This is a genomic window from Natronorubrum halalkaliphilum (assembly GCF_009834785.1).
GTDB lineage: Archaea > Halobacteriota > Halobacteria > Halobacteriales > Natrialbaceae > Natronorubrum > Natronorubrum halalkaliphilum.
In genome coordinates, this window is sequence record NZ_WUYX01000071.1 from 56123 (window position 1) to 168875 (window position 112753).

Below are 112753 nucleotides of genomic sequence, written 5' to 3' on the forward strand. Positions count from 1 at the left end.
CGCGGAGGACTTCTACCTCGCGAGCCGAACGCTCGGAACGATCGTCCTACTCTTTACGACCTTCGCAACCTTGCTGTCGGCGTTTACGTTCTTCGCCGGCCCGAACATCGCCTACGCGCAGGGCCCCGAGTGGGTGCTCGTCATGGGGCTGATGGACGGGATCATCTTCGCCGTCCTCTGGTACGTCATCGGCTATAAGCAGTGGCTGCTCGGGCGACAGTACGACTACGTCACGCTCGGCGAGATGCTCGGCGACCGGTTCGCTTCGAGACGCCTTCGCGGACTCGTCGCCGGCGTCAGTCTGCTCTGGCTCTTTCCGTACGTGATGCTCCAACAGGTCGGAGCCGGGACCGCGCTACAGGCGCTCACCGAAGGCGCCGTACCCTACGCCGTCGGTGCCGGACTGATCACCGCGTTCATGATCCTCTACGTCGTCGTCGCGGGAATGCGCGGGATCGCCTGGACCGACACCCTGCAGGGCGCGTTCATGCTCGTCACCACCTGGATCGCGCTCGTTTGGGTACTCGTCGCCGTGGGCGGCCCCGGTAGTGCAACGTCGGCGCTCGCCTCGAGCGAGGAGACCGCTCACTTCCTCTCGCTGGGCAGCGATTACTACACGGCCCAGTGGATGCTCTCGACCGCGATCACGATCGGCTTCGGCGTCGCGATGTTCCCGCAGGTGAACCAGCGCTTTTTCGCCGCCGGATCGAAGACGGTGCTCAAGCGTTCGTTCGCGCTGTGGCCGATCCTCTGCGTACTGTTGTTCGTCCCGTCGTTCATGCTCGGGGCGTGGGCCCGCGGGCTCGACGTGGCGATTCCGGAGGGCGATAACGTCCTCCCCGCGGTGCTCGCCGAGTACACGCCCGTCTGGTTCGCCGCGCTCGTCATCGCCGGCGCGATGGCCGCGATGATGTCCTCTTCGGACTCGATGCTGCTCTCGGGGTCGTCGTACTTCACTCGAGACCTCTACCGGCCGTTCGTCGAGCAATCGATCTCGGAGCGGCGTGAAGACCTGCTGGCCCGCGTCGGCGTCGTGCTCTTCGCGACGGCGTCGTTCGGCGCGAGTCTTGTCAACCCGGCGACGCTGTTCGAACTCGGCGACGCGGCGTTCAGCGGCTTCGCCCAACTCGCGTTGCCCGTGATCGTCGCGCTGTACTGGCGGCGGACGACTCGAGCGGGTATCACGGCCGGCATCCTCGTCAGTCAGGCGTTCTACCTCTCGAGTCTCTTCCTCGCGACCGTTCCGAGTTCCTACGCGGGCTGGACGGCCGGTCTCGTCGGGATGGGCCTCGGCCTCGTCGTCACCGTCGCCGTTTCGTTGGTGACGACGCCGGCGGCCGACGAACGGCGAGCGATCTATTTCGACGGGTTGGGCGCGGACTGACCGTCGGCAGTCCATCCCGTCCGTGCTCGGTCACGAGCGCCTTGCCAGTGGCACCGGGACTTAGTAGCTCCCCGGCGTGGCCCCGCACATGGAACTTGACCTCGACGGTAACAGCGCACTGGTAACGGCCTCCTCGAGCGGTCTCGGTTTCGCGAGCGCGCAGGCGCTCGCCGAGGAGGGGGCGAACGTGATGCTCTGTGGACGCGACGAGGAGCGACTCGAAGAGGCTCGCGCTGAAATCGCGGAGACGGCGACAGGGGACGTCCGAGCTACGCCGACCGACGTCACGGACCCCGACGAGGTTTCCCGCCTCGTCAGCGAGACGGTCGACGCCTTCGGCGGCCTCGATCACCTCGTCACCTCCGCCGGCGGGCCGCCGAGTACGACGTTCCTCGAGACGGACGAACAGGACTGGTACCAGGCCTACGACCTGCTGGTGATGAGCGTCGTCTGGACCGTCGAGGAAGCGCACGAGCACCTGATCGAATCCGAGTACGGCACGATCACCTGCATTACGTCCCGGACGGTCCGGGAGGTCGCGGACGGCCTGTTGCTCTCGAACGCCGTGCGTCGGGGCGTGATCGGACTCGTGAAGACGATTTCGCGGGAGTTCGCACCCGAAGTCCGCGCGAACGCGGTGCTGCCGGGAACGATCGAAACGCCTCGCATCGAGGAACTGATCGAGGCCAACATCGAGCGCGGCGTCTACGAGGACTACGAGGAGGGGCTGGCGGAACTCGCCGACGAAATCCCGATGGACCGAATCGGCGAGCCCCGCGAGTTGGGAGCTATCGTGGCGGTGCTTTCGAGTCCGCGCTCGAGTTTCGTCAACGGCGTCGAACTGCCGATCGACGGCGGGCTGTTACGGAGTTAGACGGAACTGCGAGCGAGCGCGAGCCGGTTTCACACGAGCCGAAACAGGCCCGCGAGGCCGACGAGCAACAGCAACGCGGGCACCACTCTGAGCGCCACGTTGCGCGACGGGAGCAGTCGCGCCTTGTTCGACCAGTTGACGACCGAACTCGCGATCTGGACGGGTCCGAGGAGGTCACGTCGCCCTAACGGCTCGGCGGTCGCCACGATCCCCTCGGCCCAGTCGAAAAACGGCCGTAGATCCGGATGGTCGCGACTCTCTCGAGTCATCTCGAGGCCCAGTTCGACGTTGTACTCGAAGGCGACCTGCGTGATGTTCGCGGAGCCGACGATACACCGCGGGTTCGGGCCGTCGCGAATGTAGAGCTTCGCGTGGAGGCCGCGGGGCCGTTTGTACAATCGCACCTGCTCGCGGTCGTCGAGCGCCCAGAGGTCGCGGGCGATGCGGGCCGAAAACTGGTCGGAGGCGGGGCCGACCACCGAGATCAGCACGTTGTCCCGGGAGCGCTCGAGAAACGAGACGATATCGTCACGGATCGCCAGATACCCCTGGTAGGTGAAATAGCCGCTGACGAGATATATCGTCCCGTCACCGGCGAACAGATCGGCCAGCGCGTCCTGAACTCGGCGGTCAGCGTCGTTCGTTCCCAATAGCCCGACCGCCGGATCGACCTCGAATTCGGGTATCGGCGACGTGTTCATCGCTGTAGCGTTTCCCACCGGTCGTTATGAATTTCGTGTGTTGGGTCTCGAGCGAGAACGCGGAGCGGTCAGTCGTCCGTCTCGAGGACGATCGGCCGGTGATCGGACAGCTGGACGTTCAGGACATCGCATCGGTCGACGTCGACGCTCGGCGAGCAACAGAACAGGTCGAGACTGCGCGAGGAGACGAACAGATCGTCGAACGGCCGCGCCGGAACGGTCTCGCCGGGGACCCGCGTCTCGAGCCCGGCACGGTCGGTGAAGGCACCCAGCTCGTCGGCCCCGTCGAAGGTGTTGAAGTCTCCGGTCACGATCACGTCCCGCCCCTCGGCTCGCTCGGTCACCAGCTCGGCGAGCTGACGGAGCTGCCGCCGCCTGCTCCGACCGCCCAACGAAAGGTGGACGACGAACAGGACCGTCTCGGGGGCAAGCGACACCTCGAGCACCAGTCGTTTTCGGCCGGCCGACAGGTAGTGGGTGGTCGTCCGGCGATCCGACCGCGAGAGCACGGCGTTTCCGAGGTAGCCGAAGAACGGCAGCGATCCGACGATTCCGCCGTCCCCGTACTTGTTGGCGACGTTGCCCCTGTAGGACAGCCCTCGTTCGGCGAGGGTATCGACGAGTGTTCGAAACTGCCCGTCGGTGACCGTCCGGTGAGATCCGCGGTCGACCTCGAGGAGCGAAACGACATCGGGGCGCTCGCGCTCGATCACCGAGACGAGTTGGTCGAGTTTTTGCCGTTCCACGTCGGTGTCGCCGAGCAGCGAGCCGATCGGTGGCGGGACGTAGCCCCAGCAGACGTTCTGATAGCCGAGCAGATAGCCCGCGTTACAGGAGAGGATTTTCATGGCACGTGGAGCGTCGAGCCTCGCGTCGAACGTCTCGAGGACTCGTTCGGTCGTATTCGGTGAGTGTCGGATATAACTATTACTCTGCCGGGGGTGGGGGAGCCGTCGACAGTCGAGTACGTCCCGACTTCGGGTGGCAGATCCGCTCACTCATTTTTCACGAAGCGCCTCGAGCGTCTCGAACGCGGCCGTCCGCAGCTGATCGCCGAGGGCTTCCCGCCGTTCCGGGCCCGCGTTTTCCTGCAGGAACAGCGACTCGAGAAACGCGACCAGATTGACGGCGCGGTACGCGAGGCGTCGGCGCTCGAGGTCCTCGGGAAGGGGCCGAACGGATTCGTAGCCCGTCCGAAACGCGCGAGCGGCGGCCTCGGAGACGTCGTCGCACGCCTCGAAGTACGGCATCACCGTTCGCCAGTAGTCGTACTCGGCCGGTGCGACGAACGCGTGTTCGAAGTCGATCGCCGCGGTAACTTGACCATCGACGTGGACGAGATGATCGGGGTGGATATCCCCGTGACAGAGTACGGGCTCGCCAGCGCCATCGAAAGCGTTCGGGTTATTTTTCAGAAACCGATCGACGGCGTCCACGACGGCACCGTAGCCGAGCGGAGCCAGAAACGCACGGTGGAACGCGAGGCGTTCCCGCGCGGCATCGATCCAGTCGTCGTGCGCCTCGAGTTCGAGACCCGAGGGACCGTCTCGAGGCCGACCGAAGCCGTCGAACTCCCCGGTCGTGTCGGCGTGGAGCGTACCGAGCCAGCGGCCCGCGGCGCGAGCCCATGTCGGTTCGACCGTCGCCGTTGACCGGTCGATATCGTCGTCCCACGTCGTGAGGTAGTGATCGGTACCGATAGCGAGTACGTCCGGAACCGGCGCCGACGCGTTCGACGAGACGTAGTCGTGGACGCGCCCTTCGTCGGCCGCGTGCCCTCGCGGATGATCGTCGATTTTGAGAACCGATCGTCTGCCGTCGAGTCGAACTTCGTACACCCGGTAGGGCGGAACGTCGTGGAGTTCGCGGACGACCGTGCCGTCATCAGCGTACTGTGCAAGCGTCGTTTCGATCTTCGATTTCATCGGTGGAAGCCGCTGACGGGCGGTGGCCGACCGGGCCAGCACGGCGCTGCCGCTCCGGTCAGAACGGAGTCGGAAGAGACGTTCTCGAGAGCGGAACGTAACGATACCGATTTCGGATTGCGTCGAGGGCCCGGCACCGAACCGTAATCCTCTCCTCCCCTGTTCTCGTGGCAGGGGTTGTGTACCGTCCGGCACAGCTCGCTGGCTATTTCGCGCTGGTGCTTACGGCCGGCGCGTTGCTCGTAAACTCGGCGACCGCCCCGGTTTCCCTCTCGACCGGAACGGTCGGCGTCCAGATCGGACTCGTCCTCACCGCCGCCGTCGCCGGCGTTGTCGAGCACCGACGCGAATTGAGTCAGTTTGAGACCCCCGGGTTCGACCGCTCGGACGGGATCGACGCGCTCGCAGTCGTTGCCGGGGCCGTCGTCACCTACGCGCTGAGCGTCTCTGCCGGGCTCGGGCCGGTTCTGGCCTCCGCGCTCGTCGGACTGCTCGTCGGGCTCACGATCCCCGAAGTCGGTGCGCCGGCCTACTGCGGCTCCTTCGTCGGCATGGCCTCTCCGGCGGTGTTCGCATCGCTCGAGTTCGTCGCGCTCGCAGGAGTCGTCGCCGGCCTCGGCTTCGTGGCGTCGACGGAGTCGTTCGGCGGCGTCGGCGGAAAGCTGGGAACGCTCGCGCTGTTCGGCTGTGTCACGACGGCCGCGATTGTGGGCCTCGACTACACCAGCGCCGGGCCCCCGCAGTGGGAGCTCGTCTCCACCATCGTCCCGGTGGCGGTCCTCGGGGCCGTCGCGACGGTCGTCCTGAGCGTTCGACTCGAGTTGGGTGCGGTCATCGGCTCCGGAGTCGTCGGCGTCGCGGCCGGCGTCGCGTTCCCGCTGGCCGCGCCGGAACTGGGGACGACGCTGGCCGCCGCGGCCTTCTGTGCCTCCTTCGTCGGGATGTCAAGCGTGGAACGGCTGGGCGGCATCGCCCACATCGCGCTCGTCGGCGGGCTGTCGGGGTTCGTCTTTCTCGCGGTGACGCCCGCGTTCGACGGTGCCGGCGGCAAACTCGGGACCGTCGCCTTCGTCTCCTGCATCGGTCTCATCGGCGCGCTGGAACTCCGCGAGTTCGCGGTCGAACGGATGCAATGAGTTCGGCGAGTTCGACGAATTTGGCGAGTTCGGCGAGTTCGTGGCCCGTAATTCGAGAACAGATCAGCCACCGACCGCCGACTGCCGCCTACCACCCCTAGTCCGCCGAAATCTCGCAGCTTCCTTCGTACGACACGTCGTCGACCGACTCGATCTCGGGCTCGTCGCCACAGACCGGACAGGCCGGATTCGACAGGACATCGACCGTCTCGAAGCTCATGTCCATCGCGTCGTACATCAGGAGCCGGCCCTCCAGGGACTCGCCCTTGCCGAGAACGTACTTGACGACCTCGGTGGCCTGAATGCAGCCGACGGTGCCGGGGAGGACGCCGAGGACGCCGGTGGTCGCACAGTCGGGAACGGTACCGGGCTCGGGTGCCTCGGGAAAGATACAGCGGTAACACGGCGGCGAGTCCGCAGATCCGTCGGATTCCCCGCCGCGTTCGTTCGTGAACGTTGTCACCTGCCCTTCGAAGCGGTAGATCGCGCCGTGAGAGAGCGGCGTTCCGGTGAGCACGCAGTGATCGTTCAGCAGGTATCGCGTGGCGAAGTTGTCGCTGGCGTCGAGGACGACGTCGTACTCAGCGACCAGGTCCGCGACGTTGTCGGCGTCGATCCGGATCTCGTGGGCGTCGACGTCGATATCCGGGTTGAGCGCCGCGACGTAGTCGGCCGCGCTCTCGACCTTGGGGCGGCCCACGTCGTCGTCGCCGTGGACGATCTGTCGCTGCAGGTTCGACCGTTCGACGACGTCGTCGTCGACGATCCCCAGCCGCCCGACTCCGGCCGCCGCGAGGTACTGGATTGCCGGCGATCCCAGCCCGCCCGCACCGACGACCAGCACCGACGCCTCGAGCAGGCGTTGCTGGCCTTCGGGGCCGATTTCGTCCATGATCACGTGTCTCGAGTAGCGATCGAGTTGGGTCGCATCGAGGCGCAGGTCGCTCATAGCCGGTACTTGGTGTGAGAGCGAGAAAAATCCGCGGGTCGGTTCGGGGTTGGTAGAAGGGGTGACAACGGATCGAGCGACCGCATTCGATAGCCGCCACAATCCGACAACTGGTCGAGGCAGGTCTGTGGGTGAACCAGACGATTTAATAGTATGGTGCGCATTGGCATACCTATGGCAACCTCACCCAATGATGCCGGTGACGATGTCGTCGACCAATTCCTCTCGGATCGCGGCCACACGGTAGAACGAGTGGGGTGGGAGCAAGAGTATAACAAGAAACAGTGTCCCGACTGTGGCGGCCTCCACGATACGGCCGCGAGCTCCTGTACCGTCTGCGGGTGGGAACCGACCCCGTAACGCCGTCAGCAATCGCCGGTCCATTTTTCGGACGATAGCGTCTCAGCAGTCAGAACCCGCCGTCTGTGCTGTCGACACGACGCTGTTCAGTCGCGACGACCGCTATTTTCCCCACTGTCATGCGACACAATTATAATGTATTGTTCACGTAGGTGTTTTACGAACAACAATGCCGGAATGCCAGAACTGCGGTGCGTTCGTGACGGATGCGTACGCTCGCGTGTTTACCCCGCGTGGCGTCGACGATCCGCGGGTCTGTCCCGACTGTCAGGACAAGATTCGAGACGGTGCTGACATCCGAACCGCACGCTCCCCGCGAAACCCCTGACGGCGTCGCCGACCCGCCGCCGTCGGGCGGGTTCAAACTGGCAGACGGGTTTCTATCGACGGAAACCCACGTGACTTATGGGTATTGCGCTCTTGAACAGCTACAATGGCTACCACGGAGACGAAGGTGACCCGGTTGTTCGGTGGTCCGGGCAGCGGGAAGACGACTGCCCTGCTCGACCACGTCGAAGAAATTCTCGAGGAAGACGGCGTTACATTCCGGGATATCCTTGTCGTCTCGTACACACGAGCGGCTGCACAGGAGGTTCGCGAACGACTGGCCGAACGGCTCGACGAGAGCCCACGTGCACTGCAGGGCAACGTCTGTACGATGCACGCGAAAGCCTACGAACTTCTGGATCTCTCTCGAAGCGACGTAATCGGCGAATCCGACAAGGAGGAGTTTTGCGAAGATTTCGGCATCGAGTACGAAGACGAATACAGCGGTGCCGGCCGCCGGACCGCCCGATCGACGACGATCGGCAACAAGATCATCGCGACGAGTCAGTGGCTCCAGCGGACCAGCCGCGAGGTTTCGGACTGGTACGACGTGCCGTTCCAGTGGGACGAAGAGGAGGTCCGTCTGCCACCCGAAATCGACCCCAACGCACAGGAAGGGAACAAATACACGCCGACCTGGCCCTCCGACGACGATCGGATCGACGTCCCCGAAGCGATCCGTGCCTGGCGCAACTACAAGGGCGAGGAAGGCAAGATCGGGTTCGCGGACATGTTAGAGCGCGTGAAACAGCGCTCGCTGCTGCCGAGCGTCGATTATCTGGTGATCGACGAGTTTCAGGACATCACCACCCTTCAGTACGACGTCTACGAGGAGTGGAAACCCCACATGAAACAGGTCCTGATCGCCGGCGACGACGACCAGGTCGTCTACTCCTGGCAAGGTGCTGACCCCGCACTCCTGCTCGACGAAGAAGTCGACGAGGACATTATTCTGCCGAACTCCTACCGACTGCCGTCGAACGTCCTCAACGCCGTCAACAAGGAGATTCGTCACATCGAGACGCGCCAGGACAAGGACCTCAAACCGCGCAAGGAGGGCGGTGCCGTCGAGGCTCGAGCGAACGCGTCCATGCTCGACGTCGTCCGAAACGTCCGCCGAACGCTCATCGAGAGCGACGGCACCGTCATGGTGTTGTTCCGAGCGCGGTATCAGATGTTCCAGTTCATCGACGAGTTCATCACCGAGGGCATTCCGTTCACGTCGCTGACCGACCAGCGGATGTGGACCGATCGACTCACCCAGTACGTCCGTGCCGTCGAGGCGATCGACGAGGGCGAGGACGTGACCGGCCTGCAAGCCCGGCGACTCGCCGATATGCTCCAGGAGTCGGCGTTCGGCACCAACGAGCGCGACGAACTGTTCGACGAGATCGACGAGCGCCAGGAGGAAGCTGGCATCGAGGACTTGGAGGACCTCATGATCCCGTCCGAAGTCGTCCAGGACCACGCGCCGTTCATGCCCGGTCCCGCGTCGGCGGGCGACATGGTCCGGAAAGTGACCAACTTCCAGAAGAAGAGCGTGCGGTCGTACTTCGCGATCGGCGAGTACCTCGAGATGGAGACCGACCGCGTCCGGGTCGGCACCATCCACTCCGCGAAGGGCCGCGAGGCCGACCACGTCATCGTCGGCACCGACCTCACCGAGAAGGTCGTCGAGCAGATGGTCGCGACCGTCGACGACCCCACGGACATCCCCGACTGCGAGGAGTTCACCAAGAGCTCCTCGCCCGTGCCCGTCCTGACCGACAACGAACGCCGCGTCTTCTACGTCGGCATGTCTCGGGCCCGCGAACGGTTGGTTCTGCTCGAGAACCTCGTCGACGGCGCGCCGACGCTCCCCATCGACGTCTTGCTCAACAACGAGCTTACCGACGCGAGCATGGAGGAACTGATCGAGGAGGCCCAGCAGCCACAGGACGCTGCCGACGGCGAAGAGGTCGAAGCCGAAGCGCCGTGACCGGTGGCGATCCGACGGGCGGTGGCGGGGCTGATAGGGGTAGCGACGGTGGCGCCGATATCGATACCGACGACAGTGTCAGATCACACCTCAGGTCCACCATCAGCGAGGCGCTCGAGGCCCGCGACGCGGTGGCGTTCGTCCACGCCGGATCCGAAGCCGATCCCGCAATCCGGTACTGTTGGTCCCGACGGGGCGCCGTCGCAATCGCGTTCGACGGTCAGGAGTGGCTCATCGATGCGGCTGCGAACGCATCGACCCACCCCGCAGAACGGCTCGCATCCCGATTGGCCGAACGTGTTGAATCGACGCTGGTACTGACGCCGGCACGGATTCCCCACGACGCCGCACTGTATCTCGAGACCGCCGGCTTCGAACTCGCCTCGACGGACGTCATCGACGCCGCTCGAGCGACGAAAACGGCGACCGAATGCGAGCGAATCGCGGCCGTACAGGCCGCCGCCAGCGCCGGGATCCGCAGCGGGGCGTCGCTGCTCGCCGATGCGGTCGGCGACGACGGCCGACTCGTGGCCGACGGGCGGCCGGTGACTCCCGAGCGCCTTCGCACGGCGATCGACGAGGCCATCGTTTCAGCGGGTGCGTTTCCCGCGGGCAACACCGTCGTCAACCCCGATCCCGGACATACGCCATCGAGTCGCGATGCTGGCGACGACACTGGCACTGAGATCGGTAAGGAAAACGAGAGCGAGCGCGAGAACGAAAACGAAAACGAAACCCGGACCGGGACCGGAACCGGAACCGAACCTACCGACCACAACGACAGCGCGCTTCGACCCGGCGAGCCGATCGTTCTCGAGGCGACACCCCGCGGCCCGGACGGCTACTATGGCAGCCTCGTTCGGACGCTCGTCGTCGACGGCGACGGCGGCCGGGAGCGTCGGGCCCACGTCGGCGTCACGCAGTCGTTCCAGTCCGCACGGGCGATGCTGACGGCGGATACGGAGTCCGTCACGAGGGTCGAAGCCGATCTCGAGGCCGAGGTCCGCGCCTTCGGATTCGGGGAGGGCGAGGACGTCCGGACGCGAGTCGCCGGCGTCGGTCTCGAACCCCGCGAACGGCCGCTCGAGGGCGGCGACCAAATCGAACCCGGAAGCGTCGTTCGGCTCGAGTCCGCGGTCCACGTCGCCGACGGGCAGTGGCTCCGGATCGCGGATCTCCTCGTCAAAGGCGAGACGGGGGAGCGACCCGAGCTATTCGAGGGGCCGTCGCGCTCGCTCGAGCCGACGGCGTTGCTCGAGGACTGATACGGTTTACTGTAGTCAATGACCGCCGATCACCAGAACGGGGTCGGCGATCGACGGTAACTAGTTACAGCAATCCGTATGAAAAACCGAGCTGTTACAGACTGTATCAGCTACCCTCGCCGGTTTCGTTCGCAGTCTGCTCTTCCTCGTCGTCTCGATCCGAACCGGTCATCCGACCGGAGAGACTGACGATCGCATCGATTAGGACTTCGCCGAGTTTGAGGATTCCGAGGAGGGAGTCGGCCATGGTGATCTCTCCTTGCTCGTTCGTACACTCGAAGGAACATAACTCTCAGCCGCTGGGTCGCGACGAACGACGCACTACGAACGATCGTCATCGCGAGACACGTCTACCACGTCGCGGCTCTCGTCCGGTTCGGTATCCGAATCGCTCGTGACCGCGCCCACGACGCGTTTGGCGGCGAGTCCCGGAACATCCGTCGGCGTCGTCACCCGTCGCTGGACGACGACGAGCAACACCGCAAGGACGAGCAGGATGCCGCCGGCCATGGTCTGACCGCGAACCAGTAACAACTCGAGTCCGGCGAGCGCGGCGGGCAGCGCGAGCACGAGGACCCCCGCGAGTTTGATCGTATCGATGATACCGGCCATTGCACGCTGGTAACGCGGGTGTCGTCAAAAGGACGGCGACTGTGTTCGCCGACCGCCGTTCGAGCACCATCGCAGAACTGGAACGCATGACAGGTTCAGAACACCTTTATCCGTCGGCTGGCACGTCCGAGTATGTTCACGGGAATCGTCGAGGAAACCGGCGAGATCGTCGCTCGAGAGCGAACCGAGGACGGTCTTCGTCTCCGTATCGGTGCCGATGAGGTCGCGACGGGGCTCGAACACGGCCAAAGCATCAGCGTCAGCGGCGTCTGTCTCACGGTCGAACGCTTCGAAGACGGGGCGTGGTTCGAGGTCTTCCTCGCGACCGAGACGGTCGAACGGACCTATCTGGGCACCCTCGCCGAGGGCAATGCGGTCAATTTAGAGCGCGCGATGCCGGCCGACGGTCGGTTCGACGGGCACGTCGTCCAGGGTCACGTCGACGCGGTCGCGACGGTTTCGGCTATCGAATCGGTCGAAGAGGATTGGTTCTTCGAGTTCGAACTTCCCGAGGGTTACGAGCGGTACGTCGTCGAGAAGGGGTCGATCACGCTCGACGGGATCAGTCTGACTGTCGCCGACCTCGACGAGGAACCCGGGCGGGTAACCGTCGCGATCATCCCGACCACCTACGATCTCACGACCCTCGCGGAAAAGGAGCCCGGCGACCCGGTCCACCTCGAGGTCGACGTTCTCGCGAAGTACGTCGAACGACTGCTCGAGGCCCGCTTCGAGTAGCGAGGGGGTCGCTTCGCTTCTCGATTCCGCGACTACCGGCCGCAGTCGGGCGGAACACCGTCTACTGGACCGTCCGAACGCTCTACTTCGTTCGATCGCTCGCGTCCAGTCGCCGCCGACACGCCTCGAGCAACTCGACCTGGCGCTCGAGCAGCGCCGCGGCCTGTTCGCTTCCTCGTTCGGTCTGCCGGTCGAGTTGGTCCTGAATCGCCTGAATCTGCTCGAGATGGTCCGCGACCTGTTCGGAGAGTTCGTCGTTCGCCTCGCGGACGTGTACCGCCTCGAGTTCGGCGACCGCTTCGTCCATCGACTGTGGCTGCTCGCCTGACTTATCGGCGTCCGTACCCAGCAACGAAGCGACGGCGTCGAAGTAGCTCCGGGTAACGGCCTGGCTCGCCTCGAGACCCTGGCGCTGGGCGACCAGCGGCGCTTCGACTGCCCCCCGCGCGGCGCGCTGTTGGACGGCCAGTCCCCGTTTGATCAGTTGCTGTCCGTTCGTCATCGCGTCCTGCTGTGCGGCGAGCATGGCCGCGAGCGACGATGGTGAGCGACGGGGCTGCTGACTGGCGGCGTCGCTCTCGGATTCGGCGGTCGACGATCGGGTCGGCGGGGCGTCGTCCGGAGTCGCTGTCTCTCGCTCCGTCGCCGCGGCCCCTTCCGAAATCAGTTCACGAGCAGCCGCGTCGGGATCCGACTCCGTTTCGGCATCGGCATCAGTATCGCCGTCGATATCGGTGCCTGTGTCAGCGTCCATCCCCCGACCCGCAATCGCGTCGGGATCGACCGCAGGGTCCGAGCGCTCATCGGGGTCCGCCGCCGCTTCGATATCGACGCCGGGATCGATTTCGTCAGAGACGTCCTGAGCGTCCGTCGCCGCTGCCTCGGTGTCGGCGGAATCCGGATCCAGTTCGGTCTCCGGACGGCTGTCCGTCGGAGACGGCGAGCGCCCCTCCACATCGGGGTCGAGTTCCGTCTCCGGTCGCGGATCCGCCTTCGATTCCGAGCGAGCATCCGCTTCGGTCGCCGATTCGATATCGACGCCGGTGTCCAGTTCGTCCGTCAGATCCATCTCGTCGGTCCCGCTCGGTCCGTCGCCAGTCTCGAGATCACCGGTGTCCTTGGATTCCGCGGCCGACTCGAGATCGACGCCGGTGTCTAGCTCGTCGGCGACGTTATCCTCCACCTCGTGTTGCCCGTCGATGCTGCCCAGTTCGTCGGACTCGGTGTCGTCTGCGGCCGATTCGATATCGACACCGGAGGTCACGTCGGCGGACAGGTCCGATCGGTCGGTCGCCGATTGGTCGCTACCGTCGGGACCGTCGTCACTCGGTTCGATCCCCCCGCTCTTCTCCGTCGGGTCGGTACCACGGGCCGTTTCGCCGCCCCGTACTTCCGTTTCGGCCGCCTCGTTCATCGGGTTGGACGGCACGTCCGTTTCGGTTTCGTCGGGCACAGCAGTTTCGTCCTGGAGTTCGACGTCACCCGTCTCTCTGGCCCGTTCTTGCTCTCCAGTCACCTCCTGAAACTCGCTCTCGCCTCCCTCGTCGCCCGCGTCCTGCCCGCCGGCCGCACCCATCGCTTCGGTTTCGCGTCGCTCCTCGAATCGGTCCATCATCGCATCGTCCGTCTCAGGATCATCGGTTTCATCGTCCGGTTCGGATCGGGTAATCGCGTCGTCCGGCTCCGAATCGGAGATCACATCCGTCTTCGCTCGTGTCTCGGACGCGTCCGGTTCGTCCGCCCGCTCGGCTGCGTTCCCGGTCGCCGGCCCGCCCATTTCGTCGGCGCTGTTCCGGTCCGGTATCTCGCTCGAGTCCTCGACGAATCCGGTTCCGGGGTCCCGTTCCGCGGCGTTATCGGGCTCGAGTTCCGCCCCTGTTTCCGTTTCCGTTTCCATTCCCGTTCCGGTTTCGGAAACGGACCGAGCCGGTTCAGCGGACTCCGCTCCGTCGTCCACGGTCGACTCCGTCGACTCGAGCGCGTCGACGGACTCCGCCTCGAGTCGGATCGACTCGCTCGAAATCTCGTCGACGCCGTCTTCGTGAATCTCGACCGTATCCTCGGTGCCGCGCCAGCCGAGAGTGGCCTTGATGGAGTCCATGACGCCCGAACGCGGCTCGACGCGGGCGGTGTCGCCTTCGATGGTCGTGACGGTTCCGATCACCTCGCCGTTGGCGTTCTCGACGGTTTTGTCGATGTCGTCGTCGGTAAACGTCCCACTCATGGCTCAGGACTGCGCTGCCCGACGTGAGTCTGTGTTGCCTGCACCAGCCAGTACGTCCGTCGTCCGTTCCCGTTGTATCCGGAACCGAAACTCGGTCGCCGTGAGAACCCGCGATCGCGCGTTAGCCTCACCGCTGGGGCGGTTCGAACTCGGTTCGCTCCGGGTGAGGCGGGGTCCCGGTGTCGTCTCTGACTTCGCGGTAGGTGCGACGGTAGCGGGCGATCTTCCGATAGAGGTAGTAGCCGACGGCGAGGTCGAAGACGATTACGTAGCCCACGAACGCCAACCCGAAGCTAACGGGGTAGGTGGTGGCGACGAAGTCGGGGATGATCCCGACGGTCACGTTGTACGTTCCGTGAACGAATGCGGCGATGAGCAGCCCCTTCACGACGATCGGACCGGCCTGTTCGGGGTTGAACTTGGCGAGACCGAGGTAGTAGCCTGCGATCGCGGAGAAGATGACGTGGCCGGGGCCGACAAGCGCCCGGACGGTCGCGATGCCGGTCGCGGCGGTGAACAGGCCGGTCTCTGCCGTTGCAACCGTGCCGGAGATGTAGATCGCGTTCTCGATCGCGGCGAATCCCAGGCCGGCGACCGCGCCGTAGACCGTCCCGTCGATGACCGCATCGAATGTATCGCTCCGATACGCGAAGACGCGGACCGCGAGCAGTTTGACCCCTTCCTCGACGGGGCCGACGATCAGATAGAAAAAGAGGACCGTTCCGACGACGGGAATCGCCTGCAGGATCGGGCCGAACGCCGAATTCACGACGGCGGCGAACGTTGCGAACAGTACGGCCAGAACGAACGTGACGACCAGAAGCCCGAGCGGTTCGCTGGTCGTGATATCCGTGTACCAGATAAACGCCGCCAGCAACCCCGCGGGGACGACCGAAAGCGCGAAGAAGGCCGCAAGGAGCGGTTCGTCGATGACGAGCACCGCAGGCTGAACCAGCAGCGTGAGCGTGATCACGAACGCGACGGCGAGAACGATCGCTCGCAACCCGTAACTGATGCCGTTGTAAATCGAGTACGCGAGCAGATCGACCGCGGATCGAGGTTCCCACGTCGAAACGTCATAGAGGTCCCGCGACTCCTCGTCTGCCCGTTCGACCGAGTCGTTTCTTCGCTGCATGGCCGTCGCTACACCGTCCCTTCCGGTAAGCGTTCGGCGACGTTCTCTCCTAGTATGATATTGACTGTCAAGATCTGTATAAGGATTGTACTTATGCGTGTTCACGGGCGATGACCGACAATCATGTACAGCAGCAGTCGCGGGATCCTCTACACGGCACCACCGAAAGCGGACGAAGCCGACGAGAATCGGGGCGAAGACGCCGCTACCGAAACCGTCGCCACGGAAGACGCGATCGTGGAAACAGACGACGCAACCGTGACAGCCGGCTCCGAGGCCACAACACGTCTCGCCGCCGACGACTAACCTCATACGGTTTACTGTAGTCAATGACCGCCGATCACCGACCCCGTCCCTGGTGATCGGCGGTACATAGTTACAGCAATCCGTATCAGACGCGAAGCGACCTCGGTTCGACGCGGTGTCCGCGAGGACGATTGCGAGCACGTCGGCGTCGCCGCCAGCGCCGACTCGGAATCCACAAAGGCCCCCCCATCCAACCGGCGGGTATGCACTTCGTCCAGCGAACCCAGCAGGCGCTTCGGGACGTCGGCCTCGAGACCGACGATCTCCGGGGCGCCTCGGCGACCGCCGCCGAAACCAACGGGGCGACACTCGAGGAATTGTTCGCGACCAACGACCGCGTGCGGTTCGCGCCCGAACGCAGGATTCTGCAGTGATTCGGATGAATCAGCGTGTCAATCGTGCCGTAACGGCCGTTCACAGTAGTCCGGAGGGGACACGATGACGACGGCTCGAGTCCGCGGCATCTACACCACGGCGATCACGCAACTCCTCGCCGCGAACGGGCTCGAGGTCGTTCAGGCCTCCGACCCCATTCGGGATCGCTTCGACGAGCGGACGTTCGCCACGGCACCGGCGGACGTGACGATCGAGACGACGCGGGACAGGCAGGGCGTCGAACTCTCGGGGGCCCCCGAGGCAGTCGAAACGGTTGCCGACGAACTCGCGACCCTCGCGATCGATGCCTTCCGCTGGGAATCCGACGTTCCGCGCGGTGCGGTCTTCGACGCCGAGGTACTCGAGGCCGGCGGCGGGGGCGGCGCGACCGTCGATCTCGGCGACGGCCACCGCGGTTATCTCCACTACGACGACGTCGACGGCTACGTCGACGAGGGCAACCGCTACCGCGTGCAGGTCACCGAACCGGTGCCGCCGTGGACCGACGACGACCCGCGCGTCGCACCGACGCTCGAGGTTCAGGGCGGGCTCTGTACCCTCTCACGGGATCGAACCGGCGTCTCAGCGGCACTCCGGAGCGAGAAGGCCGACGAGCTCGTCGGCATGACCGACCTATTGTCGGTCGACGTTCCCGAAGACTGGGGCGTCCGCTGGCAGCACGCGGCCGCCGACGCCGACCTCGAGGCGATGGGGACGGCTCTCGAGGACGCGGCGGATCGAGCGCTGACGCTCGAGGACGCGCTCGCGGATGCGCCCGACGAACCCGAAGCGCCGGCCCGGCTCGCCGTACCACGGGCGACGACGTGGTCCTGGTTCGGCCGCGAGACCCGGTTCGCGCTGGACGAGGTGCGCCGCAAGGTCGAGACGACGATGGCGGGCCACCACCGAACCAAGGCCGCCGATCGGGCCGCCAGCGCGGCCGTCGACTTCGCGGAAGCCGTCTGCGAGTCGCCCGGTAGCGACGACGGATCCGACGGCGACGGCTTCCCCTTCGCCGCCGTTAGCCGACAGTTCGGCCCGACCGCCGGCGACCGGATCGAGATCGGCCACGGAAAACCCGACGGGCGGCTGATCACGCTGGGTCGCGGCGAGGTGACCAGTTGGAACGGCGACGGAAAAGTCACGCTCGAGCGCTCGATGCGCGGCGGCGGCAGCTACGACGCGCTCGGCGTGTCCAAGGAATCGGGCGACGTCGCCGTCACGAAGTTCCGCGAGGGGCGCTGGTGGTATCCGACGACGTACAAAGACGAGCGCGGAACCGCGAAGGGGACCTACGTCAACGTCTGTACGCCCGTCGAACTGTTCCCTGACGCGGCGCGGTACGTCGACCTCTACGTCGACGTGATCCGCACACCCGACGGCGCGGTCGAAATCGTCGACGCAGACGAACTCGAGGCCGCGGTCGACGACGGTCGCGTCTCCGAGGAGTTGGCCGAGAAAGCGATGACCGTCGCGGAGGCCGTCGAGCGGGCGCTGTCGAAGTAGGTCGGCCGCGAGGCCCGGTTCCGTCTCAAATCCGTTACAGTCGGTTGTGATTTCGGCCACCGTCTCGGTTCCGGCTCCGGCTTCGGTTCCGATTCCGGTTCCGGCTCCGGCTTCGGTTCCGGCAACCGGCGTTTTATCGGTATCACAGCCCAACCACTGCTGAATGGTACCCGACGTATCCGACTCACGGCCTCACTCGAGTCTCGACATCCACGACGTTGCAGACGTCACTCACGCCGGCGGCATGCGGGCTACTCGCGCGTTCCCCACGGGAACGCACGCACACTTCGACCCGTTCGTGCTCTTCGAGCGGTTCCACGTCGCGGCCGACCAGGGGTTCCCGTCTCACGCACACGCCGGCTTCGAGATTCTCACTTACATGCTCGAAGGCGGCATGGCCCACGACGACTCGCTCGGTCACGACGTGACGACTCGAGCGGGCGAGGCGATGCGAATCACGGCCGGCGATGGAATCCGCCACTCGGAGTTTCCCGCCGATGGCCCCTGTAGCGGCCTCCAGTTGTGGGTCAACCTCCCGCGGGATCGCAAGGGGATCGAGCCGTCGTACGCCGACGCCTCGAGCGACGAGTTGCCGACCGAAACGGGAGACGGAGTCTCGATCACGACCGTCGTCGGCGAGGGGGCGCCGCTCGACCTCGAGACGCCGATGCAGTATCGGGACGTGACGCTTTCGGCCGGCGCATCGTGGACCTGGAACCGGCCGGAGGACTGGGTCGGGTTCTGTTACGTCGTCTCGGGATCGGGGACCGTCGACGGAACGGCGCTCGAGGTCGGACAGTTCTGTACGGTCGATGCAGACGGAGCGTCCGTCACGCTATCGACGGAGGACCGCTGCCGCGTCGTCGTCGTTGATGGCGTTCCACACGACGAGGCGATTCATCAGCGCGGGCCGATCGTCGCGTAATCGCGAACAGACAGACCCTGCAACCGAAAACTCAGTCCGAAAGCGCTGCGACGTCCCCTGCAGGAGTAGTATTCGGCAGCAGATGGACGTAATCGTCGAGATCAAGTGCAAAGTCCTGTGCGGTCGCCGGTTCGACCCAGTGAAGGTCGAATTCCGCGCCGTGTTCGTCTCCGCCGTCGGTCACAGTGTGCGTCCACCGATCGCGGGGTTCGTGGACCGTCGCGTGGAAGAAGTGTCGGACGTACCGTTTCGGCGGTGACTCGCGACGCGTCCAGACGTCGGTCGTCAGACGGGTCGTCGAACTCAGCGATCCGAGTCCGGTCTCTTCGATGACTTCCCTGAACAGTGCTTCTCGCGGCGATTCGCCGGTCTCGAGCGTTCCCTTCGGAATCTGCAGTTCGTCGTGTCCCGGGCCGTCGAAAACCAATAGCTCGCCCGTCTGGCGCGTGATGTACGCACACGCCTTCTGGACGTACGTTACGTTTTCCATGGTGCAACTACGCACACTGTTCTTACATAAAAACGTACCTCCCCAGGATGTTAAAAGAGACTAAGGGGCTTGTACGGCCGTCCTTTCGCTTTCCGAACGCAGAGACGGGTTAATGGGAGGAAACAACCGGTTCGGCGTCCCTAACGAGTTTCTCGCCGGCCAGATGCGTAGACAGCGTCGCGAGTGCCACGGTCAGGCCGCTGTTCTGGAGACCGACTTCGAACGCACAGGCACGGGCGCGGTCTTCGGTCATCCCCGTCGCCCTCCCGACACCGTAGCTGGCACCTACTCCGAGGCCGTTTTGCAAGACGACGGTGAGGAAGACCAGCGCGCTCGCGGTCAGGATCTCCTCGACGTTGATCCCGACGACGGCCGCGACGATGGGGTGATCGTGATCGTGCTGATTGCGGGGGAAATCGACAGTCCCGCCGCCACCACCGCCGGGGCGTATTCGTCGAGTACGTATCGGAGGAACAGGCCGGCGACGACGGCGATCAGTCCGACGCCGATCTCCCACGGTAATCCGAGCGTAACGGCGAGCACGTAGGCGAACGTGGTCGCACCAGTGTAACGTGACCGTTCAGTTGGCAGTTACCATCATCCGACAACCACAGTTGCGCCTCATACTGTCTGTTCTCGGGCGTTTTCGATGGGGGCACAGGACGGCTTGCGGTCCCACCGGTACATCGGTACAGCAAACCGTATCGGTGAATGGGATAGAAGAATCTACGGGTTTGGGTCCGGAGAATACGGCTTCCCGGTCCGGAAGGATCCATTACGCTTCGGACAGTTCGGCGGCGAAATCGACTCCGGCGACCGGGCCTCCACAGACGGGACACCCGTTCGTAAGCGTTGCCTCGCGCATGGGGTCGGTAACGGTGAACGATCGGCGACAGTCGGGGCAGGTGAACTCGTAGGTTTTCATGATTGGTGGGACGTCGGCTCCATCTAGAACAACGCTGTTAGCGGGCATAGCAGTACAACCCAGATATAGAGGGTCGCCTCGAGAACGGTGTGACCGGCGGTACCAACGGATTCCGCTTCGACTCCACGGCGATGGTCTCGAGTCAAAACTCCACGGTAATCGTCTCGAGTCAAAAAAACGTGTGTGCGCGTGTGACTGCTCAGACAGCTGACCCGGAGTCAGCGGTTTTCGTCCGAGTAGCTGCTATCGGTGCTCGAGTCAGCGGATCGGGACGTTTAGTTGGACGATTTTTCTTTGTCGTCGTCACCGTCGTCTTCTTCCTTCGCCTCCTTCTTCCGCTGCTCTTTCTTGTCTAGGTCATCGTCTTCGTCCGGATCGTCGGGGTCGTCTGGGTCGTCGGGGTCGTCCGGATCGTCGGGGTCGTCGGGGTCGTCGGGGTCGTCTGGGTCGTCGGGGTCGTCCGGATCGTCGGGGTCGTCGGGGTCGTCAGGGTCGTCCGGATCGTCGGGGTCGTCGGGGTCGTCAGGATCACCGTTCACTTCGCCGCAGAACCGGATATTGGAGATACCGGCCTGTTGGTCGCCTTCTCCGGCGGCCAGATCGGTCTCGATAGTATCTCCGGAATCCGGGTCCGAATAGTCTTCACAATCGCTTCCACCGTAGACACGGATATGGGCAACGGTGCAATCCTCATCGTTCACCTCCCAGTTGAATGAAAAGGCGTCACAGTCGTCACCCTCCCCATCGGATTCGGTTACAGTTACGGTAATACACAGTCGCCTTCCACCTGCTCGACTGAACAGCCGTCGAACTCGTGTACCGCAATCAACTCGCCCTCGTCCGGACACTCATACTGGCCCGGTGGAACGCAGTCTCCGAACTCGTTGCCGTCATCTTGTACGCTGCTCAGACAGCCGCTTAGTCCTACGACTGCTACGCCGCTGGCAGCCAGCAACCGCCGTCTGTTGGTTGACTTCACCATACGTGAGCGACCGTCTCGAAGACTATTGTTATCAACATCCTGAATATAATAACTATGCTATATTCTCTCCCCATTTAACGCTATAAGAATTTTCTTAGTGGCGATTATTATTAGATGTCTTCGGTAGAAATATGATGAGCGTGTAGCTCGATACGATGCGCTTATCGGCAACTAAGAGCGCTTACAGGAGTTACAAATCACAGCCAAAGTACGAGATGGTTGTGAGTTTGGCCAATAGACCACCCACTGCTAAGGAAATTCTAAATGTGATTACCTAACCTCATGTTAGAGATAGTGTGAAATATTTGAGTCCACCGGAGACTCGTTCGGACGCTCGTTCAGTCGACGATGAGCGTCTCGAAACCGTTCGCTTCGCCGGCCTCGCTGTCGACCGCGGAACGCGGGACGTCCATTCCGTCGTCTCGAGCGACCGATCCCGGCTGCCCGCTCGAGTCCTTCCGGACGTGGTAGAGCGAGTCGAACGACTCATTATCGGCCGTTGACAAGGGGTGGTATGACCGACGAGCGGTCCCGCTACTCCGAGCGCGTCTCGCAAGTGCTCGTCTTCGCCCTCGTGTTGGGGCTAGCCATCGGCGGGATCGCACTCTTCGTCGTAGGGCAGTCCACGTCCGCCATCCCGCTCGCGGCGATTCCAGATCGCGTCACCCCCGGGCTGATCGTCGCCGGAACGCTCCTTTTTATCGGTGCCATCGCGCTTCCTGCACTCATGCTCTCCGGGTGGCAGTCCGCACAGGAGGACGCGACTCGAGACCGCCGTCAGTAGCCGCCGATTCCGGTGCTCGAAACACGAGGACGCGCTTGGCGGATCGGTCGACATCGCCTCGCCCCACGTCGCTTCGACTGACCGATTGCGGACGTCGATACGCTCGAGCGGGTCGAACAGTCGTTCGTTGGTCTCGAGTGATCGCGGCCAGATGTGGCCGTCCGCGGGCGCATAGACGCGCTCACAGCAGACGAGGAGCCCGCCCGGCGGAGAACGCGCCGTCGGGGAGCGGCAGGGATTCGGCGCGGCCGTGGATGCATTCGATCGAGACGTTTCCGTTTGCGCTTGCGCTTGTGTTCGTGTCCGTGTTCAGGTTCACGTCCGCGTTCCCGTTTCCGTTCCCGTCCCGGTTCCCGCTCGCAGCCGAATCCGCGCCCGCATACTGATACGGATTGCTGTAACTATGTACCGCCGTTAACCGACCCCGCCCCTGGTGATCGGCGGTCATTGACTACAGTAAACCGTATGAGGCCGCGTTTGAGTAGCCCCAGTAAGCTCACCATCGAACGATGACCCCGGTCTACGTCCGTTACTGGTCCCCGTCTTCGTCTTCGTCTTCGTCGCCTTCCGACGCGTCGTCCTCGGTTTCGGTGCTATCCGCGTCCTCTCCCGGTTCGACTTTCATGTCCGAGGCGTCCTCCTCGGGCGTTTCCTCGGGTTCGATCCCATCGGTCTGGGACGGCTGGGCCTGTTCGGGATCCGGACCGGTCGCCTCCGCAACCTCCTCAGCCATGGCCGTATCGGAAACGTCGACCTCGACTTCGTCATCGTCGTCGGCCTCCCGGCGTGGATCCTTGTCCTCTCCCACCTGTGCCGGCTTCGTTCGCGGCTCCGATTGCTCCGGGTTCTCGGTGAACTCGACGCGTGATCCCGTCTCTCCTTCCTCTCCGAGCTGGGCCGACTCGCTGACATCGCCGCTGGCGTCGATCTGTGATTCGTGGCCAGCATCCTCTCGATTGGCCGCCGCGTGGGCCTGATCAGAGCTGTCCTTGCCGTCGGTCCCGCCCTCGATTCCACCCGTATCGGGCCCGAACGTCTCTGGTTCGCTCGAGCGCCGCTTCCGAAGACCGTAGCTGAGCAGGGCAGCGGCGGCGGCTCCCTTCGGCAGGGCTCGAAGTTGTCCGTTTCCGAGCGATCGGAGAGCCGACAGGAGCAAGAGGCCACCCCCAGCAAACGGTAACAGCTCGCGTATGTTCCGATCGGTAGCAACCGCCTGTGCCATCTCCATTGGGCTCTCTGCCTCGAGTTCGTCGATGCGTTCGATCGTTTCCGTCGAGACGTCCGGCGTCAGGTCGTGATCGTGTTCCTCAGACATTGGATACTCCTCCGCGCACGCTGCGCTCACGGTGACTACAGGTCCCGCACGGTTGAAGCTTGGACCGGCAACTGAATACCCGGATACCCGACGGCGTGGTCGGCCCGGACAACTACCACTCGAAACGATCCGGATTCCGCGCTGCGAGCGCGGTTCGGACGGCGGCGACGTTCTCGGGAACGTCATGAATTCGGACGATATCGGCACCGCGGTCGGCCGCGATCGCACTCGCCGCGACGGTCGCCTCGAGCCGGTCGCCGGCGTCGCGGCCGACGTGGTCGAACATCGATTTGTGGGAGTGGCCGAACAGGACTGGACAGCCGAGCGCGTGGAACTCGTCGATACGGCCGAGGATTTCGAAGCTCTCGCGGGCAGACTTCCCGAAGCCGATTCCGGGATCGACGACGATCCGGTCACGGTCGACGCCGGCCTTTTCGGCGAGCAGGATGCGTTCGGAGAGCTGGTCGATCACGTCCTCCACGACATCGTCGTACTCGATCTCGCGGTCCGGGACGACGGGCGTGTCGATGCTGTGCATCACGACGAGGCCCGCGTCGTACTCGGCGACGACGAAGCGCATTTCGGGATCCTCGAGTCCCGAGACGTCGTTGATGATGTCGGCACCGGCTTCCAGGGCGGCCTCGGCGACGGCAGCTTTGCGGGTGTCGATCGAGACGTGGACGTCCGAATCGAGATCGGTGATTCGTTCGACGACGGGGACGACGCGGTCGACCTCCTCGTCGATCGGGACGGGGTCGGCACCGGGCCGGGTCGACTCGCCGCCGATGTCGATCACGTCGACGCCGGCCTCGGTCATCGCCTCCGCCTGGTCGACGGCGTCCTCGAGGGCGTCGTACTCGCCGCCGTCGTGGAAGCTGTCGGGCGTAACGTTCAGGATGCCCATGACGGCGGTGTGATCGTGCCACGGGTACTGCACGGTCGCGTCTTCGTTCGACTCGGTGGTAGCCGGGTCGGTCGAATCGACCGAATCGTCAGAACGGCCAGACCCAGTCGACTCCCTCCCGTCGAGCTCGAGCGTCTCGCGAAGCTCTCGAGCGATATCGGAGCGTCCGTCCGACCGAGAGCGAGATTCCGGTCCAGACGAGGATTCCGAGTCGAAACCGGACTCGAGCGTCTCGACGAGACGCTCGAACTGGGCGACGGTGCCCATCAGAACGGCCTCGACCGCCTCGTCGTCCCGCTGCGAGCCCGAGAGCGCACACTCGCCGCCGAGACGCAGCAGTTCCTGTTTGACGGTGGTCGCCTGACCGTACTCGAGACTCGTCTTGACCACGCGGTGGACGGCGTCCCCCTGCAGTCGGCGGACGCCAGGCTCGGGGACGTCCGCTCCCGAAAGCGCCTCGCGTGCGTCCTCGAGGTTTCGAATCCGCTTCGGAACGCCGGCGCTGGTCCACCGCGAGCGGGCCTCGGCGACGGCGAACAGCGAGCCGGTGACGAGCACGCAATCGCCGTCGTCGGCGTCTCCGAGCGCGCTCGAGAGTGCGTCCTGGACGGTCGCGTTCGTGCGAACGTCTTCGACGCCGGCGTCCGCGAAGACCTCGGCCAGAACGTCGCGGCTCTCGGCGCGGTCGAGCGTCGGCTCCGTCGTGATCACCGAGTCGGGCGTCGGCAGCGTCGCGGCCATCTCGCGGTGGTCCTTGTCGTGCATCGCCCCGAAAACGAGCGTTAGTCGGTCGTAATCGTACGTCGAGAGCGTTTCCGCGAGTTGCTCGCAGGCACCGGGGTTATGCGCGCCGTCAACGATCACCAGCGGGTCGGTGTCGAGCACCTCGAACCGGCCCGGCCAGTGGGCGTTTCGCAGCCCGCGCGCCAGATCGGCGTCCGAGACGTCGGTCACCTGCCGGGCCAACGTGGCGGCGATCCCCGCGTTCTCGGCCTGGTGGGTTCCCAGAAGCGGAATCCGGGTCTCGAGGTGCCGGTCGTCGTGGTCGATACACACGGCGGCTTCGGTGTGGTTCGCTCGGCCGCCGTACGCGACCGTAACGTCGGAGTCGGCACCGTCGCTGCCGACCGTAATCACGTCGCCTGCAACGTCGCGGATCGCCTCGAGCGCGTCGCCGGAGACGCCGGTCACCAGCGGCGCGTCGGCAGGTGCGACGTGGGCCTTGTCGCGGGCGATCTCCGCTTCCGTCTCGCCGAGAATGCCGGTGTGCTCTAAGGTGACGCTCGTGACCGCGCTCGCGATCGGATCGACGACGCTCGTGGCGTCGTACTTGCCGCCGATACCGACCTCGAGGATAGCGACGTCGACGTCCTCGCGGCCGAAGTGCCAGATCGCCATTCCGGTCATCGTCTCGAAGAACGTGGGCGATTCGCCGTCGGCGCCGCGGGCCGTCAGATAGTCGCGGGCGGCCTCGACGTAGTCACAGACCGCCGACCGAGAAATCTTGCGCCCGTCGACCTGGATCCGCTCGCGGAGGTCCTCGAGATGTGGCGAGGTGTAGAGGCCGACCGAGAGCCCGGCTTCCCGGAGGCTTCGTTCGACCATCCGCGCCGTGCTTCCCTTCCCGTTGGAGCCGGCGATCTGGACGAACGCCACCCCGTCGTGGGGGGTCTCGAGATGGGCGAGCAGCCGCGCTGTCGATTCCGTCCCCGGTTTCGGGCGGAATCGCCGCAGATCGAATAAGAAATCCGCCGCCTCGTGATACTCCATATCTGAACCACAAAGTCCGCGCGCTTAGGAATGTCGGACTCGCCGCTCCGTATCGGGACGTGCGATCCGCTTTCCGCCCGCTTATCAACGGCCAGTTTCGTTTCCCCGACCCTCGTCACTCCGCCGACGCTTCGGCCGACCGGCCCGTCTCCCCCTCGCCGTGTTCCTGCGTCACCTCGAGGAAGGCTTCCTCCAAGCTACGGGCTTCGCCGGTTTCGGCGCGGGATTTCAGCGCTTCGGGTTCGCCCTGAGCGACCAGTTCGCCGTCGTGGAGGACGCCGATTTCGTCGGCCAACTCGTCGACCACGGGGAGGATGTGCGTCGAGAGGAAGATGGTCATCTCCCGATCCGCGAGGTCGGCGATCGTCTCACGCATCGTGCGAGCGGCGCGGGGGTCCAGTCCGCTCGTGGGTTCGTCGAGGAAGGCGACGGACGGCTCGTGCAACACCGCCTGGATGACGCCGACCTTCTGGCGCATCCCCTTGGAGTAGCCTTCGATCCGCCGGTTGGCGTCCTCGAGCAGGTCGAACCGCTCGAGGAGCGATTCGATGCGCTCCGTGGCGTCGGCATCGGGCAGATCACGCAGCCCGGCGGCGTACTCGAGTTGCTCTCGCCCCGTCAACTCGTCGTAGATCGGCGGCTCTTCCGGCAGGTAGCCGATGTGGGGGGTGACGGCCTCGCGGTCGTCGATCGAGTGGCCGGCGACCCGGGCCGTTCCCGACGTCGGCCTGGTGAGCGTCGTCAGTATCCGCATCGTCGTCGTTTTTCCCGCGCCGTTGGGACCGAGGAAGCCGTAGACCGTTCCGGACTCGACGTCCATCGTCAGTCCGGAAACGGCGGTCGTCTCCCCGTACCGTTTCGTGAGGGCCTCCGTTTCGATCGCGGGTGTCTCGCCAGGGCTCATACACGTCTCGTTTCGCCGGCATCTGTATAAATGTATAACACGTTGACGAGACGAATTCGGCGACACCCGCGTCCGATCCGCGAATCGACGGCGACGCATGACAATATCCAAACTATTTACTGGATGGGGGACCCGCTACCGAGTATGGTCCCGAAGCCGACGCGCAGTCGCCGGGTTACGGGCGGTGATCGGTGATGCCACGCGTCCCCGTCGTCGTCGCCAAAACGGAGTTTCGACGAACGATTCGAGCGGTGTCGAACGAGCGGACGAAGCTGCTCATGATGGCCGCGCTCGCGGTGTTCATGCTCGGTTCGGTCGTGGTCGCCGGCGGCTATCTCCTCCCCGAACTCGGCGCACAGGTAGCAGAGAGCGTTAGCCCGTCGGAAGCCGACCTGGCGACGGACCTCGTCACGGGCGGCGTCGCCGTCGGCTGGCTGTTTCTGGTCTTCATGGTGGGCATACGGACGTTTACGGCGGCCGCTACCGTCGACAAACCGGCGTTCCTGCTCACCTCGACGTCGCTCCGGAACACCGTCATCGGCGTCATCGGTGCCGAAATATTGTTGTTTGCCACCTGGCTCGTACCGCCGGCGATACTGCTCTCGAGCGCCTTCGCCTCCGGTGCCGGGACGATCCTCCCCGTCCCGCTGACGCTGGTCGTCGTCGCACTCGCGCTCATCACCGCCGTTCCCGTCGGGTTCGTGATCGGCGTCTGGGTTCGCCATCTGGTGACCGTCTACGAGCCGATCGCGCGCTATCGGATGGTCATCTTCGTCGGGTTCTGGGTGCTCTACTTCGGTGCGATCGCTACGGGTCGGTTCAACGTCGTCATGGGCGAACTGTTTACCGCCCTGCAGGGGAGTCCGCTCGGCTGGCCCGGCCACCTCCTGCTGGCCGGCGTCCCGAACGTTCCCGCCTCGAGCGCGACCATCGTCGGAGCGATCGTCGGTGGGGCAGTCCTGGGGACCGTCGCGACCGCCATCGGGATCGCCTCCGCTCGAGTCCACTGGTTCGCCGACCCGGCGCGGTTCGACGACGCGGAGGAGTCCACCGAACAGGAGTCGTCGGACCGACTCTCCGGAGTCCTCTCGCGAGGACTCTCGCGGCCGATTCGCACGGTGACGGTCACGGCGATCCGTCGGACCAAGCGGGCCCCGATCCGACTCGTGTACGTCGGCTATCCACTGCTTGGTGCGATCGGCTTCGTGCAGGGGATCGTCCAGAGCGGTACGGTGCCGTCGTACGTGGCCGTGCTCCTTTCGCTGTACGTCGTCTGGGCTGCCGGAGCCCTGTTTACCCTCAACCCGCTGGGTGACCTCGGGCGAGCGCTCCCCGCCGTGGTGACCTCGACGCTTACCGGGCGACAGGCCATCAACGGGCTGGTGATCGCCGGCGCGCTCGTCGCCGTCCCGATCGCCCTCCTCGTTTCGCTCGTACTGGGCGTCATCAGCCCGCTCTCGCTCGAGCAGACGGCCGCGCTGGTCGCGGGCACGGTCGTCGGAGCCGTCGTCACGCCGGCGCTCGCGACCGGTATCGGCTCGGTGTTTCCCCGGTTCGGGAGCGTCAACGTCACGAACAACCGGGAGGCCGTGATGCCGAGCAAGACCGCATTCATCGTCTACTCGCTGGCGATCATGCTCCCGACGGCCGCAGCGGTCGTGCTCTACACCGATTCGCCGGAGCTACTCGCCGAACTGATCGCGACGATTTCGGCGTGGACCCCCGGACCCGAGCTATCGGTTTCGGCCCGTGGGATCACCGTCGCGGCGTGGACCGTGCTCGTCGTCGGACTCGCTGCGCCGCCGGCGTCCTACCAGTACGCCGCAGAGCAATTCGACTGGTACACGCTCGAGTGAGTCGGGACGCGACCACCGTCCGGTCGCGTCGACCGGTCGGACCGATCAGTCGAACGCGTCGATCACGTCGCCGGTCCCTTCTCCGGACGTGTAGTAGTAGCCGTCGTCCTCGGTAAGCGCCCCCCAGTCGTGCCAGCTTCCCTCGTAGTTGCGGACCGTCTCCCAACCGAGCTGTTCCATAACGAACCAGCCGACCGAGCCCCGAACGGCGGTCGAACAGTACGATATCGTCTCCTCGTCGGGATCGAGGGCGGCTTCCTCGAGCCACAGCCGCTCGAGTTCGTCCGGTGATCGCAGCCGGCTCCCCTCGTCGTCCTCAAGAAGGTTCTGGGTGAACGCCACGTTGATCGCGCCGGTGATGTGGCCGTGACGATCGACCGGACCGTCCGCCTCGATCCCCCAGTACTCCTCGGGCGACCGGTTGTCGACGAGCGGAACGTCCGCCCCGTCCTCGTGGACTCGGTCGGCGACGTACTCCCGCGTCGCGAGGACGTCCGTCTCGAGTTCGGGCGCGTACTCGGCTGTGTCGGGCTCCGGTTCCGGCGTGCCGGTCTCGACGTCGCCGCCCGCCGCTTCCCAGACCGGAAAGCCGCCGTCGAGCAACGCGACCGTCCCGTCGTGTCCGATCGCGCGGAGCGTGTAGATCGCGTACGTCTCCCACAGGTTGGATCCGGAGCCGTAGACAACGACGTCGTCTTCGGGGACGATTCCGGCGGCGGCGATCTCAGCGATAACCTCGGGCGAGGCCTCGTACCCGTCGTCGGTCTCCTCGTAGTGGTCCCGCATCAGGTCGGTGTCGGGCAGACGGGAGGCGCCGGCGACGCGGCCGTCGGTGAACTCGTCCGCGTCCCTGACGTCGAGTAACTCGACGGCCTCGAGGTGCTCCTCGAGCCACGCGGTATCGACGACGGCCTCGAACTCCGCCGCCGCTGGCGTGGTGTACAGCTCCGGTTCGGCCGCCCGCAGGGAGCCGAGACAGCCCGCGAGCGAGAGCCCTCCGGCGACCGCTCCCGACCGGAGCACCGATCGGCGAGTGAACCGCGCCCCCGCACTCGAGTCGTGGCTCATCGCCCGATTATTCCTCGCGCTCGTTTATCACGAGCTGTGGTACCCAGTACGGGCCGGGCTGTGGGCCCCAGGTTCGGTTGTCGTAGTGGTAAGCGACGACGAAGAAGAACTCGTCGGGGATCTCGTGGAGCGGCGACTGCGTCACCGGGAACTCCTCGCCGTCGACGGCCGGCGGCAGGGTCAGTTCGTCGGGTTCGTCGACGGTTTCGAGGACGGCGCTCCCGTCTTCATCCGCGGTGAAGACGTTGTTCTCCCCGTCGTTGCCGCCGAGGGGGCGGTGGTACCCCGGCTCGTGGACGACCCAGACCGTGTAGACGCCGTCGGGATAGAGCTCCTCGAACTCGATGTGGACTGCCGACCGGTTGCGGCCGCGTGCTTCCCCTTCGCCGGTCTCGGCCGGTTCGACCCGCGCCGTCGCGCTCCCGCCGCTGAACTCGCCCCACGTCGCGGCGCCGTCCTCGTCCGCGTTCGGCCACACGACCAACCGCCTCGAGTGCAGCAGGTTTGGATCGCCGTGCGGGATCAGATACCGTTCGACGGCGCCCCGATCGTGCTCCGCCGCCATCTCCTCGACGTTCGCGAACGGCGGAAACTCCGGCTCCGCGTCGAACAGTTCCGTCTCGGGGTCGGGATCCTCGGGGAGGCTCTGTCCGGCCGCGTCGACGAGCGGGTCGGGGTTCGGACCGCTGTCGACCATGGTGAAGGCGTCGCCGGTGTCGTGGTCGTGGTCATCGTCATCGTGTTCACTCGCGCCTGCGATTCCGGCCGCACCGAGACCAAGTGCGCCGCCGCCGAGTGTCCCCAGGGTGCTACGCCGCGTCGTCCGTGGTGTATCGAAGTTGTCCGTCATGAACTACCACACCACCATGTATGGAAGACGGGATGATCGGACTTTGTCGGTCGTGCATTACGAATAAACAGCCACGCACCTGGAATTACTCGAACTGATACGAAAATCGCAGTCGGAGACGCGGTACCGTCGCAGCCGTCGACTCGAGCGACCGGGTGTTACTCGTTGCCGCCCCACGTCGCGACGCGCTTCGGACGGTCGCTGATCGAGTCGACCTCGAGGTCGCCGTCGAACGCGTCGAGCGCCTCGACGTAGGCCTCGGCGCTGGCTTCCGTCGAGAGGTACGGAATCTCCTCTTCGACGGCCATCTCGAGGGAGTCGCGGTCGCGGCTGACGACGAAGTCGACCTTGCTCTCGCGAATGGCCTGCGGGACGTCCTCGAACTCGACGACGTCGAAGTGGTTCTCGAAGCCGTCGACGTCGAGGTCGACGACCGCAGTGCCCTCGCTGACCGCGTTGGAGGCCGCTTGCTGGGCCTTCCAGTAGGCCGTGCCGAAGTCGCTCGCCGTGCCCATCACTTCGCCGGTGGACTTCATCTCCGGCCCGAGACGCGGGTCCGAGCCCGGCAGGCGGTCGAACGGCAGGACGACCTCCTTGATCGAGGTGTGGTCGGGGATCTGCTCGTCGGCCTCGAGACTGCTCAGGGTTTCGCCGGCCATGACCTGCGCGGCGAGTTTCGCGATCGGAACGCCGGTCGCCTTCGAGACGAACGGGACGGTACGCGAGGAACGCGGGTTGGCCTCCAGGACGTACACTTCGCTCGCGGTTTCACCGCTCGTGGTATCCGAGTCGCGTTGCGCCTCGCTCTCCCCGTCACGAACCGCGAGCTGGACGTTCATCAGCCCCTTCGTCTTCAGGGCCTCGGCGATGTCCTCGGTGACCTCGCGGACGCGCTCTAATGTCTCCTCGTCGAGCGAGCGCGGCGGGATCATACAGGCGGAGTCGCCCGAGTGGACGCCCGCCGTTTCGACGTGTTCCATGATGCCGCCGATCAGCACCGAGCGGCCGTCGGAGACGGCGTCGACGTCGAGTTCGATCGCGTCCTCAAGGAAGTCGTCCACGAGGATCGGCTTGTCCGGAGAGACGCGGACGGCTTCCTCGATGTACGTCTCGAGTTCCTGGTCGTCGTAGACGACGTCCATCGCGCGGCCGCCGAGCACGTACGAGGGGCGCACGAGCACGGGGTAACCGATCTCGTGGGCGAGGTCGAGGGCCTCCTCCTTGGAGAAGGCCGTGCCGCCGTCGGGCTGGGCGATGCCCAGTTCGTCCATCAGCGCGTTGAAGTGGTCGCGGTCCTCCGCGAGGTCCATCGCTTCGACGGAGGTGCCCATGACCTCGCAGGCGAGGCCGCGGCGCTCGATCTCGTCCTGTAAGGGTTCGGCGATGTTGACCGACGTCTGACCGCCGAACTGGACCATCACGCCGTCGGCGTCGATGGCTTCGGCGACGTCGGCGACCTCTTCGGCCGTGATCGGCTCGAAGAAGAGGCCGTCGGAGGTGTCGTAGTCGGTCGAGACGGTTTCGGGGTTGTTGTTGACGACGTGGGCGTCGATGCCGAGTTCGCGGAGCGCGCGGACCGCGTGAACCGAACAGTAGTCGAACTCGACGCCCTGCCCGATACGGATCGGGCCGCCGCCGACCACGATGACGCTCTCGATGTCGCGGTCGACCTCGAGTTCGCTCGCGGCGGCGTCGCCCACGAGCGGCCCCGACTCGAACTCCGACTTGCGCGCGGAGTAGTAGTACGGCGTCTCGGCCTCGAACTCGCCGGCGCAGGTATCGACCTGTTTGTAGGTCCGTCCGGGAACGTCCTGTTCGACGGTATCGACGTCCGTGCCAGCCGCGGCAGCGATCGTCGCGTTGGTGTGGCCAGCGATTGCGGCCTCGGTGAAGTCGCCTTCCTGTGCGGCGAGCGTCGACTCTGCGATGCGCTTGTAGCGTTCGACGTACCACTCGAAGATGCCCGTTAGCTCCTGGACTTGTGCGGCGGTGTAGCCGCGCTCGAACGCCTCGAACATCGCGTACGGACGGTCGGGAGAGGGACGCTCGAGGTACCGTTCCTCGAGTTCGTCGTCGCTCACGTCGGCCCAGTCGACGTCGGGTTCGTACTCGCTCGAGCGAAGCGCCTTCAGCAGGGACTCCTCGAAGGTGCGGCCGATGGCCATCGCCTCGCCGGTCGACTTCATCGCGGTCGTCAGCTCGAAGTCGACGTCGTCGAACTTGTCTTTGGGCCACCGGGGAACCTTCGTCACCACGTAGTCGATCGCGGGCTCGAAGGCGGCGGTGGTCTCGCCTGTGATTTCGTTGTCGATCTCGTGGAGGCGTTTGCCGAGTGCGACCTTTGCGGTCACGCGGGCGATCGGGTAGCCCGTCGCCTTCGAGGCGAGCGCGGAGGAACGGGAGACGCGGGGGTTGACCTCGACGACCCGATACTCGCCGCCGGGAGTGCCGTCGTCGCGCCAGGCGAACTGGATGTTACAGCCGCCCTGAATGCCGAGTTCCCGAATCACGTCGAGCGCTGCGGTGCGCATCTCCTGGTGCCCTTCGTCGGGGACCAGCTGGGAGGGCGTGACGACCGTCGACTCGCCGGTGTGGATGCCCATTGGGTCGATGTTCTCCATGTTGCAGATGATGATACAGGAGTCGTCGGCGTCGCGCATGACCTCGTACTCGTACTCGACCCAGCCCGCGATGGACTCGGTGATGAGTACCTCGCTGTTACGGGAGAGGCGAAGCCCCTTGCGCACGCGGGCGAGGAGTTCGTCGAACTCGTGGACGACGCCCGATCCCGAACCGCCGAGCGTGTAGGTCGTCCGGGCGATGACCGGGAGGCCGCCGACCGCCTCGACGGCGGCCTCGACGCGTTCTTTCAGGTCGGCCTCGGTCAGTTCCGTGACCGACTCGCCCTCCTCGAGCGAGATGGTGGTCGACGCCGGTACCGGCTGGCCGATCTTCTCCATGCGCTGGCGGAAGAGGTCGCGGTCTTCGGTCGCGTAGATGGTGTCGAGGGGGGTGCCCATGATCTCGACGTCGTACTCCTCTAGGACGCCCTCCTCGGCCAGTTCGGCGGTGACGTTCAGTCCGGTCTGACCGCCGAGACCGGCGATAACGCCGTCCGGTTGCTCTTCGCGAATGATCTCGGCGATGGCGTCGGTCGTGATCGGCTCGATGTAGACCTCGTCGGCCATCTCCGGATCGGTCATGATCGTCGCCGGGTTCGAGTTGACGAGCACGACACGAGCACCCTCTTCCTGCAGTGCCCGACAGGCCTGTGCGCCCGAGTAGTCGAACTCGGCGGCCTGTCCGATCTGGATCGGGCCGCTCCCGATCAACAGGATCGTGCGTCCGTCCCCTGTGTCGCCCTCGCCCTGATGGTCCGTGCTCATTTGCTTGTTCGTCCGGAGTTCGCACATCGTAATAAGCCCCACGATACAGTACGAATCTCGAAATGGGTTTTCGAAATTCGAATTGTCGTCCCTGCCGATCGGCCGTCAGGACCGAGCGATCCGCCGCGGAAGTCGAACGACGCACGGCCGACGGTCTCCGGGACTTTCTCTTCCGCGGCTTCGCGATCGAAATTGACGACGAGATACTCGAGTACGGCATTTACACGGATATTACGCGGCAGAAACGCCGCGAACGTGATCTCGAGGCCGTCGACGAGAGCGAGGCGGGCGGGCTTCGGTTGGCGATCTCAGTCGGACCGTCGTGAGACGCGTCGCTTTCGCGTTCGAGCGGTAATCGGACGAGAACGGCGCAAGAGCATCGGTCGGGGGAGCAGAGCACGTCAGTCGGGGAACCAGAGTACGTCAGACGGGGGAGCAAAATGAGGGCGTCGGTCGGGTGAACGTGACGAGAAGCGGCGATCCGTAGTGTTCGAAACCGGCGCTAGCGTGGGAGTCCCACTGACGACCGATCAAAGCGCGTGATCGTGTTCGCTCTCGAAGTCGCGCTGGCGGCGGTACTGATCGACGAATTCGCCGACGTCGAACTCGAGCATCTGTGATTCGAAGTCGGTGACGGCGTCGTCGTCTTCGGCGTGACTGATCGCGTGCTCCATGAGCTCGACGACGAGTTCGACGATGATCTCGTGGAGTCGGCGGGAGTCGAAGTCGGTTACCCACAACATCGCGTAGCCGACGGCACCGTCGTCGCTGCCGTCGTAGGTCACGACCGCTTCGGAGAACTCTTCCAGAACGATGCCCAGCAGGTGTGGCGTGCCGAATTCGTCGAACTCGTCGTCGGTGTCGATCGTCTCCTGGAGGACGGTCACGAGCGATTCCGGGAAAAATCGAGAGGGGGGATGGACGTCGGTGACGACGGCGTGGCTGTTACCACAGCTGCAACTATACTCGCGCATGCCGAGATCGACCTCGTGGGGATCGAGCGTGTTCCCACAGGGGAGTTCGAGAATCCGATCACCGCTATCGGATCCCGGGACGCGTGGCTCTGCCATTGCTGACGGTTGGGCCGGGCCGGCCATAAGGGCGACGACTCGGGTGAGAATCCGGACAGCAACTCGCATCCACATACGGTCTGCTGTAACGGTTTCCCGGCGTGACCCCCGCCGTCTCGCGGTTGTACCGGCAGTACCGGACAGCAGTCCGTATTAGAGGTCGGACGCGTCGAATCGGTAGTAGCCGACGGCGAGCGGGACGACGAGCCACAGGGCCAGAATCGCGATACCGACCTCGGGGCTCGCGAAGAACGGCTCGGCTCCCGCGGCGTCGGCCTCGGCGCCGACACCCGTCTGTGCCGGCTCGGCACCGACCGTGTCCGCGAGGTCGGGCAACAGCGCGACGATCGTCGAGAAGTACGCCGAGGAGGGAGCGAGTTGCATCACGGGGAAGATCCAGTCGGGTATCGTCGTCGGGAACGAGAATCCCTCGACGACGTAGAGGATCCCCATCGGAACCACGTCCCAGAGAAGTTCGAAGACGACGAAGAAACCCAGCGAGAGCGTCGTCGCCCGCGAAGTCGAGCCCGTCGTCGCGGAGATGCTGACGATGATAGCGGCGTAGATCGCGGCGAACGCCAGCGTGACCGCGACGAACGTCAGCGCGGCGACGGCGTCGAACGTGCCGAGCAGCAGCGAGCCGAAACCGAGTCCGACGACGAGGCCGACGCCGAGCCCGAACGTAAGCACGGCCGCCCGTCCCGCGACTTTCCCGGCCAGGACCTGGCTCCGGCTGGTCGGCAGGGAAAGCAGCAGTTTGATGCTCCCCAGTTCGCGCTCGCCCGCGAGTGACTTGTAGCAGACGACGATCGCTGCCAGCGGGACGAACAGGCCGGTGAGCCCGACGGTGAAAAAGAGCAACCCGCCGAAGGTCGCCCCTGCCGGTGAGCCGAACATCTCGGGGACCTCGACGTAGGCGTACGTCGACAGCAGCGAAACCAGGACGAAGACGCCGACGAGGGCCCACAGCGCCCGCGACTGGACCGCGTCCCGGAAGTCCTTCTTCGCGACGGTAAACCAGGTCACGCCTCGACCTCCGAAACCTCGTTCGTGTAGCGGACGAACAGGTCCTCCAGAGAGGACTCGACCACCGAGAAGTCCTGCACGCCGGCGATCTCGTCGATGGCGTGCAGGACGGCGAACTTCGAGACGCCGTCGACTGTCACGCGGAGACGATCGTCGTCGATCGCCGCGCTCCCGACACCCTCGAGTCCGCCCACGCGCTCGAGGATGCCGTCGTCGAGTTCCGTGACGTAGACGTACAGTGTCTCGCCGGTCTCTGTCGAATCGCGAAGCCCGTCGATCGTGTCGACGGCGACCAGTCGACCGCGGTCGATGATCGCGACGCGATCGCAAACCGCTTCGACCTGCTCCATGATGTGACTCGAGAAGAAAACGGTCGTCCCGCGGTCGTTCTCCTCCCGAATGATTTCGCGCATCTCGCGGGCGCCGTTCGGATCGAGGCCGGTCGAGGGCTCGTCCAGGACGAGCAGGTCGGGATCGCCGACCAGTGCCATCGCGAGGACCAGTCGCTGTCGCATCCCCTTCGAGTAGCCGCCGGCCTTTCGGTCTGCCGCGTCGGCGATACGGACGCGCTCGAGCAGCGCCTGCGCGCCATCGTCTGCGCCTTTCATCTCGATGGCGAACTCGACGTGCTGGCGACCGGTGAGCCGATCGTAAACGTGGTAGGCGTCGGGGAGGACCCCGATACGGCTCCGGACGGCCAACCCCTCCGACTGGGCGTCGTGGCCCAGCACGGTCACGGTTCCGCTGGTCGGCCGCAAGAAGTCCAGCAGGATGTCGATCGTCGTCGACTTGCCCGCGCCGTTGGGACCCAGAAAGCCGAAGATCTCGCCCTCTTCGACGCTCAGATCGAGGTCGTCGACCGCGACGACGTCACCGAACCGTTTCGTCAACCCCTCGAGTTCAATCGCGGCCATACGTTCCCCTCCGAAACGCCGTTCTCTCACGTACGGATACACCGAATTTCATACGCATGCAACTGCGCCGGCTACGATAAGTATTGTCGTTCGAGATACATATTGACAGCCGAACTACTCAAAGATGTTTGAGCGAGGTGTCAAACGACCGGTCCGATCGGGACGATCAATTCTCCTCGGCGGGTTCGGGGGTAACCGTGAAGGTATCGTCCATTTCGAGTCGAAGCGTTTCGTCGCCGAACGTGACCGTAACGGTCGCCTCGAGCGGATCGGTGCTGGCGACGTCGGTCCTGATCGTTTCCGTCGCGATGTACTCGAAAAACTCCCAGATCGGGACGTCCGGCAGCGAAATTCCGTGCTCCCAGAAGAAGGCAGCGGTGACGGGATGAAACGCCGCCGTCACTTCGATCGGCATGTGGACCGCGAGCCAACACTCCTGGCACGTGTGACTGAGTGCGTAGAACGTTCGGTCCTCGTCCTCGTCCGTTTCCGGGTCGTGAGTATCGACGACGGTGTCGACCGGGCCGTAGCATTCCGGACAGACGCCGCCCCGAACCAGCGTGTACGAACTCCAGATTCGGGCCCCGACGCTGTCGACGATCGCCGTCGGGGACCGATTTCGCGTCTGGCTTCGGGGAAGCATATCGGTCAGGAGGGTGGTCTCGCACGACCGACACCGGACGACGAATCGTTCCGTGTCCATCGTCGCGACGAGCGAGGTGTCCTCGCAGAAGACGCAGGTTCCGGCGACCGCGACGTCGTCGAAGGACTGCGTGGTTTCGTAGACGCCGGAGAGAATCGTTCGAACGAGTTTGTCACCGCCGTAGGTGAGCCGGTAGCCATCCGGCGTTTCGGCGACGAACCAGCCGACGAGTCGATCGAGATGGTACGAGAACTGGGACGTGCTTTCGATACCGACCGCGTCGTACAGCTCGGTAAACGACATCGTCAGCCACTGTTCTTGAGTCTCTCGTTCGGCTTCGGTGAGCGCGAGCAGGATCTCGAGGCGCTTGCGGTTTCCGAGCGAGCCGAGCGCATCGACGACGGTCTGGTCGATGTGGGCCTTCTCGGTACCGCTCTCGTCTGTCGGTGTCATCGGTCAGTTTGACCTCGATTTCGGGATCGTATCCTACGGAGACATTCCTGCAGAGGAAATAGGCTCGTCGCCGCGCTCGACCGGTAGTGTGTCGTCATCGCCGTCGGTGGCGTCGGATTCGACCGGCGGTCAGATGCCGGGACCGGATTCTGATCTCAGGGCCAGTCGTCTCGAACCGGCTCGGGGTCGTCGTCCTCGGTGTCAACGTTCGAGGCCATGATCCAGTCGGCCGCGTCGGCGGCGTCCTCGACCGCGAGGTACTCCCAGCCGACGTCGTCGGCCAGCGCTTCGTCGTCGTCGTTCGAACCGATGAAGACGTATCGGTCGGTGTCGAACTGGCTCTTGACACCCTCGAGACTCTCGGCTTTCCCGCGTGGGCCGGAGAAGAAGTCCTGTCGGATGCGGTTCTTTCGCGTGAAGTTCGTCACGACGTAGGTCGGTTTCTCCGAGACGACGCCGATGTACTCGGACCAGCCTCTGGCGTCTTCGAAGACAGTCTCGGGCGAGGCGAGCTCTTTCAGTGCCTCGAGTTCGAACGCGAGGGTCATGTCGCTACCGCCGTTCATACCGTATCGAAGATGCGCACTGGGGAAAACGGCTTCGATACTTCCGACCAGCTAAGAGCGAGAACCGACGCGTCGATGCGATCCGCTTACGCCCGATTGACTCGGTAGTAGTCCGTGAAAACGATGATTTCTCCCTCCTCGAGACCGAACTCGGTAGCCGGAATCGGTCGGTCGTTTTCGACGGCCTCGTAAACCGTCTCCAGCGTGTCCGAATCGAGTTGATCGACGTGACGAACGGTTTCGTCCGCCGTGACCGACTCGACGCGCTCGAGATGCCGGGATCGACGGTGGTATTCACTGGCAGCCATGTTTATTGGTACCAAATGTCGTGGGCGTGCTTAACCGTTCCGGAGATGAAACGCGACGCCAAACGACCCGTTATACGACGGGCAATTACTTCGCGAATTTAAGAAGAAACAACCACGGCAGCAAATCGGATCCAATGCGACGGAGACGGAGACGGAGACGAGTTCAGCGACCGAGACGGGTACCGAAGACGACTACTCCTGTCCCTGCGTCGGAGCGAGTTCGTCGAGATCGACCTGCTGCTCGAGCAGGACGTCGGCCTGATCGGAGACGACGCGCTGTTCGCGCATCAGCTGTTTGAACTTGCTCTGTGGCGAGAGGTCCCCGATGAGGACGCCGCCAACGATCTTCCCGTCCTTGAACGCGATGCGTCGCCACTCAGTGTCGCTGTAGCGGCGTTCGGCGTGCTCGTCGCCGAGCGTCGGGTGGCCAAAGGAGAGGAACGGGAAGTCGAAGTGGGTAATCGAGTACGAGGAGACCCACTGGAACTCCTCTTCCGTGTCGTCTGCGGCCATGTTCACCGCGGCGACTCGACCCTGCTCCTTGGCCGATCCCCACGAGCCGTTCTGGGCCTGTTCGCCGAGCAGGACGTCGTAGAAGCGCGTGATGTCGCCCGCGGCGTAGATGTCGTCGACGTTCGTCTGCATGTACTCGTCGACGACGATGCCGTTGTTCTCCTCGAGGCCGGCTCCGCGAAGGAATTCGGTGTTAAACGTGAGCCCGATTGCGACGCCGGCAAAGTCACACTCGTAGCGCTCGCCGTTCGGATCGACCGCGGCGTTGATGTGGCCGTCGTCGTCGGTTTCGAATCGATCGACGCCGCTGTCGAAGACGGGGTCGACGCCGACCTCGCGCATCCCGTCGTGCATGATTTCCGCACCGTCCGCGGAGAGCGCGTAGCGCCACCAGCGGTCGCCGCGCATCAGGAAGTCAGCCTCGATTCCCTGTGCGCCACAGACGGCCGCGAAGTCGATGCCGAGCAGGCCGGCACCGACGATAACGCCTTTGTCGGCTCGTTCCGCGTGTTCGCGGATCCCACGGGCGTCTTCGAACGTCCAGAAGTGGTGGACGCCGTCGGCGTCGCTGTTATCGACCGGCAGCTGGGTCGGGGTCCCGCCGGTCGCGACCAACAGCTTGTCGTACTCGATGTCCGCACCCTCGTGGGTGTGGACGAGTTTCGCGTCCGGATCGACACCGGTTACGTGCGTGTTGAGCGAGAGTTCGATGTCGCGGTCCTCGTACCATTCTTCCTCGTGGATCGAGATGGGGGCTTCAGGGAGTTTGCCTTTCGCGTGTTCCTTGATGAGAATTCGATTATACAGTGGCTCCCCCTCATCGGTGATGACGGTAATCTTCGCGTCCGGGTCTTCTTCCCGGAGGGTCTCGGCAGCCGAACTGCCCGAGATCCCGTCACCGATGATCACGTAATGGGTCATATCCTGATCGTTCGTAATGCGGGTTAAAGTGGGTTGCTATCTCGTTTATTTCACCTTGCGGGATGATCCGTGCCAACAGTTGTAGACTCTCTCCCGGGTTCAGTTCTCGACCGGTAACTCGTTCGGAGCGGTTCCGTTCCACCACTCGAGAGCGCAACGGTTGCCGGTATCGCCGACAAGCCACTCCCGCGACTGCGGCGATCGACAGCAGTCGCCACCGGTCTCCGAATCGTTCTTTAGGCCACTCTCCATAGACGTTCCTATGAAACTCCGTCAAAACGCCCGTCACTTCGCCTCTCGAAAAGCCCTCGAGACGCCGGTCGTCCGCTCGGTCGCCACCTCCGGGCTGGTCCGACTCCACACCAAGGTCTTCCTCGGAAAAGCCGATCCGGCTCACGCAGACGAGCGAAAAGCCCACCTCGATGCGCTCTTCGACGCGACGATCGACGCCTATCTGCGAGCGCTTCAGGACGGATACTCCGAGGCCGAAGCCCGTGAAATCACCCATGTGCAGGCCAATTTCGACTTCTACAACCACGGCTGGACCGAGATGATGGAGTTCCCGACCGACGAAGTCGAGGCCCACTACGATCGCTACCGCGAGTTCTTCGAGACGTGGGACATCACGATCGATGCGCCACTCGGACAGTTCGCACCCCCGGAAGGGCTCCCCGAAGCGCCGTCGACACCGGAGCGACTCGAGGATCCCGAGCACCCCCACGCCGAGGGTGGGTTCGCCGACGACGTCTACGTCGAAACCGACGACGGAGAGCTGGTCGTCGGGGGGCAAGACGAACCCGCCGACGCCGATGTCTCGAAGGCGGTCGGCGTCAGCGACGACGATCTCGAGGACCGCTGATACGGTTTCCTGTAGTCAATTACCGCCGATCACCAGGGACGGGGTCGGTGATCGGCGGTAACTAGTTACAGCAATCCGTATGAGGTCGGCACGCCACCGCTGCTCTGGGAGCCACAATACTCGAATTCGTACCGCCAGTTTTCTCGACCGTCTGCCGTTCAGTCAAACGGTTTTCAGCGGCGATCGACGAAGATATGCCGTCCCTCGGGCCGGAGGACGCCCGGTAACCGAGACCGGTATATGATCCGATTACTCTGGAATTTCGAACAGTAACGATTCAATAACAAAATCTATCCTTGATCTGTTTTTCCGTCAATGAAACGACGAACGTACCTCACACTGGCGGCAGCGTCGTCGCTGAGCCTGGCCGGCTGTACCGACGCCCAGCAGACCAGTTCGGGGAAGCAAAACGGAGACGACGACTCTTCGACGTCGTCGAACGGCGAGACGCCGACGGAGACACCGTCGGACCTCCCGGATATCGCCGGCACTGACGACGACTTCGAGGACCTCGACGCGTGGGAGGTTGCCGGTGGATCGCTTTCGGCGGATTCCACCCGTTCCGTCGTCGGGAGCCAAAGCGCCCGACTGGAGGTCGGGAAAAGCGACCAGAACGCGAGACTGACGAAGCGGTTCTCGGAGCCGCGCGACCTGACCGACGTCGTACCCGGCGTCGCGCTAGCGGCGGACGACACCACCGTCCCCTGGCTTCGGCTGGTCGACGTCGACGGCGACTCGGTCGAATACCGTCGGGGGATCGCTCCGGATATGCCGCTCATGCGGTACAACTTCGGCGTCGATACGGTCGCCAAAGGGTTCGACGCCGCGGCCGTCAGCGAAGTACACCTGCAGCTCTGGACCGCCGAGGGCGACCGACGGACGGTCTGGTTCGACGACTTCCACTTCACCCCGCGGCCGGACACGGGGAAGGTCATGCTCCAGTTCGACGACAACCACGTGACCGACTACACGAAGGCCCTCCCGATCCTCGAGGAGTACGGCTATCCCGCGGTCACGTTCGTCAACCCGGGACGAGTCGAGGCCGAGATGGACGGCGTTACCGATCCCGGCGGGTATCCGCGCGTCACGCTCGATCAACTCCACGAACTCCGGGACGCCGGCTGGACGGTCAGCAATCACTGCTACAATCATCCGCACCTGTCCCAACTCGATGCGAACGCCCAGGAAGCGGAGATCGTACGGGGGAAAGAGTGGCTCGAGTCGAACGGGTTCGAGGACGGTGCGCGGTACTTCGCCTACCCCCACGGCGATTACGACGAGACGACACTCGAACTCGTCGAGAAGCACCACGATATCGGCTTCGGCGGCGGCCTCCCGGTTCAGGGGTATACCACGAACACGCGACTCACCTCCCGTATCGGCGAACCATCCGCCGAACGCGTCGAGACGGAACTCGAGCGAACGGCCGAGATGCGCGGGATCACCAAGATATTCTACCACCGTCTCGAGGGCGCCGATCTCGAGGCCTTCGAAACCCTGGTCGAGACGCTCCACGAGTACGAATCGCGCGGTGAGATCGACGTGATCCTGCCACGGGACCTCGAGCGGGAGTTCCTGTTTTGACAGCCGAATCTGTTTTTCTTCGAACGCGTTTCCGGCGTGATCCATTGTCGTTTCCAAGCGGCTAAGTAGCCGGGGAGTCCCGGTTTCAGCAACGACTCGACGGATATGGCACTCAACAGTAACGATCGGTCGATCGCGGGATTCACGATGGCCGGTCACGCACTCGTCCACTGGTTCGAGACGTCGATTCCGATCTTGCTGGTGATCTGGCTCGCCGAATTCGACGTCAGTATGGCCTTGCTCGGTATCGTCGTTGCACTCGGCTACGCACCGTTCGGGATCGGTGCGCTTCCGGGGGGGATCCTCGCGGATCGCTACGGAACGAAGCGCCTCATTCTGCTCTGTCTCGCCGGGATGAGCGCCGCGTTTCTCGTCCTCTCCCTGGCGACGTCGATCTACGCTATCGCCGTCGGCCTCATCCTCTGGGGGATCGCCGCCAGTATCTATCACCCCGCCGGCCTCGCGCTCATCAGCACGGGCGTCGAGGAACGCGGGACGGTCTTCGCCTGGCACGGCATCGCCGGCAACGCCGGCATCGCGCTCGGGCCGTTCGTCGCCGCGACGCTCCTGATCTTCCTCGACTGGCAACTCGTCACCGCAGTCCTCGCCGTACCCGGCATACTCGCCGTGCTGTACGGTCTGAGCGCGCAGTTCGAACCCACCGCGGCCGTCGAGGACGACGTCGATGCCGGTCCCGACGAGGCGCTGTCGCTGTCCGGCCTCATCACGAACTCACGGGCGCTGTTCGCGAGCGCCTTCGCCATCGTCTTCGTCATCGTCACGTTCGAGGGGCTGTACTACCGCGGGATGCTCACCTACCTGCCAGAGATCCTCCACGGCCTCGAGGCGATGGACGGACTCGCCGTCCCCGCCGGTCTCGAGGGGATCGAGCCGGCCGACTACATCTACGTCGGCCTGCTGGTCGTCGGGATGGCGGGACAGTACGTCGGCGGAAAGCTAACCGACCGCCTCGATCCTGCACGCGGCATGGCAGGGATTTTCGGCGTGCTCGTCGTGCTCGCGCTGGCGTTCGTTCCCGTCACCGGCATGGGACTGGTCGCGATCGCCACCCTCTGTGGCGTCTTCGGCTTTTTCCTCTTTGCAATCCAGCCGTTCTACCAGAACGCGGTCGCGGTCTACACGCCGGCGGACAGCCGCGGCCTCTCCTATGGATACACCTACCTCGGCGAGTTCGGGCTCGGATCGGCGAGTATCGCGATCGGCGGCTTCGTCCTCGGCGGCGCCTCGCTCGCGACGTTTTTCGTGGTTATTGCGAGCTTCGCCCTCGCCGGAATGGTGCTCTCGGCGGCGTTGGTTGCGGGTCTCGACCGATTCGTCGACGCCGACCGCCCGGCCGACGCGAAGGCGGACGACTGAGTTGAGTGGGATTCGAGGATTAGAGCTACGGAACGCGGGGCTGAGAACGGTATCAGAAGTGTCAGAATGCAGTAACGGAGAGAACTACGATTTGGGGACGAACGCGGACATGAACAACCGGCAGCCTCACTCGAGCCACGGCGGCGTAATATACTCACCCGTCGCGTGTACCTCGGGCCAGATGACTTCTCTGACGCCCTCGCCGTCGTCGTTTTGTTGCCACTGGAAGTAGACGCCGACGGTCGTCTCGTCGTCTTCGTCGTACACTCGATCGTGGGCGTGGACGTGATCCGTGTCGTAGAACTCGACATTCCCGGTTGCACCGGTAAACGACTCGGCTTCGATCACCGGGACGAGGCTCTCGGAGTCGGTTGTCCCCGTGAGTTCGGCGACTTCGGCGAACAGCTTGACCGCGTCGTACGTGTAGTACCCCATGTCCTGTGGATAGGACCCGTTTGTTTCGTAGTAGCGCTGAACGAACTCCTGGGTCTTCGGCGTGATCTCACTCCGCTCCGTCGCCGCCGAGTAGCCGATTCCGTACCGACAGGCCCCCTCGGTCTCCTCATAGTAGTTCGGGAGCTGCATCGGGACGTGAATCCCGCCGAACGCGAACGGTTGTGGGGTCGGTTGGGACGTCGGTCGATTGGGCACAGACCAGTCCAGCAGCGCGTCGGTCCCGGTGTGTGCAGCCGAGATGAAGACGGCATCGGCACCCGCTTCAGCGACATCGTCGTAGATGTCCGTGAAGTCGTCCGTCGCCGGCGAATACCGCTTGTCCATCGCGACGTCGACCGGCGTCTCCTTGAGTTGCTCCTGGTAGATTTCCCATGGTTGGTCGGCCCAGCTGTAGTCTTCCGCGAGTACCGCGATCGACTCCCAGCCGATCTCGGGCGCCATCTCGGTCATGAAGTTGATCTGTGCCCGACCGAGATCGACGTCGTTCGTCGGGCCGACTCGGAAGTGGTACTTGTACCGATCATACGCATCGTGGACCCGTTGACTCGCGAACTGGGTCGCCGAGCCGGTCGTGAGATGCAGAAGTTCCTGTTCGGCGATCTCGTCCATGAGACTCGCGAGCGCCTCGCTGGCGAACGTTCCGACCGTTACGTCGGCTCCCTCCTCGAGGACGAGGCGCTGGTACTGACGGCGCGCCTCGAGCGGACTGCCGTTCGTGTCGGCGACGACCAGTTCGACATCCTGGCCGTTGATCCCGCCGGCCTCGTTGAGTTCGTCGACCGCAACTGCGGCGGATCGGGCCATCGAGTGACCGACGAAATCGCTTTCGGGTTCGGGAGCCAACAACCCGATCGTGACCGTCTCGGTATCCTCGTCAGCGCTGCCGGCGATCGTTTCGTAGGAATCGAGACAGCCGGCGAGAGAGACGCCGACAGCACCCCCACCCGCCGTTTTGAGGAGGGTACGCCGGTTCAAATCGTCCCGGCCTGTGCCGTTTTCAGGCACGTCCGTCTCCCCGCCACGAGGCTCGTACTGAGACATATTACACTGTCGTTACTTCCTATATCTCTTAACAGTTGTGGGAAGATACCATGAAATCTATCGGCACAATGGAGACGGGCTGCCGTGACGGGTGACGATGCCGGACCGCTTCTCCTGTCCCGACGGAACGACGTGCGACCGGTCTTCCTCGAGTCCGGCGGCCCGCGCTGTGGCGCTCCGCTTGCGACCGAGTGTGCAACCCAGCGGCTACGAGACGCTCCCAGGACCGGCAATCGATAGCGGCCAGCGTTCGATTATCAGCACCGATAATAGCGGATTACCATTTATGTGGGAACGGTCTGAGCCCTACTGTATCTATGGACGTCCTTCGACGATTGGTGCCATCGGCGATCCGCCGCAGATATGCGGTCAAGTTCGGGATCGTCTTATTAATACTCGGTCTGGGTGTCGGATTGGTCGGATTTATCGCAACCGCCGGGATCACCGGTGAGGTAGAAGAGCGGGTACAGACCGATCACACGTCGATCGCCAGCCAGGAAGCGCAGAATCTGCAGATGTGGAACGAGCAGAACGAACACACGATCGGGGTAATCGCCTGGTCCGAAGTCGTCGACAACGACGACCCGGCGGCGATCCAGCAACGGTTTCTCGACTGGGAAGAACACCTCGACGCGGACACGTTCGCCATAAGCTACGTCGACACCGATGAGAACGCGGTGCTCGCAAGCACTGACGGCGACCTGCGCGGGGAATCGGCCGATCAGATCGAGAACGTTCCCGCCGCTGCGTACGAAGAAGCCCACAGCGTCGAGGGCGTCCCGTGGGTCTCGAGTCCCTACACCGTCGAACGCGAACACGGCAGCGACGACGTCGCCGTCATGACCTACGTCCTGTCCGTCCCCGGAGAGGACGACAGAGCGATCGTCTACACGGCCGAACTCGAGGCGTACGCAACCGGCCTCGACGACGACGAGCACGTGGCGACGATGGTGCTCGACGGCGACAACGACGTGATGGTCGACAACAAAGGCTACGGCGAGGACCACGAGACGCTCGGTCAACCCTACGGCGGCGACGCCGAGGCGATCGTCGAGCCGGCCCGTACCGAAGGTGCCGGAACGCACCAGGTCGCCGGCTCCTCGCTGAGTTTCGACACGGACGCTTACAGCTTCGACAACGAGGACTACGTCGTGAGTTCCGCCCGCGTGTACGGGACCGACTGGATCGTCGTGACCCACGAACCCGAGAGTCAGGCCTACGGATTCGTCAACACCGTCAACGACTGGGGACACATCGCGACACTCGCCGGCGTGCTCATGATCGGGTTGATCGGCGCCGTGCTCGGTCGGAACACCGCCGTTTCGATCGACCGACTCACCCACAAGGCGAGCAAGATGGAAGAGGGCGACCTCAACGTCGACCTAGAGACAAAACGCGTCGACAATATCGGTCGTCTCTACGACGGCTTCGACTCGATGCGCATCGCGCTGCGCGAACAGATCGAGGAGGTCGAAGCCGCCCGGAACGAAGCCGAGCAAGAACGCAAGCGCGTCGCGAAGATCAACGAGGAGTTAGAGGAGACAGCCGACGAGTACAGCGACGTGATGGAGGCGGCCGCCGACGGCGATCTGACCGCCCGGATGGACGCCGACAGCGAGAACGAGGCGATGGAAGAGATCGCCACCGAGTTCAACCAGATGCTCGAGGAGATCGAGCGAACGGTGGCCGGGCTCAACCAGTTCGCGACCGACGTCGCGATCGCCTCCGAACAGGTGACCGCCTCGAGCGAGGAAGTCCGCTCGGCGTCTCAGCAGGTCACGGAATCGATTCAGGAGATTTCGGACGGTTCCGAACAGCAGAATCAGTCGCTGCAGTCGGTTAATCAGGAGATGAGCGGCCTCTCGACGACGACCGAAGAGATCGCCGCCTCCTCGAACGAGGTCGCGGATATCGCCGCACGGACAGTCGAAACGGGTCAAGACGGCCAGGAGGCCGCACAGGCAGCGATTACGGCGATGGACGAAATCGAGACCGAAGCGAGCGACGCCGTCGACGAGATCCGGCGGCTCGAACAGGAGGTCCAACAGATCGACGAGCTGATCGCGACGATTTCCGAAATCGCTCGCCAGACCAACATGCTGGCGTTAAACGCCAACATCGAGGCCTCTCGCTCCGTGGACGGCCAGGACGACGAAGGGTTCTCAGTCGTCGCAAAGGAGGTCAAAACGCTCTCCGAAAACGTCGCAGAGGCGGCCGACGAGGCCGAGGACCGGCTGCAGGCGATCCGCGACCGGACCGAGCGGTCCGCCGACGAGGTCGAGGGAACCAGCACTCAGATCGAAGACGCCGGCGAACAGGTCCAGGAAGCCGTCGAGGCCCTGGCGGAAATCGCCGACCTCGCCAAGGAGACCAACATCGGCGTCCAGGAAATCTCGGCTGCAACCGAAGAGCAGGCTGCATCGACCCAGGAAGTCGTCGCGATGGTCGACGACGCGACGACGATTTCCGAGGAGACGACCGCCGAGGCCGAAAACGTCGCGGCTGCGGCCGAAGAGCAGACCACGGCACTGACCGAGGTGACGAAGTCCGCTTCGAACCTCTCCGGGCAGGCGACACAGCTATCCGAAGCGCTCGATCGGTTCGAGACCGACGACGACCAGTCGGATCTCGAGGTCGACTTCGAGCAGTCGAACGATGACGACGATGACGATGGCGACGGCGGACCGGAACCGACCGAACCGGCGTTCGACGCTGTAGATGTCGAGGATGCGGAGTCCGAAAGTATACAGGGCGTTACCTTCGAAACCGACACCGGCCGGGCCGACGAGACCGTCCCGACGAGCGAGACGGACGAATCCGATTCGGAGCCGCCGACCGAGACGGTCCAGGCCGACACCGACGAAACGGACGGCGACGCGGTCGAACTCGGGGCCGAAGAAATCCTCGATATCGAGGATCGATCCGAAGTCGGCGCTGACGCTGACCCCATAACCGATGAGCCGGCAACTGCGGACGGCGAGTCGCCGCCCGCGAGCGGTCGTGCAACGGATCCGCTCGGCGATACTGCAACCGACCCGCTCGGCGATACTGCTGCAACCGACCCGCTCGGCGACGATGCTGCAGTCACCTCCGCAGACAGTGGCGACCCAGCCGAACACGATAGCGAGGGCACATCGGACGCAAGCGCCAACGGAGCCGACAGTTCCGCCTCCGGCGACAAACTCGAGGATACCGACGGGGGCGCCGCTGCAGAATCCGAAGGCGAAGCCGAGACCGAACGCGAATCCGAATCCGAACGGACCGATTCCGCCGACGAAAGCGACGAAACTGACTCCGAGAGAAACGACGACGTGTTCACGTTCGGCAACACCGACGAGTAGCCGTTTGGCCTCGAGTCAACCAACCTCTCGCAGTCAATCTTCGATAGAGTGGAGAAATTCGTCCAGCGTATCCGTGAGTTCATCGACCTCCTCTCCGTTGATTTCGGCCGAATACCGGACGATAAACACGTCTTTCTCGTCGGTGTGACGAGCTTTGTCGACCTGTTCGACGCCCTTCCAGATCCCCGTGACTTCGACTCGGCCGTGTTGGGCGTGGGTGTACGTTTCACCACGATCTACGACCGTATCAGAATCAGAGCCCGGCAGCTCGTCAGAATCGTCCATATAGCCCTCTGGTAGCCGCTCACCTTTGTCTCTATTGGTGGATGGAGCGGTTGTTCACCGCTACTGACTGATCGCCGCCCGTCACGATCGAGTTCAGTTCGTAACTCGTTCACGCCCTGTATCCACCACGGTTCCAGAAACCAATCACCGAGTGTGGGTTTCAACGGAGCCGATTCGACCGCAACGGAACCGGTCGTCAGAAGAATTTGAACAGATCGTCCCGCTCTTGCTCGTGCAAGTGGCCGCGAACGGCTTCGTTGAGGGAACTGATCTGGCCCCGTTTGGCGGTGATCGGCGCGATGGTCTCCTGCCACTGTTTCCACGGCGGCAACAGACCGAGCCGGTCACAGAGTTCGTTCAGGCGTTCGTCTCTGTCGTCGACCTTGTCCATCTTGTTGACGGCGACGACCGTCGGCACATCCAGCTCCCGCAGGAAGTGGAACATCTCGACGTCGTAGGGGATCTCGTCGGGTCCGGAGTGGCGGTCGATGATGTCGATGACGCTCTTCCCGTCGACGACGAGCACCGCGACGAGGATGTTGTCGGCGTACTCCTCGAGATACCGGACGATCCCGGTCTTGATCTCCTCGCGGTGGTCCTCGTGGACGCCGCTCATGAACCCGAAGCCGGGAAGATCGGTGATGACGAAGTCCTCGGGGGCCCAGTCGTAGTGATTCGGTTCGCGCGTAACGCCGGGCTTGCCGCCGGTGTCGAAGCTGTGGCCGGTGATCTCGCGCATGAGCGTCGATTTCCCCACGTTGGAACGGCCGACGAGGGCCACTTCGGCCTCCCGGTCGGGGCGTGTGTCGAACATACGCCGGCGTACGGGCGTCGCGGGTTTATAGCCTCTGTGACCCGCACGACGATCTCGGATCGAACGCCGTCGTGAAAACCGCCGACTACACGGCGAAAGCGCCCCAAGTTATGACCCCGGGGGTACTCACCGGAAGGTGTGCGGCTCGTTCAGTTGACGGTACCGACGGGCAAGCGGGAAACGATCCTCAAAACGCTCGACGACAGGGAGATCGACTACGTCGTCACTGACGAGAACGGCAATCGGGACTACACGGCGGTGGTCTACTTTCCGTTGCCGTCACCGGCTGTCGAGCCAGTGCTCGACGAGTTAGACGAAGCGGGGATCGACGACGACGCGTACACTGTCGTCGTCGACGCTGAAACCGTCGTTTCCCGTCGGTTCGACGCATTACGCGAGGAGTACGAAAACGGCGACGTCGAAACCGATCGCATCTCGAGACAGGAACTCGAGGCCGAGGCCGATTCGCTGACGCCGACGTTCGCCGTCTACGCGATTATGACGATCATCAGCGCCGTCGTCGCGACGGCGGGACTCTTGCTCGACTCGCCCGCCGTCGTCGTCGGCTCGATGGTGATCGCGCCCCTGATCGGCCCGGCACTCGGCGCGAGCGTCGGCTCGGTAATCGACAACGAGGACCTGTTCAAAGAGAGCCTTCTCTACCAGATTCTCGGCGTCGTTCTCGCGATCGCAGCGGCGGCCGTTTTCGCCTGGCTGGTCAGAATGACGAATATCGTCCCGCCCGGACTCGATATCAGCGGGGTCGACGAGATCTCCGAACGGCTCGCGCCGGATCTGCTCTCGCTCGCGATCGCACTCGGCGCCGGCGTCGCGGGGATCATCAGTATCGCGACCGGGACCTCCGTCGCCCTCGTCGGCGTCATGATCGCCGCGGCGTTGATTCCGCCCGCCGCCGCAGCCGGAATTGCGATCGCGTGGGGCCAGCCGTCGGCCGCGATCGGCTCGACGGCGCTCGTGTTGGTCAACGTCCTCTCGGTGAATCTCGCCGGCCTCCTGACGCTGTGGTGGGCCGGCTACCGTCCGGAGAACCTGTTTTCGATCGGCAAGACCCAACAGCGCGTTCGCAGACGAGTGCTCGGACTGGCCGGGATCGTACTCATCTTCGCGATCTTTCTCGGCGCCATCACCTACTCCTCCTACGCCGTTGCGACCTTCGAGGAGAACGCCCGCGGAGAGGCCGAAATGGTGCTTTCACAGGAGGAGTTCGAGGAGCACCAGTTGCTCGAGTTTCAGGTCATGATGGACGATAACTATCCGTTCATCAGTCCCGATCGGGTGGTTATCACCGTCGGTGGCCCGCCCGGAGCGGTACCGTCCGAACTGGCCGACACGTTACACGAGCGGATCAACCGCCACGCCGACGACCCGGTTCGGGTCGAAATCAGGTCGGTCGGGCTCGTCGAACGGTAACGATCGGTCGGGACGCTTGACACGTAACTACACGTATTCGCTTGCTTGCGGAGACAGTGCACGGTGGACGCTACCGACGGAATCGCTCGAGAAACGTCGGTTGGCCACCGCTTCCCTCGCTATCGGTGTTCGGATCCGCATCGCTTCCGCGGTCGGACGTCGTCTCGAGCGATGCGTTCTCGGCGGCAAGTTGCTCGTCGTCGGTCTGACCATTGTCGACTTCCTCGTCAGCATCCGACGTGTGACGACCGAGCCGTCGGCGAAGCCACGCTCTCGGCCCGCCGATCCGGTTGACGAGATAGGTCGGGAAGTAGAGCGCGACCGCCCCGAGCGCGAGAAACCCGACCCCGCCGATGAGCCGCCCCGATCGGAGGTAGTTGAACCCGACGACGAACATCGGACCGGCCATCGACATTCCGACGGCCGTCTGGAGCATCCAGAGGATTCCTGGCCCTCTCATCGCGGGGTCGGCATTGAAACGGGTCGCCGGAAGCCGTCTCGAGATTTCGGTGGCACTGTCACCCCTCGAACGGAAGTTCGGGCTCGTAGTCGACCGCTTCGACGGCCGCTTCGAGCACCGTTTCGACGTCCGTGCCCGTTTCGACGCTCATGGTGTAATCGGCGTTCAGTTCGTCGCTCAGGCCGTCGTCCCAGACCTCGCGCCGATCGACCTTGTTCGCGATCGTCAGCACGGGGACGTCTTCGAACTGGGCCGCGATCGAGTCGCGCAACTCGAGTTGCGAGGCGAGCGGGTAGCCACACTCGGCGCTCGGGTCGATCATTACGAGCATGCAGTCGGCGAGGTGTTCGATGGCGCTGACGGCCTGGGATTCGATCTCGTTGCGTTCGTCCGCTGGTCGGTCGAGCAGGCCGGGCGTATCGACGATCTGGTAGCGAATGTGGTCGTGCTCGAAGTGACCGAGACCGATCCCTCTGGTCGTAAACGGATACGACGCCGTCTCGCCGCGGGCGTTGGTGACGTCGTTGACGAAGGATGACTTGCCGACGTTGGGGTAGCCGGCGACGACGATCGTCGGCTCGTCGGGGTTGATCTCGGGCAGATCCCGCAGGTCGTTGCGGGACTTGTTAATATAGATCAGTTCGTCGTCGACCTGTTCGGCGATGTCGGCGAGTCGGGCGAAGGCCTGCTTGCGGTGTTTGCGAGCCGTATCGACGTCCGTCTTCCGGAGCTTCGGCTGGTACTCCTCGTGGATCTCACGGGCCTTGCGGCTTGCCCACATCACTTCCGAGAGGCTCTGGCGGAGTCTGTCGACGTCGACGATCGCGTCCGCGAGTTCGTAGTAGAACGGATGAACGTCGTCCTCGTAGGCGAAGTCCGGCCACGCCGTGACCACGTTCTCTAAGTTGTCCGAAATGATGTTGGCCGCCACCTGGAGCATCGACTGCTGGGCCTCGAGGCCGCCTTTGGCATTGCCTGCCCGCGCCGCCCGCGAAAACGCCTTGTCGATCAGCTCTTCCGACGTGGGCGTCGTCGGAAGGTCTTCGAAAATCATAGCGGAAACTAGAACCCGCTGTCTTATAAGGTCGTTCGTTACGCGCTGTGATCTTATCCCTGCTCGCCCCCTCTCTGAGGTATGACCAACTGGCGTGCAGTTATCGTCGGCTTTCTCGTGGCGACCGTGCTCGGACTGTTCGGACTCGCGCTTCCCGGCGTCGGCCAGCTCGCGGCGGGGCTCGTCGGCGGCTTCGTCGCCGGCTACATGGCCGGCGGCGGCCTCGGCCGCGGCTTCTGGCACGGGTTACTGGCGGGTGCGCTCGGCGGCATCGTCGGCGGACTCCTCATCGCCGTCGTCGTCGGACTCACTGGCTGGACGCTCGGCCCCGTTGGCGGCCTCGTTTCCGGTGCCGCCGGGCTCGGCATCCTCGCCGTGGCCCTCTTCGTCTCGTTCGTGATGGCACTCGAGAGCGCGATTGCGGGTGCGGTCGGCGGCGTGCTCAACCCCGATCCCGACCGCGCCGGCCGTGGGGGACGTGGCGGGCGCGACGCGTACTGAACGGGGTTTAACTGCTGGTCTCGAGGCGAACGACGGGAAACGAGCCGCGAGGTTCGAGAGACGTGACACGGGAATTATCCGTATCCACGACCGCTCACTGCGAGTCTCGGATCGCTTTGATCGCACGGCGTTCGGCGTCGATCTCTCGCTGGGTCCGAACGCCGAGTCGGCGAAGCACGGGGACCGGCGGACACCAGCCCTGTAGCGCGTGCTGGAACAGGAACGCGGCGATCACGACTGGGCCAACGAGAAACCGCCTGTCGACCGTCGCGCCGAGCCCCAGAAGCACGAGGATGAGCCCCGAGGCGTTCGCCTCGAGCGTGCGTTCGATATCCCATTCCCGCTCGAGTTCGGCGAGCCGGTCGTCGATCTCGTCGGGGTTGGTGGCGTAGTACTGCAGTCGTTCGCCGATCTCCTGTCGAAGCTGTTCGTTGATCGCTTCGTGGGTGCTCGTCGGAACCCGCTCGGCCGTCCCCGGCAGTGGTGTGGACATCAGTATCGAATCACCGAGTTCAGGCCGACGCCATTTCTCGACAGCTCTCGACGCACTCCGGCAGGATCTCCGCGCAGGCCTGACAGTGCTCGTGATCGTGCTGGGCACACTCCTCGGCACACTCCTCACAGAGGTCCGCACAGAGCTCGCCCAGTTCCTCGTGGGAGCCCGAGTTGCGGGCCATAAACCGCGCGTGCAGCGACGCGATGTCGGCCACGTCCCGGCAGAGCCGGATACAACGGGCCATTCCCTCGCCCTCGCCCGCGCAGGCGTCGGCACACCACTCACAAACTTGGGCGGCCTCGAGGCAGTTGTCGATACACTCCTGCATGTGGTCGTCCGCGTGGTCGATCTGTTGCATCGCCATCGCGTGAGACGACACTCGGTGGCGTCATCAAGGTGTGATGGGCGACTGCAAGGACGGAGTTCGACCGATCCGAAGTCGACGGCGCCGTCGGTTCCTCAGCGTCGTGCCTGCAGTTCCGCCTCTAACTCCTCGAGACTCATCCCTTTCATCGAGAGCAAGACGAGCAGATGGTAGACGATATCGGCGGCCTCGTAGGCGACCTCGTCGTGGTCGTCGTCCTTGGCGGCCAACACGAGTTCGGTCGTCTCCTCGCCGAGCTTTTCGAGCACCGCGTTCTCGCCTTTTTCGTGGGTAAACAACGACGCGGTGTAGGAGTCTTCGGGAAGGGTTTCCTTGCGGTCCTCGATCACGGCGAACAGCTCCTCGAGCGTCTCGTCCATCTACATCTCACCCGACATATTGCGGATGTCTTCTAACTGCTCGAACTTCTGGCTGTCGTCTCGACCGTCCTCGAAGACGTCGTCGGTGATTTCGATGGGAGCGTTCGTCCGAGCCGCCAGCGCCAGCGAGTCGCTCGGACGGGCATCGATAACGGTCTTGCCTCGGGGCGTCTCGAGGTGGATATCGGCGATGTAGGTGCCGCCTTGTCCGTCGTCGCGTTCCTTGATCTCGTTGACGACGATGCGGTCGATGCGGCTCCCCAGTTCCTCCATGACGTCCAGCAGGAGGTCGTGGGTCAGCGGCCGACCGATGTCCTCGGCTTCGAGGCCGCGAGCGATGCTCGTCGCCTCGTTGAAGCCGATGAAGATCGGGACCACGTCGTCTTCGTCCTCGACGGCGAGGACGACCACGGGCACCGGCCCCTGCGGAGTCCCCGCGACGCGAACCGCGTCGATGGATGCCTGCATATCGGTACCGTTGCGAGCGAGCGAGAAAACAGGTCCGGTCGCGAATGCATGCACGGCTCGGGAGCGACTCTTCGATACGGACTCGCCGATCGGTCGGTCCTCGATCTCGAGGCTACGCCGGATCCGCGATATCCGGCAGGCCAGCGTCGCTGTTCTCGAAAAACGCCAGCCCGTGAATCCGACTATCGGGCGTCAGCTCGGGGTGGAACGCGGTGCCGACGACGGGACCCTGTTTCACGGCGACCGGACGGCCGTCCCACGAGGCGAGTACCTCGACGGTCCCGTCTCCGGTCCCGCCGCCAACGTCCTCGATCGCGGGGGCCCGGATGAACACCGCCGGATACGGCTCGTCGTCGGCCAGACCGTCGACCGCGAGCGGCGCTTCGAAACTGTCCTTCTGGCGGCCGAACGCGTTGCGTTCGACCGTGACGTCGAGCAGGCCGAGTTCCTCGACCCGGTCGTCGTTCGGGTCGCTCGAGGCGACGATCAGTCCGGCACACGTCGCGAGCAGCGGTTTGCCGGCGGCGACGTGATCGACGATTTCGGGGGCGATACCCTCGCTGTGGAGCAGTCGGGAGATGGTCGTCGACTCACCGCCGGGCATCGCGAGTAGGTCGCAGTCGGGCACGATCCCCGACTCGCGAATTTCGTGAACGGTGACGTCGTGACCGTGGGTCTTCGCTGCGCGTTCGATCGCGGCCGCGTGCTCTTCGACGTCGCCCTGAACGGCGACGACGCCGGCGGTCAGTGACATGCTCGCGGCTAGGGAAGGCGGGGTCAAAAAGGTCGCGTCCCCGGCTACCGTTCGGTGCGCAGTCGAATCCTGATCCCGTCCGGATCGGCTATCTCGAGACCGTCGTCGACCCGGGTGCTGGTGAGACCGCGCTCCTCGAGCGCTGCTCGGATCGCCTCGAGACCGGGGGTCGCCGGAACGACGAGTTCGAACCACGCCAATCCGCGACTCCCGTCCGCAAGGGGCTCTGATCGCCCGTTCCAGGTGTTGGTCCCGATGTGGTGGTGGTACTCCCCCGCTGCGAGAAACATCGCGGAAGGGGCCGTATCCACCACGTCGAACCCCAGCGTCTCCGCGTAGAACGCTCGAGCGTCGTCGATCGAGGAAACCTCGAGGTGGATGTGGCCGACGGTCGTTCCGTCCGGTGCTGTGTTCGCTATGTCACCGCTCGCAGCCGCCGCGAGATCCTCGAGATCCAGCGACGACGAGCCGATCCGTATCCCGCCGTCCTCGTCGCGGGGCCACTCCGAACGGGGTCGATCCCGGTAGAGTTCGACGCCGTTGTCTTCGGGGTCGGTAAGGTACAACGCCTCGCTGACGCCGTGATCCGATGCGCCGTCGAGCTCCCACCAGTCGCGAACCCGCAGAAGTGCGTCCCCCAGCGCCTCGCGACTCGGCAGTTTGAACGCGCTGTGATAGAGTCCGGTTTCCTCTCGGGAACGTGGCTGTGCATCCGCGGTGTCCCGGACGACGAGCAGCGACGTTTCGTCGACGCCGAGCGTCGTCGTCCCCGTCGCCGACTCCCGTGTCAGTACCGACAGACCGACCACGTCGCGGTAGAATTCGATCACTGCCGTCCGGTCACTGACCGTCAGGGCCGTCCGGCCGATCCGGGTCGACTCCGGGAGCAGTGACGTAGCGCCGTTCATACGGAAAAGACGTGGTGCTAGCTTATATCAAAGATGGCCGAACGTGGCGAGATTGGTCAGCGCTCGCTATCGAACGTGTCCGATGCTGGAGTCTCTCGAACGCACACGCTACGGCGATCGCTTCTCGAAAGATGATCGCCTGAGAAGGTGGGCGCGGGCTCGGAATCGCCTACGCAACGAACGTCAGCAACTGTACGAGAACGCCGATCATGACGCCGGTCGCGATGACCGTCTTCGGATCGATCTTGATCGCGTTCGAGTCTTCCGAGTCGAAGTACCGGACGAGTCCGGCACTGGACATCAGCCCGCCGGTGTTTTGTCCTTTATCCATACCCACTCCTACGAGCGGGTGAAACTAAATCTTTCGTCCTGCATTGTAGCGCTCGCCTCCTCGATTGCGGCAATCGAACCCAGGTGGGAAACCCTTATGCGCGACGCGTTGGAACTATCGATGAACCGTATGACTGTCACACTCAAGGACTTCTACGCAGACTGGTGTGGCCCCTGCAAGACCCAGGACCCGATTCTCGAGGAACTCGAGGATGACTGGGAGGGCCGATTCGAGGTCGAGAAAGTAAACGTCGACGAACAACAGGACATCGCAAACGAGTACCAGGTGCGCTCGCTGCCGACGCTCATCATCGAAAACGACGACGGCATCGTCGAGCGGTTCGTCGGTGTTACCCAGCGCGACGATATCGAGGACGCCCTCGAGTCCGCCGGGGCGTAAGCGCCAACGGACGGATCGACGCAGCGGTTTTTGCGGTCGCCGACGCGTTCGATGAGTGCAGACTCCGTTCTGACGAACGGACGGCGACTGTCTTAGGACTCGTCCTCGCCGTCGCCGTCCGTGTCGTCGTCGATATCGACGTCGTTTGTTGAATGGTCGAACCCGATCGATTGGGTATCCGAGTCCGTATCGGGGTCGGGGTCCGCTTCGCCCGCCGACTCCGCTTCGATATCGAACTCGTCGGTCTCGAGTTCGGTGCCGTCGACGCCGATGCTTCCGTCCTGAATCTCGATCACGGTGCCCTCGTGGGCGTCGCTCCGGCCGATCAACTGATTCGTCGCCGACTCGACCTCCTGATTGACCGACCAGGCGAATCGCAGGACGGACTCGAGTTCGGTTCCCGCCTGTCGCATACCGCGTTCGGGCGAGAGTTCGCCCAGACTCTGTGCACCCTCCGGATGGAGATACTGGATCGGGTGATCGTTTGGCACCTCGTGCAGGTCGACGTCGAACGACCAGAGATAGGGCAGAAGCTGGATGGCGTACCCCTTCGGTTTCGGTGCTTTACGGCCGGCGGCCGTCATGGCGACGCCGATCGCCGTCGTTCCCGAGTCGGTGTCGTAGTAGACGCCGGGAACGCCTGGAATGGAAAAACGCATACGCGAGACATGGCACCCGTTACGGGTGAGTATACACCCGGCACTTCCACCCTCGTTTTATACGAGAGACAGCGACGACGCGGGTGGCGGACGGCGGTGTCAGTGACCGGCGGTAGTGTCACGGATGGCGGGCGGTGGTATCAGCGGCCGTCGGTAGTGTCGCGGTCGGCGGGCGGCGGCATCAGAAGCCGTCGGCGAACTTGTCCCGCCGATTGATATCGATCTCGCTGATGCTCGAGTGATCCTGCCCGGCGGCGAAGCGGATCGCTTCGGCGACTTCCGCGGGTTCGCTGGCCTCGTCCTCGTCGAACGCTTCGGCGAACGTTCGTCCGTCGGTCGTCTCGAACTCCGAGCGGACCTCGGCGGGGTTGACGACGGTGACGCCGACGCCGTCGTCGCCGACCTGCGCCGCGACGCTCTTGGCGAAGCCGCGGGTCCACCACTTCGTGGCCGCGTAGACGGGGTTGAACGACCGCGGGTACTGACCCGCGAAGCTCCCGACGAAGATGATGTGGCCGTCGCGCTCGCGAACGTGAGGGATCGCGGCCCGCGTCGCGTAAAAGAGGCCGTCGACGTTCGTCTCCTGCATCGTCTCGTACTCCTCGGTCGACATCGATTCGACGTCGCTGCCCCGCGACAGCCCCGCGTTGTTCACCAGCACGTCGATCCCGCCGAAGGTGTCGACGGTCTCGTCGATCAGCGCGTCGACCTCGTCCTCCTCGCGGACGTTCGTCGGGACGACCAGCGTCTCGACGTCGTGTTCGGCCTCGAGTTCGTCGGCGAGGTCCGCCAATTTGTCCTCGCTGCGGGCCGCGAGGACGACGGTCGCTCCGTTGGCTGCGAACTCGCGACAGGTCGCCGCACCGATGCCGGCGCTCGCGCCGGTGACGATCGCCGTCTTCGACTCGAGTGAGTGCTCCGTCATATCCGGAGGCGACGACGGCTTCGCCCTAAAATTCGCGGGTTGGGGAAGTCGGGATAAGATTCCGTCTCGACCGCTCAGTACTCCTCGAGATCGTACAACTCGCCGTACTTCTCCTCGACGTACTCGAGGAAGTAGTCGGCGGTGAACGCCTCGCCGGAGGCCGCCTCGATCAGGTTGGGCGTGGTGTACTTGCAACCGTGCTGGTGGACGTTTTCGCGGAGCCAACCGTTCAGGTCGTCGAACTCGCCCGCTCGAATGTCGTCATCGAGGTCACCCAACTCGTCCTCGGCGGCGTCGTAGAGTTGCGCGGCGAGAACCGAACCCAGCGAGTACGTCGGGAAGTAGCCGAAGGAGCCGTGGGACCAGTGGATATCCTGCAGACAGCCCTCCGCGTCGGTTTCGGGCCGCACGCCGAGGTATTCCTCGTACTTGTCGTTCCAGACCTCCGGGACGTCCTCGACCTCGAGGTCGCCCGAGATCAGGTCGCGCTCGATCTCGAATCGGATCACGATGTGAAGATGGTAGGTGAGTTCGTCCGCCTCGACGCGGATGAGGTTGTCGTCGTACACCTGGTTGGCGGCCTCGTAGGCCTCCGCTGCGGTGACATCCTCGAGGCTCGAGAACCGTTCGCGGGCGATCGGGAGGAAGTGCTCCCAGAACGGCCGCGAGCGACCGACGTGGTTCTCCCAGAGTCGCGACTGGGACTCGTGGACCGAGAGGTCCCGCGACTCGCCGAGCGGCGTCCCGTAGCCCTCGTCCGGCAGGCCGAGCGTGTAGTTGGCGTGGCCGAACTCGTGAATCGTCGAGGTGATCGAACCGAGCAGATCGTCTTCCTCGAATCGAGTCGTCACGCGGGCGTCGAACTGAGTCCCCGAGGAGAACGGGTGGGGTGCCGTGTCCAGTCGGCCGCGGGACCAGTCGTAGCCCAGCGAGTCGAGGACGTCGCGCGCGAGCGCTTCCTGATCGTCGTCCTCGAACGTGCCGGCGAAGGCGTCGGTTTCGATTTCGGCCTCGCTGTCGTCGATCGCGTCGATCAGCGGCACCAGTTGGTCGCGCAGGCGCTCGAGCACCCGCTCTGCGTCCTCGAGATCGAGATAGGGTTCGTACTCCGCGAAGAGAACCGCGTAGGGGTCCGCGTCGGGGTCGATGTGTTCGGCGTACTCCCGTTTCAGTTCGATCAGTTTCTCGAGGGTGGGGGCGAACTGCTCGAAGTCGTTTTCCTCTTTCGCCTGTTTCCACGTGGGGTGGGCGTTAGCGGTCGTTTCGGAGATTTCCTCGACGAGGTCCTGTGGAACGCTGGTCGCGCGATCGTAGCGCCGGCGGACCTCGCGGACGACGGCGGCCTGCTCGTCGTTCAGGTCGCTACTCGCGGTTTCGCCGTCTTCTCGAGCCGACTCAGTCGTCTCGCCCTCGAGTTCGGCGAGTAGGTCGCCGGTCTCGTCGGCCGTCAGCAGTTCGTGGCCGATCGAGGACAGCGTCGAGAGCTGTTTCGCTCGGGCAGGGGTCCCCTCGTCGGGCATTACGACTTCCTGGTCCCACCGCAGGATGCCGGCCGCGTTCGAGACGTTCGCGATTCGCTGGACGCGCTGTTCGAACTCGTCGTAGGTGTCGGTTTCAGCCGCCTCGCTCTGGGCTTGATCGGTCGCCATGAGCGCATGGTAAGCGAGGCCGTGCTATCAACGTCGTGGTTTCGGAACCCGATTCGAAACTGGTGGCCTCGAGAGCACCCTCCGGACTCACGACCTCGAGTAGACGGTCGTATCGTATCGATTGACTGTGCAATTCCCCGGAAAATACCCCACTGAGGGACAAGCGACGGCGGTATACCGGACCTGTGATAGCGGTGTAGAACTTGCAAGCAGCGGACTGTTCGGGCTATCTGACCTTTGTGAAGGTAGCATGGTCCTAGCTTCAGCCGTCGTGTTCCTCGCGAGCCTGTTGATCGGTGCACTGGGTATCTACGTCGGCGCGAGCGTCATCGTCGGCGCCGGCGATTACGACCACGCGATCGTCACCGCGTTAATCGGGGCGGTCGTCTGGGCCGTCGTCGGGTTCTTCGTCGGTTGGATCCCGCTTCTGGGGCCGCTACTGGCCCTGATCGCGTACATCGCGGTGGTCAACTTCCGATATCCGGGCGACTGGACCGCCGCCGCGATGATCGGCATCGTGGCGTGGGTGACCGTCCTGATCGTCCTCTACGCGCTCGCCGCGGTCGGCGTTACCGGCTTCGACGCGGTCGGCGTCCCGGGCGTCTAACGGACTCCCCTCGAACTACGGCGCTCGAGATCGGCTGCCTCCGTCCGCATCGGTCGGTGGCCGATCAGTTATTGTCCCGGTCTCTAGCTATCAGCGCTCGAGCCACGACGCCACCGCTCGCCGATAGATCTCGAGACACCGCTCGAGCACCGCGATCGAGACGCTCTCGTCTTCCGTATGCGCTTCGCCGGGCTCTGACGGGCCACAGATCACGCACTCGGTGCCGGCCGCTGCGAGCCAGCCGGCGTCGGTCGCGTGGGGTTTCGTCACCAGCTTCGGCGACCCCGACTGCGCGGCGTCGGCGGCCTCGAGGACCGTCTCGGCGAACCGCTCGTCGTCACAGCGCATCGGCGGCAGGTCCTGATCGACGGTCCATTCGACGCCCTCGAGGTCCGCGACGCGCTCGAGCGGGGCCCGCTCGCCCGGAACCGTTCGCTCGTCGACGGTCACCTCACAGCGGTCGGGAACGACGTTGATCCCCGACCCACCCTCGATTTCGGTGACGACGAGGCTTCCCGCGAGCGTTTCACCGGCGACGTCGACCGACGGGACCTCGAGGTCGCGCACGCGGTCGACGGCGGCGGTCGCGCGATAGATCGCGTTCTCGCCGGCCGCCGCTTCGCTGGCGTGGGCCGCCGTTCCGCGGGCGGTGATCGTGCTCCCGCGTCGACCCTTGTGGGCGACGACGACGTCCGTAACGTCGGGCCCCGAGTAGTCAGTCGATCCCTCGCCGACGATGGCGTACTCGGGGGCGAACCCGTCGTCGATGGCGTGGCGAGCGCCGACGCCGCCGACTTCTTCACCGACGAAACTCGCGAAGACGAGTTCCCCGGACGGCTCCGCGTCGTCCGACTGCGCCGCGCTACTCGAGGGGCGTGTCACGTCGCCGTCGCGGAACGCGAGCATGGCGGCCGCGACCGCACCTTTCATGTCCGCCGTGCCGCGGCCGTAGAGTCGCCCGTTTCGCTCGTCGACGGCGTACTCGAGAGCGGTCGCCGTCTCGGTGTTCGTTCCGTTCGATCCGGCCTCGGTTTCGACGACCTGCGACGGCGCGGGCTCGACGACGTCGTGGTGGCCGACGAGGGCGAGCGTCTCCTCGCCGGTTCCCTTGCGGGCGATGACGTTGCCGACTGCGTCTCGAGTCACGTCGGCATCGGTTTCGCGTCGCAACCACTCCTCGATGTAGTCTCCCGCGGCGGTCTCGTCTTCGTAGCTGGGAATCGAGACGAGGTCGCGGGTCAACTCGCGTACGGTCATCGGTGCCGTCTACGGTGTCGAACGTGTTGTGTCCATCGCGACGATCGTCTCGCTGTGCCGTATCGCGTCCGTGGCGATAGCGTTCCCTCGCGGGGCCCTCCCGGCATCGACGGTATCGATGATAGATAACTTCACCCAACCCTTAATTGATATAGGAACGATGAACAGTCAATGACTGCGTGTGACCTCGGGGACCTCGTGCTCCTAGCCCTCCACGAGTGCCACCCCGGAGACGAGTCGGAGTCCGCTCTCGGCACGCCGAGTCGGACGATCGCCTCCGCCGTCGGCCTCGAGGATACGCTGGCGTCGCGGCTTCGTCTCGCTTCGACGCTGTCGACGCTCGAGTGCGAGGGACTCGTCGTCGCCGACGACGGGGCCGACGGCGAGACCGAACGCTATCGGCTCACGGACGCGGGCCGACAGCGGGCTGCCGACCGCCGCGATCAGTTCGCGCCCGAACGGGTTACCGTGGTCACCGCAGACGAGCGCCGCGAACTCCCGCTTCGTGCGGTTTCCGAGCAGTACGACGTATCGCTCGTGACAGCACTGTCCATGCGCTCGCCCGACGGAACCGTTTACCTCGAGTCGGATCTCGAGCCCGCGTTCGTCGGACGCGAGGGCGAACGCGAGCGGCTTCACGGAGTTCTCGAGCACGCCGACGCGGGCGCGCTGTCGGTCGCACTGGTCGCGGGGGAACCCGGGATCGGCAAGACGACCCTCGTCGAACGACTGTGTGCGGACGCCGACGACCGGGGATTCGAGACGGCGATCGGCCGCAGTCGGCGCGGCGGCGGCGGCCCTTATCACGCGTTCAGAGACGCGCTCGACACGGGTCAGGACGACAGCGCCGGTCAGACGCCGTTGCCGTTTCCAGCCGCCGAGCCGACGCCGGCGGCTGCGCACGACGAGGAGACGTACGAGACGCAACTCGCAACCTTCTACGACGGCGTCACCGACTGGCTCGAGGACCGGGCACGCGAGCGGCCACTCGTGGTCGTCCTCGAGGACCTTCAGTGGGCCGACGCGGCGACGGTCGACCTGCTCGAGCACGTCCTCGAGACCGTCGATGACGTTCCGCTCGCCGTGATCTGTACCTGCCGTGCGAGCGCGCTCGGATCGGACGCGTTGGCGGCGATTCGCGAGCGCGCCGAGTCCGCCGAAACGGGCGTTCGACTGGAACTGGGGCCGCTCGGTTCCGACGCGATCACCGACCTCGTCGAACGCCACGTCGGCCGGCGCGGCGTCCCCGAGACGTTCGTCGATTCGATCGCCGAGGAGACGGGCGGCAATCCGTTGTTCGTCAGCGAGACCGTCGAAAACATGCTCGAGGACGGGACGATCGATCCGACACACGACTACTATCCCGAACACCCCGACGACGTCGTCGTCGCCGACGTCGTCCAGACGACGATCGGAACTCGTATCGAGAGTCTTGAGGCGGAGACTCGCACCGTGCTCGAGGCCGGCGCGGTCATCGGCGAGGTCGTGCCGATCGAACGGCTCCGCGTCGCGACCGGCGACGCAGAGTCGACGCTGCAAGCGCACGTCCGCCGACTTCTCGAGGCGCGACTCTGGCAGCGAGCGGACGATTCGACATATCGATTCGCGAGCGACGTCGTCCGTTCGGTCGTCATCGACACGATCGACGACGAGCGCTCGGCGCGACTTCATCGAACGCTCGCCGACGCGATGGCCGACGAGGACTCTCGGGCGTCCCACGCGACGATCGCCTACCACTACGCCCAGGGCGACGAGCCGGGATGTGCACTCGATCACTGGATAACCGCCGGGGATCGGGCGCAACGTCTCTACGCCCATGCGGACGCCGTCAAGTGGTACGAACGAGCCCTCCCGATCGCTCGCGACCTCGAGCGAGACGAAGCCGTGCTCGAACTTCTCGAGTCCCTGGGCGACGTTTACTACACGCGCGGCGAGTACGACGCGGCGGACAGGCACTTCCGATACATCCGAGACCGGACGGATAATCCGGAACGAACCCGTCGGACGTACCGCTATCAGGCGCGAGTTCGCTTCGAACGCGGCGAGTACGAAGCGACCGAACGGTACGCGTCGGCGGGTCTCGACGTCGGCAGCGACGACGTGACGACGGAGGTCTGCTGGCTGCACGACTACCACGCGAGCGCTCACATGAAACGCGGAGACGTCGAACAGGCGCTCGAGGGGTTTCGCACCCAACGGACGCTGGCCGCACGGATCGAGGACGACCTCCTGCTCGGGCGGGCCTCCCAGAACCTGGGGACCTGTTACATGTTACAGGGAGAGATGGACCGCGCCATCGAGCACTACGACCGGGCGGTGTCCCTGCTCGAGACGGCCGGCGACGACCGCGAACTCGCCCGCTGTCTGAACGATCTGGGAATCACGTACTACCGACAGGATCGACTCCGACTCGCCCGGGAGACGTTCCAGCGGAGTCGCGATCTGGCGGCGAAGACCGGTAGTTCGCGGGTCATGCTCCTCGCGTTGAACAATCTGGGGCTCGTCGCTGGATTGCAGGCGCGATGGGACGAAGCGGAGACCGCACTCGAAGCGGTCTCCGAAATCGCCACGCGAGTGAACAACGACGAGGTCAACGGGATCGCCATCGCGAAACTGGCACTCGTCGACAGAGAGCGCGGCCACCTCGAGGAGGCGCTCGACAGGCTCGAGCGTAGCCTCGAGATCATTCGGGAGGCTCGCGATTCCTATCACCGTTCCAAGTACCGGCTCGCTCTCGGGAGCACCTACCTGCAGATCGGCGATTTCGACCGTGCGGCCGAACAGATCGAGCGCGGTATCGATCTGGCGGTCGAACACGAGTTCTCGGCGTGGCACGCCAACGGCCTGAAGGCGCGGGGGATTCTCGAGCGCGAACGCGGTGATTTCGAGGCGGCGCTCGAAGACCAGCGGGCGGGGCTCGAACGCGTGACCGCGCTCGATAGCGAACGCGATATCGCGATTCACCGAACCGAACTCGCCGAAACGCTGTGTCGGGCCAGGAACACTGACGGGCACGGTACCGACGGCGACGGTACCGACAGGGCACAGCAGGCCCTCGAGCAGAGTCAGGCCGCTCTCGAGACGCTTCCCGACGGGTTCAGACTCGCCGCGGTGACGGCTCGAATCGTCCGCGCCGGTGCCCTCCGGCGGACCGGCGACGTCGTCGAGGCTCGCACGGAACTCGAGTCGATCTACGGGGAATCCGCCGACGTCTCGAACGAAGCCGCGCTTCGATGTCTGCGAGAACTGGGCGCGTGCCGGTTGGAACTGGGCGATGACGAGGCGGGTCGCAACCGGCTGCAGGAGGGACGCGAACTCGCGATCGAAACCGGTGCGACGCTGTTCGTCGATCAGTTCGACGAGCGTCTCGAACGCGCTCGGGGACCGGACCGCGATTTCGCCGCTCCAGAACGTCTCGAATCGACGGGCGAGACCGGCAAATCTAGGGACCCCTCACTCTGATGGCGTTCTGAGCGTCACGACGAACCGAGTGCCACCGAGCGGTGAGTCCTCGACGGTGAGATCGCCGCCGTACCCGTCGGCGATTCGTTTGGCGAGGTGCGTCCCGAGCCCCGATCCTCCCGTCTCGCCGGCGGTTTCGCCGCGCTCGAGGATCGAGTCCTGCCGGTCCGAAGGGATGCCCTGACCGTCGTCGTCGACGGCGACGCGAACTGTCGGCTCACACGCCGTCGCGGTGATCCGAACCACGGAGCCCTCCGAGTGGACGAGTGCGTTCTCGATCAGATTCGAAAACAGCTCCGTGAGCAGCGTTCCGGCCGAGACAGTTACGTTCGCGTCGACCTCGACGCAAACCTCGAGTCCGTTCCGTTCGGCCAGGTCGTCGTGTCGAGCGGCGCTCTCCTCGAGAACGGGAACGAGGTCGACCGGGCGGACTGCTTCGTCCGTTTCCAGGCGGTTGAGCGTCTCGACGTTCTCGACGAGATCCATCGCGTCTTCGATCCCTCCGACGGCATAGTCGAGGTACTGCCGTTCCTGCTCGGTGAGCGCCGGCGATTCCGAGAGCAACTCCAGATAGCCGTAGGTGACGGTGAGCTTGTTGTTGAGGTCGTGGCGCAACAACGAGTGGAGAAACGCTGCGCGCTCTTCGGCCGCCACGCGCTCGCTGATATCAGTCGCGACGCAGACGATCCCCTCGATTGCGCCGTCGTCGTCTCGCAGGACTGACGCCGACAGACTCGTCGGAATCGTTTCGTCGTCCGCGGTCACCAGCGCGGTTTCGAACTCGGTGACGTGGTCCTCTCGAATCAGCGTCTCGACGAACTCTTCGGCGCTGACCGCCGCCGACCCCTGGGGGTTCCGGTGGTCGTCGACCAGAATGTGATCGATCGGTCGCCCCTCGAGCGACTCCCTGTCGTAGCCGAGCACGTCGGTTACGGCCGCGTTCGTCATCCGAATGCGCCCGTCGGGGTCGAGTTTCACCAGCACGTCGACCATCGTGTCCATCACGTTCTCGAGATCCGCCGTCCGCTGGCGGACGCGCCGCTCGAGTTCATCGCGTGAGAGCAGCGTCAGTTCGTCGCGGCTGTCCGAACTGGGCTCGTCCATCACTGCTGCAATCGAGATGACGATAGTTAAATATCGTGGCACGTCCGGCTGCGTGATGCGATCGGGCCCGGCTCGTTCTACAGGCGGGGAAGGCCAAGGGGGTCCACGGACCGGGGTGGTTCCCGACGGTCCTCGAGCCGCGCGGCTTCGCGGCACGATCGGTGGGACTGGCTACGAGCCTGTCGATCGGCGCCACGAGATCGCGTTGCGGTCCGAGAGCGATTGAGGGGGCGCGTACGTGGGCGGCGATATCGCCGATTCCGTCCCCGTGTCACTCGAGGTCCAGCGTCGCCGCACACGCTGGACACTCGAACTCGGCGTCGTCCGCGCTCGAGATCCGCATGTGGTCGCACTCGCAGTCGGGGCACGCGACGTTGCGGTCGTCCAGCACGGGAATTCGCGCGATGCGGATGTCTTCGGTTTTGCGGGGCGCGCCGAGGGCGAGCGCGACGACTCGGTCATCGCCGGCGTTTCGTCCGGACTGGAACTCGCCGGGAGGGAAGCGGACGACCTCGTTTTCGCCGACCGTCACCTCGATGTTCGTGTCGCCCTCGCCGGTCCACGTCTCGAACGTCGCTTCGCCCTCGAGGACGACGAACACCTCTTCCTGATCCATGTGGGCGTGAACCGAGCCGCTGAACCGCTCGCCGGGCTCGAGGACGTAGCGCGTGATCGCGACGCCGTCGGCGCCGAGCGGGTCGGTCAGGGAACGGCGGTCGGCGTGGAGGTCGTCGTACGGTTCGGAGTCGATGTCGTCGATCGCGACGTGCTCCATACCGTCGGATCGATCCGCCGGCACAAAGAATCCAGCTCCGGACACCGCTCACCGCGAAGTTTTATTGGGGCTCTGCTGGTCCGTCGTCCATGGTCACGTCACCGCGAACCAACCTTCTCCGACGGACGCTCGAGGACGACGCCGTCGCGTTGGGCATCCTCGAGAACGCGTACGACCCGACGCTGGTCGAGTTCTACGGCGAACTCGGGCTGGATTTCGTCTGGATCGACCTTGAGCACGCCGGCCCGAGCCCGTTCGACGGCGATCGACTGGAAGACCTGCTGCGGGCGGCGAACGTGACCGGGACGGAACTGCTCGTGCGACTGCCCGAGCCCGATCCGGGGATGATTCGGAAGACGCTGGACGCCGGCGTTCGGTCCCTGTTCGTCTCGCGGATCGAAACCGCCGACGAGGTGCGACGGGCGGTGGAAGCGTCCCGGTTCGAGTACGACGGTGGGCCAGGCAAACGCGGGTTCGCGAGCCCCCGCGCGAGTCGGTGGGGGACGACGGACGACTACGCGACAACCGAAGACGAGCAGATCGTCGTCGGCGTCACGATCGAGAACCCGACGGCGGTGGGGAACCTCGAGGAGATTCTGGCGGTTCCGGGACTGGGCTTCGTCTTCGCCGGCCCGCTCGATCTGGCCGTCTCGACGGGTCATCCCGGGGAGCCGACTCACGAGGAGGTCGAGGAGCACGTCGAGCGGATTCGGGCGGCTGCCCTCGAGGCCGACGTTCCCCTCGGCGGGCTCGGTTTCGGGATGGACGACGTCAACGAGAAGGCAAGTTCGGGGTATCAACTGCTGAATTTGGGGAGTACCACCGGTGCGCTGCAGGGCGTCGTGCGATCGTGGTTCAACGAGTACGAGGGGCAGGGAGCGACGGGAGGGGGATCGCCGTAGGCCGGAGGCCGTAGGTGCGCGGGGACACAGCGTCGAACCGCCGCGCTGAAATCCGACGGTTTTAGCGGCCGGAGCCTATCAGGATCGCACATGTTCCACGGCGAGGAGTTCTGGCTCGTGCGCTTTCTTTTCCAGCGGGGACTCGCGGCGCTGTTCCTGCTCGCCTTTCTCGTCGCGGCGTTTCAGTTCCGGCCGCTGGCCGGCGAAGACGGTCTGTTGCCCCTCGAGTGGTACGCCGACGGCGCCTCGTTTCGCGAGCGGCCGAGCCTCTTTTATTTCGTGCCGAGCGATCGGGCGATCGGTATCGCGGCCTGGACCGGCGTCGCGCTGTCCGCGCTGGCGCTCGTCGGCGTCCCCTACTGGCTGCCGGAGCCGTATCCGACGCCCGTTTCGATGGTCCTCTGGGCGACGATGTGGCTGCTCTATCTGTCGTTCGTCAACGCCGGCCAGACCTTCTACGGCTACGGCTGGGAGTCGATGCTGCTCGAGACGGGCTTTCTCGCGATCTTTCTGGGAGCCGGCGCGGTCTCGCCGCCGGTGATCATCTTCCTGCTGTTGCAGTGGGTGCTCTTCCGCAACATGTTCGGAGCGGGGCTGATCAAGATCCGCGGGGACGACTGCTGGCGCGATCTGACGTGTATGGACTACCACTACGAGACCCAGCCGATTCCGAACCCCGTGAGCTGGTACGCCCACCACCGATCGGATCGCTTCCATCGCCTCGAGACCTTCGGAAACCACGTCCTCGAGCTCGCGATTCCGTTTCTCTACTTCGCGCCGCAGCCCGCGTCGGCGCTTGCCGGTCTGGCGACGATCGGCTTCCAGGGCTGGCTCGTGGTCACCGGGAACTTCGCCTGGCTAAACGCGCTCACGATCGTCCTCGCGATCGCGACGTTCAGCGACGGGGTTCTCGAGGCCGTCCTCCCCGTCGCGTCGCCCGAAACGGTGGCGACGCCGCTGTACCTCGAGGGCGCGGCGATACTCGTCGCAGTGATCGTCGTCGCCATGAGCATCCGCCCCATCGAGAACATGCTGTCGGAGAGCCAGACGATGAACACGGCGTTCGATCCACTGCACCTGGTGAACACCTACGGCGCGTTCGGCTCGGTGACGCGGGACCGCTACGAGGTCGTCATCGAGGGGACGACGGACGACGTGATCACCGACGAAACGGAGTGGGAGGCGTATCGATTCGCGGGCAAGCCGACGGCTCTCGAACGCCGGCCGCCACAGATCGCGCCGTATCACCTGCGGCTGGACTGGCAGCTCTGGTTCGCCGCCATGGCGCCGTCGCCGCGTCGTCACCCGTGGTTCTCGCGCTTCCTGGCGAAGCTGTTAGAAGGGGACGAGAAGACGCTCGGGCTGGTGGCCGAGGATCCGTTCGCCGACCGTGAGGACGGGCCCGAACACGTCCGAGCGACCCGATACCGCTACCGGTACACGACGCCCGAGGAGCGCGCCGAGACCGGGGACTGGTGGCGCCGGGAGCGCGTCGGTTCGTACGTCGAGCCGGTATCGCTCGAGGAGCTTCGGCTTCGGGAGCCGGCGCTGTGAGGTATGGAGTCCGTGAGTCCACCAGTGAATGGTTATCGCAGTCGGTATCAGTCGTCCTCGTCGGACTCCCGCCTGACCGGCGGCGTCTTCGACATCACCTGGCCCCACTTGTCGCGGTTGTCCGCCACTTGCCGGTAGGTCCGTTCGCGAAAGCGCTCGTAGTCCTCGAAGTTTCGGAGGAACCCGAGGACGTCGCCGACGGGGGTATCGCTCCCGTATCGGCGCAACGCCTCCTCGATCGACGCGCCACAGGAGTAGACCTCGTCGTCGGTCACGACGTGCGAACACTCCTCGTAGTACTCGGGCAGCTCCTCCCGGAGCTCGGGGTATTCGGAGAGGTCGCTGAACCCCACGATGCGGAGGTCGGTTCGGCCGTCGAAGTAGTCGGCCCACCACGTGCAAAAGCCGCAATCGTCATCGTAGACGAGCGTTGGCTCGGGCATAGCGAGCCCTACGGGCTCGAGGCACTAACCCCTGTCTCGCCTTCGCCGGCTGTGAGAAGGGAGCGAAGAGGGAAGGCCGGGATACTTGTCTCGGCCCGTCGAAACGGAACGCATGGAGCGGTTCGTCCAACTGATCGTCGCCGGCGGCGTCGTCCTCGTCGGTGCGCTCTGGCTCGTCGCTCTTTTCGACCGGGGCTCGATTCTGTGGATCGTCGGCCTCGTGCTCGCGGTTCTCGGGAGTGCGGGATTAGGTGCCGGGATTCTGTGGGAGCTCGAGACTGACCTCGTGGGGTAACCTGCGGGCGAAACCTCCCCGTTCGGCCCGACCGTCTCGTTTCGAAAGCCCTCCTCTCTCCCGCCCGGCGGTTGAGGCGTGGCGGCAGTCTGATCGCCGGGCGACCCCTCGACACGCCAGAACATTATTGAGGAGTCTCCCGAATGCGAACCCATGAGTAGCGCGGCCCGGCCGCTCTCCGAACCGCAGGTGCTCGCCCACACCAAACAGCGGCTCTTTCCGGCCGAGGGCGACAGCGATAGCGGGGGCGACAGCGAACGCAACGGGCCGTCGTACGTCGTGGCCGACACGCAATTCTCGAAAGACGAGTGGCTCCCCGGCCAGCCCGTCGATCCGGCGGTTCGGGACTGTCTCGCGCCGTTCAACCGCGTCCAGATCGGCGGCGGCTATCCGGATCTCGTCGGCGTTCGGAACCTCGAGTCCGATCTCCTCGCGGTTGATCGGGTCGGCGACGAGCCGCCGTTGATCGCCATCGAAGCGAAAGGAGAGACGAGCGGCGGCGTCGACACCCAGCTCGGGATCGTCCAGGCCTACGACCGGCTCCACGAGGCCAACGCAGCGTACGTCGCCGCGCCGACGACGGCGATTACGGAGACCGATCGGACGCTCGCGCGGGAACTGAACGTCGGCGTGCTGGGCGTGGCTGCCGCCGGCGGAGTGGACGCCCTCGAGGTCCCGCGGGTCGTCGGCAACCGAACCTCGAGCGAGGCGACGGCGTTACGGTTTCAGGCCGGAGCGCAGGGCGTCGCGAACAAGTCCTTCAGTCTGAACCACCCGAAGAACTACCTCGGCTATCCGTTGGCCCACTACGCGGACGGCGATACCGGCGACCTGCTGTCGAAATACGAGGTGGTCAACGCGGCGGATGCGTCCAGACAGGGCGCCGCGTTTCTGGGCCTGATCGAGGACGGTGCCGGAGTGGCGTTGACGTCGCTCGGTCAGGAAGTAGTCCGCTTCGGGACGGCCCGATGTGGCTCGGTCGAGGCGGCACTGGCCGAGTTCGAAGACTGGTACCGGTCGCGAAAACGCTTCATCGAGGTCGCGCCGGCGTGGGGTCAACTGGCCCGTCGGGTGGTGTTCGAGTACCCGGCGACGGAGTTACTCGTCACCGAACTTCAGACCATGCACGACGACTGGCAGCCCGAGCCCTCGCTCGTGGACTTCCTCGAGCACCTGCACGCGTTGCACCCGACGTTTACCGTCGAACTGTTCATCCGCGGCGACGACGACGTTCGGCGTCGGGTGCTGACCGAAGACGGTGAACTTCGGTCGGAAGCGCTCGCGGATGGGAACGTGTTCCACTCGCCGACGGTGTTCCAGTTGAAGGCAATGCTGTACCACACGGGGATCGTGACCGAACGCGGGGCAGAGCCGAACCGGCTCGATCCCCTCGAGGACGTCTGGGCGCTCCGGGAACCGGTGTAACGGATGACGCGGGTACCGACTCGTCCGAAAACAGCGGATGTCCACGGTAGCCGATTATCCCGGCCGTCCACACCCCGTTCCTTTTTCACGCTGTTCGGACACTAGTCGGCATGACACGCGGCCTGGAGCCGACGGAGGAGTACGACGGCTCGATCACGGTGCGGCTTCTGACGGACGAATCCAGGACGGAAGAGCTCAGCTGCTCGTCCTACGAAGACGCGATCGAACTCGTCAAACGGCACCGGGAGTCGGTTACGGTGGCCAAGATCGTGGCTCGAGACGACGCCGTCGTCTTCACCTCTGCCGAGATGGCTATCGACGACTGGGAGCAGGCCTGGAAGCGGGAAAAACGTCGGCTCTCCGTCCACGTCGAACCCCACGACTGCCCGCACGACAGCATCTCCTGTTTCGCCGACGATCTCTGTCTCGACTGCCAGATCGACGCGGTGAGAGACCGGGACTGATTTCGGCTCCTGTCTTCGTCACGTCGTCTTCTCGAGTGGCCGTGTTAGCAACGCGGTATCGATCGCGATGAAGGTGATTTACACAAGGTCGATAATTCGATAGGAAAACAGTCCACTGTGCTACTCGACGATGCAGTCTTCTCCTGCAAAACGACGCTATGCCGACCGACCGCTATCCGTAACGCCCCGCGAACCACCGCTCCCGATCGTCACCGGCTCGAGTGAAATCTCGAGCGCGCTTCCGGATTGTTCGACGACGACCGTATGGCCCGCGTACTCGAATTCGAGAGATGTAAACCCGCTACTGGACGAACAGAGGGAGTTGAGGAGGTCGGGATCGATGACGTTATAGAGCGGGTCGAGTTCGAGGGGATCCGTCCCGATTGTCCGGGATACAAGGTCGATAACGGCCATACTCGGCTGCTCGTCGTCGCCTACGGTTACTGTCGTCGAACTGTGTGAGTTCATAACTGGTGGTGTCGGGAGCGGGAGTAAAGAAAATGACCCAATATTTCGGAACGGGTCCGACAGGCAAAATTACAGTCCAATCGGACAGAGTGTTGCCGCCGGCGCTGTGATCGCCTTGCAGAAACGAGTACAACCACTCATATACACATTTCGGTATCTGTGGCTCGGTTCTGCCCCTTTTGATGTCGTCAATCCCGGCGTTGAACCTCGTGTCGACCGAAACCGTACCGGAGTCGGTTCGCCAGCCGTCGCGAAAACCGACCGTCGTCGGCCCGCGAGCCGAACCGTTCGCTAAGTGCCGTGTAGATCAACGGCAGCGGCACCTCTTGTTCGAGTCCCTCCTGGACGGTCCACGTTCCCGTCGAACCGCCCTCGATTCGATCTGCGACATCGCCCAGATCAGAGCCCTCCTCCCGGAACGCCTCCTCGCAAAGTTCGAGCAGCCACGAGCGGATCACTGCGCCGTTATTCCAGACCGACGCGACGTTCTCGAGGTCGAGGTCGTAGCGCCCCTCGTGGAGCAGTTCGAACCCCTCGCCGTAGGTCTGCATGAGCGCGTACTCGACGCCGTTGTGAACCATCTTCACGTAGTGGCCCGACCCCGCAGGCCCCATGTGTTCGTGACCAGCAGGGCCCGTTGCGACGGCGTCGAATACGGGCGTCACCTCCTCGTAGGCCCACTCGGGTCCGCCGACCATCAGCGAGAAGCCGAGCTCGGCACCCGCGGGCCCGCCGGAGGTGCCACAGTCGAGATACGCGGCTGGACAGCGCTCTGCCCGGCGCACGGAGTCCTCGAAGTAGGAGTTCCCGCCGTCGACGACGATGTCATCCGAGTCGAGGTGGGCCTCGAGTTCCTCGAGCGTCGCGTCGACCGCTTCGCCCGCGGGGACCATGAGCCAAATGCGTTTCTCCTCGCCGAGTCGATCCGCGAGGTCGGCGATCGAGTCGGCCGGCCGTGCGCCCGCGTCGGCGGCCGTCGCGACGGCTTCCGGCTCGAGATCGAAGGCGACGACGTCGTGACCTGCCTGGAGGGTTCGATCGACGACGATCTGTCCCATGCGTCCGAGTCCGATTACGCCCAGTTGCATGCGTGTCACTCGGCGGGGGTGAGAGGTAGTGGTTGTGATTTGTGGGCCGCACCCGCGGCGACACCGCGGACTCCCGTCGGAAGATGCGATGGAAGGTCACGCACCGTCGGTAGACGCCATCGAACGTCCTCGAGCGATGCCACTCGCGGAGAATCGCTCTTGATCTGCACTCAGAACGGTCGAGAAACGCTGACTCGAGCAATTGGGAGTGTTCGCTCACCACGCAGTGTCGCTGCTACTCCCGCCGGAACACTCGATCGGACGAGCACTGGATCGATATCGATCCGCACCCGCGTTAGCTGTTGCTGTAGTGAAGCGGCTCCTCGAGTCGGGCCCAGCCGATCGCGTCGAGGACGACGATCTGCTCGTTGTAACGGATGTAAACGCCGTTGTACTCGCTCCCGTCGCCGTCGTAGTACGGCAACGAGCCGCGGACGGTGTCCACGACGGACCAGGCACCGTCGCGCTCGAGGGTGACGTGTTCCCATTCCTCGCGCGCGTCGTTGCGAACGGCGCGGTTGATTGCGCGTCGCGCGCCGGGGATCTTCCCCAGTCGCTGAGAGGTGATGTCGACGACGGTGGCCTCCGCGGGGACCTCCCCGCGTCCGATGACTCGTGCACCGAGATCGGCCTTCGATTTCGACGGGCTGCGTTCCCGTGTTCCCGAGCGAAGTACGTATCCAGCAGCAGCCGCCGTTCCGACAGCCAGCAGCGACAGCGCCATTTCTTTACCCCTAATCATCATGGGAGTACGTTACAGTAACTGATCAAGTATCTTTCGCAAGAATGTTTCCTTCTGAGAGATCTGTTGCTGAAATTCAAATTCGCTAGTACCTTCTCAAACGTCGACTGATGTGCGAAATGGCCACTCACCGCATGACCCGGTCATGAGTTCGGGTTCGGAACGCCGCTAGAGGAGTCGAGCCACGTTCGACGTAAGCATCCCACCGATCACGAGCAATAGGAGACCGACGATCGCTGCCGCTCGATAGAGCGACAGCACGTCCCCTGCCGGTTCGCGCAGTTTCTTGCCGTTCAACCCGGCCTCGAATCGCTTTGCACCGATCTCGACGAGCGCTGCCATCACGGCCCAGAGCACGACCATCGCGAGCACGAGTTGGCCGTTAATCGTGTTGAAGAGGCTCTCGGACGTGTATCCCGTTCCGGCGAGGTGGCCTCCCGAGAGCAGCAAGACGAGGGCACTCACGCGCGAAACCGTCGTGAGTTTCCCCGAGATGACTTCGAGCGGTTTCGTCGTGTTGAACGCGCCATCTCTTGCGAGCGGTAAGACGACGAACGCGACGTAGAAGACGCTGCCGGCCCAGATTGCGGCGAAGATGAGGTGGATCGTCTGGGCGAAGAACGTATCAACCATACCGAGTTCCTTGGAGAGCGGCAGTATCAGCGTTCCGACTCGCGGCGACGAGGTCATGCTGTTCAGTCTCGGAGAGTATCCGTCATTGGGCCGCTCAGCGTCGGGGATTGGACGCCATTGGGCTGTTCAGTCTCGGCATTGCTGGATACCAGGTGTGGTGGCCCATCACTCGAGCCAGTCGGGAACCCACGCGACCAGCCGTCGGCGGAGCAACGCGTAGGCGAGCGAGACGGCGACCCCGCCGAGGACGACGGCCGCGATCCAGCCCTCGAAGACGAGCAATGCGGGGACCGCGAGGGCGACCGCGAGCGCGGCGTCTTCGGGCGCGCCGTCGTAGCGGATCCAGCGCCGTGGTCGAATCCACCGGCCGCGAACGTGGTCGTAGACCGCACGTTCGCTGCGGTCCTTCCAGGGGTCCATCTCGGGTCCGCCGCCGATCGAATCGCTGACGGCGTGGAGCCACGCGGCGACGGTAAACGCCGCGAGTCCGGCGGTGAGACTCGAGGGAGCAACCAGCGCCAGTCCGACCGCGGGAACGGCGACCGCGGCTCCGGCGACGGGGAAGTGAAACGTCCGCCGGTGGGCGAACACGAGGTCGAGATCGGGTGCGAGTCCACCCGCGATCGCACCGATCGCGAGCGGAAGCGCCACCTCCGGAACCGCGTACGCAACGGGGGCGACGACAGCGAGTCCGGTAAACACGTGGGTAGTCGCCATCATCGGCTGACGGAGGCTACGTCGCCGACCGACAAAACGGACGCGAACGGGTGCGGCGTTCGCCGCTTCTCGAGTTCGCGATCACAACACGGAGTCGTTCGTCGCCGTCGCCGTCCGCTGTTTGCGAACGAGCGAGATAACGAGCGCCGTGACGAGCCAGACCGTCGTGAACGCGAACAGGACCGGCCCCATCCGTCCGAGCGTGCCTTGCATCAGCGCGAACAACACTTGATAGCCGAGAACTCCCGTTAGGAGGACGAACAGCGGAACCGAAACGACGAGTGCGAGCCAACCGGCGCGTTTTCTCCGCGCCGCCGGCTCGTAGCCACACGACGGACAGCGGACGGCCTCGCAGGCGATTTCCGTGCTACAGCGGCTACAGGGCCCCGTCTTCGCCATACTACCCTGTTATTTTTGAAATAACAATACGGTAACGGTTTCGTTACTCGAGGTTCTCCCGCTGGTAACTCCCGTCGTAGACGCCCTCGTGGTCGGCTTCCGCGAAAACGAGCTGGGCGATCCGGGCGTCGCGTTCGATTTCAATGTCGTGATGGACCTGCAACAGTCCTTCGCCGCGACCCTCGTAGCCCGCGTCCCAGACCGCCGTGTTCAGCATACAGGAGTTGCGCATCAGCGAGGAACGAGGGTAGACGAAGCCGATGTGTCCCTCGGGGATCCGAATCTGTTCGTTGTACCGGGCGACGTAGACACCCTCCGGCAGATAGTAGGTGTCGGGATCTTTCTCCTCGAGTTCCTCGAGGGAGCGAGCGACGCGGTCGCCGATCTGTTTGCCGTCCCGGCCGATGCGACCGGGCTCGAGCTGTTCGAAGACGACATCGAGCGTGAGATCGACGCCGTTGGGCTGAATCTGGTCGTCAGCCGTCGGCGAAACGTGCTCGGCGACGAAGGTGCCGGAACGGAACATGTGTTGGCAACGCGGCGGCACGGAGAAAAGCGTATCCGTTCTCGACGTCCGTTCGGGACGGTTTCGAGTATCACACCGGTTGTGAAACGGAATTTTCTCGTAACGTACGCGGAACAGTTGTCCGGACTGTTGTCTGTCCATTTACGTGGCAAGAATTATGTGAAAAGTACTGCGTTTACGAGAGAAAATTCGGACTCCCCTCATGGAAACACGCTGGATTTATGGCGACGGAAAGCCGACTTTTGGGTGCTATGGGACAAACTCTCACCGAAAAGATTCTCGACGACCACCTCGTCGAGGGCGAACTCGAGACCGGCGAGGAAATCGGGATCGAGATCGATCAGGTACTCACCCAGGACACGACCGGAACGATGGTCTGGCTCCAGTTCGAAGCGATGGGACTGGACGAGGTCCAGACCGAAATCGCAGCCCAGTACTGCGACCACCAGACCTACCAGTTCGACTTTAAGAATACCGACGATCACCGTTTCCTCCGCTCTGCAGCCGGTACATACGGCGCTTATTTCTCTCGTCCCGGTAACGGCATCTGTCACAACGTCCACCGCGAAAACTTCGCCGCACCCGGCAAGACGCTGCTGGGATCCGACAGCCACACCCCGACCCCCGGTGGCCTCGGCGAACTCGCCATCGGCGCCGGCGGTATCGACGTCACCGTCGCCATGGGCGGCGCACCGTACTACATCGAGATGCCCGAGATCGTCAACGTTCGCCTCGAGGGCGAACTCCCCGACTGGGCCACCGCAAAGGACGTCATCCTCGAGATGCTGCGCCGACTGAGCGTCAAGGGCGGCGTCGGCAAGATCCTCGAATACACCGGTCCGGGCGTCGAAACCCTGACCGCACCCGAGCGGATGACGATCACCAACATGGGCACGGAACTCGGCGCAACGACGTCGATCTTCCCGACCGACGAGCAGACCGAGGACTACCTCGAGCGCGTCGGCCGCGGCGAGGAGTACGTCGAACTCAAGCCCGACGACGACGCCGAGTACGACGACGAGATCGTCGTCGATCTCTCCGACCTCGAGCCGCTGATCGCACAGCCCTCGATGCCGGACAACGTCGTTCCCGTCAGCGAAGTCGAAGGCGAATCCGTCGAGCAGGTCATCGTCGGCTCCTGTACGAACGGCGGCTACGAGGACATCCTCCCCGTCGCCAAGATGCTCGAGGGCCGCGAGACCTCCCTCGAAACCGAGACAATCGTCGCCCCCGGCTCCAAGCAGGCCTCCGAGATGCTGGCCCGCGAGGGCTGGGTCGCGGAGATGATGGCCGCCGGCGTCAACTTCTCCGAGGCGACCTGCGGTGCCTGTATCGGCATCGGTCACGTACCCGCATCCGACTCCGTCTCGCTGCGCACCTTCAACCGCAACTTCGAGGGTCGCTCGGGTATCGAAGACGACAACGTCTACCTCTGCTCGCCGGAGGTCGCCGCCGCCGCGTCGCTCAAGGGCGAAATCATCGACCCGCGTAACCTCGCTGACGAACTCGACGACCTCGAGGCACCCGGTGTCGAGCTTCCCGACGAGTACGACGGCTCCAAGACGGACCTCATCGAACCCGAAGAGGCCGTCGACGACGAACTCATCAAGGGTCCGAATATCGGCGACGTCCCGCTGAAGGACCAGCTGGGTACCGATATCTCCGGCGAGGCGCTGCTCAAGATGGAGGACAACATCACGACCGACCACATCATTCCTGCGACCCAGGACATCCTGATGTACCGGTCGAACGTCCCCAAGCTCTCCGAGTTCACCCTGAGCCGCGTTGACGACACCTTCGCCGAGCGCGCGCTCGAGGCCGACGGCGGCTTCCTCGTCGCCGGCGAGAACTACGGCCAGGGCTCCTCGCGCGAACACGCCGCCCTCTGTCCGATGTACCTGGGCATCGAGGGCGTCCTCGCACAGAGCTTCGCACGGATCCACCGCGCGAACCTGTTTAACTTCGGGATCGTCCCGCTGACGATCGACGAAGAGACGTACGAGAACATCGATCAGGGCGACGAGATCGAGATCGTCGACGACGTCTACGAGGCCGTCACCAGCGGACAGGAGGAGTTCACCGTCCGCGTCGGCGATGACGAGTACACCGCAACGCTCGACGCCTCCGAACGCGAGCGCGCAATCCTCGCCGCCGGCGGCAAGCTCTCCTGGACGAAAGAGCAGGCCGAAGGCGACAGCGGCGCCGCGCCCGCCGACGACTGATCGGCTCACGAGCCTTCGAGACGCCGTTTTTTCGTTTTTTGGCTTTGGCATGATGAACGCAGTAGTCGTGACTGCATCCGAAACGACCAGCGACACGTCCGCGAGGTTCTCGAGTGCGGGATTCCCCACCGCGAGTGACACGAATATATTACCGATGCCATTCGTACAGCTTGGATATGGACGAGACATCGCGCGACTTCCTCGTCGAACTGCTCGAGACGCCGTCGCCGTCGGGGTACGAAACCCGCGGTCAGCGCGTGTGGCTGGACTACGTCGAGCGGTTCGCGGACGACGTACGGACGGACGCCTACGGAAACGCCATCGCCGTTCACGAGGGCGACCCCAACGCGCCCGAAGTGGTCCTCACCGGTCACGCCGACGAGATCGGTTTCATCGTCAAATCGATCGACGAGAACGGATTCGTCAGACCTGGCCCGATTGGCGGCAGCGATCCGTCGGTCTCGCAGGGCCAGCACGTGACGATCCACGCCGCGGACGGTCCCGTCGAGGGGGTCGTCGGACAGACGGCGATCCATCTCCGTGAGGACGGCGACGACGACCCCGATATCTCGGATCTCTGGATCGATATCGGGGCCGAAGACGAGGACGAAGCCGCGGAGCGTCTGGCAATCGGCGATCCGATCACGTTCTCGTCGACGGTCTCCTGGCTCTCGGAGACGCGCCTCGCCGCTCGCGGGATCGACAATCGCGTCGGGACGTGGGCTGCCGCCGAGGGCTTCCGGGAGGCCGTCGAGTCGGGCACCGAGGCGACCGTCTACGCCGTCTCGACGGTCCAGGAGGAGGTCGGGATCAAGGGGGCCCAGATGGTCGGTTTCGACCTGGAGCCGGACGCCGTGATCGTCGTCGACGTCGGTCACGCGGTCGACTACCCCTCGGCACCGAGCGAGAAGACGAGTAAAATGGAACTCGGCGCCGGACCGGCGCTCGGCCGAGGGAGTACGAACCACCCGGTGCTGTTCGAGGCGCTGCGGTCGGTCGCCGACGATCGCGGAATCGACGTGCAGGTCGAGGCGCTCGGTCTCGGCACGGGTACGGACGCCGACGGCTTCTTCACCGCCGCCGGCGGGATTCCGTCGCAGGTCGTCAGCGTCCCCAATCGGTACATGCACACCCCCGTCGAGCTGATCGACACCGACGACCTCGAGGCCGTCGCGACGCTACTCGGCGGGTTCGCAACAAGCGCGCGCGAGTTTGCCCCGTTCGCGGTCGATATCTGAGCCGCGGCATCCGGCCCTCGGCGCTCGCAAACCGGTACCGACATCCGACCGGAGCCGATAGCTCGAGCGAATGCCGACTCGCGGATACGAAAATAAGGGCTATCAGCGGCTGTTCGATCAGGACGGATTGACCTTCGGTGCCGGCTTTCCGCTGACGGGCGCGAATCGGTCGATGCCGGACGTCGCCGCCGAAATCGAACTCGCGAAACACGCCGAAGCGCTCGGCTTCGACGGCCTCTGGGCTCGAGACGTGCCGACCTACTGGCCGAAGTTCGGCGATGCCGGCCAGACGTTCGACACGTGGCCGTGGCTCTCACACGTCGCGGCCCACACCGACGATATCGCGCTCGGCACCTCGAGTATCGTCCTCACGCTCCGCCATCCGATCCACGTCGCGAAATCCGCGGCGACGGTCGACCGGCTTTCGGACGGCCGGCTCGTACTGGGCGTCGCCTCCGGCGATCGCGACCCCGAGTACCCCGCCTTCGACGTCGACCGCGAGGAACGCGGCCGGCACTTTCGCGAGAGCGTCGACGCGCTCCGTGCGGTCTGGCGGGAGGAGTTCCCGAAACTCGAGGGGCGGTGGGGCACTCTCGAGGGCGACCTCGACGTTGTTCCGGAACCCACCGAAGAAACGATTCCGCTGTTGCCGACCGGTAATTCGCGTCAGTCTCGCGAGTGGATCGCCGACCGCGGCGACGGCTGGCTGTTCTACCACCTGCCGGAGTCCACCCTCGAGAGCTATCTGGCGGACTGGCGCGAGGCGACGACCGACAAACCGTTCGCAATCGCGGTTCGGGTGGAGTTGGCCGACGATCCGACGGCCGATCCGGAGCCATTACACCTCGGCTTCCGGGCCGGCGTCGAGTGGTTTCGGGAGTACTTCCGACGACTCGAGGGGTACGGCCTCGATCACGCGATCGTCGGGATCCAGAACGACGACCGGGAGGCGGCGCTGTCGACGTTCGCCGAGGAAATTATGGATCGACTGTAGGGACGGGTTCATCCGGGACCTGGGCAGCCGAACCTTCGACTTTAACCTGGTACCCGCCGCTCGTCTCTCAGGGTTAGCGCCGAGTTCCCTCGACGCGAGCGCTGAACCCGCCGCCGAGCACCTCGAGCGTCGCGCCGCTCGGTTGCCCGCGCTCACCCTCGAGGCTCGCTGGCGACTCGGTCTCGTACAGGAGGAGTTCGACGTCGGTTCGGTCGACCGACGGCGGGTCGTCGAACGAGACGGTGAGACGGTTCGGTCGTCGGTGTTCGATCGTACCCGCGTGTTCGGTGCCGTCGATGACGGCGGTCACCGACAGCGCTTCAGCGTCCGTGAAGTCGAGTGCCGCGGCCGGTTCGGCGTCCCGGTAATCGAACCGGAGCGCCTCGAGCCCGGGATTGGGAACGGTCACGGTGTCGAGCAGCCAGCGGTGTTCGACTGCGCCGTCCGTTCGCTCGCTCTCTACCAGCGCTCTCTCGACGGTGAGCCCGCGGTTCTCGAGCGTCAGTTTTCGACCGGCGTCGATGCGCGTGTCAGCCCCCTCGGCGGTGATCTCGACGGCTCCGGTCACCGCCGCACTCGCGGTTGAAGCCTCCGAGCGCGGATCGATTTCGACGGTAACGTTCGCGATCCGCTCGCCGGGCCCAACCTTCTCGTTCCCGTCACCCCCGACGAGCAGTCGCCCACCGTCGACGACGGCCCTGTCGTCGGCCGCATTGAACCGAAACGCATCGGCCTCGAGAACGAGCGAGACCGGCACCGAGCGCTGATTGACGATGTCGAACGTCGCGGGTGCCGGTGTCGATCGCCGCTTGCCGTCGAACGGCGGGCCTGCGGTTTCGAGTCCGTCCTCCGTCACCTCGAGCGGTAGTGTTGCGCCGTTGCTGGCGTCGGCGGACGCATCGGCGCCGTCGCCGTCGCCGGCGCTCGAGAATTCGAGTGCGTCGGCGGCGAGGACGCCGCTCGATCCCGCGATCAACGCCAGTGTCCCCCGTCTCGTTCGGTTCATTGCTACTCGGTTGCAGTGCGTTCAGTGGGACGGAGCGGAGGCCGCTACTGGATCGATGTTCGCTGACTGCGTGGTCTGCGGTCGTCGGCCTGATCGATCCGTACCGTGGGCGAATTCGACGACGGTGGTCCTCCCCCTGTCCCCGGCCGCGATCCTGCCCATCGCCGAAGGCAAGGCTGCCGGGATACCGTCATAACGGCCCCTCCCCAACCCAGTTGCCCGCACGACGTATCAAAAAAGAACTCAGTGACCGGTTAAAAAGCTGCTGAATTGACACTCTCGGCCCGAACGGATGTGGAGTCATCCGGTCTTAGTTGGGGCGAGTTACCCCTCATTCGGCCTACTGGACGTCAGTACCGGCGCACCCACAGCTGTCGTGGTTGCACCGGTCAAACGGTACAACAGTTCGTATTAGCTACCGTCGCTACTGATGATCGCTACATACCCTGTCCCGAACTATTTCAGTCGGAACTCCCGTCGTCTCGCCCGTCTCGCTCGCCCCGCTCGGCTCGATCGCGCAGTCGTCGCTTCTGTCGGCGCTCGGTCACGTGATCGACCCCATCGGCCAGTTCTTCCCGGACATCGTCCTCGAAGGCGTCGACCTCCTCGAGAAACTCCTCTGAGAACTCCTCGACGAGTTCGAAGGTCCACTGATCGCTGATCGCACCCGACGGGAGGTGGTCGTCTCGGAGTTCGTCCGCCCACTCGTCGTGCCCGGCCTCACGGAGCGCGTCTTCGGCGTCGCTCATCCGATCCATCGCGTGGCCGAGTTCGTGGTGGAACTCGAGCAAATTGCCGTACGCTCGGTAGACGTACTCGATACCGAGTTGCATATCGTGGAGGGCGTCGGCTTCGGCGTCGCTCAACTCGAGGTCGTCGGGATCGGTCGTCATAGTCCGCAGACCACGGGCACGACAAAAGTAGTTTCAGGGGCGGCAACGGGTGCCGACTCTCGGCGTGTTCGGGCTTTGTATCCGAAGCGTCGAAACTAATTCTACCATTGCCGTTGGTTATCCGATCGTCGATCGGGCCGAAACGTTATCGTTGATCGGATCTCTAGGATGGCGTGAACGCGATGGCGATACTCGACGACCTCTCGGGCTACGAGTTCGAGGACCTGATGGAGGACGTGTTCCGAAACCTCGGCTACGAGAACGTTCGTCAGTCGCGCCGGACGGCCGACGAGGGCCGGGACATCCTGATGGAGGAGGTCGTCGACGGCCGGCGACGAGCGATCGTCGTCGAATGTAAACACACGGCGACCGTGGGCCGGCCCGACATCCGGAAGCTCCACTCGGCGGTCGAGACCTTCGAGTACGACGGCCCGGTTCGAGGCATGGTGGTGACCTCCGGCCGCGTTACCGACCCCGCTCGCGAGTACGCGCAAAATCTGGGTTCTAGACGGGCCGGCGGGATCGAACTCCTCGACGGGCGAGCGCTCCGGGAGATCGGCGAGGAAGTCGGCGCAGACCTCTACAACGGCCGGATCGAGATCCTCTGCGAAGAGTCACTTCGGCCGACCCACCCCACCGCGGGCCGGGACGTCCCGGTCTTCGAGGCCGCCCGCGAGATCGCCAATCTCGAGCCCGCGACGGTGCCCACGCCCGAGACGACCGTCGAACTCGAGCCGATGGTGACCGTCCACGCGCAAACGAGCGCCACGTTCGAGACCGGCGTCGGCGTCGTACACAGCCTGGACGAGACGAACGACCTGGTGATCCGCGCCGGTCGGGAGACCCCGCGGATCGCGACGGGCGATCTCAAGGACCTCGTCGCGAACCCGTCGGCACCCCGGATCGAGCTCAAGGAGCGCGACCTCGAGGACACCTTCGACGCGGTCGAACGCACGCGTTTCAGCCGAACCGAGACGACCTACAAGCAGTGGGCAATCGACCGGCTCCAGCAGGTCCACACGACGACGGTCGAGTATACGGGCGGGAACAACGTCGACTACGAGAAGACCTGTACGCCCCGTGTCTCCGACATCTCGATCTGGACGATCGATCCCGTCTACGTGCCACACGTCAGTTCGACGTTCTCGCTCGGCGAGTACGACTATCGGTACGCCTACTACGCCGCCGGCCCCTCGCGGTCGACGACGACGAACGACCTTTCCCGGTGCGTTCACTGCGAGGGCGACGGCGCGGGTGCGAACGAGACGTACACCCACTGTGACAACTGCGGAAGCATCAACTGCGGCGACCACATCGAAACCGAGCGCCTCGAGGGGGAGCCGGTCTGTACCGTCTGTGCAGTGACCGAATCGTTCGCGTTCGACACCAAGTACTTTTACGACGAGGCGAACCTCGAGGCCTTCCGCGAGGAGTACGCGGCCATGCCGATCAGCGAGAAGGCGCGAGAGAACGTCCCGCTCGCCGTCGGGGCCGCCCTCTGTGTGGTGCTCGTAGCGTTGCTCGTGGTGGGATCGGTCGTCCTCGTCTAGTTCGTTGTGCGTTCGGTGGCCCCGCTGGCCTGTCTCCGGTCGAATACCGACACCGAACAAAGTCAGTAAAAAAGCATTTATCGCTCAAATGTGAGCCCACGCACAGGATGGTCCCTTCCGTTCCCACGCTCCGCCAGTTCCTCCTCTCTCCGGCCGCGTTTTTCGAGGAGCGGCCGCCGGCCGAAACGCTCCCGATCGCGGCGGGTATCGTGGTCCTCTTCGCCGTGAGCCTCGTCGTCTCCCTCGTGTTGATCGGGTCGATGCTCGCCGGGGCAGTCGACGCGACGGTGACGATGGACAACCCGGACCGGCCGCCCGGACCGATCTGTGACCACCACGAGGGCGCTTCGGACTCGATCCTGAGCGAGAACTGCGACGAACCCGAGACGATCGAACGCGACGCCGGCGCGCTGGTACAGGAGGCGATACACGACTACCTCTGGATTGCGCTGATCGGCCCGTTCGTCCTCTGGCTCGGCGGCGGCGTCGTCTTGTACGCCGCCGGACGGCTCGCGGGCGGGACGCCGTCGTTCACGGGGACGCTGGCACTCGCCGGCTGGGCCGCGCTTCCGGAGCTGTTCCGACTCGCCGTCGGAGTGGTCGCGATACGGGTCGCCCTCTCGAGTCTGACGATCACCGACCTCGACAAAGCGGCCGACGCGCTCGAGGCGGCGATGGCGCCGATAGATCCCGTCTTGCTGGTCGCCTCGCTCGTCACGGTCGCCTGGCAGTGGCACGTGCTTACCGGCGGACTCTCTCGAGAGGCGGCCCTCTCCCGGCGAGCGGCCGCCGTCGCCGCTGGCGTCCCGTTGGCGCTCTACGCCCTCGTCACCGTCGCGTAGCGCTTTCGTCCGGTCGCCGTTTCCCCGTTCACGGCCGGCGGCTCACTCCAGGACGGCTTCGACCGCGTCCATCGCCCGATCGACTTTTTCGACCTCGGCGTTGTACCCCATGTGACCGAGCCGAAGAATGTCGTCTTCCAGTTCGCCGAGCCCGGTCGCCAGAACGATATCCGTCTCGTCCGCGACCCGTTGCTGGACTCGCTTCGCGTCGCCCGGCAGGTGAAACGCCGTCACCGTCGGCGAACTCCGCTCGGGATCGGGATAGCGGTCGAGCCCGAGTTCTTCACCCCGCTCTCGACACCGCTCGGCGGCTTTCGCGTGCCGATCGAAGGTGGCCTCGAGACCGTCCTCGAGCGCCAGATCGAGCGCCGCGTCGAGGGCGGCCACGTTCGCCGGGAGATGGGTGTAGGGAAAGCCGTCGGAGACGTCCCGCCACGGAAGGAAGTTCGTGTACAGCGAGGACGGCTCGCGCTCCGCCATCGCCTCCCAGGCTCGATCGCTGATCGCGGCGGTCGTCAGCCCCGGCGGCGCGCTGAAACACTTCTGGGAGGCCCCGAGACAGACGTCGATTCGGTCGGTCGGCACTGGCGTGCCACCGAGCGACGAGACGGCGTCTACGACGCTCAACACGTCGTGTTCGTCGAGTAGATCCAGTACGGGACCCATGTCGTTGAGCGTCCCGGTGGGCGTCTCGCAGTGGACCAGCGTCGCGACTTTGAACGGCTCGCCGGCGGAAGCCGCATCTTCGAGGGCCGCCTCGACGGCCTCGAGATCGTAACCCTCGTCGTACGGCGCGGAGACGAGTTCGGCGTCCCCGTCGGCGGCGTCGACGAAGTCGGCGAATCCGTCGCCGTAGATCCCGTTCGAAACGCAGAGCACGCGGTCGCCGGGCGCGACCAGCGACGTGATCGCCGCCTCGAGGCCGAGAATGCCCTCGCCGCCGAGAACGACGACGTCGTGTGACGTCTCGTACACCGTCGCGAGTTTCTCACAGGTCTCGTCGTACCGCTGTGCAAACGCGGTTTCGACGTTCGGATTCGGTTGTTCCTCGGCCATCGCTTCTCTGACCGCCGGCGGGACGGTCGTCGGTCCTGGGGTGAACCTCATGCTAGGTCATGCGAATCGATGGCATTAGCCGGTTGCGGTTGCGACGACCGCGTGCCAGTCGTCGGGTTCGTCTCGATCGCCCGTCGAGACTTGATCACGCCTCGAGTAACGTTCGCGAGGAGTTCGCGACGATCAGCAGGCCGCTGGCCGCCAGCGCCGCGGTCGTGACCGCCGGACTCAACAGCCCCGCCAGCGCGACCGGGATCACGATCGCGTTGTAGACCAGCGCTAACCCGAGATTCTGGACGACGCGCTCGCGGGCGGCACGCGCCAGCGCGAACGCTCGTTCGACCGCGGCGAGGTCGTCGTCGACGATGGCGAGGTCGGCCGCGTCGGCGGCCAACGCCGTCCCGCTGCCGAGCGAGATGCCCAGATCCGCCGCGGCGAGGGCGGGACCGTCGTTCGTTCCGTCGCCGACCATCGCGACGCGGTTCTCGGCGCGGAGTCGCCGGATCGCCGCCGTCTTGCCGTCGGGCGGCACCGCCGCAAAGACGTGCTCGACGCCCGGATGCCGTCGGAAGCGGGCCGCCGCCGAGTCGTCGTCGCCGGTGAGCACGACGACGTCGATCCCGCTTTCGTCCAGCGCCGTCACGGTCGCGTCCCACTCGGTCCGCGATTCGTCACCAACGACGACGATCCCCTCCGCGTGTCCCTCCCGTCCGACGACGACGGGCAGTCGGCCGTCGTCTCGCGCCGCCGCGATTCGCGTTTCGAGGTCCCCCTCGAGGTCCCAGTCCTGCTCGCGAAAACAGTCGGGGTGGCCGACGAGCACTCGCCGCCCGTCGACGGTGCCCTCGACGCCGGTCGCGTGGCGCCGGAACTCCCGTATGCGGTCGGTGGGCTCGTCCGGTTCGTCCGCGTCGTCGGTAACGCCCCCGTCCGTTCGTGTCGTCTCGTCGGCGAACCCGTCGGTTTCGCCGCTTCCTCCCCGATCGTCGCTTTCACCGCTCCGGCCGTCTCCGTCGGCGAACGCCGCCTCGATCGCGGCCGCCGCCGGATGGGACGCGCGCCGCTCCACCGACCCGGCCGCTCGAAGGAGTTCCGCCGGCGCGTCCGCCTCGAGCACGCTCATCTCGCCGGTCGTGAGCGTCCCCGTCTTATCGAAGACGACAACGTCGATCTCCCGGAGCCGTTCGAAGACGCTCTCGTCGAAGACGACGATCCCTCGCTCGAGCGCGTCGCGGACGCTCGAGGCGACCGAACACGGCGTCGCGAGGCCGAGCGCCCACGGGCTGACGACGATGATCGTCAGGAGGACCGTCATCGCGGCGGCGACCGGAGTCGCCTCGAGCAGGATCGACGCTACGCCGGCGACGACGGCTGTGGCGACGACGAACGGGAGGAGAGTCGCCGCGAGCGCGTCGGCGCGGCGCTGGACGCCGTGGTCGACGCTCTGGAGGTTCCACACCGTACGCGTTAGCTGATCGATGCTGCTGGTCGTCCGATCGCCGACGGCGACGACCGCGGCGCCGCCGGTTACGACCGAGCCGCCGATCACGGCGTCGCCCGCCGCTTTCGAGATCGGTAACGACTCGCCGGTGATGACCGCCTCGTCGACCGCGCACTCGCCCTCGGCGAGCGTTCCGTCGACGGGGATCCGCTCGCCCGCCCGGACGAGCAGTCGGTCGTCGGCCCCGATCTCTTCGATCGGGCTCTCCCGCGTTGTTCCGTCCGCCTCGAGGACGCGGGCCGTCTCGACCTGGGAGACCGTGAGATCGGTGAGCCGGTCCATCGCGCGTCGTTTGATCGTCGCCTCGTAGAAGACGGCGGCCATCACCGTTGCGGCGACGAGGATCGTCAGGTCGTAGTAGATTTCGGGTTGGCCGACGACGAAGGCGAGCGTTCCGTAGGCGAAGGCGGCGACGATCGTCAGCGTCGCGAGCAGATGGACGCTCGGCTCACGGAGTTTCAGACTCACGTAGGCCCCGCGCAAGAGCGGCATGCCGGTCAGGTAGAGCACGGCTCCCGTGAGCACGAAAAAGAGCGGCAAGAACAGGACGCCGTCGAAACTCGCGAACGTCTCCGCGTACAGCCCGAACAGCCAGTAGTCCGTGTAGCCGGCGAGATACACCGGATAGAACACCGTAACGTACGGGATCAGCAGGAACGAGCCGAAGACGATTCCGACGATGTACCGCAGTTCGAGGACGTCTTCCGAGCGGCGCTTTCGCAGTCCGTGCATTTCGCGTGATCTGTGGGTGGTGCTCGTCTGGTCCTCGGCGGGGCCGGCGTCAGCGTCGGTATCTCCTCTCGCGGGAGCCTCTGCCGCGTTCTCGCGCCGGTAAGCCGTGTAGCCGATCGTCGTCAGACCGTCCTCGAGCGCCGCCGCCGACGTCCGGTCGGGATCGTGATCGACCCGGACCGTCTCCGTGACGTAGCTCGCAGCCGCGTCCGAGACGCCCGCGCGGTTCTCGGCGACCGACTCGAGGTACGACTCGCAGAGCGCCGAGTGCATGCCGTCGACTCGGAAGAACGTCCGCGCGTGGCTTTCGTTCTGGGAAGCGGGCTTCGTTCGAGAATCGGGGTTACGGCCGGTGTCGGCGTCGAAGTCGGCCGCGTCCGTGCCGTTGGTTCCGTCAGTGCCGTCGCTGTCTCCGAGCACGTCGACGATCTCGCGACAGCCGCTCGAGCAGAAGAATCCGTCGACATCGGTATCGGCGTCGGCGTCGCTGTCCGCCGCCTCCACCGTCTCCGCCGCCGACTCGCCACATTCCGCCCCGCAGAGCCGACAGCGGCCGCGCTCCGTCTCCCAGTCGCTCACGACACGGCTAGTTCACTCTCGAGTGCAATAACAGTGGGCGGCGCCCCGTCAGTGCCGTTCGATGACCGTGCCGTTCTCGCCGACCGCAACCGAGCGCTCGGGGGCGATCGAAATCGCCTGCAGCGCGTCGGTTCCGTCGATGTCGATTCGTTCCCAGTCGGCCGTCGGCGTGGACCGCTCGTGAATTCCGTCATCGGCACACGCCGCCGTTCGCTCGCCGGAGCGGGCGAGGCCGGTCAGCGAGCCGTCGGCGACGCGTTCGGGCGTCCACGTCGATCCGCCGTAGCGGTGGACGACGCCGTCGTCAGCGCTCACGAGACAGTCTCCCCGCCCCGTGGTCGCGACGTCGGTGAGCGTCCCGTCGGCTCCCTCGAGTCCAACTCGCTCGAACGACTCGCCGCCGTCGGTCGTCTCGAAGACGCCGTCGTTGGTGTCACAGCAGTAGCCGACGTCGCCGACGAGTTCGACGCCGCTCAGACTCGAGCCGCTGCCGGGCTTGTCGGGACCCGTCCACTCCAGGTCTCCCTCGCGATACGTTCCGCGGAGGACGGCCCCGGAGCCGTTGATCAGGAGGATCGTCTCCGCGTCGCTCGAGCCGCCGACGGCGACGCCCAGCCAGTTGTCGGTGACGTCTTCGGGAGCCGTGTAATCCGTGTGGCGGCCGGTTTCGACGTCGACGCGCCCGAGAGCGCCACTGTCGCCGGCGATCCAGACCGCCTCGCCGTCGGCCGTCGCGTCCGCGCCGCGGAGGTCGTTACCCTGGGCGGCAGGGCCGTCCTCGAGGACGACCGACCACTGGCCCTGACCGTCGCCGCTGAGGACGGTACCATCGGCACCGACCGCGTAGGCGTCGCTCGCGGTCGGGATCGCGACGTCGTACAACGCCGTCTCCGCGGGTGTGTCGACGCCGTGCCACTCGGCGCCGGCGTCTGCAGAGTCCGATTTCGGTTCCTCGATAGACGCTTCGTCGCGGCCGTCATCGGCTGCCGCGTCCGCGGGTATCGCTCTGTCGTCGTCGGATTCCGTTTCGGCAGCGTCATCGTCAGCATCGGCCGCCGTCGATTCCGTTTCGGCCCCCTCGAGCGGCTCTCCCGTCCCTGCACCCGTCTTCGCCTCCTGATCGGCTGTCGCCTCCGATTCAGTGCCGGCAGTGTCGCCCGTCGTCGCGTTTTTGCCAGTCTCCGTCGAGGTGTCTGTGACAGCGTCGGACGCGGAAGCCGCGGCGGTGTCCGCGGTCGCGGCTGCATCGCTATCCTCCCGAGCGTCGGTGCCTCGCGCCTCGCTCGAGCGGCCGCTTCCGTCGTCGCTCCCGTCCGCCCCCGCGGACCCGGTGCCGTCCTCCCCGTTCGACCCCGTCGCAGATGCGGATTTGTCGCGGGGCCGTGCCCGCCCGCGTCGGAGATACAGCACGACCGGCGGGACGGCGTACGTCGCGAGCGCGAGCGCGGCGAACCAGTTGTGAACGATCGTCAGCGTCCCGAACGCGGTCAGTCCGGCCGTCGCGACGGCGTGGACCCACGTCTTCGTGTAGTTGCGAAAGAAGCGAACGAAGCCGTTCGCGTCGGTCCGGGCATCGTGTGTCGTCATCAGTGGGGCCCTCGAGTCGGGCGGATTCCGCCGCTCGCCGTCGCTCGAGGCTCGAGTTCATCGTATCGGACCGCCGGCAAAAAGGACACTGCAGGCAAGCCCATTCCGCCAAACGGGGGCGTTCGTCGCGTTTTAGGGGTACTTGGCGACGACGGGGTCGACGGGTTCGGCGCGTTCGAGGCTCAGCGTTCGGATCGCCGCGTCGTCCCGACCGAGATCGTGAGGACGCCGTTGTTGTAGACGGCGTTTCGGTCGTCGGTGAAGACGTACGGCGTGACCGGCGGCGTGATCGTCTGCTCGAAGGCGGTCTCACCGTGGTCGATCCGGAGTTGGATCTGCTTCGAACTGACCGTTACCGTGATATCGTCGACCGTCGCGGGGGTGGCATCGACGACGACGGTAAGCTGATCTGCGGCGCAGTCGTACACGGCCCGCATCGGGAACGATCGGGACGTGGTGTGCGAAGAGGAGGACACGGTGTGGGGTTCCGAAGCCACGGTGAAACCCGTCCCCGTGTACAGGTGTAGGCTTGATATCCCGCCTCGTCTCATACGGGTCACTGTAACTATGTACCGCCGATCGACGACCCCGTTCTGGCGACTGGCGGTAATTGACTACAGTAAACCGTATCAGAGCCGCATCCGTCCCGGGCCCCGTAGCTGGTGTCGCCGTTCATACTGTCGGACAGAAGCCGATGAGAAGTCGGTCGCGAATTCGCGGCCGCCCTTGGGGATGACGGCCGCAGTAGCGCGACCGATGTTCGAATAGTTCTGGCCAGCAGTATCAGAGATACCCCAGATCCGCCAGCCGCTCTTTCGTCCCCTCGCGCATCGCAACGTCGTCCGCCTCGTCGGCGTCCTCGAGCGGCTCGAACCGGTCCTCGAGCCGACGCCGGAGCGCCCGAACGGTCTCGGGGTTGTCGGCTGCGATATCGTCGCGTTCGTTCGGATCGACCGTCATGTCGTGGAGGCGCTCGAAGCCGTCGTCGCCGCGGACGTACTTGAACTCCCGCGTCCGAACCGCGCGAAGCCGACGGTCGTACTCGCGAACGCGATCAGGAATGTCGCCGAAACGTGCCTCGAGCCGATCGATCGAGGGCTGGGGGGCGACGTACTCGGCGAAGACGGCGTCTCTCGAGGGCGAGGCCGAGGCCGACGTCAAATCCGGATGCATCGAGCGACTCGAGCCCTGCTCGCGAAGCGCCGGATCGTCGATATCGACCGCTTCGAGCAGCGTCGCCGGAAGGTCGAGCAACTGGACGAGGTCGTCGCGTCGGCCGCCGCCGGTAAACGGCCCGCCGTGGAGCACCAGCGGGACGTTGATCAGCGTGTCGTAGAGGTTGTACTGGTGACCGAAGAAGCCGTGTTCGCCGATGTGCTCGCCGTGGTCGCCACAGACGACGAACAGGGTGTCTTCCCAGGCACCAGCGTCTTCGAGTGCCGATCGGAGCTGTCCGAGTTGGTCGTCGACGTACGCGAGTTCTGCCTTGTACAGGCCGCGGAGGAGCGAAAACTCCCGTTCAGTGAGCTCGTAGTCCTCGCAGTCGTAGGCGCGAGGATCCTGTCGGATCGCCCTCGCCTCGTCGTAGCTCGCGTCGTCGGGGAGGAACCGCTCGGCGTACTCCCGCGGCGGGTCGTACTCGACGTGCGGTTCGATGAAGTTACAGAACAGGAAGAAGGGCCGGTCGGCGTCGCGCTCCTCGAGCCAGTTTGCGATCCAGGTCGTCGATCGGTCGGACCCGTCATCGCCGGCCGGCTGGAGCGCTTCACTGTAGAGGATGTTCGCGGCGTTGACCAGCGGGTTGCCGTCGAAGAGCCGGTTTCGGGTCGCCTGGAGCTTCTCCCGGAGATCCTCGCCGCGGACCACCGCGCCCATATCCGCGTCGGACTGGATATACTGCCAGCCCTTTCGAAGTTCGTCGAACCCTCGGTCGAAGCCGAACTCCTCGGTGATCCAGGTGTTGTTCGAGACGCCGATCGTCTCGTAGCCGGAGTCGGCGAACGATTCGGGAAGGGTCCGCAACTCGTCGTCGAGGTACGTGTGATCGCCGTGGGTCCCGTGTTCGGAGGGGTAGGTTCCCGTGAACATCGACGCGTGAGACGGTAGCGTCCACGGGGCGGTCGCGAAGGCGTTGTCGAACGTCGTTCCCTCCCTCGAGAGTCGGGTCAGCGTCGGCGTCGTTTCCGGGCCGATGCTTCTCGCTCGAGCCGTGTCGAGAACAACGAGAACGACGTTCCGCGGGGTCGAATGTGGCTTCGGGTCACGCTCGTTAGACGACGAATTTGTGTTCGTAGATCCCGCCATGTGTAGCACACATCCACCCCTCGAAGGGAAGGCCACCGCCCCGGAGTATGCAGGTGGTTCACGATATTGGAATGTGTACCGAACGGTGATAGTACGGCTCAAGAAAGGGTTCTGTGGCAGTATCAGTCCGAACTCTTACTCCCCACGTGATTCAATACGCGGACATGACGCCGCCCAATATCGTCCTGGTCCACTGCCACGATCTGGGGAAGTTCATCGGATGCTATGGCGCGGCCGTCGAGACGCCGCGGATCGACGCCCTCGCCGCCGCCGGCGTTCGGTTCGACCGTCACTTCGTGACCGCACCGCAGTGTTCGCCGAGCCGAGCGAGTCTCATGACCGGCCGCCATCCCCACCAGAACGGGATGCTCGGGCTCGCCCACGGCAACTGGGAGGTCGGCCCGGAGGAACGACTGCTCCCCGAGTTGCTGGCCGAAACCGGCTACGAGACCCACCTCTTCGGACTCCAACACATCACCGAGTACCCCGACCGCCTCGGCTACGATCGGATCCACAGCGACGAGCCGCTGACCGCGGACGCACCGCCGTCGGTCCACGAGACGGCCCGCGCTCGAGACGTCGCCGACGACTTCGCGGAACTGCTCGCAACGGGCGACCACGGCGATCCGTTCTTCGCCTCGATCGGCTTCTTCGAACTCCACCGCGTCGAGGAGAACGGCGGCTTCGGCTTCGAGGGGGAGCGCTACGGCGCACCCGACCCCGGCGAGGTCGAACCGCTCGAGTTCCTCCCCGACCGGCCCGGTATCCGGTCGGATATCGCCGAGATGCACGGGATGGTGGAAGCGATCGACGACGGTGTCGGAACGATTGTCGACGCGCTCGAGGACGCCGGACTCGCCGAGGACACCCTCGTGGTCTTCACGACCGAACACGGGCTGGCCATGCCCCGAGCAAAGGGGTGTTGCTTCGACGCCGGTATCGAGGGGACGCTCGTGCTGTCCCAGCCCGGCACCGTCGAGTCGGGGCGCGCGGTCGACGACCTCGTGAGCAACGTCGACGTCTTCGCGACGCTGCTCGATGCGGCCGACGCCCCGGTTCCCGGCGCTGACGCCGACGGTGGGCACATCGCCGGCCAGAGCTTCGCCCCGCTGCTGTTCGACGGCCGCGGCGGCGAGTACGAACCACGAGAGCGGCTCTTCGCCGGCATGACCTGGCACGACCGGTACAATCCGATCCGGGCGATTCGAACGGATCGGTGGAAGTACATCCGAAACTTCTGGCACCTGCCCGCGGTCTACATGACGACGGATATCTACTGCAGCGACGCCGGCTGCGAGGTCCGCGAGGAGTACTACGGCGACCAGCGGGCCTACGAGGAACTGTACGACCTCGAGGCCGACCCGCTCGAACGGGACAATCTCGCGGCGGCGGACGATCCCGAGGATCCGGCCACCGTAGCCGTCCGCGACCGGCTTCGAGACGAGTTACTCGAGTGGATGGACGCGACCGGGGATCCACTGCTCGAGGGACCGGTCCTGCCGAACGACTGGGAGACGGTCCATCCGCGGCTGAGCGACGACCGCAAGGACACGTGGAACTGACCCTGGCCGCGCGGTGAAACTCTCCGAACTCCGGTCTTCATACGTTCACGCACGGACCCGACGCCGTCTGACCGCCGTCGTGAACCGAGGCAGCCGTCTGACCGACGTCGTGAACCGAGGCAGCCGTCTGACCGACGTCGTGAACCGAGGCAGCCGTCTGACCGACGTCGTGAGCCTGGGCAGCGTCAACGCCGACCGGATGCGATACCCGTTACTCGCGTCCGCGACCTCGAGGCCCGACACGACCGATTTCCGGCGGCGGGCGAGGCCCTTGGCTCGAGAAGCGTCCGCCCGCTCTCCAGCCTCGAGGCGTCGCGGTACCGGAACGTCGTCGGCGGGAAGGAGGCGAGTCGGGCCGTCGCGGCGGCTCGCGCTCAGTTTCGGAGGCCTTCGTAACCGGTTTCGGACGTTCTGTGGCCCATCGACGGCTCCCGTAAGTTCCGACAGACGACAGATAACGCGACGCGAGTTTCCGCGGCGACGATAGAACTATGTGTAGGTATCGCATGGCACAAACTGCATCGATATGAAACCGTGCCACAACTGTCAGGCGGTCATCGACGAGTATCTCTTGGATAAACAACTCGAACCCCTGCGCGAACTCACAGTCGACGACTTCAACGTCTGCGTCGACTGCGCGACCATCGTTTCCGATGCGTGCGTTGCGTGTGGCGGCGCGGTCTACGTCCCCCGGAGCGTCAGCGAGACGCCCGATTACTGTCCGGCGTGTCGATCCCGGCAGATCGAACGCACGGGCTGTGATCCCGGCTGGAATCTCGATACATCGCAGTCCGAACGGTCCGAAGTCTGAACGGCCGGTCTCCCGTTCAGAAACGCTATCCGAACGCTGCCCGTCAGCACACGCCGGTTGCACGACCACCGTGCCACTTTAATCGGCGTGTCTCCGATTTTGAACGAGCAGTGACGTCAGTCGCGTGCCTCTCACCGCCGGCGATCAGTCGGTCACTTCCGACTCGGATCGCTCGAGATGTCCCTCGAGTGCCAGCGAGATGGCTACCGCGTCGTCCCAGCCGGAATCCGTATGGAGCAGCGCGGGGCGACTCACGGGTGGCTCCTCGAGGGCTTTCGGCCACAAAACGTCGGGTAGTCCATGACCGCGATCGGTTCGGCGACCGTCACGGTCCCACCAACTCTTAACGCCGTTCGGAGTGACGGAGCAAACGGACATGACGGACGATATCGACGCCGTCGACGATCCCGAAGAAGAACTGCCGTCGACCGCCGGCGAGTTCGCCGAGTCACATCCCGAAGTCTGGGAGCAGTACGCCGATCTTGGCGCGGCCTGTGCCGACGCGGGCCCCATCGACGACGACTCGAAGCGGCTCGTTAAACTGGGGCTGGCCGTCGCCGCTCAGTCCGAGGGCGCCGTCCACTCCCACGTTCGTCGCGGCCTCGAGGAGGGCCACGACCCGGCGGCGCTCGAACAGGTCGCGATCCTCTCGATTCCGACGATCGGCTTCCCGCAGGCGATGGCCGCACGGAGTTGGATTACTGACGTCACCGACGAGGAAGCCGAGTGACCGTCCCGGACGCGGTATCGTCGTGACGCCGACCGGCATCACGGTCGGTACCGGTACCGTTCGACGCATCTAACTCGCTCGCCGCGTTCGGTCCAGCCAATGGCACAGCGCGCGTTCCGGATCGCCTACGACGGCACCGGCTACCACGGCTTTCAGCGCCAGCCCGACGTTTCCACCGTCGAAGACGCGGTTTTCGACGCGCTGCGCGCACTCGAGGTGCTCGCACCCGAAACCGACAAACCCGCCGCCTACGCCGCCGCCGGCCGAACCGACGCCGGCGTCTCCGCGCTGGCCCAGACGGTCGCGTTCGACGCGCCGGCGTGGCTCACGCCGCGGGCGTTCAACGCCGACCTCCCGGCCGACATCCGCGCGTGGGCGGCCGCCGACGCCCCCGAATCGTTCCACGCGACCCACGACGCGACTCGCCGGGAGTACACGTATCACCTGTACGCGCCGTCCGTCGCCGACTCGAGCGGTTCTGGTGGCGAACACGCCGTCGACGACGACCGCTTTCGCGCCGCCTGCAAAGCGCTTTCGGGAACCCGCGACTTCCACAACCTCACGCCGGACGACCACAACACCGAACGCTCGCCGACACTCGAGGCGACTCGCGACGGCGACTATCTCGTCGTCCGCGTCACCGCGGACGGCTTCGCTCGCGAACTGGTTCGCCGACTCGTCTCGCTCGCCCGCGCCGTCGGTACCGGCGAGGGCTCGCGTTCGAAGATCGATCGCGCGTTCGAGGCCGAGCCGTTGCCCGGCCACGAGGGAATTGCGCCCGCGCCGCCCGAACCGCTCGTACTGACCGCCGTAGAGTATCCGAGCCTCGAGTTCGAGACGGACGAGTCGGCGGCCGAGACCGCGCGATCGATCTTCGAGCGCTACCGTAGAGACCGGCAGACGGGTGCGCGAGTCGCGAGCCAGTTGGCCGACGGTCTCGAGTGACGTCTGTTGGCCGACGGTCTCGAGCGATCGATCGATTGCGTTGGGAGTCCTTTTTACGGCCGGGCGCGACACCTCGGAGCATGGAACTGTCGCCTGAAGAGTACGGTGCCTACTGGCGGGCCTCGATCTTCGTCGCAGCGGGCGTCCTCATCGTCTCCCTCGGCTATCGTGTCACGTCACCGTTGCTCTCGCATCCGAACGCCGGAGCGATCGGACTCGGGATCTTTCTGCTCGTCGCGGTCGTCTTCGCGGGCACGTTCGTCGCGATGCTCGGCATCGCTCGCACCGTTCGGACGGCCGTCGACGCCGAGATGCGCGGTTGATACTGGCAGACGAAAGTCAATACGAAGTCTGTCGCGAATTCGCGGCCGTCCTCGGGGATGACGGCCGCAGTAGCGCGACCGATCTTCGAATAGTTCTGGCCGGCAGTATGAGTCGGGTTACCGACCCGCAGTCTGCGCTCTACCGGTTCGTGAACAGAGATATACCCCTCGAGTCCCTTGGCTTACCTATGAGCGAATCCGCCCCAGAGCAGTCCCCCGAGGACGAAATTCGAGAAGCAGTGTCCCTGTTCCTCCAGCGGAACTTCCCCCAGATTCAGGCCCACGGCGGCGACTCGTCGATCACCGAGGTCGATCTAGACGAGGGCCGCATCTCGATCAACCTGAGCGGTGCCTGTAGCGGGTGTGGCATCAGCCCGATGACGACCCAGGCGATTCAGCGACGGCTCCCGAACGAGGTCGACGCGATCGATCACGTCTCGGTCAGCACCGGTTTCGACGGCCTCTCGGAGGGGACGTCTCGCGATATCTCGGACGACGTTCCCTTCTGAGCGCCACAGCGGCTACGCACTCCCGTCGTGATCGGCCGCCGGCAGCGTCACCGAAAACGTCGCTCCCTCACCGGGCTCGGAGTCGACCCAGATTTCGCCGCCGTGACGTTCGACGATTCGACGACAGAGTGCGAGCCCGATTCCGGTTCCGCTGTATTCCTCCCGGCTGTGGAGCCGCTGGAAGACCTCGAAGATCCGCTCGCTCTCGTCGGGCTCGAGACCGATCCCCTCGTCGCTGACCGACACGATCCACTCTCTGCCGTTCCGTTCGGCCGAGACGTGAACGCGCGGCGTTCCGTCGCTGTATTCGATCCCGTTCGAGAGCAGGTTCTGGAACACCTGTCGAAGCTGGCTCGCGTCGCCGTTGACCGTCGGCAGTGGCTCGGTCGTGATCTCGGCTTCGGTTTCGACGATTTTCACCTCGAGATCCGCCAGAACGTCCTCGAGCACGCTGTTCAGGTCGACTGGTTCGAACGGATCGCCCCGCGTTTCGACGCGGGAGTACTCGAGGAGTCCCTCGATCATCGCCCGCATTCGCTCGGCCCCATCGACGGCGTACGCGAGGAACTCCTCGCCGTCGTCGTCCAACTGATCGCCGTAGCGGCGATCGATCAACTGGAGGTAGCTCGAGACCATCCGCAACGGCTCCTGGAGGTCGTGGCTGGCGGCGTACGCGAACTGTTCGAGCCGCTCGGTCTCGGCCTGTAGCTCGTCGATGTACTCCCGGCGTTCGAAGTAAAACTTGACCAGGGTCGCGAGCGTTTCGATCAGTTCGTGCTCTTCCTCGAGGAACGGGCCCGTCTCCGTCTCGGTAGCGTCCGCGAGGAAGACGACGTCGATCGTGACCGGCGCACCGTTTGCCGTTCTGGTGTGTGCCGTGATGTTCCGATCAATGGGTTCGTAGCCGTCGGTGACTGCCTCGTGGTTACCGACCGAGACCCGCGCGGCGGTGCGCTCCGCGTATCGAAACGAGTCCGTGAGGTTATCCACGAACGCCTCCAGTAACTCGTCGACCGGTTGATCGCCGCTTTCGAGCAAGTTCGTTGCGAGCCGAACGGCGGCGAGTTCCTTTTCGCGCTCCTCGAGCGCTCGTTTTCGCCGTTCGGCGAGCTCTTTCAGATCGGTGATATCGGTCGCGGTCGCGACGACCTGTTCCGGCGCTCCCCGCTCGTCGGTAATCGGCGTGGCGTTTACGGAAAGCCACGTCCGCTCTCCGGACGGCGGATCGATCAGAATTTCCCGATCGTACAGCGGGTTTCCCGTCTCGAAGACGCGGCTGGTGGGCCGGTCTTCGACCGGAATCAGATCTCCGTTCGAATCGAACATCTCTCGGTCTCCCGTCGTGTACGGCGAAATGTCGCCCGACGGAACGTCGAGCAGTTTCGCCATCCGATCGTTGACTCGGCTGGTCGAGCCGTCCGGATTCACGACGGCGATACCGACCGGACTGGTCTCCAGGATCTGTTCGGTCAGGTTCCGTTCGCGTCGCAGCTCCCGTTCGTGCTCTCGCTGCTCGGTCATGTCCCGCGACACCTTCGCGAACCCCTGTAGCTCACCCTCGTTTCGAATAGCGGTAATCGTCACGTTGGCCCAGAACTGCGATCCGTCCGCCCGGACGCGCCACCCTTCGTCCTCGATTGCACCCTGGGTTCTCGCCTGCGTGAGATTGTGTTCGGGCACGCCGTTTTCCCGGGCGTCGTCGGTGTAGAACACCGAAAAGTGCTCGCCGAGAATCCGTTCCGAATCGTACCCTTTGATCCGTTCGGCACCTTCGTTCCAGCTGACGACGTGCCCGTCGGGATCGAGCATGAAAATTGCATACTCCTCGACCGCATTGACTAACGACTGAATCCGTTGTTCGCTCTCGAGTTGGGCTTGCTCCGACAGTTTCCGGTCCGTGATGTCGTAGTACAGTTCGACGCGACCGCCGGCGTACCGTCCGGATTCGATCGGCTTGCTCCGGTGCTCGAGCCAGCGTTCCTCGCGCCCCTCGCCGGATGTGATCCGACACTCGAACTGTTCGACGTAGGTGTTGTCGTCGTAGGTCGCCACCACCGTCTCCGCAAACGCCTCTGGGTCGGCAAATCGGTCCTGAATCGTTTCTTCGATGACCGTCTGCTTGTCCCGGCCGACGATTTCGCTCCGATCCACGCCGAAGTACCGTTCGATGGTCTCGTCGATCCAGGCGACGTCGAACGTTTCGTCGAGAACGAACACGCCGACGTCGGCCTCGTCGATGACGGACGTGATCGATTCGTACGTCTCCCAGACCGATGCGAGCTGCTCGTGCCGCCGGTCGCGACCGTCGATGGTGCGAACGACGCCGACGGTTCCCACGAACTCGTCGTCGGCCACGAGCAGGCTAAACTGCAACTCGCAGGGAACGCGCTCGCCGTCGACGGTCTCGATCGCCAAATCGTACGTCGCGTCGCCGTCCGCGTCGCTCTCGAGTCGGGTTCGGATGCGGCGCTCGAGACGGTCGCAATCCGCGTCGCTGACGACGACGGAAACGTGCGCACCGAGGAGCGTCTCCCGGTCGTACCCTGTCAACTCGAGGATCACGTCGTTGACCGCGACGAAGCACCCGTCAGTGTCGAGCTGGTAGACGCCGTCTTCGAGGGTTTCGACGAGCGTCCGGTACCGACGATGCACCACCTCATCGCCGTCGTCCGCCTGAGAGTTCGACCCTTTTGCGTCCCCCAGATCACTCATTGGGTATCCAAGTCCGCAATCGCAGTTAAACCCTTGTCTCATACGGATTGCTGTAACTAGTTACCGCCGATCACCAGGGGCGGGGTCGATGATCGGCGGTCATTGACTACAGTAAACCGTATCAGTCATCCCGGATCCGCTCTTGCGCAACACTCGTGTCGCACGTCAAAATAGGACAGTACCGACTCAAGCGCCGCTGCCCTAGTCGAGCAACTCGTCCATCTCGTCGAGTCGCTGTCCGTACATCTCCAGCGCCCGATCGATCGGGTCCGAACTGCTCATATCGACGCCGGCGATCCGCAGCAGTTCGAGCGGGTACTCCCGGGAACCACGCCGGAGGAACGAGCGGTAGTCTTCGGCGGCGTCACGGTTCGGTTCGCTGCCGGGCCCGTTCGGCAGGACGTCGTCGACGATAGCCAGCGCGGCGGAGATACCGGTCGCGTACTGGTAGACGTAGAACGCGCGGTAGAAGTGGGGGATGCGCATCCATTCGCGGGCGATGTGGTCGTCGACGACGGCGGGTTCGTAGTACTCCTCTTTGAGCCCGCGGTAGAGTTCGTCCAGTCGGTCGGCGGTGAGCGGTTCGCCCGCCTCCTCGAGTTCGTGAGCCTTGTGCTCGAACTCCGCAAAGAGCGTCTGTCGGTAGAGCGTCGAACGCACGCGCTCTAAGAACTCGTTCAGGACGTGTTTGCGGAACTCGGGGTCGTCGACGGTCTCGAGCAGGTGGTTCGTCAGCAGGGCCTCGTTGACCGTACTGGCGACTTCGGCCACGAAGATTTCGTAGCCCGAGTAGACGTAGGGCTGTTCTTCTTTCGTGAGCTCGGAGTGCATCGAGTGGCCGAGTTCGTGGGCCAGCGTGTACATCGAGGAGATGTCGTCCTGATAGTTCATCAGGATGAACGGCTGGGTGTCGTAGGTGCCCCCCGAGTACGCGCCGGACTGCTTGCCCTCGTTCTCATAGACGTCGACCCAGCGCGACTCGAGGCCCTCGGCGACGCGGGACTGGTAGTCCTCGCCCAGCGGAGCCAGCGAGTCGACGACGTACTCGGCCGCCTGATCGTACTCGACGTCGGGGCCCTCATCGCCGGTCAGCGGCATGTAGACGTCCCACATCTGGAGGTCGTCGACTTCGAGTGCTTGCCGTTTGAGCTCGGCGTGGTGGTGAAGCTTGTCGAGGTTGTCGTGAACGCTGTTGACGAGCGTGTCGTAGACGTCAACGGGGACGTTGGGCCCGTCGAGGGCGGCCTCGCGGGCGGTGTCGTAGTTGCGCGCCTGCGCCATCTTGACGTCAGCTTTGACGCTGTTCTTGTAGGCAGAGGCAACGGTGTTCCGCATCGATTGCCACTCGTCGAAGTAGTTCTCGTAGACGCGCTGGCGGAACGCCCGGTCGGGGCGTTTGAGCAGGTTGACGAAGTTACTCTGCGTGATTTCGACGGCTTCCCCCTCAGGATCTTCGACCGTCGGGAACTGCATGTCCGCGTTCGAGAGCATGTTGTACACGTCGCCGGTCGCGCCCGTGACCTCGCTCAGGTCCGCGAGCAGTTCCTCGACTTCCGCCGAGCGGGTGTGGGGTTTCATCCGGAGGACGTCGTCGACGTAATGGTCGTAGGTCTCGAGGGCCGGTTCCTCGTCTACCATCTCGTCGAACTCCTCGCGGGTCAGCTCCTGAATTTCGGGGTCGATGAACGACGTTGCGGATTGGGCGTCGGCCGCGAGCGACTGGGCGCGGGCCGTCAGCGCCTGATACTCCTGGTTCGTCGTATCTTCGTCGCGGCGCATCCGGGCGTAGGCCGAGACCGTCGACACCTCGCGCATGATCTCCTCGCTCAGTTCGAGGACCTCGAGCAGGGTGTCCGCGTCGTCGGTGACCTGCCCCTCGTAGGCGTCGAGTTCGTCGACGCGTTCGGCGACTGCTTCGTAGGCGGCCTCCCAGTCGTCGTCGGTTGCGTAGATGCTCTCGAGATCCCAGGTATATTCTTCGTCGACCTCCGAGCGTTCGGGAACGGAACTCATACCCCGCGTTTTGAAACGAAGGTGGTAAAGGGTATCGAACCCGGAGACGGAGCGGGGCGCACCGCACTGAGAAGCGACCCGCCGTTCGGTCGACCGACACGTCCGGCCCGGCTTCAGCCGACCAGTAGAATATTCCGCTCGAGCGTGAACACCGTGGTATGGTCGAGACGGACATCGGCGACGAGCGACTCGAGCGCGCGCTCGGTCGCGCCTGGAGCGACGACCGGCCCTGGGAACTGCTAACACGGATAACCGAGTTGCCCCACCGAATGGGCGGCTCACCGAACGAACGGCGAGCGGCCGAAACCGTTCGGGAGACGTTTTCGAACGCCGGTCTCGAGAACGTCCAGTTTCAGGAGTACCCCGTGCAGTACTGGGAGCGAGGGACGACGGAGTTCGCAGTCATCGGAAGCGAAACGTCGACGCGAGGGGGCGAGGATAGCGCTTCGGAGACGACACCGAACGCCAACGAAGATACGGCGGCGAACGACGACTTCGGCGGCATCGACCGCTCGTTCGAGGCGATCGCCCTGCCGTACTCGCCGGCGGGCGACGTCGAGGGACCGCTGGTCGACGTCGGCTACGGCACCCCCGCGGAACTCGAGGACGTCGATCTCCAGGGAGCGATCGCGGTCGCGAGTACGACGACCCCGTCGGGTCAGCGGTTCGTCCACCGGATGGAGAAGTTCGGTCACGCGATCGCGGCGGGCGCGGAGGCGTTCGTTTTCGCCAATCACGTGAAGGGGCAACTCCCTCCGACGGGTGCGCTGAAGTTCGACGCCGAGGCGGCCGTCCCCGGCGTCGGCGTCAGCGCCGAGACCCACGACTGGCTGACGGAGTACGCCGACCGCGGCGCTCGAGCGCGGCTTCGGGTCGATGCGACGACTCAGGACGGCTCGAGTCAGAACGTCCACGGCACGCTCGGGCCGGATACGGACGACGAAGTCCTCGTCGTGGCCCACTACGACGCCCACGACATCACGGAGGGGGCCCTCGACAACGGCTGTGGCATCGCCACCGTCGCCGGCGCGGCGTCGATTTTGTCGGCGATCAACGAGGACCTCGAGTGTCGAGTACGACTCGCCGGCGTCGGCTGCGAGGAGATCGGCTTGCTGGGTGCCAGAGCGATGGCCGAGTCGGTAGATCTCGACGACGTTCGAGCGGTGGTTAACGTCGACGGCGCGGGGCGATTTCGCAACCTTCGAGCGTTCTCACACGGCTCCGACCCGCTCGCAGAACTGGCCGATACGGTGACCGAAGCGGCGGGGCAGCCGGTCGTCCACGAGCCGGATCCGCATCCGTTCAGCGACCACTGGCCGTTCCTGCAGGCGGGCGTGCCGGCGCTGCAGTTACACAGCGAGCCGCCGGAGGGTGCCGAACGAGGCCGCGGTTGGGGACACACGACGGCGGACACGCGAGATAAGGTCGATCCCCGAAACCTGCGCGAGCACGCCATGCTGACGGCGCTGCTGGTTCGGGAGCTAACTCGGACTGACGTTCCCCGGATCGACGCTGACGAACTTCGCGAGCAGTTGCGAGCACAGGAGTACGAGCCGGGAATGCGCGCCGCCGAAATCTGGCCCGACTCGTGGGGCGAGTCGATCGACGGCTGAACGACCGCGGCGCGAATCGCGCGACCGAACTCTGATACGGTTTACTGTAGTCAATGACCGCCGATCACCGACCCCATCCCTGGTGATCGGCGGTAACTAGTTACAGCAATCCGTATGATACCCCCACCCCCCGATCTCATCGGTCCGGTACCGGCCCTGTTATACCGCTATATCTGCCGCATAGACCGCGCCTATCCTCCATATCCGCCCGCTGGCAGTGGATTCGAAAACCGTCCGGGACCCAAAGGCACATTTATCGTGGGGGACTTACCAGCGTACGTCAGGATGTCTCGAAGCCCGTCTATCCCAGACCGACCTCACCGTGATATCGATCCCGATCTCCCCGACGACGAGCGGCTCGAGGCGCTCCGCGGGCATTATACCGATCTCGTGGACGTCAACGAACAGCTTTCAGAACAGCTCGAGGAGGCCGACGAGCGTCGCCAGGACTTACACGATCGCGTCGACCGCGTCGAACGCGAAAACGAGACGCTCAAGAGCTCTTCGTTGTACATCGCCACCATCGAGGACGTCCTCGATAACGACGAGGTAATCGTTAAACAACACGGCAACAACCAGGAGGTCCTCACGGACGTCTCCTCGCGCGTCGTCGAGAAAGTCGACGCCGGCGACCGCGTTGCCGTCAACGACTCCTTCGCGATTCAGACGGTCCTCGACGCCGAGACCGACGCGCGCGCACAGTCGATGGAGATCACTGAGAAACCGGAGGTCTCCTACGCGGATATCGGCGGCATCGACGAACAGGTGCGCGAAGTTCGTGAAGCCGTCGAGCAACCCCTCGCCGAGCCCGAACTGTTCGACGAGGTCGGTATCGAGCCGCCGAGCGGCGTCCTCTTACACGGCCCGCCGGGGACCGGCAAGACGATGCTCGCCAAGGCCGTCGCCAACGAGACCGACGCCACCTTCATCAAGATGGCCGGCTCCGAACTCGTCCGCAAGTTCATCGGCGAGGGGTCCCGCCTCGTCCGGGACCTCTTCGAGATGGCCCGCGAACGCGAACCGGCAATAATCTTCATCGACGAGATCGACGCCATCGCGACCACGCGCTCGGAGTCCAAAACCTCCGGCGACGCCGAAGTTCAGCGGACCATGATGCAGTTGCTTTCGGAGATGGACGGCTTCGAGGCCCGCGGCGAAATCCGCATCATCGCCGCCACGAACCGCTTCGATATGCTCGACCGCGCCATCCTTCGTCCCGGCCGGTTCGACCGCCTCATCGAAGTCCCCGAACCCGATCAGGAGGGCCGCGAGCAGATCCTCCAGATCCACACCCGCGGCATGAACGTCGACGATGAGGTCGAGTTCGCCGACCTCGCCGAGGACACCGACGGCTACTCCGGTGCCGAAATCGAGAGCCTCGCCACCGAAGCCGGCATGTTCGCGATCCGTAACGACCGCGACGTCGTCATCCACCAGGACTTCGTCGAAGCGCTCGAGAAGATCGAAAAAGACGACTCGAGCCAGGTCGTCCCGTCGGCGAACTACTTCTTTAACTAGCGCTCACGGTTCGAGGACTCGATACTCGGTTCCGCTCCGTTCGTACCGTTTTCTGCGATCCAGTAGGCGAGCCATCGCTTCTCGCGGCGAGGCGGCTACGGTTCTCGAAGCTTCGTCTTGGGTCCTCGCTTCGGATCGCAACTCCTTACGGCCTCGATCCCCGAACTCGTCTATGAGCACGATTCGAGTCGTCTGGGGCGCTGCGTCGGCACCCACGGCGATGGCATCCTACGACGCGGCCCTCGCCGAGGCCGGCGTCGAGAACTATAACCTCGTCTCGGTTTCGTCCGTGATTCCGGCGGGCGTCGACGTCGAGGCCGTCGGCACCGCACCCGACCTCGGCCCCGCGGGCGAACGACTGACCGTCGTCGAGGCTCGAGCGACCACTGCCGGTCCCGGTCAGGTCAGCGCGGCACTCGCGTGGTCCCGGTCGGTCGAGGACGGCCCGGGGCTGTTCTACGAAGTCGCAGACGAAACGGGCCCCGACGACGTGGAACGCCGCGTTCGCGAGGGGTTAGCTGCAGGCCAGGAGCTTCGAGACTGGGAGTTCGCCGATTCACACGTTGCTGTCGAGACCGAATCCGCCGAATCGGGGACGTACACGACGGCGCTGGTGCTTTCGGTCTACGGCGAGAGCGAGCCGATCTGTTGAGATTGTTCGAATGGGATCGACCGCTGTCATTCGTTTTGCCGGGACAGTCCAGCCAGTGCACGCCGCTGGCTCAGGCGCTTCAGACACCACTATAACCGCTATCGACCGAATCAAGCACTCAATGGTCGAACACCGGCTGAGGAGGTGTTGAACTAGACGGTGACGTCAGAGGGATAGTGATTAGTCTTTGATCTCTCCCTCCATCGAGACTTCCCCAGGGTTTTCTCGAGTTGGACCCACTTCTATCTCTTCCCCATCGATTGTTATGGTGTCTGTATCTGCACTTTGTGCAAGTGCTGGTTCACCGTTTGGTGTTGGTAGAGTGTAATCAATGGTATATGTGTGGAAGTTGCCGGTCCCGCTTTTGAAATAGAAGTCAATTTCTGACTGGAATTCTCCATTAGCGTTCTCACCAGGATCACAGAACATACGAACCTCCACAAAGTGATCTACTTGTGTGCGTCCAGTGCCGTAAACATCACTTCCGTAATCCCAGATATAATCGCGGGACCCACCTGAATCATCTCGAAGCATAGTCTCAACAATGTCATCTGCATCACGTGCATATCCGACACCCTCGACATTGTCTATGATTACACCCGCAAGTTCCTTCACCCGGGCATGGTTATCCTCTACTAGCGGATCTGCATCTTCGGCATCCCCAGGAGCTATTCCGATGATATCACTATCATTACTAGCACTTGGGAGGTAGACGTCTTCATCACCCGCTTGGAAGTCTAGGGCATGCCCATGAATATAAAGACCTTCACTAGCATCCTCCGGATCTTCGTATTGAGGAAACCCAGGCCAATATCGGCCTGCCCAGCCTGTTCCGCAGATGTCGAGGGTGTGCATCCATTCTCCATCGCTAGTTCCTGATATACCATTATACTCAACGTTTATCGTGTGGTGTCCTACATAGCTGTAGGTCGAATTTGAAGGGCAAGGCCCTGAGAATTCCGCCTTGTAAACATCGTCGTCATCGTCTTCAGTAACCATCACCTCACCGTCCTCGGCAGCTGCTGTTCCGCTAATCATACTTGTGGCAGTCGCACCAGCTATTCCTCCTACTCCAATTTTCTGTAATGCTTCTCGCCGTGTTTTACCATCGGACGACTGTTGATTATCAGCCATCTCTACATATAATAATCTACTGTGCGATATTTATTTCTACCGATTGTATTTAATCTAAATAATTGAATCTGGCAGTGTCTGATAAATAACTCAACGATAAATTTAACTGCTCTATGGTGGTTCTCGAACCATTAGATTGGCTTATATCGATTTAGGAACTGACAGTCGTAGCAAAAGTTTCTTCTGCAATTAAGGGAATGATGAGTATGGCCAATTTAGAGCGGCGGAAGGTATTGGAGTTTTCCACAATTCCTATACTATCACTCACTAGTGGGTGTCTCAGTCGCTTCAGTAATGACAATGGTCAAAATGAGGTCAGTTTTTGTGAAGTCACAATTGCAAACGAAGATACAGAGTCACATACCGCATCTGTTGAATTAGTTGAGGCTGGTGAGGTTGCCCACAGTGATTCGTATGAATTACCCTCTATAGAAAAATTAGATCAGTCGGCAGAAGGAGACACATATGTTGAGACGGATGGGTTCAGCACCTCAAATGGACAGAGGAAAGGGGAGTACAGTTTACGTGTGAAGGTTAATGGTGGTGATTGGAGCGAAATTGATCTAACGAAAGAAAATTCTGACCCAGTATCCGTTTTGGTGACCATCCAAAGCGTGGCCAATGTTTCTTTCTTCGTTCAAACAGATACCGAATCAGAATGTTCATGATTTGTCATTCGATAATAGAGTCAGTTGGTCAAGCTGCGATTGCTCACTACAACAATCGCAATCTCTGAACGTGATTCACCTGATACGGTTTACTGTAATCAATGACCGCCGATCACCAGAGCCGGGGTCGGTGATCAGCGGTAAATAGTTACAGCAATCGGTATAGGGTATTAGCTGTTGGTTTTTGACCACAGAATATCCATCTCAGTTCGCCGGTGGGAGTGCTTGAAGCATTGAGAATAGTTGACGAAACGAAGCAGTGATTACTCGTGAGACTTGCACATGTGAACAACCGGGACACGATAGTGATAACCATTCTTTCGGCTCCTGTTGTACTATCAGATGGGCTTCAGTCACGAGTTGTTGAAATCGATAGTTCAATGGTCGAACACCGTCTGAAGAGGTGCTGAACTAGACAGTGTCCGAATGCGAATGCTTTTCACCGGCGGGCACATTGTGACCGGCACACACTTCTCATGAACGGAAATACGCCGTACGCAGGGCTACCCGGTGAAACAGGTGCTGGTCAGCGTGCCGCGGCGGACGTTCCGGATCTCTCGAGGGCACAGAAGCGGCTGCTTCACCGCGACGTATCACGGATCGCCGCCCGCACTCGCGAGTTCCTCCCCAACGAATACATCGTCGACGCCGACGTCTCCAGCGGTCTCACCGGCCCCCAGGTCACCGTCGCGGTCCGCCCGCCGGTCGGCCACGCCGTCAGCGCCGGGTTCACGCCCGACCTCGAGGACGGCGGGGCGCCCGAAGAAGTCATCACCTCCGACGAACGCGACGAAGTCGCCCGCGGACTGGCCGCGAGCGCCGCGTTGCAGGTCAAACAGGCAGTAAGCGACAACGTAAAACCGACCGGAAAGTAGCCCGTCAGCAGTCGTTTCTCGAGTCCGTCACCGATCGATCCGTCGCTCACTCATCCGACGGCGAAACCGACTCATCGGGGATTGCATAGACGTCAATCCGATAGTCATTACGGGACCGATTAGAACGCTCGTGACCGTTGCTGCGCTGTTCGCTGTCGGATACAGCTACCTCCGCTGGTACCGGACCGGCAACGAACAACTCAACAGCGAACTGTTCGACTGACCGCCGGGAATGTTGGGACCGAATTCAGTACAGGAACTGCTCGAGCTGGTGTCGTCGCCGCTCGAGGTCGATCTGCGGGTCGATCTCGGGGTCGGCGAGCAGCCGATCCATCGCCAACAGCGGGTCCGTGCCCGCACGTTCGACGGCCTCGAGCAGGTCCTCGATTGCGGCCCGATTCGTCGCGAGCGACGACGCGAGATCCAGCGCGAGCGCCAACGGCACCGCCGCGTGAGTGCTCGTCGGAACGGCGTCGCTCACGCGAGAAAAGTCGGGGTCCTCGAGGACGGCGTCCGGCTCCGGATCGACGGTGAGACAGCGCGTACACAGCGTTGCGGCCGGCGTGTCCACCGGTGCGTACTCACGATACTCCTCGGGGATCAAAAACGCGATCGTCGGTTCGCTACACGCCGAACAGGCCATAATGGATCACGCGTGAAACAGAAGATGCCCGCAGTCAGTCGCCGCCCGGAACGCCGCCCGCGGTCGACTGCTCCATGTCGGGTTCGGCCGTGCTCGTCTCGTCCTCGTCCGGGGCCACTTCGTCTTCGGCCTCGGCCTCGGCCTCCCGCTCTTCTTTCTCCTGTTGTTCTTTCTTCTCCTTGATCTTCTTCAGGCGGAACGTCTCCTCGCGTTCTTGCTCTTCGAGTTTCTGCTCGATGTACTCCTGATTGTCGTAGAGTTCGGGCAGGAGTTTGAACTCGAGTGCGTTAACCCGGCGCTTGGTGGTCTCGATTTCGCGGAGCATCTTTTTCATCGCCGTCTCGACTTCGGCGGCCAGAATGATGCTCTCGAGGAGGTCTTCGTAGGCTTCCGCGGCTTCGTCGATACGTGCGGAGGTACCCATGATCCCGTAGCCGCGCTGATCGAGGCTCTTCGAGACGCGTGAGGACTCGATCTGGGGAACGACGACCCCCATGATGTTCTTGGATTCGGTGGTGATCTCGGGGTGTTCCTGCAGCGCGGCGGCCGCGCCGCGAACTGCGACGTCGCCTTCCATGGCTCGAGCCATGTTGATCTTCTTCTGGGCGTCCTCGTAGTCCTGTGCGAGGTCGCCACGAACGTCCTGGGCCTTGTCCAGGATGTCCATGAATTCCATGATCAGCCCGTCCCGTTTCTTCTCGAGAGTCCCGTGCCCGCGTTCGGAGAGTTCGATGCGATCCTCGATCTCCATCAGGTTCTTGCGGGTGGGCTTGACGTCCTTGGCCATCTTGTGGGAGGATTACGCCCCCAGTCGGATAACTGTTTACAGTTTTCCGTGACCGGCGTCACAGCTACGCGCCGGGCCGTGTCCACGAGCGGATACGCTCCGAGATCGACGCCGGCCTAACGGACAGCCGGGTAGCTACCCCTGCCCGACCATCCGGTCTTCTTCCTCCCATTCCTCTTGCCGGAGTTCGTACTTCTGGACCTTCCCGGTCGCCGTCGTCGGCAACTCCTCGACGAACTCGATCTCGCGAACCGTCTTGTACGTCGCGAGGTTCTCGCGCGTGTACGCGACGAGGTCGTCCGCCGAAATCCCAGGCTGCTCGGGATCGCCGCTCTGTGGCACGACGAACGCCTTCGGCGTCTCCCCCCATTCGTCGCTCGGGGCCGGGATAACTGCGACGTCGGAGACTTCGGGGTGGTCGAACAGCGTGTCCTCGAGTTCGATGCTCGAGATGTTCTCGCCGCCGGAGATGATGATGTCCTTCTTGCGGTCCTGAATCGCGATCATCCCGTTCTCGTCGACCGTCGCGAGATCTCCCATGTGGTAGTAGCCCTCGACGCGGTCCGAGAACGCTTCCTCGGTCTCTTCAGGCTTGTTCCAGTACTTCTCCATGACCTGATTCCCTCTGACGACGATCTCGCCGATCGAAGCGTCGTCGCGGGGTACGTCGTTCCCGTCCTCGTCGACGACGCGGATTTCCGTGCCGAGGAAGCCGACCCCCTGTCGCTTCTTGACCGCGAACCGGGCGGCATCGTCGTCGTCGAACGTCCGCCGGGCGTCGGAGGTCGTGATCAACGGTCCGGTCTCGGTCGCACCGTAGACGTGTTTCAGGTACCACCCGAACTCGTCCTCGACGGTGCGGATGGTCGCCTCCGGCGGCGCTGATCCCGCAGTCGCGATGCGAACGTCGTTCGCCCCGGTGGTTTCCGGATCGGTCTCCTCGTAGTAGTCGATCAGGAGATTCAACACCGTCGGCGCACCGCACAGGT

Annotated in this window: 109 protein-coding genes and 3 pseudogenes (2 of these 112 cut by a window edge); 46 read left to right on the forward strand and 66 right to left on the reverse strand. The window is 64.3% G+C overall.

What is annotated here, in order from left to right:
* Both GS429_RS20880 and GS429_RS20885 read left to right on the forward strand, forming a co-directional pair.
* Positions 1-1384, forward strand: partial view of a sodium:solute symporter family protein gene (locus tag GS429_RS20880; RefSeq protein ID WP_328821523.1) — the 3' portion only. 92 nt of this gene lie to the left of the window's left edge; 1384 of the gene's 1476 nt are visible here — the last part of the coding sequence; its start codon lies beyond the left edge, outside the window; it ends in the stop codon at positions 1382-1384.
* A gap of 88 nt (positions 1385-1472) precedes the next feature.
* Entirely contained in the window at positions 1473-2258 is a 786-nt protein-coding gene (locus GS429_RS20885) for an SDR family oxidoreductase (RefSeq protein WP_160067824.1), read from the forward strand.
* 29 nt (positions 2259-2287) lie between these two features.
* Here the strand turns inward: GS429_RS20885 and GS429_RS20890 are convergent, their stop codons facing one another.
* From GS429_RS20890 to GS429_RS20900, 3 genes are all read right to left on the reverse strand, one after another.
* Positions 2288-2959, reverse strand: coding sequence for a phospholipase D family protein (locus tag GS429_RS20890; protein WP_160067826.1), 672 nt, complete (start codon positions 2957-2959; stop codon positions 2288-2290).
* A 68-nt stretch (positions 2960-3027) separates the two neighbouring features.
* On the reverse strand, positions 3028-3807 hold the full coding sequence (locus tag GS429_RS20895) for an endonuclease/exonuclease/phosphatase family protein (protein WP_160067828.1): 780 nt from the start codon (positions 3805-3807) through the stop codon (positions 3028-3030).
* Positions 3808-3957: 150 nt separating this feature from the next.
* The gene (locus GS429_RS20900) at positions 3958-4884 is read right to left on the reverse strand and encodes a phosphotransferase family protein (protein WP_160067830.1); all 927 of its coding nucleotides are present in this window, start codon (positions 4882-4884) and stop codon (positions 3958-3960) included.
* Positions 4885-5063: 179 nt separating this feature from the next.
* On the opposite strand from GS429_RS20900, the gene GS429_RS20905 reads away from it, so the two are divergent.
* On the forward strand, positions 5064-6020 hold the full coding sequence (locus GS429_RS20905; RefSeq protein ID WP_328821524.1) for a hypothetical protein: 957 nt from the start codon (positions 5064-5066) through the stop codon (positions 6018-6020).
* Between the two features lie 97 nt (positions 6021-6117).
* On the opposite strand, the gene ubaA is transcribed toward GS429_RS20905, so the two are convergent.
* Positions 6118-6969 (reverse strand): SAMP-activating enzyme E1, encoded by an 852-nt coding sequence (gene ubaA, locus GS429_RS20910; RefSeq protein WP_160067832.1) that lies wholly within the window; start codon positions 6967-6969, stop codon positions 6118-6120.
* Between the two features lie 174 nt (positions 6970-7143).
* On the opposite strand from ubaA, the gene GS429_RS20915 reads away from it, so the two are divergent.
* The 4 genes from GS429_RS20915 to GS429_RS20925 all read left to right on the forward strand — a co-directional run bounded on the left by GS429_RS20915 (position 7144) and on the right by GS429_RS20925 (position 10899).
* Positions 7144-7329, forward strand: coding sequence for an HVO_0416 family zinc finger protein (locus GS429_RS20915; protein WP_160067834.1), 186 nt, complete (start codon positions 7144-7146; stop codon positions 7327-7329).
* A gap of 169 nt (positions 7330-7498) precedes the next feature.
* Positions 7499-7657, forward strand: a complete 159-nt coding sequence (locus GS429_RS22015) for a DUF7563 family protein (protein ID WP_162989746.1) — start codon at positions 7499-7501, stop codon at positions 7655-7657.
* Between the two features lie 105 nt (positions 7658-7762).
* Positions 7763-9634, forward strand: coding sequence for a UvrD-helicase domain-containing protein (locus GS429_RS20920; RefSeq protein WP_160067836.1), 1872 nt, complete (start codon positions 7763-7765; stop codon positions 9632-9634).
* Positions 9631-10899: a M24 family metallopeptidase gene (locus GS429_RS20925; RefSeq protein WP_425438225.1), complete on the forward strand. Its 1269-nt coding sequence runs from the start codon at positions 9631-9633 to the stop codon at positions 10897-10899. Before GS429_RS20920 ends, GS429_RS20925 begins: the two co-directional genes overlap by 4 nt.
* 106 nt (positions 10900-11005) lie before the next feature.
* Here the strand turns inward: GS429_RS20925 and GS429_RS20930 are convergent, their stop codons facing one another.
* Entirely contained in the window at positions 11006-11146 is a 141-nt protein-coding gene (locus GS429_RS20930; protein ID WP_160067838.1) for a hypothetical protein, read from the reverse strand.
* Between the two features lie 74 nt (positions 11147-11220).
* Positions 11221-11511, reverse strand: coding sequence for a DUF7533 family protein (locus tag GS429_RS20935; RefSeq protein WP_160067840.1), 291 nt, complete (start codon positions 11509-11511; stop codon positions 11221-11223).
* Positions 11512-11643: 132 nt separating this feature from the next.
* Between GS429_RS20935 and GS429_RS20940 the strand changes: the two genes are divergently transcribed.
* A complete protein-coding gene (locus tag GS429_RS20940; RefSeq protein ID WP_160067842.1) occupies positions 11644-12249 on the forward strand; it encodes a riboflavin synthase in 606 nt (201 codons plus the stop codon).
* A gap of 82 nt (positions 12250-12331) precedes the next feature.
* Here the strand turns inward: GS429_RS20940 and GS429_RS20945 are convergent, their stop codons facing one another.
* Complete coding sequence (locus GS429_RS20945) at positions 12332-14473, reverse strand: midas domain-containing protein (RefSeq protein ID WP_160067844.1); 2142 nt, start codon at positions 14471-14473, stop codon at positions 12332-12334.
* A gap of 127 nt (positions 14474-14600) precedes the next feature.
* On the reverse strand, positions 14601-15608 hold the full coding sequence (locus GS429_RS20950) for a PrsW family intramembrane metalloprotease (protein WP_160067846.1): 1008 nt from the start codon (positions 15606-15608) through the stop codon (positions 14601-14603).
* Positions 15609-15731: 123 nt separating this feature from the next.
* Between GS429_RS20950 and GS429_RS20955 the strand changes: the two genes are divergently transcribed.
* The 4 genes and pseudogenes from GS429_RS20955 to GS429_RS20965 all read left to right on the forward strand — a co-directional run bounded on the left by GS429_RS20955 (position 15732) and on the right by GS429_RS20965 (position 18720).
* On the forward strand, positions 15732-15914 hold the full coding sequence (locus GS429_RS20955) for a hypothetical protein (protein WP_160067848.1): 183 nt from the start codon (positions 15732-15734) through the stop codon (positions 15912-15914).
* A gap of 203 nt (positions 15915-16117) precedes the next feature.
* Positions 16118-16255 (forward strand): annotated as a pseudogene (locus tag GS429_RS22020) (DUF7532 family protein); the annotation flags it as partial.
* A 97-nt stretch (positions 16256-16352) separates the two neighbouring features.
* Positions 16353-17795 carry a ribonuclease FAU-1 family protein gene (locus GS429_RS20960; protein ID WP_160067850.1) on the forward strand — a complete coding sequence of 481 codons (1443 nt, stop codon included), beginning with the start codon at positions 16353-16355 and terminating at the stop codon, positions 17793-17795.
* A 163-nt stretch (positions 17796-17958) separates the two neighbouring features.
* On the forward strand, positions 17959-18720 hold the full coding sequence (locus GS429_RS20965) for a pirin family protein (RefSeq protein ID WP_160067852.1): 762 nt from the start codon (positions 17959-17961) through the stop codon (positions 18718-18720).
* 31 nt (positions 18721-18751) lie between these two features.
* Here the strand turns inward: GS429_RS20965 and GS429_RS20970 are convergent, their stop codons facing one another.
* The 5 genes and pseudogenes from GS429_RS20970 to GS429_RS20990 form a co-directional block, all read right to left on the reverse strand.
* Positions 18752-19210: an NUDIX hydrolase gene (locus tag GS429_RS20970; RefSeq protein ID WP_160067854.1), complete on the reverse strand. Its 459-nt coding sequence runs from the start codon at positions 19208-19210 to the stop codon at positions 18752-18754.
* 109 nt (positions 19211-19319) lie between these two features.
* A pseudogene (locus GS429_RS22335) lies at positions 19320-19708 on the reverse strand (bile acid:sodium symporter family protein); the annotation flags it as partial.
* Between the two features lie 277 nt (positions 19709-19985).
* Positions 19986-20135: a DUF7560 family zinc ribbon protein gene (locus GS429_RS20980; protein ID WP_160067858.1), complete on the reverse strand. Its 150-nt coding sequence runs from the start codon at positions 20133-20135 to the stop codon at positions 19986-19988.
* 275 nt (positions 20136-20410) lie between these two features.
* Positions 20411-20836, reverse strand: coding sequence for a hypothetical protein (locus GS429_RS22340; RefSeq protein ID WP_235920876.1), 426 nt, complete (start codon positions 20834-20836; stop codon positions 20411-20413).
* A 619-nt stretch (positions 20837-21455) separates the two neighbouring features.
* The gene (locus GS429_RS20990; protein WP_160067862.1) at positions 21456-21623 is read right to left on the reverse strand and encodes a hypothetical protein; all 168 of its coding nucleotides are present in this window, start codon (positions 21621-21623) and stop codon (positions 21456-21458) included.
* A gap of 8 nt (positions 21624-21631) precedes the next feature.
* Between GS429_RS20990 and GS429_RS20995 the strand changes: the two genes are divergently transcribed.
* Positions 21632-21901, forward strand: coding sequence for a hypothetical protein (locus tag GS429_RS20995; RefSeq protein ID WP_160067864.1), 270 nt, complete (start codon positions 21632-21634; stop codon positions 21899-21901).
* A gap of 181 nt (positions 21902-22082) precedes the next feature.
* On the opposite strand, the gene GS429_RS21000 is transcribed toward GS429_RS20995, so the two are convergent.
* The 4 genes from GS429_RS21000 to GS429_RS21015 form a co-directional block, all read right to left on the reverse strand.
* Positions 22083-22349 (reverse strand): hypothetical protein, encoded by a 267-nt coding sequence (locus GS429_RS21000; protein WP_160067866.1) that lies wholly within the window; start codon positions 22347-22349, stop codon positions 22083-22085.
* An 81-nt stretch (positions 22350-22430) separates the two neighbouring features.
* Positions 22431-23216, reverse strand: a complete 786-nt coding sequence (locus GS429_RS21005) for a hypothetical protein (RefSeq protein WP_160067868.1) — start codon at positions 23214-23216, stop codon at positions 22431-22433.
* A gap of 112 nt (positions 23217-23328) precedes the next feature.
* A complete protein-coding gene (folP, locus tag GS429_RS21010) occupies positions 23329-25890 on the reverse strand; it encodes a dihydropteroate synthase (RefSeq protein ID WP_160067870.1) in 2562 nt (853 codons plus the stop codon).
* 115 nt (positions 25891-26005) lie between these two features.
* Positions 26006-26794 (reverse strand): ABC transporter ATP-binding protein, encoded by a 789-nt coding sequence (locus GS429_RS21015; protein WP_160067872.1) that lies wholly within the window; start codon positions 26792-26794, stop codon positions 26006-26008.
* A gap of 194 nt (positions 26795-26988) precedes the next feature.
* Between GS429_RS21015 and GS429_RS21020 the strand changes: the two genes are divergently transcribed.
* Positions 26989-28650 carry a hypothetical protein gene (locus GS429_RS21020; RefSeq protein ID WP_160067874.1) on the forward strand — a complete coding sequence of 554 codons (1662 nt, stop codon included), beginning with the start codon at positions 26989-26991 and terminating at the stop codon, positions 28648-28650.
* Positions 28651-28695: 45 nt separating this feature from the next.
* On the opposite strand, the gene GS429_RS21025 is transcribed toward GS429_RS21020, so the two are convergent.
* The 3 genes from GS429_RS21025 to carB form a co-directional block, all read right to left on the reverse strand.
* Positions 28696-29718 carry a sulfurtransferase gene (locus tag GS429_RS21025; RefSeq protein ID WP_160067876.1) on the reverse strand — a complete coding sequence of 341 codons (1023 nt, stop codon included), beginning with the start codon at positions 29716-29718 and terminating at the stop codon, positions 28696-28698.
* A gap of 7 nt (positions 29719-29725) precedes the next feature.
* Positions 29726-30568: a hypothetical protein gene (locus GS429_RS21030; protein WP_160067877.1), complete on the reverse strand. Its 843-nt coding sequence runs from the start codon at positions 30566-30568 to the stop codon at positions 29726-29728.
* 158 nt (positions 30569-30726) lie between these two features.
* Positions 30727-33954 carry a carbamoyl-phosphate synthase large subunit gene (carB, locus tag GS429_RS21035; protein WP_160067879.1) on the reverse strand — a complete coding sequence of 1076 codons (3228 nt, stop codon included), beginning with the start codon at positions 33952-33954 and terminating at the stop codon, positions 30727-30729.
* Between the two features lie 62 nt (positions 33955-34016).
* Here carB and GS429_RS21040 point away from each other — a divergent pair, with 62 nt between their 5' ends.
* Positions 34017-34280 carry a hypothetical protein gene (locus tag GS429_RS21040; protein ID WP_160067881.1) on the forward strand — a complete coding sequence of 88 codons (264 nt, stop codon included), beginning with the start codon at positions 34017-34019 and terminating at the stop codon, positions 34278-34280.
* A gap of 204 nt (positions 34281-34484) precedes the next feature.
* Here GS429_RS21040 and GS429_RS21045 read toward each other — a convergent pair whose 3' ends face one another.
* The 7 genes from GS429_RS21045 to GS429_RS21075 form a co-directional block, all read right to left on the reverse strand.
* Positions 34485-35024: a DUF5815 family protein gene (locus GS429_RS21045; protein ID WP_160067883.1), complete on the reverse strand. Its 540-nt coding sequence runs from the start codon at positions 35022-35024 to the stop codon at positions 34485-34487.
* 153 nt (positions 35025-35177) lie between these two features.
* On the reverse strand, positions 35178-36050 hold the full coding sequence (locus tag GS429_RS21050) for an ABC transporter permease subunit (RefSeq protein WP_328821525.1): 873 nt from the start codon (positions 36048-36050) through the stop codon (positions 35178-35180).
* On the reverse strand, positions 36047-36964 hold the full coding sequence (locus GS429_RS21055) for an ABC transporter ATP-binding protein (RefSeq protein ID WP_160067885.1): 918 nt from the start codon (positions 36962-36964) through the stop codon (positions 36047-36049). The genes GS429_RS21050 and GS429_RS21055 overlap by 4 nt, the downstream gene beginning before the upstream one ends.
* A gap of 166 nt (positions 36965-37130) precedes the next feature.
* The gene (locus GS429_RS21060) at positions 37131-38060 is read right to left on the reverse strand and encodes an ArsR/SmtB family transcription factor (RefSeq protein WP_160067887.1); all 930 of its coding nucleotides are present in this window, start codon (positions 38058-38060) and stop codon (positions 37131-37133) included.
* A gap of 155 nt (positions 38061-38215) precedes the next feature.
* On the reverse strand, positions 38216-38626 hold the full coding sequence (locus GS429_RS21065; protein WP_160067889.1) for a DUF7124 domain-containing protein: 411 nt from the start codon (positions 38624-38626) through the stop codon (positions 38216-38218).
* 86 nt (positions 38627-38712) lie between these two features.
* The gene (locus GS429_RS21070; RefSeq protein WP_425438228.1) at positions 38713-38940 is read right to left on the reverse strand and encodes a DUF7979 domain-containing protein; all 228 of its coding nucleotides are present in this window, start codon (positions 38938-38940) and stop codon (positions 38713-38715) included.
* Positions 38941-39126: 186 nt separating this feature from the next.
* Positions 39127-40368, reverse strand: coding sequence for an NAD(P)/FAD-dependent oxidoreductase (locus tag GS429_RS21075; RefSeq protein ID WP_160067893.1), 1242 nt, complete (start codon positions 40366-40368; stop codon positions 39127-39129).
* Positions 40369-40630: 262 nt separating this feature from the next.
* Between GS429_RS21075 and GS429_RS21080 the strand changes: the two genes are divergently transcribed.
* From GS429_RS21080 to GS429_RS21090, 3 genes are all read left to right on the forward strand, one after another.
* Complete coding sequence (locus GS429_RS21080) at positions 40631-41227, forward strand: DUF6149 family protein (RefSeq protein ID WP_160067895.1); 597 nt, start codon at positions 40631-40633, stop codon at positions 41225-41227.
* A 315-nt stretch (positions 41228-41542) separates the two neighbouring features.
* Complete coding sequence (locus GS429_RS21085; protein WP_160067897.1) at positions 41543-42811, forward strand: polysaccharide deacetylase family protein; 1269 nt, start codon at positions 41543-41545, stop codon at positions 42809-42811.
* Between the two features lie 105 nt (positions 42812-42916).
* A complete protein-coding gene (locus GS429_RS21090) occupies positions 42917-44188 on the forward strand; it encodes an MFS transporter (RefSeq protein WP_160067899.1) in 1272 nt (423 codons plus the stop codon).
* A 126-nt stretch (positions 44189-44314) separates the two neighbouring features.
* On the opposite strand, the gene GS429_RS21095 is transcribed toward GS429_RS21090, so the two are convergent.
* A complete protein-coding gene (locus tag GS429_RS21095; RefSeq protein ID WP_160067901.1) occupies positions 44315-45685 on the reverse strand; it encodes an ABC transporter substrate-binding protein in 1371 nt (456 codons plus the stop codon).
* A gap of 317 nt (positions 45686-46002) precedes the next feature.
* On the opposite strand from GS429_RS21095, the gene GS429_RS21100 reads away from it, so the two are divergent.
* Positions 46003-49026, forward strand: a complete 3024-nt coding sequence (locus GS429_RS21100) for a methyl-accepting chemotaxis protein (protein ID WP_160067903.1) — start codon at positions 46003-46005, stop codon at positions 49024-49026.
* Between the two features lie 33 nt (positions 49027-49059).
* Here GS429_RS21100 and GS429_RS21105 read toward each other — a convergent pair whose 3' ends face one another.
* Both GS429_RS21105 and engB read right to left on the reverse strand, forming a co-directional pair.
* Positions 49060-49311: a hypothetical protein gene (locus GS429_RS21105; RefSeq protein WP_160067905.1), complete on the reverse strand. Its 252-nt coding sequence runs from the start codon at positions 49309-49311 to the stop codon at positions 49060-49062.
* 196 nt (positions 49312-49507) lie between these two features.
* Positions 49508-50125, reverse strand: a complete 618-nt coding sequence (gene engB, locus GS429_RS21110) for a GTP-binding protein EngB (protein WP_160067907.1) — start codon at positions 50123-50125, stop codon at positions 49508-49510.
* A gap of 138 nt (positions 50126-50263) precedes the next feature.
* On the opposite strand from engB, the gene GS429_RS21115 reads away from it, so the two are divergent.
* Positions 50264-51556, forward strand: a complete 1293-nt coding sequence (locus GS429_RS21115; RefSeq protein ID WP_328821526.1) for a TIGR00341 family protein — start codon at positions 50264-50266, stop codon at positions 51554-51556.
* Between the two features lie 70 nt (positions 51557-51626).
* Here the strand turns inward: GS429_RS21115 and GS429_RS21120 are convergent, their stop codons facing one another.
* Both GS429_RS21120 and GS429_RS21125 read right to left on the reverse strand, forming a co-directional pair.
* Entirely contained in the window at positions 51627-52016 is a 390-nt protein-coding gene (locus GS429_RS21120; RefSeq protein WP_160067909.1) for a hypothetical protein, read from the reverse strand.
* Between the two features lie 58 nt (positions 52017-52074).
* Complete coding sequence (locus GS429_RS21125) at positions 52075-53070, reverse strand: NOG1 family protein (RefSeq protein ID WP_160067911.1); 996 nt, start codon at positions 53068-53070, stop codon at positions 52075-52077.
* Between the two features lie 81 nt (positions 53071-53151).
* Between GS429_RS21125 and GS429_RS21130 the strand changes: the two genes are divergently transcribed.
* On the forward strand, positions 53152-53571 hold the full coding sequence (locus GS429_RS21130; protein ID WP_160067913.1) for a DUF5518 domain-containing protein: 420 nt from the start codon (positions 53152-53154) through the stop codon (positions 53569-53571).
* A gap of 94 nt (positions 53572-53665) precedes the next feature.
* Here the strand turns inward: GS429_RS21130 and GS429_RS21135 are convergent, their stop codons facing one another.
* The 7 genes from GS429_RS21135 to GS429_RS21165 all read right to left on the reverse strand — a co-directional run bounded on the left by GS429_RS21135 (position 53666) and on the right by GS429_RS21165 (position 57272).
* A complete protein-coding gene (locus tag GS429_RS21135; RefSeq protein ID WP_160067915.1) occupies positions 53666-54064 on the reverse strand; it encodes a hypothetical protein in 399 nt (132 codons plus the stop codon).
* A gap of 19 nt (positions 54065-54083) precedes the next feature.
* Positions 54084-54431 carry a four-helix bundle copper-binding protein gene (locus GS429_RS21140; RefSeq protein ID WP_160067917.1) on the reverse strand — a complete coding sequence of 116 codons (348 nt, stop codon included), beginning with the start codon at positions 54429-54431 and terminating at the stop codon, positions 54084-54086.
* A gap of 95 nt (positions 54432-54526) precedes the next feature.
* A complete protein-coding gene (gene hisE / locus GS429_RS21145) occupies positions 54527-54811 on the reverse strand; it encodes a phosphoribosyl-ATP diphosphatase (protein ID WP_160067919.1) in 285 nt (94 codons plus the stop codon).
* On the reverse strand, positions 54812-55279 hold the full coding sequence (locus GS429_RS21150) for a bifunctional nuclease family protein (RefSeq protein WP_160067921.1): 468 nt from the start codon (positions 55277-55279) through the stop codon (positions 54812-54814).
* Positions 55280-55391: 112 nt separating this feature from the next.
* A complete protein-coding gene (gene pdxT, locus GS429_RS21155; RefSeq protein ID WP_160067923.1) occupies positions 55392-56033 on the reverse strand; it encodes a pyridoxal 5'-phosphate synthase glutaminase subunit PdxT in 642 nt (213 codons plus the stop codon).
* 44 nt (positions 56034-56077) lie between these two features.
* Positions 56078-56941: a VOC family protein gene (locus tag GS429_RS21160; protein WP_160067925.1), complete on the reverse strand. Its 864-nt coding sequence runs from the start codon at positions 56939-56941 to the stop codon at positions 56078-56080.
* A gap of 169 nt (positions 56942-57110) precedes the next feature.
* Entirely contained in the window at positions 57111-57272 is a 162-nt protein-coding gene (locus GS429_RS21165; RefSeq protein ID WP_160067927.1) for a preprotein translocase subunit Sec61beta, read from the reverse strand.
* Positions 57273-57401: 129 nt separating this feature from the next.
* Here GS429_RS21165 and GS429_RS21170 point away from each other — a divergent pair, with 129 nt between their 5' ends.
* A complete protein-coding gene (locus GS429_RS21170) occupies positions 57402-57671 on the forward strand; it encodes a thioredoxin family protein (RefSeq protein ID WP_007110841.1) in 270 nt (89 codons plus the stop codon).
* 92 nt (positions 57672-57763) lie between these two features.
* Here the strand turns inward: GS429_RS21170 and GS429_RS21175 are convergent, their stop codons facing one another.
* From GS429_RS21175 to GS429_RS21185, 3 genes are all read right to left on the reverse strand, one after another.
* Positions 57764-58330 (reverse strand): hypothetical protein, encoded by a 567-nt coding sequence (locus GS429_RS21175; RefSeq protein ID WP_160067929.1) that lies wholly within the window; start codon positions 58328-58330, stop codon positions 57764-57766.
* A 181-nt stretch (positions 58331-58511) separates the two neighbouring features.
* The gene (locus tag GS429_RS21180) at positions 58512-59255 is read right to left on the reverse strand and encodes an SDR family oxidoreductase (RefSeq protein WP_160067931.1); all 744 of its coding nucleotides are present in this window, start codon (positions 59253-59255) and stop codon (positions 58512-58514) included.
* A gap of 74 nt (positions 59256-59329) precedes the next feature.
* Positions 59330-60904 carry a carboxypeptidase M32 gene (locus GS429_RS21185; protein WP_160067933.1) on the reverse strand — a complete coding sequence of 525 codons (1575 nt, stop codon included), beginning with the start codon at positions 60902-60904 and terminating at the stop codon, positions 59330-59332.
* Between the two features lie 250 nt (positions 60905-61154).
* Between GS429_RS21185 and GS429_RS21190 the strand changes: the two genes are divergently transcribed.
* Positions 61155-61511, forward strand: a complete 357-nt coding sequence (locus GS429_RS21190) for a hypothetical protein (RefSeq protein WP_160067935.1) — start codon at positions 61155-61157, stop codon at positions 61509-61511.
* Between the two features lie 90 nt (positions 61512-61601).
* Here the strand turns inward: GS429_RS21190 and GS429_RS21195 are convergent, their stop codons facing one another.
* Positions 61602-62768, reverse strand: coding sequence for a M20 family metallopeptidase (locus GS429_RS21195; RefSeq protein ID WP_160067937.1), 1167 nt, complete (start codon positions 62766-62768; stop codon positions 61602-61604).
* 171 nt (positions 62769-62939) lie between these two features.
* Here GS429_RS21195 and GS429_RS21200 point away from each other — a divergent pair, with 171 nt between their 5' ends.
* Positions 62940-66230: an ATP-binding protein gene (locus GS429_RS21200; protein WP_160067939.1), complete on the forward strand. Its 3291-nt coding sequence runs from the start codon at positions 62940-62942 to the stop codon at positions 66228-66230.
* Here the strand turns inward: GS429_RS21200 and GS429_RS21205 are convergent.
* Both GS429_RS21205 and GS429_RS21210 read right to left on the reverse strand, forming a co-directional pair.
* On the reverse strand, positions 66222-67334 hold the full coding sequence (locus tag GS429_RS21205) for a PAS domain-containing sensor histidine kinase (protein WP_160067941.1): 1113 nt from the start codon (positions 67332-67334) through the stop codon (positions 66222-66224). The genes GS429_RS21200 and GS429_RS21205 overlap by 9 nt on opposite strands.
* A 271-nt stretch (positions 67335-67605) precedes the next feature.
* Complete coding sequence (locus GS429_RS21210) at positions 67606-68109, reverse strand: cupin domain-containing protein (RefSeq protein WP_160067943.1); 504 nt, start codon at positions 68107-68109, stop codon at positions 67606-67608.
* A gap of 89 nt (positions 68110-68198) precedes the next feature.
* Here GS429_RS21210 and GS429_RS21215 point away from each other — a divergent pair, with 89 nt between their 5' ends.
* Together GS429_RS21215 and GS429_RS21220 are read left to right on the forward strand one after the other, a co-directional pair.
* Positions 68199-69011, forward strand: coding sequence for an HpcH/HpaI aldolase family protein (locus GS429_RS21215; protein ID WP_160067945.1), 813 nt, complete (start codon positions 68199-68201; stop codon positions 69009-69011).
* Positions 69012-69101: 90 nt separating this feature from the next.
* Positions 69102-70565, forward strand: coding sequence for a lipase maturation factor family protein (locus tag GS429_RS21220; protein WP_160067947.1), 1464 nt, complete (start codon positions 69102-69104; stop codon positions 70563-70565).
* 47 nt (positions 70566-70612) lie between these two features.
* Here the strand turns inward: GS429_RS21220 and GS429_RS21225 are convergent, their stop codons facing one another.
* Positions 70613-71008 carry a thiol-disulfide oxidoreductase DCC family protein gene (locus GS429_RS21225; RefSeq protein WP_160067949.1) on the reverse strand — a complete coding sequence of 132 codons (396 nt, stop codon included), beginning with the start codon at positions 71006-71008 and terminating at the stop codon, positions 70613-70615.
* A gap of 112 nt (positions 71009-71120) precedes the next feature.
* Between GS429_RS21225 and GS429_RS21230 the strand changes: the two genes are divergently transcribed.
* The 3 genes from GS429_RS21230 to GS429_RS21240 all read left to right on the forward strand — a co-directional run bounded on the left by GS429_RS21230 (position 71121) and on the right by GS429_RS21240 (position 73192).
* Positions 71121-71303 (forward strand): hypothetical protein, encoded by a 183-nt coding sequence (locus GS429_RS21230; protein WP_160067951.1) that lies wholly within the window; start codon positions 71121-71123, stop codon positions 71301-71303.
* Between the two features lie 153 nt (positions 71304-71456).
* A complete protein-coding gene (locus GS429_RS21235) occupies positions 71457-72728 on the forward strand; it encodes a hypothetical protein (RefSeq protein ID WP_160067953.1) in 1272 nt (423 codons plus the stop codon).
* 110 nt (positions 72729-72838) lie between these two features.
* Positions 72839-73192: a hypothetical protein gene (locus GS429_RS21240; protein WP_160067955.1), complete on the forward strand. Its 354-nt coding sequence runs from the start codon at positions 72839-72841 to the stop codon at positions 73190-73192.
* Positions 73193-73348: 156 nt separating this feature from the next.
* On the opposite strand, the gene GS429_RS21245 is transcribed toward GS429_RS21240, so the two are convergent.
* The 7 genes from GS429_RS21245 to GS429_RS21275 form a co-directional block, all read right to left on the reverse strand.
* Complete coding sequence (locus tag GS429_RS21245) at positions 73349-73660, reverse strand: HalOD1 output domain-containing protein (protein WP_160067957.1); 312 nt, start codon at positions 73658-73660, stop codon at positions 73349-73351.
* Between the two features lie 188 nt (positions 73661-73848).
* Positions 73849-74748: a phosphogluconate dehydrogenase (NAD(+)-dependent, decarboxylating) gene (gene gnd / locus GS429_RS21250; RefSeq protein ID WP_160067959.1), complete on the reverse strand. Its 900-nt coding sequence runs from the start codon at positions 74746-74748 to the stop codon at positions 73849-73851.
* Positions 74749-75043: 295 nt separating this feature from the next.
* Positions 75044-75493: a hypothetical protein gene (locus GS429_RS21255; protein WP_160067961.1), complete on the reverse strand. Its 450-nt coding sequence runs from the start codon at positions 75491-75493 to the stop codon at positions 75044-75046.
* 165 nt (positions 75494-75658) lie between these two features.
* On the reverse strand, positions 75659-76123 hold the full coding sequence (locus GS429_RS21260; protein ID WP_160067963.1) for a copper resistance protein CopD: 465 nt from the start codon (positions 76121-76123) through the stop codon (positions 75659-75661).
* Between the two features lie 165 nt (positions 76124-76288).
* Positions 76289-76840 (reverse strand): metal-dependent hydrolase, encoded by a 552-nt coding sequence (locus GS429_RS21265; protein ID WP_201294066.1) that lies wholly within the window; start codon positions 76838-76840, stop codon positions 76289-76291.
* Between the two features lie 81 nt (positions 76841-76921).
* Positions 76922-77239, reverse strand: a complete 318-nt coding sequence (locus tag GS429_RS21270; RefSeq protein WP_160067967.1) for a hypothetical protein — start codon at positions 77237-77239, stop codon at positions 76922-76924.
* Between the two features lie 43 nt (positions 77240-77282).
* Positions 77283-77765, reverse strand: coding sequence for a deoxyuridine 5'-triphosphate nucleotidohydrolase (locus GS429_RS21275; RefSeq protein ID WP_160067969.1), 483 nt, complete (start codon positions 77763-77765; stop codon positions 77283-77285).
* A gap of 251 nt (positions 77766-78016) precedes the next feature.
* On the opposite strand from GS429_RS21275, the gene GS429_RS21280 reads away from it, so the two are divergent.
* The 3 genes from GS429_RS21280 to GS429_RS21290 all read left to right on the forward strand — a co-directional run bounded on the left by GS429_RS21280 (position 78017) and on the right by GS429_RS21290 (position 82219).
* Positions 78017-79987 carry an aconitate hydratase gene (locus GS429_RS21280; protein WP_160067971.1) on the forward strand — a complete coding sequence of 657 codons (1971 nt, stop codon included), beginning with the start codon at positions 78017-78019 and terminating at the stop codon, positions 79985-79987.
* A gap of 176 nt (positions 79988-80163) precedes the next feature.
* Positions 80164-81225 (forward strand): zinc-binding metallopeptidase family protein, encoded by a 1062-nt coding sequence (locus tag GS429_RS21285; RefSeq protein ID WP_160067973.1) that lies wholly within the window; start codon positions 80164-80166, stop codon positions 81223-81225.
* A 70-nt stretch (positions 81226-81295) separates the two neighbouring features.
* A complete protein-coding gene (locus GS429_RS21290) occupies positions 81296-82219 on the forward strand; it encodes an LLM class oxidoreductase (protein WP_160067975.1) in 924 nt (307 codons plus the stop codon).
* A gap of 73 nt (positions 82220-82292) precedes the next feature.
* Here the strand turns inward: GS429_RS21290 and GS429_RS21295 are convergent, their stop codons facing one another.
* A complete protein-coding gene (locus GS429_RS21295) occupies positions 82293-83225 on the reverse strand; it encodes a hypothetical protein (protein ID WP_160067977.1) in 933 nt (310 codons plus the stop codon).
* Between the two features lie 461 nt (positions 83226-83686).
* The gene (locus GS429_RS21300) at positions 83687-84118 is read right to left on the reverse strand and encodes a hypothetical protein (protein WP_160067979.1); all 432 of its coding nucleotides are present in this window, start codon (positions 84116-84118) and stop codon (positions 83687-83689) included.
* Between the two features lie 182 nt (positions 84119-84300).
* On the opposite strand from GS429_RS21300, the gene GS429_RS21305 reads away from it, so the two are divergent.
* On the forward strand, positions 84301-85668 hold the full coding sequence (locus GS429_RS21305) for a restriction endonuclease (protein WP_160067981.1): 1368 nt from the start codon (positions 84301-84303) through the stop codon (positions 85666-85668).
* A 107-nt stretch (positions 85669-85775) separates the two neighbouring features.
* On the forward strand, positions 85776-86510 hold the full coding sequence (locus GS429_RS21310) for a YIP1 family protein (protein WP_160067983.1): 735 nt from the start codon (positions 85776-85778) through the stop codon (positions 86508-86510).
* A gap of 42 nt (positions 86511-86552) precedes the next feature.
* Here the strand turns inward: GS429_RS21310 and GS429_RS21315 are convergent, their stop codons facing one another.
* From GS429_RS21315 to GS429_RS21335, 5 genes are all read right to left on the reverse strand, one after another.
* Positions 86553-87617, reverse strand: a complete 1065-nt coding sequence (locus GS429_RS21315) for a pyridoxal-phosphate-dependent aminotransferase family protein (protein WP_160067985.1) — start codon at positions 87615-87617, stop codon at positions 86553-86555.
* 94 nt (positions 87618-87711) lie between these two features.
* Positions 87712-90378, reverse strand: coding sequence for a heavy metal translocating P-type ATPase (locus GS429_RS21320; protein ID WP_328821527.1), 2667 nt, complete (start codon positions 90376-90378; stop codon positions 87712-87714).
* A gap of 48 nt (positions 90379-90426) precedes the next feature.
* Complete coding sequence (locus GS429_RS21325) at positions 90427-91965, reverse strand: beta propeller repeat protein (RefSeq protein WP_160067987.1); 1539 nt, start codon at positions 91963-91965, stop codon at positions 90427-90429.
* Between the two features lie 182 nt (positions 91966-92147).
* Positions 92148-92441, reverse strand: coding sequence for an Hsp20/alpha crystallin family protein (locus tag GS429_RS21330; protein ID WP_328821528.1), 294 nt, complete (start codon positions 92439-92441; stop codon positions 92148-92150).
* Between the two features lie 307 nt (positions 92442-92748).
* Positions 92749-94269, reverse strand: a complete 1521-nt coding sequence (locus GS429_RS21335) for a sulfatase (RefSeq protein ID WP_160067989.1) — start codon at positions 94267-94269, stop codon at positions 92749-92751.
* A gap of 164 nt (positions 94270-94433) precedes the next feature.
* Between GS429_RS21335 and GS429_RS21340 the strand changes: the two genes are divergently transcribed.
* From GS429_RS21340 to GS429_RS21365, 6 genes are all read left to right on the forward strand, one after another.
* Positions 94434-95831: a sulfatase family protein gene (locus GS429_RS21340; protein ID WP_160067991.1), complete on the forward strand. Its 1398-nt coding sequence runs from the start codon at positions 94434-94436 to the stop codon at positions 95829-95831.
* A gap of 526 nt (positions 95832-96357) precedes the next feature.
* Positions 96358-96642: a DUF7571 family protein gene (locus GS429_RS21345; RefSeq protein ID WP_160067993.1), complete on the forward strand. Its 285-nt coding sequence runs from the start codon at positions 96358-96360 to the stop codon at positions 96640-96642.
* 376 nt (positions 96643-97018) lie between these two features.
* Positions 97019-97372 (forward strand): carboxymuconolactone decarboxylase family protein, encoded by a 354-nt coding sequence (locus GS429_RS21350; RefSeq protein ID WP_160067995.1) that lies wholly within the window; start codon positions 97019-97021, stop codon positions 97370-97372.
* Positions 97373-97471: 99 nt separating this feature from the next.
* On the forward strand, positions 97472-98317 hold the full coding sequence (gene truA / locus GS429_RS21355) for a tRNA pseudouridine(38-40) synthase TruA (RefSeq protein WP_160067997.1): 846 nt from the start codon (positions 97472-97474) through the stop codon (positions 98315-98317).
* A gap of 80 nt (positions 98318-98397) precedes the next feature.
* Positions 98398-98640 carry a hypothetical protein gene (locus GS429_RS21360; protein WP_160067999.1) on the forward strand — a complete coding sequence of 81 codons (243 nt, stop codon included), beginning with the start codon at positions 98398-98400 and terminating at the stop codon, positions 98638-98640.
* 188 nt (positions 98641-98828) lie between these two features.
* The gene (locus GS429_RS21365; RefSeq protein ID WP_160068001.1) at positions 98829-99149 is read left to right on the forward strand and encodes a NifU family protein; all 321 of its coding nucleotides are present in this window, start codon (positions 98829-98831) and stop codon (positions 99147-99149) included.
* A gap of 12 nt (positions 99150-99161) precedes the next feature.
* Here GS429_RS21365 and GS429_RS21370 read toward each other — a convergent pair whose 3' ends face one another.
* Positions 99162-101861, reverse strand: a complete 2700-nt coding sequence (locus tag GS429_RS21370; protein ID WP_160068003.1) for a PAS domain-containing sensor histidine kinase — start codon at positions 101859-101861, stop codon at positions 99162-99164.
* A gap of 201 nt (positions 101862-102062) precedes the next feature.
* Positions 102063-103874 carry an oligoendopeptidase F gene (pepF, locus tag GS429_RS21375; RefSeq protein WP_160068005.1) on the reverse strand — a complete coding sequence of 604 codons (1812 nt, stop codon included), beginning with the start codon at positions 103872-103874 and terminating at the stop codon, positions 102063-102065.
* Between the two features lie 158 nt (positions 103875-104032).
* On the opposite strand from pepF, the gene GS429_RS21380 reads away from it, so the two are divergent.
* The 4 genes and pseudogenes from GS429_RS21380 to GS429_RS22740 form a co-directional block, all read left to right on the forward strand.
* Positions 104033-105487 (forward strand): M28 family peptidase, encoded by a 1455-nt coding sequence (locus tag GS429_RS21380; RefSeq protein ID WP_160068007.1) that lies wholly within the window; start codon positions 104033-104035, stop codon positions 105485-105487.
* Positions 105488-105772: 285 nt separating this feature from the next.
* Positions 105773-107005 carry a proteasome-activating nucleotidase Pan2 gene (gene pan2, locus GS429_RS21385; protein WP_160068009.1) on the forward strand — a complete coding sequence of 411 codons (1233 nt, stop codon included), beginning with the start codon at positions 105773-105775 and terminating at the stop codon, positions 107003-107005.
* A gap of 172 nt (positions 107006-107177) precedes the next feature.
* Positions 107178-107657 carry a pyruvoyl-dependent arginine decarboxylase gene (locus tag GS429_RS21390; RefSeq protein ID WP_160068011.1) on the forward strand — a complete coding sequence of 160 codons (480 nt, stop codon included), beginning with the start codon at positions 107178-107180 and terminating at the stop codon, positions 107655-107657.
* Positions 107658-107672: 15 nt separating this feature from the next.
* A pseudogene (locus GS429_RS22740) lies at positions 107673-107813 on the forward strand (integrase core domain-containing protein); the annotation flags it as partial.
* 24 nt (positions 107814-107837) lie between these two features.
* Here GS429_RS22740 and GS429_RS21400 read toward each other — a convergent pair.
* Positions 107838-108791, reverse strand: coding sequence for a hypothetical protein (locus GS429_RS21400; protein ID WP_160068013.1), 954 nt, complete (start codon positions 108789-108791; stop codon positions 107838-107840).
* A 206-nt stretch (positions 108792-108997) separates the two neighbouring features.
* On the opposite strand from GS429_RS21400, the gene GS429_RS21405 reads away from it, so the two are divergent.
* Both GS429_RS21405 and GS429_RS21410 read left to right on the forward strand, forming a co-directional pair.
* Positions 108998-109459 (forward strand): hypothetical protein, encoded by a 462-nt coding sequence (locus GS429_RS21405; protein ID WP_160068015.1) that lies wholly within the window; start codon positions 108998-109000, stop codon positions 109457-109459.
* A gap of 476 nt (positions 109460-109935) precedes the next feature.
* The gene (locus GS429_RS21410; RefSeq protein ID WP_160068017.1) at positions 109936-110334 is read left to right on the forward strand and encodes a DUF5811 family protein; all 399 of its coding nucleotides are present in this window, start codon (positions 109936-109938) and stop codon (positions 110332-110334) included.
* A gap of 247 nt (positions 110335-110581) precedes the next feature.
* On the opposite strand, the gene GS429_RS21415 is transcribed toward GS429_RS21410, so the two are convergent.
* The 3 genes from GS429_RS21415 to GS429_RS21425 all read right to left on the reverse strand — a co-directional run.
* A complete protein-coding gene (locus GS429_RS21415; protein WP_160068019.1) occupies positions 110582-110977 on the reverse strand; it encodes a DUF6276 family protein in 396 nt (131 codons plus the stop codon).
* A 34-nt stretch (positions 110978-111011) separates the two neighbouring features.
* Complete coding sequence (locus GS429_RS21420; RefSeq protein ID WP_160068021.1) at positions 111012-111764, reverse strand: V-type ATP synthase subunit D; 753 nt, start codon at positions 111762-111764, stop codon at positions 111012-111014.
* Positions 111765-111899: 135 nt separating this feature from the next.
* On the reverse strand, positions 111900-112753 hold the 3' portion of the coding sequence (locus GS429_RS21425) for a long-chain-fatty-acid--CoA ligase (protein ID WP_160068023.1). It continues 760 nt past the right edge of the window; only the last 854 of its 1614 coding nucleotides appear in the window; the start codon falls outside the window, past its right edge; it ends in the stop codon at positions 111900-111902.

Excerpts from the sequence above, each read along its gene's own strand:
- GS429_RS21150 (WP_160067921.1), bottom strand. The coding sequence starts at position 55,279 with ATGCAGGCATCCATCGACGCGGTTCGCGTCGCGGGGACTCCGCAGGGG.
- GS429_RS21245 (WP_160067957.1), bottom strand. The coding sequence starts at position 73,660 with ATGAACTCACACAGTTCGACGACAGTAACCGTAGGCGACGACGAGCAG.
- pan2 (WP_160068009.1), top strand. The coding sequence starts at position 105,773 with ATGTCTCGAAGCCCGTCTATCCCAGACCGACCTCACCGTGATATCGAT.
- GS429_RS21085 (WP_160067897.1), top strand. The coding sequence starts at position 41,543 with ATGAAACGACGAACGTACCTCACACTGGCGGCAGCGTCGTCGCTGAGC.
- GS429_RS21105 (WP_160067905.1), bottom strand. The coding sequence starts at position 49,311 with ATGGACGATTCTGACGAGCTGCCGGGCTCTGATTCTGATACGGTCGTA.
- GS429_RS21215 (WP_160067945.1), top strand. The coding sequence starts at position 68,199 with ATGGTCACGTCACCGCGAACCAACCTTCTCCGACGGACGCTCGAGGAC.
- GS429_RS21165 (WP_160067927.1), bottom strand. The coding sequence starts at position 57,272 with ATGGATAAAGGACAAAACACCGGCGGGCTGATGTCCAGTGCCGGACTC.
- GS429_RS21240 (WP_160067955.1), top strand. The coding sequence starts at position 72,839 with ATGACACGCGGCCTGGAGCCGACGGAGGAGTACGACGGCTCGATCACG.
- ubaA (WP_160067832.1), bottom strand. The coding sequence starts at position 6,969 with ATGAGCGACCTGCGCCTCGATGCGACCCAACTCGATCGCTACTCGAGA.
- GS429_RS21130 (WP_160067913.1), top strand. The coding sequence starts at position 53,152 with ATGACCAACTGGCGTGCAGTTATCGTCGGCTTTCTCGTGGCGACCGTG.
- GS429_RS21060 (WP_160067887.1), bottom strand. The coding sequence starts at position 38,060 with ATGACACCGACAGACGAGAGCGGTACCGAGAAGGCCCACATCGACCAG.
- GS429_RS21305 (WP_160067981.1), top strand. The coding sequence starts at position 84,301 with ATGGCGATACTCGACGACCTCTCGGGCTACGAGTTCGAGGACCTGATG.
- GS429_RS21380 (WP_160068007.1), top strand. The coding sequence starts at position 104,033 with ATGGTCGAGACGGACATCGGCGACGAGCGACTCGAGCGCGCGCTCGGT.
- GS429_RS21220 (WP_160067947.1), top strand. The coding sequence starts at position 69,102 with ATGTTCCACGGCGAGGAGTTCTGGCTCGTGCGCTTTCTTTTCCAGCGG.
- GS429_RS21310 (WP_160067983.1), top strand. The coding sequence starts at position 85,776 with ATGGTCCCTTCCGTTCCCACGCTCCGCCAGTTCCTCCTCTCTCCGGCC.
- pepF (WP_160068005.1), bottom strand. The coding sequence starts at position 103,874 with ATGAGTTCCGTTCCCGAACGCTCGGAGGTCGACGAAGAATATACCTGG.
- GS429_RS21030 (WP_160067877.1), bottom strand. The coding sequence starts at position 30,568 with ATGACGGACAACTTCGATACACCACGGACGACGCGGCGTAGCACCCTG.
- GS429_RS20920 (WP_160067836.1), top strand. The coding sequence starts at position 7,763 with ATGGCTACCACGGAGACGAAGGTGACCCGGTTGTTCGGTGGTCCGGGC.
- GS429_RS21100 (WP_160067903.1), top strand. The coding sequence starts at position 46,003 with ATGGACGTCCTTCGACGATTGGTGCCATCGGCGATCCGCCGCAGATAT.
- GS429_RS20940 (WP_160067842.1), top strand. The coding sequence starts at position 11,644 with ATGTTCACGGGAATCGTCGAGGAAACCGGCGAGATCGTCGCTCGAGAG.
- GS429_RS20895 (WP_160067828.1), bottom strand. The coding sequence starts at position 3,807 with ATGAAAATCCTCTCCTGTAACGCGGGCTATCTGCTCGGCTATCAGAAC.
- GS429_RS21275 (WP_160067969.1), bottom strand. The coding sequence starts at position 77,765 with ATGTTCCGTTCCGGCACCTTCGTCGCCGAGCACGTTTCGCCGACGGCT.
- GS429_RS21045 (WP_160067883.1), bottom strand. The coding sequence starts at position 35,024 with ATGGCAGAGCCACGCGTCCCGGGATCCGATAGCGGTGATCGGATTCTC.
- GS429_RS21040 (WP_160067881.1), top strand. The coding sequence starts at position 34,017 with ATGGGTTTTCGAAATTCGAATTGTCGTCCCTGCCGATCGGCCGTCAGG.
- GS429_RS20945 (WP_160067844.1), bottom strand. The coding sequence starts at position 14,473 with ATGAGTGGGACGTTTACCGACGACGACATCGACAAAACCGTCGAGAAC.
- GS429_RS21405 (WP_160068015.1), top strand. The coding sequence starts at position 108,998 with ATGGCCAATTTAGAGCGGCGGAAGGTATTGGAGTTTTCCACAATTCCT.
- GS429_RS21315 (WP_160067985.1), bottom strand. The coding sequence starts at position 87,617 with ATGAGGTTCACCCCAGGACCGACGACCGTCCCGCCGGCGGTCAGAGAA.
- GS429_RS21265 (WP_201294066.1), bottom strand. The coding sequence starts at position 76,840 with ATGGCGACTACCCACGTGTTTACCGGACTCGCTGTCGTCGCCCCCGTT.
- GS429_RS21005 (WP_160067868.1), bottom strand. The coding sequence starts at position 23,216 with ATGTCTGAGGAACACGATCACGACCTGACGCCGGACGTCTCGACGGAA.
- GS429_RS20890 (WP_160067826.1), bottom strand. The coding sequence starts at position 2,959 with ATGAACACGTCGCCGATACCCGAATTCGAGGTCGATCCGGCGGTCGGG.
- GS429_RS21285 (WP_160067973.1), top strand. The coding sequence starts at position 80,164 with ATGGACGAGACATCGCGCGACTTCCTCGTCGAACTGCTCGAGACGCCG.
- GS429_RS21290 (WP_160067975.1), top strand. The coding sequence starts at position 81,296 with ATGCCGACTCGCGGATACGAAAATAAGGGCTATCAGCGGCTGTTCGAT.
- GS429_RS21365 (WP_160068001.1), top strand. The coding sequence starts at position 98,829 with ATGAGCGAATCCGCCCCAGAGCAGTCCCCCGAGGACGAAATTCGAGAA.
- GS429_RS21225 (WP_160067949.1), bottom strand. The coding sequence starts at position 71,008 with ATGCCCGAGCCAACGCTCGTCTACGATGACGATTGCGGCTTTTGCACG.
- GS429_RS20955 (WP_160067848.1), top strand. The coding sequence starts at position 15,732 with ATGTACAGCAGCAGTCGCGGGATCCTCTACACGGCACCACCGAAAGCG.
- GS429_RS21065 (WP_160067889.1), bottom strand. The coding sequence starts at position 38,626 with ATGAACGGCGGTAGCGACATGACCCTCGCGTTCGAACTCGAGGCACTG.
- GS429_RS21210 (WP_160067943.1), bottom strand. The coding sequence starts at position 68,109 with ATGGAGCACGTCGCGATCGACGACATCGACTCCGAACCGTACGACGAC.
- GS429_RS20915 (WP_160067834.1), top strand. The coding sequence starts at position 7,144 with ATGGCAACCTCACCCAATGATGCCGGTGACGATGTCGTCGACCAATTC.
- GS429_RS20965 (WP_160067852.1), top strand. The coding sequence starts at position 17,959 with ATGGTACCCGACGTATCCGACTCACGGCCTCACTCGAGTCTCGACATC.
- GS429_RS21325 (WP_160067987.1), bottom strand. The coding sequence starts at position 91,965 with ATGACGACACACGATGCCCGGACCGACGCGAACGGCTTCGTTCGCTTC.
- GS429_RS21260 (WP_160067963.1), bottom strand. The coding sequence starts at position 76,123 with ATGGTTGATACGTTCTTCGCCCAGACGATCCACCTCATCTTCGCCGCA.
- GS429_RS21410 (WP_160068017.1), top strand. The coding sequence starts at position 109,936 with ATGAACGGAAATACGCCGTACGCAGGGCTACCCGGTGAAACAGGTGCT.
- GS429_RS21340 (WP_160067991.1), top strand. The coding sequence starts at position 94,434 with ATGACGCCGCCCAATATCGTCCTGGTCCACTGCCACGATCTGGGGAAG.
- GS429_RS21190 (WP_160067935.1), top strand. The coding sequence starts at position 61,155 with ATGGTCCTAGCTTCAGCCGTCGTGTTCCTCGCGAGCCTGTTGATCGGT.
- GS429_RS20930 (WP_160067838.1), bottom strand. The coding sequence starts at position 11,146 with ATGGCCGACTCCCTCCTCGGAATCCTCAAACTCGGCGAAGTCCTAATC.
- GS429_RS21020 (WP_160067874.1), top strand. The coding sequence starts at position 26,989 with ATGCCACGCGTCCCCGTCGTCGTCGCCAAAACGGAGTTTCGACGAACG.
- engB (WP_160067907.1), bottom strand. The coding sequence starts at position 50,125 with ATGTTCGACACACGCCCCGACCGGGAGGCCGAAGTGGCCCTCGTCGGC.
- GS429_RS21350 (WP_160067995.1), top strand. The coding sequence starts at position 97,019 with ATGACGGACGATATCGACGCCGTCGACGATCCCGAAGAAGAACTGCCG.
- GS429_RS20960 (WP_160067850.1), top strand. The coding sequence starts at position 16,353 with ATGACGACGGCTCGAGTCCGCGGCATCTACACCACGGCGATCACGCAA.
- GS429_RS21075 (WP_160067893.1), bottom strand. The coding sequence starts at position 40,368 with ATGACCCATTACGTGATCATCGGTGACGGGATCTCGGGCAGTTCGGCT.
- GS429_RS21055 (WP_160067885.1), bottom strand. The coding sequence starts at position 36,964 with ATGGCCGCGATTGAACTCGAGGGGTTGACGAAACGGTTCGGTGACGTC.
- GS429_RS21015 (WP_160067872.1), bottom strand. The coding sequence starts at position 26,794 with ATGAGCCCTGGCGAGACACCCGCGATCGAAACGGAGGCCCTCACGAAA.
- GS429_RS21025 (WP_160067876.1), bottom strand. The coding sequence starts at position 29,718 with ATGAGCCACGACTCGAGTGCGGGGGCGCGGTTCACTCGCCGATCGGTG.
- carB (WP_160067879.1), bottom strand. The coding sequence starts at position 33,954 with ATGAGCACGGACCATCAGGGCGAGGGCGACACAGGGGACGGACGCACG.
- GS429_RS21400 (WP_160068013.1), bottom strand. The coding sequence starts at position 108,791 with ATGGCTGATAATCAACAGTCGTCCGATGGTAAAACACGGCGAGAAGCA.
- GS429_RS21185 (WP_160067933.1), bottom strand. The coding sequence starts at position 60,904 with ATGGCGACCGATCAAGCCCAGAGCGAGGCGGCTGAAACCGACACCTAC.
- GS429_RS20935 (WP_160067840.1), bottom strand. The coding sequence starts at position 11,511 with ATGGCCGGTATCATCGATACGATCAAACTCGCGGGGGTCCTCGTGCTC.
- GS429_RS21195 (WP_160067937.1), bottom strand. The coding sequence starts at position 62,768 with ATGACCGTACGCGAGTTGACCCGCGACCTCGTCTCGATTCCCAGCTAC.
- GS429_RS21175 (WP_160067929.1), bottom strand. The coding sequence starts at position 58,330 with ATGCGTTTTTCCATTCCAGGCGTTCCCGGCGTCTACTACGACACCGAC.
- GS429_RS21160 (WP_160067925.1), bottom strand. The coding sequence starts at position 56,941 with ATGAACGGCGCTACGTCACTGCTCCCGGAGTCGACCCGGATCGGCCGG.
- GS429_RS20970 (WP_160067854.1), bottom strand. The coding sequence starts at position 19,210 with ATGGAAAACGTAACGTACGTCCAGAAGGCGTGTGCGTACATCACGCGC.
- GS429_RS20885 (WP_160067824.1), top strand. The coding sequence starts at position 1,473 with ATGGAACTTGACCTCGACGGTAACAGCGCACTGGTAACGGCCTCCTCG.
- GS429_RS21200 (WP_160067939.1), top strand. The coding sequence starts at position 62,940 with ATGACTGCGTGTGACCTCGGGGACCTCGTGCTCCTAGCCCTCCACGAG.
- GS429_RS21335 (WP_160067989.1), bottom strand. The coding sequence starts at position 94,269 with ATGGCGGGATCTACGAACACAAATTCGTCGTCTAACGAGCGTGACCCG.
- GS429_RS21345 (WP_160067993.1), top strand. The coding sequence starts at position 96,358 with ATGAAACCGTGCCACAACTGTCAGGCGGTCATCGACGAGTATCTCTTG.
- GS429_RS21095 (WP_160067901.1), bottom strand. The coding sequence starts at position 45,685 with ATGTCTCAGTACGAGCCTCGTGGCGGGGAGACGGACGTGCCTGAAAAC.
- GS429_RS21170 (WP_007110841.1), top strand. The coding sequence starts at position 57,402 with ATGACTGTCACACTCAAGGACTTCTACGCAGACTGGTGTGGCCCCTGC.
- GS429_RS21135 (WP_160067915.1), bottom strand. The coding sequence starts at position 54,064 with ATGTCCACACCACTGCCGGGGACGGCCGAGCGGGTTCCGACGAGCACC.
- GS429_RS21120 (WP_160067909.1), bottom strand. The coding sequence starts at position 52,016 with ATGAGAGGGCCAGGAATCCTCTGGATGCTCCAGACGGCCGTCGGAATG.
- GS429_RS21255 (WP_160067961.1), bottom strand. The coding sequence starts at position 75,493 with ATGATGATTAGGGGTAAAGAAATGGCGCTGTCGCTGCTGGCTGTCGGA.
- GS429_RS21205 (WP_160067941.1), bottom strand. The coding sequence starts at position 67,334 with ATGGACGAGCCCAGTTCGGACAGCCGCGACGAACTGACGCTGCTCTCA.
- GS429_RS22015 (WP_162989746.1), top strand. The coding sequence starts at position 7,499 with ATGCCGGAATGCCAGAACTGCGGTGCGTTCGTGACGGATGCGTACGCT.
- GS429_RS21125 (WP_160067911.1), bottom strand. The coding sequence starts at position 53,070 with ATGATTTTCGAAGACCTTCCGACGACGCCCACGTCGGAAGAGCTGATC.
- hisE (WP_160067919.1), bottom strand. The coding sequence starts at position 54,811 with ATGGACGAGACGCTCGAGGAGCTGTTCGCCGTGATCGAGGACCGCAAG.
- GS429_RS21235 (WP_160067953.1), top strand. The coding sequence starts at position 71,457 with ATGAGTAGCGCGGCCCGGCCGCTCTCCGAACCGCAGGTGCTCGCCCAC.
- GS429_RS21295 (WP_160067977.1), bottom strand. The coding sequence starts at position 83,225 with ATGAACCGAACGAGACGGGGGACACTGGCGTTGATCGCGGGATCGAGC.
- GS429_RS21390 (WP_160068011.1), top strand. The coding sequence starts at position 107,178 with ATGAGCACGATTCGAGTCGTCTGGGGCGCTGCGTCGGCACCCACGGCG.
- GS429_RS21000 (WP_160067866.1), bottom strand. The coding sequence starts at position 22,349 with ATGACCGCCGATCACCAGGGGCGGGGTCGGTTAACGGCGGTACATAGT.
- GS429_RS21140 (WP_160067917.1), bottom strand. The coding sequence starts at position 54,431 with ATGGCGATGCAACAGATCGACCACGCGGACGACCACATGCAGGAGTGT.
- GS429_RS21270 (WP_160067967.1), bottom strand. The coding sequence starts at position 77,239 with ATGGCGAAGACGGGGCCCTGTAGCCGCTGTAGCACGGAAATCGCCTGC.
- GS429_RS21180 (WP_160067931.1), bottom strand. The coding sequence starts at position 59,255 with ATGACGGAGCACTCACTCGAGTCGAAGACGGCGATCGTCACCGGCGCG.
- GS429_RS21415 (WP_160068019.1), bottom strand. The coding sequence starts at position 110,977 with ATGGCCTGTTCGGCGTGTAGCGAACCGACGATCGCGTTTTTGATCCCC.
- GS429_RS20980 (WP_160067858.1), bottom strand. The coding sequence starts at position 20,135 with ATGAAAACCTACGAGTTCACCTGCCCCGACTGTCGCCGATCGTTCACC.
- GS429_RS21080 (WP_160067895.1), top strand. The coding sequence starts at position 40,631 with ATGAAACTCCGTCAAAACGCCCGTCACTTCGCCTCTCGAAAAGCCCTC.
- GS429_RS21230 (WP_160067951.1), top strand. The coding sequence starts at position 71,121 with ATGGAGCGGTTCGTCCAACTGATCGTCGCCGGCGGCGTCGTCCTCGTC.
- pdxT (WP_160067923.1), bottom strand. The coding sequence starts at position 56,033 with ATGTCACTGACCGCCGGCGTCGTCGCCGTTCAGGGCGACGTCGAAGAG.
- gnd (WP_160067959.1), bottom strand. The coding sequence starts at position 74,748 with ATGCAACTGGGCGTAATCGGACTCGGACGCATGGGACAGATCGTCGTC.
- GS429_RS21280 (WP_160067971.1), top strand. The coding sequence starts at position 78,017 with ATGGGACAAACTCTCACCGAAAAGATTCTCGACGACCACCTCGTCGAG.
- GS429_RS20995 (WP_160067864.1), top strand. The coding sequence starts at position 21,632 with ATGACCGACGAGCGGTCCCGCTACTCCGAGCGCGTCTCGCAAGTGCTC.
- GS429_RS20950 (WP_160067846.1), bottom strand. The coding sequence starts at position 15,608 with ATGCAGCGAAGAAACGACTCGGTCGAACGGGCAGACGAGGAGTCGCGG.
- GS429_RS20900 (WP_160067830.1), bottom strand. The coding sequence starts at position 4,884 with ATGAAATCGAAGATCGAAACGACGCTTGCACAGTACGCTGATGACGGC.
- GS429_RS21370 (WP_160068003.1), bottom strand. The coding sequence starts at position 101,861 with ATGAGTGATCTGGGGGACGCAAAAGGGTCGAACTCTCAGGCGGACGAC.
- GS429_RS21360 (WP_160067999.1), top strand. The coding sequence starts at position 98,398 with ATGGAACTGTCGCCTGAAGAGTACGGTGCCTACTGGCGGGCCTCGATC.
- GS429_RS21300 (WP_160067979.1), bottom strand. The coding sequence starts at position 84,118 with ATGACGACCGATCCCGACGACCTCGAGTTGAGCGACGCCGAAGCCGAC.
- truA (WP_160067997.1), top strand. The coding sequence starts at position 97,472 with ATGGCACAGCGCGCGTTCCGGATCGCCTACGACGGCACCGGCTACCAC.
- GS429_RS21090 (WP_160067899.1), top strand. The coding sequence starts at position 42,917 with ATGGCACTCAACAGTAACGATCGGTCGATCGCGGGATTCACGATGGCC.
- folP (WP_160067870.1), bottom strand. The coding sequence starts at position 25,890 with ATGGAGTATCACGAGGCGGCGGATTTCTTATTCGATCTGCGGCGATTC.
- GS429_RS21420 (WP_160068021.1), bottom strand. The coding sequence starts at position 111,764 with ATGGCCAAGGACGTCAAGCCCACCCGCAAGAACCTGATGGAGATCGAG.